This is a genomic window from Mucilaginibacter rubeus, from assembly GCF_003286415.2.
In the GTDB taxonomy this organism is placed as follows: Bacteria; Bacteroidota; Bacteroidia; order Sphingobacteriales; family Sphingobacteriaceae; genus Mucilaginibacter; species Mucilaginibacter rubeus_A.
In genome coordinates this window covers 3,979,330-4,094,672 of the sequence record NZ_CP043450.1, presented here as the reverse complement: position 1 = coordinate 4,094,672, position 115,343 = coordinate 3,979,330, and the positions used below count along the sequence as shown (strand labels likewise).

Sequence of the window (115,343 nt, the reverse complement as noted above, 5' to 3'; positions counted from 1 at the left end):
CAGATCCCGACACTTAAAGAAGTAATGTTGGCACTTAAGGGTACAGGCGTAAAGGTAAACCTTGATAAAAGCTATGACTATTATCACGAGGCCCTTGCCGTTTTAAAAGAAACCGGTACGGTACAGCAGGCTATTTTTAAATCGGAAGTGCCTTACGCCGAGCTTAAAGCCCGCTACCCAAGCCTTTTAGATAGCATCATTTATATGCCGGTGGTGAACCTGGACAAGCCGGAAGCAAAACAGATTATTGTTGATTATCTGAAAAATATGAAGCCTTACGCTTTTGAGTTGAACTTCACCAAAGACACTTCGGCTGTTTTGAAGGATAATAAATTTATAACGCAGACAGGCGCTAAAGTATGGATCAACTCGCTTTGGGCCTCATTAAATGCAGGGCACGATGATGATACAGCTGTAGAAGATGATAATAAAAAAGACAGCTGGGATTGGATCATCACGCACGGAGCCACCATCATCCAAACAGATCGCCCGCAGTTAATGCTGGAGTATCTGCGTAAAAAACATTTGCATAAATAGAAATATGAACCGGCTTTAACTTTAGAGCCGGTTTTTTTACGGATTATTTTGACTATTTACACCTCGATGATTTAGACATAAACGTGGTGGCGTATTTATTGCTAAATTCGTGTATTAACTTCAGGGGCTTAAATGAAAACTGTAACTGTAGAAGATTTTTACAAGAATGCCGCTACAATCACCAATAGCAAAGTGGAGGATTTGCTTCCTGTTGATATTAACAAAGAGGTTGGGCATTTCAATGTCTTCAACCTTGCCGACATAATCACCAAAATAAAAAAGGATCCAACCCATGTGCCCTACAATCGTAGGTTGTACTACAAAATAAACCTGGTTAAGGGACGCAATATTGCCGAATATGCTGATAAAGTTATAGATATTGAGAAAAACGCTTTAGTATTTGGTACCCCTAAAATACCGTACAGTTGGAAGCCGCAGGATGCAGACCAGTCGGGGTATTTCTGCATTTTTACTGATGCGTTTCTTGTACAATCAAAAAGTGGTGTAGTGCTTGATGCGTTACCGATTTTTAGTCCGGGAGGTTGCCCCGTGTTTATGCTTACCGACGCGCAGGCGGAGGAGATTAGCCTCATTTTTAAAAAGATGCAGCAGGAAATAGCATCCGATTACCCGTACAAGTATGACCTTATCAGGAACTACGTAATGGAGCTGATTCATTACGGGCAGAAATTACAGCCCTTTACTAACTACAGCAATAGCCACAATGCCTCCACAAGGGTTTCGTCGTTATTTATTGAGTTGCTGGAAAGGCAATTCCCTATAGCATCGCCCGATCAAAAAGTTGTTCTGCGTACCGCGAAAGATTATGCCGACAGGCTTGCCGTACACAGCAACCACCTTAATAAGGTGTTAAAAGAAAGCACCGGAAAAACTACAACAGAGCATATAGCAAGCAGGATCATCCAGGAAGCCCGCATCCTGCTCAAACAAACCGACTGGAACATCTCGGAAATTGCCTATAGTTTAGGCTTTGAGCAACTGTCTCATTTTTCAAACTTCTTTAAAAAGCAAACGTCATTGTCGCCGGTTGAGGTGCGGAATTTGGTTGGGTGAGGTTGTTATTTGTCTTCCTTACAAATCATCATCCTGCGTTAAAGTAAGCAGCCCGTCATGGTTTACGATACTGATCTTTTTACCATTAGTACTGATCAGCTTTTCTTGTAATAGTTCATTAACCACCCTGAAAACCGTTTCATAGGTTGCACCGGCATAAGAGGCTAAATCCTGCCGGGTAAGTTCTACATTAATATGGCCATCCGGATTTGTTCCAAATTGTTCCTGAAGGCTTATGAGGGCCTGGGCTACACGGCCTTTTACCGGCATATGCGCAAGGTTACGCATTTTGTGTTCAGCCTCCTGTAACTCATCAGCAAAAAATAAAAGTAACTGGTATGCAAACTGAGGGTTCACCTTTAAGGTAGCCTCAAAAAACTCCATGTCAATAAAGCATATTATGCCGGGTTCTAAAGCTGTGGCCGAAATAGGGTAGTGGGTTGCGTGTTTGCCTAAAACACGGTGGCCAAAAATAGCGCCCTTATTGGCAAAGCGGATAATAAGCTCTTTGTCGGCACCCCATTTTTTATGAACTTTTACATTGCCTTCATATACAAAATAAATACCCTTCACAGGATCTCCCTCACTGAAAATAACCTGTCCTTTTTTTACGCTAAAGTTCTTTTTGTTGGCTGCTATGGCAGGCAGCCATTCTTTTATGCAGCCTTTGCATAAAAAACACGTGTTATTATCGCATTGAATATTTCTTTTCATTCAAATCTTAAATCAATCAGTCAACCTTAGTTGTAAAAATATTAAGGAAAATTAAATTTATCGATAATTTATTTAATTATTTGCAATTTATATTGCTAATTGTTTGATTTAAATGGATTTTAAATGCTTTTTGTTGACTATATTTTGATATTTTTAATTTATCGTTGTCTTTTATTTTGGTTTTTTCGATGTGTTTTAATGTGATTTTTGTTTTTGAATAAAATTTGTGTTGGATTTTTGTTGATTTTTATTCAATTATTCCATTTTTTACTGCAAACATGACCAGTCCGGCGGTATTTCTAACGCCTACCTTGTCAATTAGCCGCTGTCTGATACCTTCAACAGAGCGTGGACTAAGAAAAAGTTGTCTGCCCATTTCATTAGCTGTTTTTTCGGCACAGATCAGTTTTAGTACATCTTGTTCCCGTTCTGTAAGTTCAACGCCTTCTTTAAAGGAAGGTTTGATGTTGCCTTTTATCACCAGTTTTTTTAACAGCGCGTTACTTACAATATTGTTAAAGTAGTAGCCCGTTTCATGTACCGAGTAAATCGCTTTCCTGATCTCCTCCGCCTCTGCGTTTTTTAACAGGTATCCGTTTGCGCCAATCTCCATTAAATGAATCACGAACTTTTCATCATCATACATCGTTACCACTAAAATTTTTATATCAGGGTATTTCTTTTTTACCAGTTTGGTAGCCTCCATGCCATCCATTACAGGCATTTTAAGGTCCATGATAACAACATCGGGCATATTGGTTTCTATGCCCGATATCAGGTCTTCTCCATCTGCGGCTTCAAGTATCACCTCCAGGTTTTCATCCTGGGTAAGGCCAACTTTCAGGCCTTCCCTGTAAATGGTGTAATCATCGGCTATGGCAATTTTAATAGGTTTCATCGCCTTGTATTTGAAGTGTTGTAATAATTAGATTGTAATTGCCCGCGGGATATTGATGTTAATGTAATACCCCTCAGGTTTGTAATTAAAAGATACTTCGCCCTTTAGCAAAATTATACGGGTTTGGATTGCCTTTAATCCAAGTCCCCGCTTATCAAACTTCAGTTCCTCATATTGGGCGTGACTTAATCCTTGCCCGTTATGGAAAATGCTCAAGTTCAAAGCATCCGGATTATAAACTGATGTAATATGTATTTTTTGAGGTTTGGCGTGTTTAAGTATATTGTTCATTAACTCCTGTACCATACGATATATGCTGATATCGTTTTCATTGGCCTGGGCGGTGTATGAGTCATCAAGATCTGTTGTAATATATATGAGGTCATTATTGGCTATTTTCTCGGCAAAATGCCTGATGGCCTCGTTTAAGCCAAACTCCTTCAGTATACTCGAATGCAGGTTGTGCGAAATGCCGCGCACCTGTTTAATGGCCATATCAAGTAATTCTTGTCCTTTCTCATACCGTGGCTCGTTGTTTTTATCAATAACATTGATCTTTACTCCCTGCAAATGCAGCTTTGATGCTGATAAAATAGCGCCAACCTCGTCATGCAATTCTTCGGCAATGCGGTGCCGTTCGGTTTCTTCGCTGCGTACGGCGGCTTCTATTAGCTGATTTTGCTGTGTTTGGTGCAGCTTTTGTATTTTTTGCTGATACTGGTATTTCTTCCGCTGAAAAAAAATGAAAATGAGCAATATGCTCGCGAATAATGAAAGCATCACCGCTATGCCCATAAAGAGCAGGAGCCTGATATCATCATTCGTTTGTTTCATACAACCCTTTCGCTATAAATACACATAAAATGGTATACGTGAAATTGTGAATGTTCCACAGGTTTATGGCAAAGTTGTGCAAGCGTACCGTTAGTTCATTGTATAATAAAAAAATGAAGAAGTTTACGGTATAGTAAATGCCCAGACCGGTCACTATCCAAAAGTCGGGTTGTTTTTTGCCGGGTTCTTCATCTTCGGTTATTTTAAACAGATAATACTGCATACAATAAAACATCATAATTACCGCCTCAAACGACAGTAGTCTGCTGCTCAGTTGCCCGTAATCAAAAAAGTTTTGATAAAAGCCGAAGTTAATGAGTACAAACCCTAAAAAAACATACGGCGCTAACTTTTTTGTTTTAGATAGAAACTGTTGATTTAGCTTTATAAAAAAGGAGCTGAACAGCAGCAGTCTGACTATGGAATGTACATTATATAGATAATTATTGGTGTTATAGGGGCGTGGCAGTATCGTTTTTAACTTCCATATTGCATCAATAGTTATATTGATTGCCAGCGCCGCCCATAAATAACTAACAACAGGTTTATTAAAGGCCGGCTGTTTTTTCTTCAAACAAAGAATGGCCAAAGGAATGAGCAACGCCCAAACCTCCGACCAGTCAGATATACCTTTAATTAGCTGTTCCACTTTGCAACAGTTTTAGCCAATATTACATTTTTGCCGGAGGTGATGGATTTGAGTCAATGTCCTGTGTGTCCCCATCTGCATAGTTAATAAGCTGGCCATTTTTTACCAGTCCTATAGCATACACCAGGTGCTGGTTCGAAGCTAAGATTTTAGGCGTAAAAACCAGGTAGTCATAATCACGTTTCTTTCCGCTGTCGGTAGATATTACAGCTTTTATTGCTTTTTTGGTAAGGTAGTTATTGCCTAAAACTACGGGGCCGGTTAAGTTAATCAACGTATCTTTTGCAATGGCTAAAGTATCCGGGTGTACCGGGTTAAGGTAGTTGCCGGCAGTGTCAAGGATGTATGATACAAGCTGATAAGGTTTTTTAACATCATCAACCTGCGGACTGTAAAACTGGAAAATGAAACTGTCGGTTGTTGACGAGTCGAGCCAGTAGTTAACCTGGGCAGCGGTGTACTTTACCTGGGCAAACCTGGTAGCCTGCTTGCACGATGTCATGGCGAAAAACAAGCAAACGGCACTTGCTATCGCAATTGGCTTCAAAAAGTTAAGGGGTCGTTTTTTCATGATATTATAGGTTTATATAAGTAGGTAATATAGTTGTATTATTTGTGTTTTGTGTTGTTAATAATAAATTATATAAGTGAGAAATTAATTATACTACTGTGAAATAATTTCACGCAAATTATTGATTTTTCTTATTGTTTATTAATGATTTTCCTTTGTGGCAAAGTTATGATGTGTGAAAAAGTGTGAAAGGGTGTTTTTATGGTTTGTATACGTATAAATACTTATTTTATTTAAGTGGTATTTATTCTCTAATAAGCCGGTTTAAATAAGCGGAAGTTTGTAGTGTGATAAGCAATTGAGAAAAACCGGTTAAGAAGCGCTTCGGTCTTTTTTGCTTTGACAAAGGAGTTAACCCGAAAATCCTTTAAAGAGTAGGGACATTTATTTATCCTAAAACCCTTTTAGTCATGGCAATTACCAGCGAATTTGTCTCCACCACGCAGGAGATCATCAACATCCAGATTGTGATAGATACCGATGCTATCACTACCGATTTTCCAACTCCAAGCCAGGATCCTAACGCTCCTACAGGCCTGCCTCACAATTATATGTATATGGTGGCTACCCGTGGCAATACTATTACCGGTTCCGGCGGCGCCGACCTTAACATCAAAGCCGATGTAGGTGACGTTATACGTTGGTACGCGGTATCAGAGTTCGGCAACTTTGATTCGGCTGTAGTTATTTACAAGTTAGAAAAGTACGCCCAGGATACTGTATTCAATAATGTAACTTTCAGCGTATATACCCGTACTGGTATTTTACCTGCCGATGGTACCGCTATCCCGATTGGCTTTTCAACTCAAAACTTTTGGTTTAACCAAGCTAATGTAGTGGCCAAAGGCACCGAGCAATATAACGTGTCATTTGCACTCTATACACGCCAAAGGGGTGTTGATCAGCCTGTATTATTCGGCTACTATTACTGGGACCCAACCGTTACTGTACAAAGCTAACCCTGCATAAACCTGAAAAAAAAACAAAAGCCCGGCCTATCAGTCATGATAGCGGGCTTTTGTGTTTTTGCGTGATATGCTAAATTAATAGTGGGAGATAAAAAAATGCCGTTATATTAGTTATGCCAAATACAAACCAAATATGGAAGATACAGTACAGGTAATAGCAATTAGTAATCCCATAAAACTTATCGGAAAAGTATTTACAGGTAGTTACTCCGGGGCATCAGCATACGTTACCGCTGTTCAAAATGAGTTAACTTCGGCTCAAATATCCTTTATTCCATATAAAATTTGCGGCATTTATTATGACAACCCGGAGGTTACCCCGGCTGACGAACAAAGAAGCTTTCAAGGTGTAGTTACAGAAGGCAATACTGATCTGTCAGAAACATCACTTACTGCCATTGATATGCTTGGAACGTTCCTGTACACAAGAGTTACCGGCGATCCGATGCAGGCCATCATGAAAGGCTACGGTGATCTGTTTGCGTATATCCATGCACGCCAAACCAAATTGAAATCAAACGCGGGCTACCAGATCCTGACTTTTAGCGAAGGATTAGTAACAACAGAGATCTACATGGAGATTTCTGAAGATTAATTAACCTTTTATGCCCCCGATTTTTTCCTGATCCTTAATAAACCATTAGCGGTGGTAGCGTAAATAACTCCTTTTGAGTCCTGCACCATCTGGTAAATGGTAAATCCAGGTAGCGGCGAATTGTTGTTGTGGTAATTCTCCCAGCCATTGTTCAGGTCAAACCTGACTATGCCCGATTCATCTGTACCCAGCCACAAAACGTGATCAAATTTATCATACAGCATGGTGTTGACGTGGTTGGCAGGCATGCCCGAGTTTTGATCGTTATAATGCAACCAGGTTCCATTAAACTTTAATACTGCCACACCTTCTTTTTCGCTATCAGTTTCGCCGGGTTGTTTATTGCAATCAACCAGTGAGAAGTAAACATTGCCTTTTTCATCCTCAACTGCACCCGAAATGGTAGTATTTTTTAACGGGGTATTGTTAAGGCTATTAAATGAGGTGATAATGTTTTTATCAATCATGATAGTACCTTTTGAAGTACCAATCCAAAGCCGTTTTTGGCCATCTACATAAGCAAAAAGCACATTGCTCGAAGGCATTTCAGGCATCGATTTTTTGTTGATAACCACTACTTTGTCCTTTCGCTTTACAACAAGTCCGTTTGGTGTGGTGAACAATAATTCGCCATTGCGGCTGTTCAGTACCTGGTTTACGCCGCCTGTTAAAAATTGTTTAAAATCAAACAGCTGCCAGCCGCCGCTGCCATACATAAATATTTTGTTGTCGTAATAAACCCACTTGTTGTTGTCCCGGTCAATAGTTACTTCTTTAATATTAGCATCTGACGGGAATGGAGAGTTGTATTCATTAACGGGGATAAAGGTTGTGCCCTCAAAACGGGTCATGCCTTTTTCGGTGGCATACCATAACAAATCCGATTGATCCATCGCTGCCGATTTACTGATATTATCAACCAGCGGTGAGTTGTATTTTGTCCAAACCGTAAAATCGTAGTTTTTTAACGACGGGTTGGCGTAGGTGACGTTTTTATTGTAAATAATCGGGTCGCCCGGAGGTTTCATCTCGGCGAGATCAAGCCTTTGTACCTGGCCATAAACGCCTCCGCTGATAAAGCGGAAGATAACATTTACAGATGCCGCCACAGGTTTGCCATCAATTTTAGCCGGCTTCCAGATACAGCCATTAAGATAGGTTATCAGCTCGTTGGTAAGGGCGCTTTTGGTAGCATCGTTGTGACTGAGCACACAACTGAAGCCACGTTCATCAACCAGCACCTGAAAGGTTATTGCGCCGGTCGCGTCTTTTAGCAGATAACGGTTATTGATCCTTGCAGAAACAAAATCAATGGCAAGCTGATCACAGCTGGCCTTTTCATCGCCGCAGTCCATGCAATAATTAGTGATATTACACATCTCTACCTTTTGCAAAAAAAGATTTTGCGCCGATAGGGCTGAAGGTAAAATAAAGATAAACAGGCAGATAAAAAATATTCTGCGGATTTTAGTTGGGGATAACAATGCCAGCATTACGCTTATAAATAAAAGAAAGCAAACGCGAAACTCCAAGCGAATGATAGTTAAATAATGTTAAACAAAGATACACATCATAAATGAGGATAATATGAAGCCATTTGTTTTTAGCGTGTTTATTACAAACATTTAAAATAGGAGTATGTTTATTAGTCAAAGCCAGTTATTCCAACCAGTAATTATTAAAAATGAAAGCCGAAAAATCAAAAAGCGCCGAAGCGCAAATGTTGATCCGCAAGCCGGTTGAAGAAGTTTTTAAAGCCTTTATTGATCCGGCTATCACTACACAATTCTGGTTTACCAAATCGACAGGTAAATTGGAAACGGGCAAACAAGTAACCTGGTCATGGGAAATGTATGGTGTATCATCGGTAGTTGTTGCTTCTGCCATTAAAGAGAACGAGTTAATAACCATTGAATGGGGAACACCAGCAACAACTGTCGATTTTAATTTTAAGGCTATGGGCGATGATGCTACTTATGTAGAAATTCAGCATTATGGTTTTAACAAAACAGGAGATGAACTCATTGCTGCTATCAAAGATTCGACAGGTGGATTTACCACAGTTTTAGACGGGTTAAAAGCCTGGCTGGAGCATGGTATTCATTTAAATTTAGTTGGCGATAAATTTCCGAAGGGAAAGTAAAGCTGATTGTTTTTTAGCATGAGTATTTTGAAAACAATTACTTTTGCATCATGAGCTACGAAGAATTGAGTGAATACTTTAGTAATGTTACATTACCCCAGGAATTAAGATTAGACCGCGCTACAACTCAGCTCCATGTTGCCGATTTTGTTAAGCAATTATTGAAAAACATGAAAAACTATCCCGATAACTGGCGTCATCAGTACCAGTTAATGCGGATTAAACACGCCCTCGAAAACCCATACAACGGCCCGGAAATCCCAAGATTTTAGGAAAACAGATCATTTTCGCCTAAATAGCTTCTGATCATTTTCAGAATGGGTTCGCCCAGGTCTGTTGCTTTGGCATCACCAAAGCTTTTTAACTGCGACAGCTGGTTTAATGATCGTGGTAGTTTTGCGGTGATGTCGCGAAGCATATTTTCTGATACCAAGGTATGCTCAGGGATTTTGCGCTCAAGACTGGTTGCCTTACGCCAGTTTAATAACTGCTTGTAAAGTTCGGGGTTTACAATTTCCTTTTCTTTTGGCAGGGCTTTTGGGTTCCAGTTTTTGTATACAGGCTTATAGCTTATCCCGGCTTCCTGTACCGATGATAAAATATCCCTGCCCGACGAGGCAATAGGCAGGCGTACAAAGGCGGCTGTTTTTGCCTTCAGGTTTACCAATAAGTGATTTAAGTTATCGTAAAATTCAGCTGGTGGGTTAGTGTTATTTACTGCAGTATAGAAACTGTTAATGGCTTCAGAAAAAGCATTTAGTTTGGGCAGAAAATAGTTGGCGGCATTTTTTAACCTGCCTATAAATACGGTGTTATCCCAAATTAGTTGATCATCGGGCAAAGCGGCGAGTTCTTTCCGGATAAAGCGGTCGCCAACGCTTTTTATATCGGTATCCCAATTAAGGTCTGTTTTGTTGATACTGTCAGATAAAGGGCTGTTTTTAATCCCTCCGGCCAGCATAATAGTTTTGAGTTGTTTCCAGGCGCCGGTAAGCATGGTAAAATCAAATACATCTTTCATCTCTTCCAATGCAATTTGCCGGATAGTACTTTCCAGTAAGCTTTCATCGGGAATAGAAATAGCCGCGTTTTGCATAAAGCTGATGATCTCCGGATCGGTGCGGATATTTTCGGGCCGTACCGGCGATTTCAGGATCATACCTTCTAACGATCGGCAACGGCTTAATGCCACATAAGCCTGCCCGAACGCAAAGGCCGCATCAACATCAATAACCGCTTTTTCAAACGTAAGGCCCTGGCTTTTATGGATGGTTATAGCCCAGGCCAGGCGCAATGGATACTGACTGAAAGATCCATTGTTTTGTTCATTTACCTTTTGCTCATCCTCGGCCAAAGCATACTTTACATTTTGCCAGCTTTCGGGGATCACCTCAAACTCAGATCCATCATCCAGAAAACTTAAACGGATATTGCCCGGCCCCATGGCAATGATGCGCCCGGTTCGCCCGTTATAATATTGCTTTTTACCCGAGCTGTCATTTTTGATAAACATTACCTGTGCGCCAACCTTTAATACCAGTTCCTCTTCGGCAGGGTAGGCTTCCTTTGGGAAATCGCCGGTTACTGTTGCTTTATAAGTATGTGCTTCGCCATCAAGTTCGGTTAAACGCTGCTGATTAATTTCGTTAACCAGTTGGTTATGGGTTGATAGGGTTACGTAGTCCTTAAGCCAGTTGGCATTCAGGTTTGGGTTGTAATGCGCGTTTAGCCTATTAAGCATTGTATTATTGGCATAACCATTCCTGATGCTGTTCAAGATCTCCACAAATACCGGATCTTTTTGGCGATAAACCTGGGTAAGCTCAAAAGTTAGCACCGGGAATTTTTGAAATGCAAGGCTATCGAAAAAATAGGGGCCTTTATAAAAGTTCCTCAATACCGGCCAGTCCTTTTCATAAACAGGAGGGAGCTGAAACAGGTCGCCAATCATCAGCAATTGGACACCGCCAAAAGGTCGTGCCGATCCTTTAACCTGACGCAGTACGGTGTCGATATAATCCAGGGTATCTGCCCGCACCATACTGATCTCATCGATAATAAGCAGATCAAGGCATTTTAATATGTTCGACTTTTCGAGGCTTACCTGTCTTAACAGGATATTGGGATTGTTATGATCGGTTACCGGTACCTGCGGACCGAAAGGCACCTGGAAAAATGAATGGATGGTTACACCTCCGGCATTAATAGCGGCGACCGCCGTAGGCGCTACAACTGCCAGGTTTTTGGTAATGTTTGCCCTGATCCAGCGTAAAAAAGTGGTTTTACCTGTACCCGCCTTACCGGTTAAAAATATAGGCCGGTTTGTATTTTCAATAAATTTAAGGACGAGTTCATGAAAAGGCTCCAACACCATACGCTTGTTATTATATCACCGCTTCCCAACCAGGAAATCATTTTCAAATTTAATAATTAGGTATGAGAGTGAGGGATTGGGTTATCAACAGTTAAAATTCAAGAACGTATTGATAAAAATGGCGTCATTGCGAGGCACGAAGCAATCGCGAACTATACAGAGGGACTTTGCTAATCGGAGATTGCTTCGTGCCTCGCAATGACGTTTTATTCCTTTATAATTACAGTTTTAGTAAACACAATATCATCGGCGGCCTTACCTACCTGTATTTCAAATTCGCCGGGTTCTACTACATATTGCATCTGGTCGTTATATAAACCCAACTCCGAAACAGGTACTTCAAGGGTTACGGTTGTGCGTTTGCCGGCCTTGATCAATACTTTACTAAAGGCTTTAAGTTGTTTTACAGGTGTAGCAACCGAGCTGAATTTATCGTGGATATAAAGTTGCACCACTTCTTTGCCATCACGGGTGCCGGTATTTTCTACATCAACAGATACTTTGATAGTTCCACCCTTGGCCGAAAAAACAGAATCGGCCAAAGTACAATTGCTGTATTTAAAACTGGTATAGCTTAAGCCGTAGCCAAAATTCCAAACCGGCTCGGGTTTATCAAAAATGTAGTGCATTTTAGGATCTTCGGGTGTGCCGGGCTGGTCAAATGGTTCTTCCCGGTCGGTTACATAATGATTGTAGAAACAAGGGGTGTTACCCGTGCTGCGTGGGAACGATACATTTAGCCTACCCGATGGGTTTATTGCACCGGTAAGGATATCGGCAAGGGTACGGCCTTGTTTTTCGCCGCCATACCATTGTACAAGCACCGCATCGGCATTGTCTTTAACCCATGGCATAGCCAAAGGCTTACCCGCGATAAACACCACAACCATTGGCTTGCCGGTGGCTTTTATAGCTTTCAGTAAATCCATTTGTACCCCCGGTAGCTCAAGCGACGAAAGGTCGAAACCCTCGCCGGATGTTGAGTATTTAGGGCTACGGCCTAAAAATGTACTGCGTGTACCGATAGCAACAATGGCGATATCGCTTGCCTCTACAGCCTTAACAGCCTCGGCAATGTGCGTTTTATCCTGGCTCCACCAGTCGCAGCCCTCGGCGTTGTTTATTGTAATTTTATTGCCGATAACTTCCTTAAGGCCCTGCAGTAAAGTTGTTCCTTCTTTCGGATTACGTTGGGTCCAGGAGTAATCGCCAAAAATGGTTTGGTTACTGTTGGGGCCTACAACAGCTATCGATTTGTATTTGGACAGGTTTAGCGGCAAAATATTGTTGCTGTTTTTAACAAGTACTGCACTTTCGTCGGCTACTCCTTTGGAAATAGCTACGTTGGCGGCACTGTGTACCACTTTATCAACCCTGGCCGGATTGCCATAAGGAGCGTCAAACAAACCCAGGGTAAACTTAACCGTCAAAACCCGGCGAACTGCCAGATCAATGTATTTCAGATCCAGTTTACCGCTTTCAACCAATTTTTGCAGGTGTTGATACGCATCGTCAATATCAAGATCGATGCCGGCGATGAGGGCCATCTTAGCGGCATCTTCCTGGGTTGAAACAGCATGGTGGAAAGTTAACAGCCGGTCAACCGATCCCCAGTCAGAATATACATAACCTTTAAAGCCAAGTTCGCTGCGCAGTATATCGGTCATGTAGTAATGAGAGCCGCTAAGCGCGATGCCATCGTATGAACTATAGCATGACATAACCGCCAGCGGATTGGTTTCGGCGATAACCCTTTTAAAGGGGTACATATACAGGCTGCGCAGCTCGCGTTCACCGCCGCTTACATTAGCACAATTCAACCCTCCTGAAGGGGAGCCGTGAGCCATGAAATGTTTAGGCGTACAGGTGATATTGTATTTTTGATAACCATTTACAAAGGCAATACCCATTTGAGCTATCAGGTAAGGGTCTTCGCCGTAAGTTTCTTCAACACGGCCCCATCTTAGCTCGCGGGCAATATCCAATACCGGCGAAAGGATCTGGTGAATGCCGATCACATCAGCTTCGGCCCCGGCGGCTTCGGTCATTTTACGGATTAGCGCCGGGTTAAAGGTACTGCCCTGAGCAAGTTCCTGCGGAAACAGGGTACAACCATTTTGCAGGATACCTTCAATTCCCTCTGCCGCGGTAAGGATAGGGATGCCCAGCCTGGTTTTGGTGAGCATGTAGATTTGCAATTTCTGGTACATATCGGCACAATCGGCCGCTTTCATGTTCATTTCATGGGTGCAGCCGTAACTCTCGCCTTTAAAAATGTTTTCAATTTCATCAGCCCGGCCCGATGCCCTGTTTTGCAGCTGCTCAATTTTTTCTTTGAGCGTCATTCGCGCCATCAAGTCTTCAACTCGGGCGTTTACAGCTGCTTTTTTGTTTTTGTATAATGGGGTATCGGCCGCCATACGCAAGCCACCAAAGCTTTTTATCGTAATTAAAAGTAGTAAGGGGATTAAAACGGAACTTCTTTTCATAGAATATTAGGTAGTGGGCGTATTTGGTTTTGATTATAGGTTAAATGACATTCGCAATCGATTGCGAATGTAGATGCGAAGATAAAACGTTTCACCAATTTGAACAAATGACTTGAGATTAATTTATGGCTACTGATATAGGGTTTGAACTGGCCATTATTTTGTGGATCTGAATGCGGCAAAGTAGTTCTTTGACCCCGTTATAAAAATGGACAAACCTAAATAAATGATGGACTAAAATATCGGACAAGCAGGGCAAAAGCTTGGAGAAATTAAGAAAGAAGGGAGCAATTTCCGTCAGTTGATTTTACGGGGTAATTACGCAAAATGGATAATGAAAAGGAGAAATAGACCATTTTTGAAGTTTTTTGAGTACCTGTTTTTTGATGAGGTCAACGATATTTGATAGGATTGCGAAATTTTGCTTGTGTAAATATTTGATTAAAAGCATGTTAATTTTAATACTTAAAAAGTGAAAAAATATTTTGACTGCATATACCTGAAGTTATATATTTGCGGCCACCAACGCGAAAGTAGCTCAGTTGGTAGAGCACGACCTTGCCAAGGTCGGGGTCGCGAGTTCGAATCTCGTCTTTCGCTCAAAAGCCTTTCTCTGTTCAGAGAAAGGCTTTTTCTTTTTCAGTCTTTTTAATTCTTCCTTGAGACCTATGGTTTATTCGCAATTTAATAGTTTCTAATTCCCCGTAGGGGATACCTGTTTGTAGCAAAATAAATATAATAATCCTTTGCCTCGTAGAGGCTACCCTTTCAACATGGTTATAAACATCGCCGTATTTGGGTAGCACCTAACGGCGCAAATGGTTGTTTTTGTCTTCTGGCTACAAATAGGTAGCACCGATGGTGCATCATATCATGACGTACATCTGCTATCGCCTTCAAGGTGGAATTGCACAATCCCGCGTTGTTTTGATTAATGGCTGTCAGCCGTTGGCGAATAACTGAAATGCTTCTTAAAAGCATAGGTAAAATGCGACAGGTTTTCAAATCCCACTTCAGCATATACATCTGATGGTTTCCTGTTTTGTTCCCTGATGCGGTAATGCGCCAGTTCCAATCGTTTTTGGGTGAGCCACTTTTGTGGGGTAGTGTCAAAGCTTTTCTTAAAGTCCCTTTTAAAAGTGGTAAGGCTGCGACCGGTGAGGTAACCAAACTTTTCCATCGGCATATTGAACATGAAGTTTCGCTCCATGAAATTGGTGAGGTCAATTTTACCCGGCTCCTGGAAATTGGCCAGTATTCCATCTATATCGCCGTCAATTATCCTTAAAATATTGATAGCTTCTTCAATTTTCAGCGAAGCAAGGTTTTCCGGCAATCCATCCTTCAGGTCAAAGTACGGGATCAGCGAGGCCAGGCAGCTTTCCAATAGCGGGTGCTTACCAAAGTTCCTGATCCCTGGCGAATGCAACAGGCGAGCCTTTGGCGGGTTCTTGGTATAAAACTCTTTGAGCATTGGCATGGTGAGGTGCATGGCCACTGTTTTATGTGGTAAACCATCCTTGGGATAGTTAATTACCGTGGTTAGCTGATTACGGGGGATCAGGAATATATCACCGGCACCAAAAACATGTATCGAATCGGCCTGCACTATCTTTGTTTCGCCCGAAATAAACCAGATCAGCATGTGATGTTCAAACAACACCTCTGTTCGGAATGGTTTATCCTCAAAATTTGAGAGTTTAATATCTGGGCTTAAATAATGTGTTTTAAATTCCATGGTTCATTGATGCTGCCGGTTAATATAAAGCTACAACTGATCTTAGTTTGCCGCAAATTTTACGCCTGTCATTTCTTCGCTCAAGGTCCACAGCTTTTGGGCGCTTTCAGCATCAACCGAATATGGTTTTACGCCACGTAAAGTAAGGGGCTCATCGTATTTATGTTCAATGTCCCCAAGGTCCAGATTGGCAACATCTGCATTTTCACAATATACACCACCTATGTTATCGAGCTGCGGACTGGTAGCACACCATACCGAGGTGGCTGCACCCTGTTCTACAGTTTTTAGCCGGGCCGCTACTTCCGGCAATATATTTCCGTCGGCGTCAAACATGCCCATCTGCTGAAATAACTCTACCGAGGCGGCTCGGCCAAGGTCGGTACCATTTACAGAGCCAGGATGTAGTGCGTAGGAGCGAACCCCGAAATCTTTAGCGCGGTGGTCAAGTTCGACAGTAAAAAGATTGTTGGCTGTTTTTGATTGACCGTAGGCCGTCAGGGTTTCGTAATCGCGATGAAGGAAGTTGGGATCGTCAAAATCAAAAGGCGAAATCTGGTGACCGTAAGAAGATACATTGATCACCCTTGCCCCATGGGCTTTTTTAAGCGCCGGCCAAAGTAAGGCGGTAAGCTGGAAATGCCCGAGGTGATTGGTTGCCAGTTGTGATTCATAACCCCTTGCATCGCGCTGAAGCGGCACCCACATGATGCCTGCGTTATTGATGAGCAGGTTAAGCGGCGCAGCAGTTTTCAGAAAACCTACCGCGAAGGAATCGATAGAGGCCGGATCCATCAGATCCATCACCTTAATGGTTACGTTAGGTACGCCTTCGAGATTTTTAGCGGCTTTGTTGTAATCACGTGCAGGTACAATAACTTTTGCCCCGGCTGATACCAACGTTCTTACGGTTTTTAAACCGATGCCCGCATAGCCGCCGGTTACTATAGCTGTTTTGCCACTAAGATTTATCCCTTTAATAACGTCGGTAGTGGTTGATTGGGTGCCAAATCCTGAATCCAGCGGTTTCTGTAATGCTCCATTATAATTATCTTTTATTTGTTCCATTTTTTTAATGTTTTAATGAAACAAAAGTATAGGCAAGGGGTTACAGCACTTTTGTTTTAAAGGCCGATGTTTTTTGTTTTAAAGATCATTTTTATGCAAAATAGATCTGTAACAGTTTTGATACAATAAGATCAGTGATAGGAGCGGGTATCAGGTAGGTGCTATGGCAGGGTTAAATCTTCCCCGGTTCGGGAAAGTTTGTATACGCCTGATTTACCTGTTAACGGGCATAAAGGTGGGGTTTCGGGGTAAATTCCTATAATGTTTTCAGGAAAACGTTTTGCGGTAACTATACCAGCGAATAACCTTCAGTAGTTCCTCTTCTGAAATGGTAACGCCGCCTGTTTGCTGAAAAGCCAGTTCTTTATCCAAAATAGTGGCCCTGAGCGGTTCTGGTAAACCCGGACTGGGCTGTGCTCCCGGGTCAAACACACACACGCTGCTGCCTGAACCCGGAATTAAAATAACGTCTACCCCATCTACGGAGTTCAGTAAATAATGTTGATCCATGCTATACCAGCGGCAAAAAGTGTACCTGTTAGCAGTTAGACCGTTACAGTGGCCTGCCAAAAAACAGGATATAACCATCGGTATCTGCCAGCTCAAAACCACGCAGGCCGTCGTGTGTATCCTGTAATGGTTGGGTGAAAGTAACATCCCGTGATATGAATTCTGCAGCGAGTATATCCGGGTTAGGAACGCTTACATAAGCATCCCAACGGGCATCCCGGGCACGACTGGAATTAGGAAGCGGATCTGCCTCTACCGCCTTAAGAAAGATCATAGCTCCATCGCGCTGCACAATGGCAAAAAACGGATCATGAGCAGGTTCCTGGAAAACAGTTTCAAAGTTGAGCATTTCACCATAAAACGAAAGTGAAGCCGTGACGTTATGAACGATAAAGAATGGAGCGATGCCTGCGATATATGCCTGATTCATTGAGGGGAATTGCTTACATAAATATATGGAGCGGATAGTAGATAGGCAATAGCTTTCATCTCAGTTTTACGGCGGCTGGTCTATTAAAAATGAGTCGTAATAGGTAACGTTCTGGTTATCGTCGATTTGTATGCCGTTGGCAGGGAAAACAATTTAGGGGATCAGTATATTTGTTTTAAGGAGAGATCAGTTCTTATGGTCATATCCTTCATCGAGTTATAAACCGTTCTCCAATCTGTAAGCCCTATGAATAAAACTACACGTAACCTGGCTTTTAAAACTGCAAAGTCCAGCCTGAGTAAATTGTTTACTTTAAGTTTTCTGTTGATAGTTTTTATTGCCGCCAGATGTAAGGCACAGTCAACACCATCGCGCACGCTGCTTGCGCTTTCTAAAAGTGATCATACCCTGTCTGTTATCGATCCGGTTACGCTGAAGGTTATAGCCAGTGTGCCCGTAGGTTCCGATCCGCATGAGGTTATCGCCTCGGCTGACGGGAAAACGGCTTATGTATCCATTTATGGCGGCGGGAGCCTGCACGAGCTTAGCGTGATTGACCTTGTAGCACAAAAAGCTTTACCCGCGCTTGATACCAGGCCGTTAATGGGGCCGCATGGCTTAACCTTTGCTGCAGGTAAAGTGTGGTTTTCGGCAGAAGGAGCTAAAGCTGTTGGCCGTTATGATCCGGCAACAGGTAAATTTGATTGGGCTATGGGAACAGGGCAGGACAGAACACACATGATCTATGTTACTGCAGATGGGAAACAGGTTTATACTACTAATGTAAACTCGGCAACTGTAAGTATTTTGACAGATAGCCCGAGTAAACCGGCAGGTCCTCCGCCCGGACCAACCCCTCCAGCCGGAGCGACACCACCGCCCGGATTTGCACCTCCGGCACGTCAGGAATGGGTGCAAACTGTTATTCCGGTGGCCAAAGGGTCTGAAGGTTTTGATGTATCACCCGATGGCCGTGAATTGTGGACTGCAGGTGCCGAAGATGGTAACATTTCAGTTATTGATGTTACAGCCAAAAAAGTAACCGCTACAATTGATGCGAAGGTTGTGGGAGCCAACCGTCTTCAGTTTACGCCTGATGGCAAACGGGTATTGGTTACCAGTCTCCGGACAGGTGATCTGTTTATTTTTGACGCGGCATCGCACCGGGAAATAAAACGCATAAATACCGGCCGCGGCGCGGCGGGCATCCTGGTAGATGATGACGGATCACGCGCCTTTATAGGTTGCACTTCTGATAACTATGTGGCCGTGGTTGATCTTGAAAAATTAGAAGTAAGCGGGCATATTGATATTCGCGGGGCAGATGGTTTAGCCTGGGCAGTTAGGCGATGAAAAAAAATGCGCCTCTCGCGCTGAGTGGGAGAAAATAGAGATCTGCAAAGGCTAAATGACATATCCGCCGCGTCATTGCGAGGCACGAAGCAATCGCACAGAGGCAGGTAATGACTATTGTTGTATTGAACTTACATCGTCGCGCTCTTGGCCGCGCGGGGCCAGGTACTTTTGTCGCCACAAAAGTACCCAAAAGGGCTTGCAGCAGAAAGGCTTCTTTGCGCTCATCCTTCCCTCCAACCCGCCGCCCGGCCTTTGCCCTGCAAAACGAACAGAACCACGGGCTGCAATTATTTTGCCCCGATTCGCCCTATCCCCAGCTTCTGCAAAAACTTGCTATGCCCCTGCAGCCGCACATTCCCCGCATTGTTCTGCCCGTTTTCACCCGAAGCTGATCTGCTGCGAAAAACATCCGATTTTAATTATGTCATGGGTAGCATGTCGAAGGGTCGCGCGCAGAGGCATGGCCCGCTATGCTTCGACAGGCTCAGCATTACCCCATTTTTAATTATGTCATTGCGAGTAACGAAGCAATCGCATGCTATACAGAGCGACCATCCTTCCTTGCAACAATGATATGATAAATCGATTTTCTACTTGATAGATGCATTTTTTTTATATTTTGCGCCGATTTTAATTCTTATCCTGCAAATCTAAATTTATTAATGAACAATAATGAGCTGGCCACCAAGCCACACTATCCCATCTTAGATGGCCTTCGCGGCGTCGCGGCCATAATCGTGGTAACCTTTCACTTAACTGAGCCTTTAGCAACCGGTCATTTAGATAATCTTGTCAATCACGGCTATCTCGCTGTCGACTTTTTCTTTTTACTATCAGGCTTCGTGATTGGCTATGCATATGACGACCGTTGGCATAAAATGACTGTCGGCAGTTTTTTCAAACGTCGTATCGAACGTCTGCAACCCATGGTGGTTTTAGGGATGACCCTCGGCGCTATCGGGTTTTATTTTACAGATTCTACACTTTGGCCGCTCATTCATACCGTTCCGGTTTGGAAAATGCTGCTGGTAACGCTGATCGGTTATACTATTCTGCCGGTGCCGCTATCGCTTGATATCCGTGGATGGGAGGAGATGCACCCGATGAATAGCGTGGGCTGGTCGTTATTTTTCGAATACATTGCCAACATTCTTTATGCTGTCTGGATCAGGAAATTTTCTAAAACGGCATTAAGTATCCTGGTTGGCATTGCCGCTATCGCGCTTGCACACCTGGCTATTAGTAATGGCGATGTCAGCGGTGGCTGGACGTTGAATGTAGAGCAGGTCAGGATCGGGATAACCCGTACCATATACCCTTTCTTTGCCGGTTTGTTACTTTCACGCATAGTTAAGCCAACTCAAATTAAAAACGCTTTTTTATGGTGCAGTCTTTTAGTGGCCATTGTACTGTATATGCCGCGCATTGGCGGTGCCGAGCACGTTTGGATGAACGGGATCTATGAATCGGTTTGTATCATCATCGTTTTCCCGGTTATCGTATACCTTGGCGCCAGTGGCGTGTTGCAAACTCAACGCGAGAACAAGATCTGCAAATTCCTGGGTGACATATCCTATCCGCTTTACCTGGTACATTATCCACTGGTTTACTTTTACGTAGCCTGGATCAGCAATAACAAGGGCATCACCATTGCACAAGCCTGGCCCTACGCGTTACTTATTTTGATAGGTGGAATTGGTTTAGCCTACGTCGCACTGAAATGGTATGATGAGCCGGTTAGGAAGTGGTTGCGGAAAAAGCTTGGGTAAGGGGGATTTGAGGGCTAAAATAACACCAAGCCCCCGATAGAATATTGGAGCTTGGTACCGATAACATTATGGGGCCATGGTATGCAAGAAAATTACATATCAGGGGGTAAGTAGGGGACAGTTAAGCGCTATTTAATATGCATATTGCTTTAACCAATTATTTTTACTGTAAACCCAACTATGATAAAAAGTCGCGCCTCGATAGCCCCATCGGCTGCCTTTATTTTATTGCTGTTATTTTCATTCACATGCATTAACCTTTATGCTGCAGCGAAAGGAACCAGAATTGTTAACCTGCAGGTAGAGTACACGGAGCATCCTATTGGCATTGATGTTAAACTGCCCCGGTTTAGCTGGCAGATGCTTGCGCCCGAAGGGGCGAGGGGATACACCCAGACGGCCTATCAAATTACGGTAAAAGATGCACAGGGAAAAGTGGCTTGGAACAGCGCCAAAATGAAAAGTGGAGCAGCTTTAGCTGTGGTTTATGCAGGCTCTGTACTCAAAGCCACAACCCGTTATAGCTGGACGGTGAACGTATGGGATCAAACGGGCGGTGTTTCATCCGCCAGCTCATGGTTTGAAACCGGGCTGATGGATACCGGCATGTCGGCCTGGGATGGCGCGCAATGGATAGGAGGCGGGGATGATGACCTTGTGCTTTATGCGCATTATCTGCCGCTGTATAACCTGAAGTATAAAATAACCATTGCCGAGGGCAGCTCAAAAGCGAGTATTGTTTTTGCAGCCAATGATCCGCGTTTGATGGATAGCAATAAAAATATCTTTCAACTGGCAAATAAAAAAAATCAATCATACTTTAAGGTTGAGCTGGATATTTCAGGTCTGGCGCAGGGTGGTAACGCGAACATTAATGTATACCGTGCTGGATACTCTGATAAGGATACCTCAGATAAAGTTTTTAAAAGCTTCCGGATAAAAACCGACCTGATTGGCAATGGCAATAAGAACAAACCGCACGCCATCCAAATCCATAATGAATTTGGTACGCTCACATTTACTGTTGATGATGATAAAACATTTATTGCCGACGAGAAAAGCGGTGTAGCTGTTGCCAAGCCGGTACCGGCCAATCGTGGAGCTGTAATTACGCTCAACCCACTGGGGGCGGGTCATGATGTGATCTCGTACGGCATGTTGGGTGAAATCGGTTTCTCTGCAGATAAAGGGCAAAAAGCGGCGTTTTCTGAGTTATCGGTTTCCAATATCAGGTCGCCACGTAATACCTTGTTCAGCGAAAAGCCTGAGGCAAATAATTATAGTGGCATTTTTAGGGAAGCGGTTGCTTCGGCTACATCAGGCTTAACTATAAAAGATGGAAAATATGAACTGAACGGCGGGAACGCGGGAGCTTTTGTCCTTGCCGACCCAAGCCGCAATGCTATGCCAATGCTGCGCTCGGTATTTAACACGGATAAAGCAATTGCCAAAGCACGGCTTTATGTAACCGCGAGAGGTATTTATGAGGTTTATCTGAACGGTAAAAGGGTGGGGAATGATTATTATAACCCTGGGCTTACCCAATACAACAAAACCCACCTTTACCAAACTTATGATGTAACCTCCATGATAGGTAAAGGGCAAAACGCTATTGGCGCCATGCTTGGCGAAGGGTGGTGGAGTGGCCTGCTAAGCTACGGTTCGATCTGGAACCATTTTGGCGACAGGCAATCGCTGCTGGCTAAACTGGTAATTACCTATGCCGATGGTTCGGAGGATGTGATCAAAACCAACGAAAAAAATTGGAAATATTTTAATCATGGCCCTGTAGTTTATAGCAGTTTAGATATGGGCGAGGTTGATGACGCTACAAGAGAGGCAGCTGTTAAAAATTGGAATACGGCAACTTATGATGATCACGACTGGCAAAAGGCCACATCAATATCGCTTAAGGGGACAACTTATACAGGCGATGAGACTGATTACTTCGGAAAAAAGATCCCGCTTGAGTTTGGTGATATTTCGCTGATCGGACAGATCGGAACATCAGCAGGCATTTATAAAACGCTGACTGCAAAAGCAGTCAAGGAAGTTAGAAAAGGCGTGTATGTTTATGATATGGGGCAGAACTTTGTGGGAGTGCCTAAAATCAGCATCAAAAATGGTATTGCCGGCAAGAAACTCACTTTTCGCTATGCTGAGATCCTGTACCCAGATCTCAAAGAATCCGGCAAAAATGTAGGCATGATTATGACCGAGAATTACCGTGCAGCCCTAAGCCAGGATCTTTATATCATGAAGGATGGTGAACAGGTGTTTCAGCCGCATTTTACTTCGCACGGGTATCAGTATATTGAGATTACCGGTATTGATAGTCCGTTGCCGCTTAACGATGTGCAGGGACTGGCAATCAGTTCGGTAAAGAAACTAACGGCCGATTATGCTACCTCCAACCCGAAAGTGAATAAACTATGGTCAAACTTGACCTGGTCAAACATCGATAACTTTTTAACCATACCTACAGATTGCCCCCAAAGGAACGAGCGGATGGGTTGGTCGGGCGATATCAGCATCTTTTCGCGTACTGCCACTTATGTATCCAATGCCGATCAGTTTTTGCGCAGACATATGCTGGCCATGCGCGATATGCAGACCGAGCAGGGCAGGTTTACTGACATAGCCCCAGTAGGTGGTGGTTTTGGTGGTGTGATCTGGGGAAGCGCCGGGATCACTGTTGCTTGGGAAACCTATCAGCAATACAATGACGTAGCCCTGCTTGCCGAGCATTATGATGCCATGAGCAAGTATATGGATTATGTGGATTCGACAGTCGATCCTAAAACAGGCTTCAGTACTGATGGTGTACTCGGTGATTGGCTTGGTCCGCAGTATATGCAACTGGGCACCGCTTTCCCGGTTACTGCATATCATGTTTATGATCTGGGAATTATGGCGAAGGTTGCGGCTATTTTAGGGAAGAAAGACGATGCCGAAAAGTTCAGGAAGAAATACGATGAGCGTAAAGCATTCTTTAATAAAACCTTTGTTAATGCCGATAAAAAGGCAGTTGGTTTGATTGGCGGCGGTATGTTTGGCGAACCGGGCAAAAAGGAGTTTAAAGAATCGGATACCCAAACCGCTTATGCTACTGGTTTGGCGCTCGGGGTGTTCAACACAGACAATATCAGCGACATGGCAAAAAATCTGGCAGCCGCTGTTGAGCGTGAAAATAAGGACGACCAGGGAATTGTTCGCCCGGCTTATTCTTTGATGACAGGCTTTGTAGGTACCGCCGGCATCAGCAAGGCGCTTTCTGATCATGGGCATTCAGATCTGGCCTATAAACTACTGCAAAACGAACATTACCCGTCATGGCTGTACGCTATCGATCAGGGTGCTACAACCATTTGGGAAAGACTGAACGGCTATACCGTAGAGAATGGTTTCGGTGGAAATAACAGTATGAACTCATTCAATCATTATTCATTCGGTGCTATCGGCCAATGGATGCTGGCTTATTCCATCGGCATCCAACGCGATGAACCAGGCTTTAAAAAGTTTATCCTGCAACCAGAGCCTGATCCTACCGGGGGGATGACCTGGGCAAAAGGATCCTATGATTCGCCTTATGGCAGGATAAACAGCAGTTGGTCTGTAAGTGGCAAAACATTAACTTATAATGCTACGGTGCCTGCAAATACTTCGGCAACATTATTGTTGCCTGCAAGCACTGCTAAACAGGTAACTGAAGGTGGTAAACCTACTACCGGTGCAAAAGGTATCAGTTTTGTCAGGTTTGAAGGTGGCAAAGCTGTTTATAAATTAATGCCCGGCTCTTATCAGTTTAAATCGAGCTTGTGATTGTTTTCTGTGCCCGATAAAATAAGATAGCGTCATTGCGAGGAACGAAGCAATCCCCGATTAGCAGGTTGGCCCTGTATAGTTTGGGATTGCTTCGTTCCTCGCAATGACGCGTGTTATTCAGCTTTAACCCCTTTTTACTTTATAAGCGTAACAAGCGGCTTGTCTTTTTCAACAATATAAGTAGCAAGTTCAACTGCCTTGGTGTCGCCCACATTTTTTACCGCATGCACCGTTCCGTAAGGGATAAACAAAACATCACCTGCTTTTAGCGTTGCCGGTTGTTTGCCCTCTACCTGGTATTCTAACACGCCTTCAAGTACATAAATAATTTCTTCGCCGGGGTGTTTGTGCTGTGGATAGGATTGACCTTTTTCAATATCTACACGGATTTGTACCATTTCGTGGTTGGGAATGCTGAGGTCATGACGTTGCAATTCGGTACGACCGCTTATTTTCTGCTGTGCCTGAGATGATGCAGGCAGTGTAAAAATGGCCAGGATGGCGATAATGATGACTGTAGCCAGTCTATTTTTATTAGTTTTCATAGCTTTGGGTTTTAATTTTTAGTAAAGCTACAACCGCATTTGCCTGTAACAGAATATTATAGTGATGAGTCAGGCCATATTATACTTTAAACGGACATTTCTGCTCCTGAATTGGTCATATAGTCATACTCAATTACTTTTTTCCGGTTGTGATACTCGTCTTTTGAAGGATACAGAGTTTCCGTCAGCGAGCTAAACCTGATTGAATTAATTTTTCCTTATCTTGTATAATAAATATTGTGATAGGATCCCCAGCATGAAATTGAAAGAAGAACTTTTATACTTTGAGGGCGAGTGGACAAACCTCCGTTCGCACCTAAAAGCTTTTGATAAAAAAGGCAAACAGGAAGATCTGCACCGTTTCAGGGTACAAGTTAAAAAATTAAGGGCCTTTTTGGTATTGGCAGACAGTGGTTTGCCCGTTAAACAATTAGAAAAGGAACTAAAGCCGGTGCGCAAGTTATTTAAAGCGGCAGGAGAGATCAGGAATGCCTATATCAACCTCGAATTAACAAAGCAGTTTTTAATCGCGCAGCCTGAAATGATGGAAGGCCAACGCAAGTTTATGAAGCAATCTGCTCATGATTTCCGTTCTGAGGCGGTTAAACACCTGCAACGCCTGCGTCGGGCCCGTCGCAAACTCAAAAAAGTTATCCCGAAAATCAGCGATATCCATATTGATTTTTATTACAGGCAGCAATTGGAGCAGCTTGCTGTTTGCCTTGCCCCGCCTTATGCGGATACCGCTTTACATGCCTGCCGCAAGCAGTTAAAAATGCTCATTTATAATTATAAGCTGGTTAAGCCGGTGCTTAATCAACCTTTTAATATTGCTTATCTGGATGAGGTGCAGGATATTATTGGTGAGTGGCACGATAAGGAAGTCGCGATCGCTTTATTTGCAACAGGGGAAGCCGAAAATGAGCAACTGGTAGAGGCGTTGAAAAAAGAAAAGACACGCTTAAAACGGCATCTTAACTCATTAGTTAAAGATTTTTACACGCGTGCAACCACAGTAAGTGATTTACCGCTTGAACAAATTGATTAAGCAAAGGAATAACGTAGATTACAGCCACTTGCTAAACCAATCCAGCGTCATTTTAAAATGCTCGGTTGTTGATGTATGCGGCAGTTTCGGTGTTACATCCCGTTTAATTTTATCGTTCGCATTTTTTGCGGTATACACTTTTAAAGCAGAGGCATAGGCGATATCTGCTCCCGGGAGTGGGCAATTCTGGTCATTCTCGGTACCCAGAACCAACATGGGGCGGGGAGCTATTAATCGGATCATCGACGGGCAATCAAACTCACCGGTGATGCCCGGCAGTAACTTATCCCAAACGGTCTTAACATTCCGCTTATTTACGGCAGAGTCGCCCAAATCTTTTGCGGCCTGCAAATGAGTTGCCTGGATAGTGCCCGCACGGCCTTGCCATCGGTCATTTTCTAACGACCATTTGAAGCTTTGTACAGCGATATCCAGTACCACCACTTTTATCCGCTTATCAACCGATGCCGCAAGCCATGTTTCAATACCTCCCATAGAAATGCCTCCCATGCCAATCCGGTTGGCATTAACATCTGGTCGGCTGGTTAAGTAGTCCGTTACCCGCCAAAGGTCAAAAGCTGTGTCAAACAAAAACGGGTGGGTTTGATGGAGCTTGTCCTTATTTTCCCAGGCAGCGATAGCTGCGGTTGCATATTCTTTTGAGCCATGCGCTCCACCGGCAATGCGTTCACCATGAAAGCGCGCATCAATAGCTACACCTATGATCCCTTTTTTGGTAAGCTGGTAAAGCATTTTCCTGTTATCTTCTTTTTTACCCCCTGTGCTATGCAGAAAAATAACAGCAGGGTATGGTTTGGCCACTGTAATCGGTTTGTAGATCAGGATAGGTACGCGTTCATTCTTTTCACTGTAAATAAAACCATGCTCTACAATAACAGAATCTGTTTTAGTTATGGTAAAAGATGGATTTAATGGCACCCGCGGCCTTTCCAGCAGTTTCTTAAAATCCGACGCGACTTTATCTGCAGGGGGATAATTTACCTGCTGCGCAAGTGAAAGCAGTGGTGAGGTTGAAAACAGAATGCCAATACAAAATGCCCTGATCCTGGATAACATAGTGAGATGATTTACAGGTACAATGTATGAAACATTGTTGCTTAAGCAGTGTAACAATTTACCCTCCAAAATACTCCGCCGAGTTATTTTCGGTTTCATACAGCCTTACCGAATGCAGGTAAACGCCTTTATTTGCCTCTACAGGTGCCTTTAGCTGATTGAAAATTTCGACGCAAAGCAGCTCGGTGGTCGCCATTTTTCCTTTCATAAAATCAACATCCAGGTTCAGGTTTTTATGGTCGAGTTTTTCGATCACGTATTCCTGTATAATCACTTTAAGCAATTTCAGATCAATGAGGTAGCCGCTTTCGTAACTGATATCACCCTTAACCGTTACAAAAAGGTTATAGTTGTGGCCATGCCAGTTAGGGTTGGCACATTTACCAAATACCGCTTCGTTTTGCTCGGCGCTCCATTCTTCCCGGTACATCCGGTGCGCAGCGTTAAAATGTTCCCTGCGGGTAACATGTACAATCATTGTTAATTCTTATAAAAAGCGGGGGAAAGTGCGATTCCCCTCTTGAGAGGGGTGGAGGGGTGTGTCTGCATTTTGCCTATCGATTGAAGAAACACACCCCTACCAACGCTCTTTCCTCCGCGCCCCTCTCAAAAGAGGATTTAATATTTCAGTTAAAGCAACATCTGCTAACTAATTACGCTTCTACGCTAATTTGTTCCCTTGCCTGTCTGGCTGCGGCCACCATGTTTTCTAAAGCGGCTTTGGTTTCGGGCCATTTGCGGGTTTTTAAGCCGCAATCGGGATTTACCCATAGATGTTGCGCCGGGAGCAGATCGGCTGCTTTGGCCAGAAGGGAAGCCATTTCCTGGGTTGTGGGTACTCGTGGCGAATGGATGTCATACACACCCGGGCCTATCTCGTTTGGATATTCAAAATGGGCAAATGCCTGTAATAGTTCCATTTGCGACCTCGATGTTTCAATCGTGATTACATCGGCATCCATCGCCGCTATATGTTCAATGATATCGTTAAACTCGCTGTAACACATATGCGTGTGGATCTGTGTTTGGTCCTGAACGCCACTGGCGGTGATCCGGAACGCGTTAACTGCCCAATCCAGGTAATGCGGGCGCTTAGCTTTCCGCAACGGCAAACCCTCACGAATGGCTGCCTCATCAATTTGTACAATGCCAATACCAGCGGCTTCCAACGCCAAAACTTCATCATGAATAGCCAAAGCGATCTGGTTGGTAGTAACATCCCTCGGCTGATCATCACGCACAAACGACCATTGTAAAATAGTTACCGGACCAGTTAGCATACCCTTCATCGGTTTGTCTGTTTGTGCAGCAGCAAACGCGCTCCAGCGTACGGTCATATCTTTCGGGCGACTTACATCGCCATAAATTACCGGCGGTTTTACGCAGCGGCTGCCATAGCTTTGTACCCAGCCATTTTTACTGAACAGGAAGCCATCAAGCTGTTCGCCAAAATATTCAACCATATCGTTGCGCTCAAATTCGCCGTGTACCAGTACATCCAAGCCAATTTCTTCCTGCCAGCGAATAGCTTCGATAGTTGCCTGCTCTATTTCCTTTTCATATTGTTCGAGGGTTAAGTCGCCCTTTTTTAATTTAGCTCGTAGCTGGCGGATATCATCTGTTTGCGGGAAGGAACCAATGGTAGTAGTAGGGAATGATGGTAAGTTAAAACGCTCACGCTGCAGTTGCTGACGTACCGGGAAAGCGCTTTGGCGGGTAGCATCAGCTGCGGTAATAGCCGCCACACGGTCTTTCACTGCTTGCTTATGCACTTTTTGTGACGATCTTCTACTGGCGATCGCTTTTATATTCGTTTCAAGCAAATCGTTATTTCCTTCGGTTATCTGCTTCAGTTCACTTATCTCATTTAGCTTTTGTTTGGCAAATGCCATCCAGTGTTTAATTTCAGGATCGATGGCCGTTTCAAGGTCAAGATCTATCGGGCTATGCAGCAACGAGCACGAAGGAGCGATAATCACCCTTTCGGTACCCAATTTCTCAACAGCTTTATTGATCAGGCTTAGCGATTTTTCGTAGTCGTTTTTCCATACGTTACGCCCGTCAACCAGGCCGAGAGAGAGTTTAAGGTGAGCCGGGATCAGTGCGAGAACTTCGTCCAGTTGTTCGGGAGCGCGTACAAGATCTAAATGCAGCGCAGCTACAGGAAGATTAACAGCCAGTTGGGTATTATCCAGTAAAGCTTCAAAATAGGTTGCTACCAATAACTTAACGCCGCTTACCCTGTTGGCAATTGAGCGGTAGGCAAATTCAAACGCTTCTTTTTCTTTCTTCGACAGATCAAGCGCCAGGCATGGCTCATCAAGCTGGATCCATTCCGCGCCCTGTTGTTTCAGGCGGTTAATGATCTCGATATAAACAGGGACTAACTTTTTGATCAGGTCAACACGCTCAAAGCCTGCTTCTTTCTCTTTGCCCAGCAGCAGGTAGCTTACGGGGCCAACCAATACCGGCTTAGCTTTTTGTCCCAATTGCTGTTTAGCGCTGTTGTATTCGCCAAAAATGTTTTCGTGAAAAATGCTGAACTCCTGGTTAGCGGTAAATTCAGGAACAATGTAATGATAATTGGTATCCAGCCATTTGGTCATTTCCATGGCGGTAATATCAAGGCCATCTTTCTGATAACCACGGGCCATGGCAAAATAAAGGTCAATTTCGCTGTTGGCTTTTACCTGGGATAGTACAGGCGAATAACGCTGAGGAATAACGCCCAGCATCAGGCTGGTGTCTAATACCTGGTCGTAAAAGCTAAAATCGTTGCAGGGGATCAGGTCGATACCTGCATCCAACTGGGTTTGCCAGTTCTCTTCTTTGATTTTACGGGCAACTTCCTTTAATTCTTTCAGGTCGATTTTACCTGCCCAGAATTGTTCGCAGGCTTTTTTGAGTTGTCTTTGGCTACCTATTCGCGGATAACCGAGGTTTTGCGTTAGCATTTCTTTAAAGATTTTAGTTAGAAAACAGTTGAAAGTGTTTTTACAAACTTTACAGCGCTTCACGAAAAAACAGGGCATACTAAGGCGTTCGAGCAGGCTATTGCCGGCTATTGAAAACCATCAGGTCAGACCATTTGCTTTATTTCGCGAAAGCATCGTCTTTCCGAAAAGGGCAGGTATCCTGGCTTATAACATTTCCGCCGTCCTTCCCAACCGCTGTTTGGTGGTCAGTGGACATTGCAGGCCGAAACTTTCTTGTTATTTACAGTTGCGCGACAGCCCGTGATTTGCACACGGTTCCCTTTTAATTTCCCATAGCTTATGGGACAACCTTTTCCGGTAGAGAAAGTAAAGAACTTTTGTTGTGATTTGATCCTTGTTTTAGGATTAAATTCTGAACAAAGCTAATAGTTGAGATTTAATAACTAATTAATCGTACTTAAATAGGTTTAAAAATCTACATTTGGTTTTTATTTAAGATTATTGAACTATTTGAAGGTTGTAATCTTCGCGATAAAAGAAAAATATTCTATGGAAGAACTGGACGATACAGATATACAATTGCTCAAGCTGCTGGGCGACGATTCGGAACTAACTATAAAAGAACTGGCGGCCAAAGTAAACCTTTCGCCAACGCCGGTTTTTGAAAGGGTAAAACGCCTAAAGGCAAACGGTTACATCAAAAAATACATAGCGTTGATTGATGCCGAAAAGCTTAATTATGGTTTAATTGTTTTTTGCAATATCAAACTTAAACAGCACGATAAAAGTATAGGCCATAGCTTTGTGACCGATATCCTAAGGCTTAAAGAGGTAGTGGAATGCTATAATATTTCCGGGGATTTCGACTTTCTGCTTAAAGTTTATGCGAGGGATATGAAACATTACCAGGATTTTGTATTTAATAAACTGGGCTCTGTTACCAGCATCGGGAGTACGCATAGTACTTTTGTGATGTGCGAGAATAAGAACTCTTATAATATCAATTTGTAAGATTAATCCTGTTGCATTAATTGCTGACTCGGGATTGAAGCGGGTGCAGGTTGAACCCTTATATCAATTGCCTCGCCCGATTCAAATAGCTGCATCATCGCTCTTGCATTTCGCTGTATATTGAACGGTAAAACGCTTTGATAGCTGGCATCCGGGTTGGTTAGTAAACTTTCAAGCTTATTAACCATCTCCGTTTTATCAACAGCAATATGCCAGTTTTCAATTGCAGCGTCCATTGGTTTTACAAAACTCAAAACCTGCGCCCCGGCGTACAATGCCTCCAGGCAAACCGCACCGAAACCTTCATAATTTGAGGTGTGTAAAAATACCTTGGCACGCTGCATCATTTGTAATACCTCTTCATGAGGCAACCTGCCTGCAAAGGAAACATTATTTGTCAGGCCAAGTGCTGCAGCCATTTCCTTTAGACGCTTCATTTCAGTACCCTCGCCAATAATTACAGCTTTTACATCGGGTATAGTTGTTTTCAGCGAAGCAATTACTTCTAAAAACACATCGTATTGTTTTAATGGGATCAATGAGCCTGCTCCAATAATATCAATATTCCGTTCGGTATAGGATTCTTTAAAGCGGGTTACATCAATACCAACCGGTATTACATGTGCCGGTGTCATGCCATAGTTTTTGCTGAACTCACGTACCAGGAAATCGGATAAAGCAATCAATCTATCTGCAGTTGGTTTTGTTTTCGCGAAATATTTGTTACCAGCTTTTGCATCCTGTCCCAACAGCCAGATGTAATGCTTCAGCCCATATCTGCGGGCAAACATATTACCGATATAAGCACATTTGCCAAGCCAGAAACTTAACATGCCGATAATCTGGGTTTCCTTATGAAACTTGTGTAAAACCCTGAGCACTTTGAGCCCGGTAAAACGGCGGATAACCCTGCTATTGCGGGGATTGCCGAACGCGATAACCTTTATACCATGCCACAGATATTCGCCGCTAAAAAAGGGATATTGAAAAGTAAGCACTACTATATTTAATTCCGGATGTTCTTCCTGTAAGGCCTTTACAAAAACCTGCTGTGGAGGGATGCAGGTACTATCGCCTTCATGTTCGGGAAAACCGGGAGTTAAAATGACCAGTGTTTTGTGCTTCATTAAAAATAATATTTAATGCTTTGGGGATAGGGATAAGCCTTTCTAAATTATTGTAATTACTATTAGTTACGGGAGAATTTTGCGCCGGGTTGCTTGATGGACTCGTTTTTATAAGGCTGATGTTTTTAAAAGCCGGTTGAGGGAGGATGTTTGTTTGGATTTATTTTCTAACTTGGCAATAGTTCCTTTTCCAATTAAAGGGACTTTAACAAACGTACTTTTCTAAAAAGTTTACGATGCAACCAAATAACCCTAAATCGCCGGGCCAGAAATTCCGTGAGGCCTTGCGAAATGAAAAACCACTACAAATAGTTGGCGCTATAAATGCCAACCACGCGTTGCTGGCACAACAGGCCGGCTTTAACGCTATTTATTTATCAGGCGGCGGCGTAGCCGCCGGATCCTTAGGCATCCCTGACTTGGGAATCACAACTCTGGAAGATGTGCTTATCGACATTCAAAGGATCACCAATGTTTGTGACCTGCCATTACTGGTAGATGTTGACACCGGCTTTGGACCATCTGCGTTTAATGTTGCCCGTACTGTTAAGTCTCTAATTAAAGCAGGTGCAGCTGCTTTGCATATTGAAGACCAGGTAGGGGCCAAACGCTGCGGGCACCGCCCCGGAAAGGAAGTGGTGAGCAAAGATGAAATGGTTGACCGTTTAAAAGCTGCGGCAGACGCCCGCATAGATGAGCATTTTGTAATAGGCGCCCGCACTGATGCCTTTGCCAACGAAGGATTGGAGAAAACCCTGGAACGGGCGGTTGCTTATAAAGAAGCCGGTGCCGATTTCATTTTTGCTGAGGCCGTTCCCGACCTAAGCTATTACCGAAAGTTTGTGGAAGCAACCGGGATCCCTGTACTGGCCAATATTACCGAGTTTGGTATGATCCCGATGTATACGGTTGAAGAACTTGGAGAGGCCGGCGTAGAGCTGGTGCTTTACCCACTTTCGGCATTTAGGGCGGCAAATAAGGCCGCGCAAAATGTTTATCAGCATATTCGTAAAGATGGCACCCAGAAAAATGTACTGGACACGATGCAAACCCGCGAAGAGTTATATAAAAGTATAGGGTATCATGCTTATGAGCAAAAATTAGACGACCTTTTTAAGAAGAACCAGGATGGAAAGTAATACTGAAAATACATTCAAACCTAAAAAGAGCGTGGCTCTTTCGGGAGTTATTGCCGGAAATACTGCCTTGTGCAGCGTAGGAAAAAGCGGTAATGACCTGCATTACCGGGGATACAATATTCTTGACCTTGCCGACCAGGCAGAGTTTGAGGAGGTAGCCTACCTGCTCATTTATGGTTCGCTACCCAGTAAACCGCAATTGGCCAACTATAAAACAAAGCTGAAATCAATGCGGGGATTGCCTAACTCGGTAAAGAATATTCTGCAGCAGATTCCGGCGGCGGCGCATCCTATGGATGTTATGCGCTCAACCGTATCGGCTATCGGGAGCATTCAGCCCGAAAAAGACGACCACAATGTTTCTGGGGCGAGGGATATCGCGGATAAGCTGTTAGCCTGCTTCAGTTCGGCTTTGTTATACTGGTACCATTATGCCCACAATGGTAAAAGCATTGAGGTAGAGACCGATGACGATAGTATTGGCGCGCATTTTCTTCACCTGTTGCACGGCCGTAAGCCGTCAAAGTCATGGGAGCGGGCTATGCAGATCTCTTTAAACCTGTATGCCGAGCATGAATTTAATGCTTCCACTTTTACCAGCAGGGTAATTGCAGGTACCGGTTCGGATATTTATTCGGCGGTTACCGGGGCAATTGGTGCTTTACGTGGCCCTAAACATGGTGGCGCAAATGAGGTGGCTTTTGATATCCAAAGCCGTTATAATTCGCCGGATGAGGCCGAAGAGGATATCCGCAAACGTTTGGCCAATAAGGAGGTGATTATTGGTTTTGGCCACCCGGTATATACCATATCCGACCCACGAAATGTGGTGATCAAAAAAGTAGCAAAAAGCCTCTCGGAAGAATCGGGTGATATGCTGCTGTTTAACATTGCCGAGCGCCTGGAAACCCTGATGTGGAACGAAAAGAAGATGTTTCCTAACCTGGATTGGTTTTCTGCTGTATCCTATCACCTGATGGGGGTACCAACCTTAATGTTCACACCGCTTTTTGTGATATCTCGTATCACAGGATGGAGCGCTCATATCATAGAACAAAGGCAGGATGGCAAGATCATCCGTCCGAGCGCCAACTATATCGGACCGGATAACAAGGAGTTTGTCCCGCTGGATAAAAGATGTTAACCGCCAATAGAAATCTTTAATAACCAAAAATCTAAAATAAATTCATGTCAGCCCATATCTCAAACGAACGACCACAACCGGATAAAGTACTAACCGATATAGTAGATTATGTGTTAAACTATGAAATTGAAAATGACCTGGTCTGGAAAACAGCACACTATTGTCTGCTGGATACTTTGGGCTGCGGATTTGAAGCCTTAACTTACCCGGCCTGCACCAAGTTGTTGGGCCCCGTAGTTAAAGGTACCATAGTGCCCAACGGCGCTAAAGTTCCCGGAACATCATTTCAGCTTGATCCTATTCAGGCTGCATTTAATATAGGCGCTATTGTACGCTGGCTGGATTTTAACGATACCTGGCTGGCGGCAGAGTGGGGGCACCCCTCAGATAACCTGGGTGGTATTTTAGCTGTTGCAGATTGGCTGTCCCGTACATTAGTTGCTGAAGGTAAACCCGCACTGCTGATGAAAGACGTGCTTGACGCTATGGTGCGGGCTCACGAAATACAAGGTGTGCTGGCGCTTGAAAATTCATTTAACAAGGTAGGCCTGGATCATGTGTTTTTAGTGAAAGTGGCCTCCGTTGCGGTAGTTGGCAGGCTGATTGGCTTAACCCGTGATGAGTTGATCAATGCAGTATCATTAGCTTTTGTTGATGGGCAGGCTTTACGTACTTATCGCCATTCGCCCAATACAGGTAGCCGCAAATCATGGGCAGCCGGCGATGCTACATCAAGAGCGGTGCGCCTGGCTTTAATTGCCCAGACAGGCGAAATGGGATATCCATCGGTACTTACTGCCAAAACATGGGGCTTTTATGATGTTTCATTTAAAGGGAATGAGTTTAAGTTTCAGCGCGATTATGGTTCGTATGTAATGGAGCACATCCTGTTTAAGATCTCGTTCCCTGCCGAATTTCACTCGCAAACCGCGGTTGAGGCGGCAATGACCCTGCACAATAAACTTAAGGAAGCCGGTAAAACTGCCAACGACATTAAGAGGATCACCATTCGTACACATGAGGCGGCTATTCGTATCATCGATAAAAAAGGCCCTTTGAACAACCCGGCGGACAGGGATCATTGTATCCAATACATGATTGCGGTGCCGCTGATATTCGGAAGGCTCACCGCCGCCGATTATGAAGACAATGTTGCCGCGGATATCCGTATTGATATACTACGTGATAAAATGGCCTGCGTGGAAGACCCGCAGTTCACTAAAGATTACCTCGACCCCGAAAAACGCTCAATTTCCAATGCCCTGACAGTTGAACTGAATGATGGAACTATACTGGATGAAGTAGTGGTTGAATATCCAATAGGTCATAAACGCCGCCGTGAAGAAGGCATACCTAAACTGCTGGATAAATTTAAAATTAACCTGGCCAGGATCTTTGCCGAAAAACAGCAGCAAAATATTTTGAGTGCTGCATTGGATTATGATAGACTGGTGAACACCCCGGTTAATGAATTTGTGGATTTGATGGTGATGTAGATCTCATTTAGTTGAAACGTCCTAAAAAAAATGTCATTGCGAGGAGGCACGACGAAGCAATCTCGTAGCTATACAGAGCGGCTCTGTTTCCGTGCGGTTGCCATGCTTCGCAATGACATAATTATTAATTTCGTCGCTATTTAATCAAAGATTGAACATCACCTTTAACAGTATAATCCGCCCCGGCAAAGTATACGAACTGGCTGTTAGCGTATTGGCCGTCAGGTAAAGTGCGTCATAGGTTTTTACATTCAGGAAGTTGACAGCACTAAGCTCCAGGTCGGTTTTCCATTTTTCTACCCGTAGTCTTGCGGAAGCATCCGCGAAAAAGTATTTCAGATTGGGGTTGCCACGCTGGCGGGTAAAATAATGCTCGCCCGATAATTTGAATTGTAAATTGGTTGTTGGGCTATAGTTGATAAATGCCTGCTGAAGTAGCTGGTTAATATGATACGCCGATGCCACTGCCGCCGAATGACTATCGGTTTGCGTAAAAATAGCCTTATAGCTAAAGTTTATTTGCTCATTTACTTTGGTATTGGCACTCACATTAACGGTTTCTGAAGTGGTATTGAAAGGCAGCAGTGAATTGTTCTGAATTTGTACCGATCTGTTACTTTGCCATTGAAGGCCGGCACCGAAGGTAGTTTTTAATGCGAAGGAATATTTACTCGCTGTGCCGCTCAACGCCCAGGAATCGGTGCTGTTTGGGTAGGGGAGTACCAAGCGTTGCTGCAAGTTATTGGTGATTACATAAGAGGCGATATTATTGGAAGCGATATGATTGTATTGCGCGTTCAGGCTGGCGAAAAACAGGGTAAGCGCTTTCCGGTAATTGAAACCAATGGCTGCTTGTTGGTTCTGCCGTTCGGTTAGGGCGGCGTTATTAGCATAAAGTGTCCGGTAATCTTTCAGGATATAGCCCTGGTACATATCTTCTATGGCACCTGTTTCATTGCGATAGCTATATAGGAAGGTCAGATAATTTTCAAGCCCTGTTTGATACTTTACCCTTAATTGTGGATTGAAATATAATCGTGTCAAACTTTTTTGCAGCGCATATAATGTATCCGAATAGTTGATCTGCTGTAGACTTATCGGCAGCGTCAGGTTCACTTTAAGGATCTCGCCCGGCAGGTCATAAGCTGCTTCGGCATACAGTTTTTTCCGGCTCCAGTTTAAATGATTGATGGAACTGTCTGATTCCAGGTTTACCGTATTGTTAGTCTGCACAACATTCAGGTTTGACGTTAACGTTTGCGATTGTATATTGAATCCGGTCCGGAAACTTTGTGTGATGAAGTTTGATGGTATTTTGAAGGATGCGTAGTTATTGGTAAACCATGTGGGCACATCAACATTTTGCAACAACCGGTTGTAAGGCACATTGTTATTGAATATAGCTGCGTTGTAATTGGGTTCGATAGTTCTGCTTTCGGGTTCTGATGAATAACTGACGTACGAATAAGCCTCGATGATATTGCCAGATCGTAGCGATTTGATCAGGTTAAATTCATTGGAAAAACTCAGTGTATTGTCCCTGAATACCTGGTTTACCATATTGCCATTGGTATTGAGGCTTGAATAATTGGTAGACCGGTTATTATCCAATAACAGCACATTATTCAGGTAATACTTATCCCGGTTGATATTCAATGTAAATTGGGTATGCAGCAGATTAGGCTGAAAGCGGTTGCGTTGGGCTTCATCATAGCGCACGGTATCGCCGGGTAGGTAAATAGTGGTGTGCTGGCTGTAGTCCTGCCGCCGGGTATCATGTAAATACCAGGCATTGATCTTAAGTTGGACATTCTTCTTAAAATTGACAAGGTTATTAAGATTAAGCAAGCCCGACCGGTCAAACAAATACCTTTCGCGTGATAAGGCCGGATCATTCACCGAACCAAGCGACAGCACGGTTGGCGGCACGTTGTTATCTATCCGGTTTACATAATCGGCAAAGTTGTGCGATATCAGGTCTTCCTGCAAATCGTCACCCGTATTGTTCCCTTTAAGATAATTAATAGCCTTGTACTTATCCTTAAACATCATGGCGTTAAGGTTTATATCGTAATTGCCGGGTAAGCCTGCGCCAACGCTTTCCTGCCCAACCATTTGTAGCTTAGCTCCTTTTTTTATGCTGAGGTTTAGCGCTACATCATCACTTAACACTTTGTTTTGGAGTACTTTAACCGGCTGATGGTTTTGGATCACCTGTACCTGGTCTACCACCCCCTGCGGAATAGTACTGGTAGCGATATTATATTTATCATCCAACAAGTTATCGCCGCCGATGTACAGGTTGGAGATAGGTTTATTGTTATAGCTGATCTTGCCATCGGCCGCAACCGTTATGCCCGGTAGCTTCTTGATCACATCGCCTATAACCCTGTCTTGCACACTGCTGAAATCTGATACCTTATAACTCAGGGTATCACCACTTGTGCGCAATACCGGCCGGCTGCTTTTGATCACTACTGCCTGTAACTGGTTGATAGAAGGCGACAAGGTAAAATCTACAGGTGCTTGTACATCTGTAATACTTTTGCTCTGATTTTTATAGCCAATGCAACGTACCTCTATCACCAGGCTGCTCACCGGTGCATTGACCGGGAGCAGCAAAGTATACGCACCTTTTACATCAGAAATAGCGTACGTTATAATACCGTTATTGGCCACGTTTTTTAGGTTGACGGTAGCATAAGGCACAGCCTTGCCGGTGCTGTCTTTCACTACCCCCTTAATACTTTGACCAAAACCGGGAGCCGAAAACAGCAAGGCAATAACCGGCAACAGTACAGCTTTTATAAACTGGTTCATTTCTTTTCGGGTAATTCGATAGGGTTATTGATTACAGGCTGCGGACCTATCCTGATGTCAATTTTGGGTGCCGGTCTGCCCTGGCTTGCGGCCTGCGCGGCGGCCATTGACTGGGCAAAAGCATTAGGGTCTTTACGCATGGCTTCCTGCAAATTGGCAAACTCCTTTTCGGTAGTTTTGATAGCCTTGGTTGGTAGCTGGATAATATTAGGATCGCTGGCTTCTTCGTCCATACCTATCATGACTGCCATTCGTCCCTGGTTATTTGGTGCCTGGCCGGTCGGCTGGTCATCTTTTTTTGCCGAGATCACCGCTTTCTCAATTCCGTCAAACTTAAAATCAACCTCTTTTTTGGTATCGTAAGCCTCTACAATTACTCCCGGCAAACCGTTGAGTTTCCAGGGGCCTATGTGCAGTGGCAAGTCGGGACTGAACCAGGCTGTATAATCTCTCCCTTTGAAATGAGCTGTAGCTTTTTGGCAATGCAAGCCGCCAAAAGTTGCGGTATCGCCGCTTATTTTCCATTCTATCGGAGGCAGTACATCTGTTATCAGATAGTTATTGAACAGCAGAGGCTCTTTCCGTGCCAATTTTTTACCGTTTGGGAATTGATAATATTCAGTGCCTGAACCTGACGCCTTCCGCTGGATGTTTATGTGGCCGTCTGCCGAGTTAGCCATTTGTTCCTGCACCTGTTTCCTGAATAGCGCGTCCTGCAGTTGCTTGTCATAGCTCTTGTAAGCTCCCGCGCTTTTACCAACAATTAAAACCATGTTTTCTGTGTAAGGTTGCTCCCTGTTGGTAGTGTCCCTAATGTGGGAGAACTTGTAATGCACCAATAATTGAGCGGTATCAGGCTTTTGCGCCCGGGCCATAACGGCACATGATAAAAGGGTTACACTTAATAGAAATTGCTTTTTCATAATTTCGGATATTTTTAAGCAATACTACTTTGCGCTTCAAACCCGCCAAAAACATTGTGATAAACTCCTTATTCGCCCGGGTGTAAAGTGGATATTTGTTATTTGAAGTGCTGTCTAAAACAAAACGCCGATAGCTCCTGGCCCGGATTTCAAAAAATGCAGGTTTACCCATCAAATCACTATATTAACATCAATAATTTATAAATGAGCAGGGTGGTAATATACCTTTGACCTTATGCGCCGCATTAAAGCCAAATACATTATTGAAATACTGATCCACCTGGCGTTCTGGATTGGGGTTTACTATACACTGAGCTCATTAACCAGTTCAACTATCAGTGTGCGCGTAAACCACAATGGGAATATCATGGAAAAAAGAGCGGTGGATACCATTTTTCCCTATTCGCGTTTTACACTCGTTTTTTTGGCCCTGCTTTTTTATGGCAACATATTTTGGGTGTTTAAATGGGCACTTCGTTATAAAAGTATAGCTATAGGTATTGCCATAGCTTTGGGATGGTTTATATTGATCTTTGTTGCCAATTATATTTTTGTCGGATCTAAGCTAAGTAGTAACCTTCCGATTGGGCCACCAATACCTGATTTTCCAGGGGCTAAGGATAGTCACGATCATCTTATTTCAAACCGTACCTCCATTTTTGCCATGGGCAACTGGGTGCACATGCAGCTTACGATGCTGCTTATCTTCTTTACTACAGCCGGGCTGTCGATAGCTTATTTCTTTTTAAAGGAATGGGCACGCAATGAACTGGCGCGAAACCAGCTGCAGGCTTATCAGCTGAGTACCGAGATCAAGTTCCTCAAATCACAGATCAATCCGCATTTCCTGTTCAATACACTTAATAACCTGTTTTCGATGGCGCAGGAAAAGGGGAATGACGAACTTGCTGATGGGATCTCCAAACTTTCGGGCATGATGCGTTATATGATCTATGACAGTAATACGGGAGGGGTACCCCTTAACAAGGAGATAGCCTACCTGGAAGATTGTATCACACTTAATAAACTACGTTATGCCGATGATGAGGTATGTGTGTTATTTGATTATCCATCCCAAACCGGAAAGATCACCATAGCACCAATGCTTTTTATCCCCTTTGTTGAAAATGCCTTTAAACATGGTGTTGCCATAGGCCATACGTCGGATATTCGTATAGTTATTTTGATTTCAGGCAACAAGTTGATTTTTACCTGTACCAATCCGAAATATAGAGCTGTAAAAAAGATGGAAGATGAAAAGAGCGGGATAGGGCTTGAAAATGTAAAACGGCGGCTTGATCTGCTATATCCGGATAAGCATAACCTGCAGATAAGTGACGATGAGGGGAAATATATTGTTAAACTTGAAATTGACCTGGAATGATATCCTGTATTGCCATTGATGATGAACCTAAGGCGCTGGAAGTGATTGAACGTTATTGCCACAAAACCAGCCTGGTTGATTTGAAAGCCACCTTTCGTGAACCGGTAAAGGCAATTGAGTTTCTGAACCGGGAGAAAATAGATCTCATTTTCCTGGACATTAATATGCCCGATATCAGCGGAATGCAGCTGGTGCAAACCTTATCGCCCAGGCCAATGATTATTTTTACGACTGCCTACAGCCATTATGCGGTAGAAAGTTATGACCTTAACGCGCTCGACTACTTGCTTAAACCCATCACTTTTGAGCGTTATCTTGCGGCAATAAATAAAGCTGTGGGTAAACTGCCGTCAAAAAATAATACCGGCAATGAGGATGAACAAACGGTTTTTATTAAAAGTGGCCCGCAAACGTACCAGGTTAAGGTAGGGGAGATCTTATACCTGGAAAAAGACGGCAACTATATTACCATTCATTTGAAAGACAGGAATATCCTGATCCGCGAAAACATGGGTGATATTTTTGATCTTGTACCGGCGACAGATTTTCTGCGGGTGCACAAATCATACGTAGTGGCCATTAAGCATATCGCCATGATCGAAGTACATCAACTTATTATCAATGGCGAAAAAATCCCCATCGGCAGCACTTATCGTGACCCTTTACGCAGCAGATTAGGCCTGAAATAATATCTTTTGGGAACTGTATTTTAAGAGCCCGACTTCCAGATCTTGAAACTGTTTTCGTAAACGCCTTCAGCATCGCGAATAATGAGCGAAAGGTGCTCCTTGCGCACAGGGAAATGCTGATCAACAGATTGATAGATATGCTGAAGCAGGCTGCCCAGTTTATGTTCTACTTCAAAACGGGAAATCGATACCACAATCTGGTTGGCAACTGCAGTAACGGTTCCGCCTGCTGCCAGCTGGCTTTTGATCAGGTGTGCTACAGCCGAACTAAGATCGGCTATTTGGGAAAGCTCTAATGGATTCATCTTCGGAAGCTATAACAATAAATAATCAACCTTGTTTTAACCAGTGAATACTCACAAATAAATGTATGTGTTTGGTTATATATATGCAACAATTAATTAGTTTTTGACCCGGTAATTAAATTAACAGACCGTTGTTTATTTTTTCATATGCCAAAGAAATCATATCTTGTACCCGTTCAGTTGTAAAAATATTATGCTGGTAATACCGGCAGTTTAAATAAAGCCGGAGCCGTACATGGTTCGGGCGACCTAAGCATCTACTAAATTACCGGAGGAACAACATGAATTATACTAAACCTGAAAGGGTTCTGGTTATTGATGACGAATCTATTAACAATTTTATAGCTCAGTCTATACTCAAAAAATACTATCCCGATATTAATGTTAAGTGTTGCCTGAGTGCCCAGGAGGGCCTTGATTTTTTACACAAACTTAAAGCGGATGGTTATTCATTACCCGAATACATCTTTCTTGATCTCAACATGCGGGTAATGGATGGCTGGGATTTTCTTGACGAATATATAGCATCGGGCTATTCTCCTGAAGGTACCCGGATTGTTATTTTAAGCTCATCGGTATTTAAACATGACGCTGATCGCGCTATGGCATATAATGTGGTTTTTGATTTTATAAGCAAGCCACTATCGCCAGAACATCTGCATAAATTATTTAATGCGGAGTAATTAATGGCGTACGTGTTTGCTAAGAACACGATAGGAATACTGTCTGTATCATATCCCGATAGTAAGCGAATCTCTGTTTTTAATCTTTATTTCGGGAAGTGATAGATAAGAAGTCTTTCATCTCTTAGTGTACAATGGAAGGGATTGGGGCAGAATTGCACGCTGATTATCCGACCGCTCTAAATTGCAGTAAGCGTTTCGCTCGTCCCTGTTTTAATGGTTTCCCGTTGGTGTAAAGGAAACTCTACAAAAAATGTGGTACCACTTTTAGGATGGCATTCAAACCATATTTTTCCTTCAAGCGCTTCGGTAAACTGTTTACATAGCACAAGACCAAGGCCTGCGCCTTTCTCATTGCCTGTTCCCGGTACAGATCCTGAATTTAAATTGAAGATATCATCCGATAATTGAACCGGCTGTCCGTTTCCGCTATCGCTTACAGCTATCCTGCATATGCCATTTTCGGAGGCGGTAGTAACAGTTATGGTTCCGCCCGGAGCGGTGAATTTAATGGCATTGTTAACCAGGTTCCTGATAATCAGTTGAACCATATCGCCATTGGCAACGATTTCAGAAAGCGGATCAAGCGCCATTTGAAAGGTGATCTTTTTCCGTTGTGCTATTGGTTGAAAAATAAGCAGATGCGAAGAAAGCAATGCGGAAACATTAACAACCGTTCTGGTGAATTTGATCCCGTCCATCTGGTTCTTTGACCAGGAAAGCACATTATTAAGCAAATCTAATGTCCCCCTGGTTGAAAGGAGCAACTGTTCTTCTATCTCCGACCTTTCCTCAATATTCAAGTTGATTTGAGAAAGAAGCTCGAGGTAGTTTTGAATATTTGAAAGGGGAGCCCGCAAATCATGTGAAATGATGGACAGCAATTTATTTTTTTCGTCATTAAGCACTTTCATTTCGGCTGTTTTTTCTTCTGCCGATTGCTTCTCAATTTCATAATTCCTTCTTATTACGTAAAACGTAAATAAAATAACTGCTACTACAGTGACATAGGCCGAGCTAAGATCAACATATCGGTCGAGTTTCCTGGTATAGGTAAACGGTACCCAGCCACCGTGTTGGTATTGGAGGTAATGCAACACCAAAAGGATCAGGATATTACTTGTCACCGCAATCCAGTACCGTTTAACGGGTACTACGGCAACCATGATAACTATTACCAATACAAAGAAAAGATCAGTCGGCCCATCAACTCCGGAGTTTAGAAAGTAGTTGACGGTAAACAGAACAAGACTTGTAGAGCAAAATATAAAGATGCCTATACCGGTATACGCTTTGATCCTGGACGCGAGATAGAGAACAATAACAATCAGTAGAGTCCCCGCGCTTATAAAAGCGATGTCAGGAAGGCCTACAAAAAAATTCAAGGGAATGTTATAGACAAGGGCAAGAATGCATATCAGGCAGATGGAGTGAAAAATCCGGGTTGTTAGCGGCAAATCCTTTCCATTTCCAACCAGGCGGGACCAAATCCCTGAAATCTTATCAAAAACTACCAACCTGCAAATGAATAATTGTAACTATCGTAAAAAACACGCTTCGGAATGCTAAGACGGGTTAATTATACGAATTTAAAACTATTATGTTTAAAATTTTAGTTGCTGGAGCTTGGTATTGAACTTAGATTTAGCGGTGTCGCTAACTTTTACAAAGGATGTTGACGAAATATTTTTAGTGTTAATAAAAAAGCAGCGGTGAATTTGCCGCTGCTTTTTTCAATTGATTATTTATAATCCGGATTTTGTATCAGGACACCTCCGCTCTTATCAATTTCTGTTTGAGGGAGTGGCCAGTGGTAAAACTTATCCTCAAAATGATAATTAATGAGGGTTGATTTTACCGCGTTAAGCACAGGGCCGGCAATGTGCCATCTTAACAGATCATAATGGCGCAAGCCTTCAAAAGCAAGCTCAACACGGCGTTCATGCCTGATGCGTTCGCGCATCTGATCTTTGGTATAACCGGTCGGATAGGCAGGCATATTTGCACGTGCACGTAAATCTGCCATGGCTTTATAAACCGTAGCATCAGGACCCGCAATCTCATTTTGCGCTTCAGCATACATCAGCATTACTTCGCCTAAACGTAATATAACTGCGTCCTGCTGGCTAAGGGTGGAGAAACCATAAGGGATGTTGTTAGGTTCCAGGAACTTGATAATACCGTAGCCTGTAGGCCTAAGGTTGGAAGGATGGTGAACTTTGCCGGGGCCAAAATAAACCGAATCAGCATATACGGTTTTAGCAAGCCTCGGGTCGCGGTTATTAAACTGGTTTTTAGTATCAGTTAACGGCGAAGTACCGTACGGTTGACCATCAGTACACTCGTAGGCATCTACCATGTTTTGCATTGGCGCGCAGGCATCCCAGTCGCCATAATACATATCCCACGGAGCTGTATTATTTGGTGCCAGGAAGTTAACCGAAAACATGATCTCGGTGTTGTTTTTCTGGGTAGCATCCCTGAAGATGTCTTCAAAATTGGTGCTTAATTTGTATTGGCCCATCAAATCAAGACAAAGGTCGCGCACCTGGGTTAGCATGGTAGCGTCAGCAGTACCGGTGTTACCGAAAGCTGCAAATAGTAATACCCTTGCCTTTAAAGCTTTGGCAGATGATGCCGCGGCATGGCCACCGTTAGCGTAATAAGCGTTGCTGCTCAAATTAGCAATGCCATAATCAAGATCGGCAGTAATTTGAGCGAGTACCTGTGCCGCAGGCACCTTAGGTTGTTTTTGATTGCTCAGGCCAAGCGGCTGTACTACCAAAGGTACATCACCATAAATGCTGTATAACTGGAAGTAAAGAAAGGCGCGGATAAACCTTACTTCGCCTTCGTAAATTTTACGCTGGCTATCAGAAATATCCGCGCCTTTGTAACCGCCTAAGTTTTGCAGAAATAAGTTTACTCTTGCAATGCCAACATAGCTGTCGTTATAAATAGCAGTTTCGTAACCGCCGGTTGTAGGGTTAAAATTACCCTGTACAAAATCTTTAGCAGCTCCCGAATTAAACTGGTTATAGCCGTTATCGGTAAACCCATCCCTAAAGCCCATGCCATAGGAAAATTCTTCGGTTTGAAGTGAAGCGTAAACAGCTGCTAAAGCTGCATCAAAATCCGCCTTCGTTTTATAGAAAGTTGAGGTGGCGATCTGGTCGTTAGGATTAAGGTCCAGCGCCTTTTTACATGCGCCTAAAAACAGCGATGTAATTAATATGATGGTTATTATAATTCGATTTTTCATGGGGCTAATTAAAAGGAAACGTTCAAACCAAAAGAGTAGATTTTATTTTGCGGGTACTGCACCTGGTCGCCGCTGCCATAACGCTCAGGGTCAAGGCCTTTAAACTTGGTAATGGTTAACAAGTTATCGCCTGCAAAATAAACCCTAAACCTGTTGATACCTATCTTTTTGGTAAGCTGCGACGGAAGGGTATAACCAAACACCAGGTTTTTAAGTCTTAAGTATGATGCATCCTGCAGGAAATATGAAGACCGGCGACCGATTTTATCAGGTGCACTTTGGCCGAAATAAAGGCGTGGCATAGTGGTTGAAGGATGCTCTGGTGTCCAGGCGTTCAGCCAATCTGTAGTTGGCGATGATCCCTGTACAAAAGGTATAGTGCCCCAACCAGATACATATGATTTAACGCCGTAAACGCCCTGCATCATGGCCGACAAATCAAAACCTTTAAAGCTGGCCGATAAATTAAATGAGTAATTTAATTTTGGATAAACACCGCCAATAATTGTTCTGTCATTCTGGTCAATTTTGCCGTCACCGTTTACATCTTTATATTTTAAGTCGCCTGGTAGTGTAGAGTCAGAAAACTGTTTAGGTGAATTAGCTACCTCTTGTGCCGACTGGAATATGCCGATAACCTGCAACATATAGAATGAATTCCATGGCTGTCCGTTTTGGTTAATGGTATAGTCGCCAATTTCGGTCTGACCAAATTTTACCAGTTTGTTCCTGTTATGATCAACGTTTGCGCCTACATTAAAGGCTAAACCTCTTAAAGCACCGTCAGTTATTACGTTATTGTATGATATGCCAAGCTCAATACCACGGTTATTCACCGAACCGTCATTAATAGTAGGTGCGCTTAAGCCAACAGCCGCTGTAACCTGGGCCTGTCTTAAAATATCAGATGTTGTTTTGTTATACCAATCGGCAGTTAAGTTAAAGTTTTTGAAAACGGTAACATCCAGGCCAATATCAGTCATGGTGGTAGTTTCCCATTTAATGGCCGGGTTGTTCAGGTTTTGCTGAGCTACACCGGTTACCAATGTTGAATTGTCAAAAGAATAGTTACCGGTGAAATTCAGTAAGGCCTGATATGGATAATTGGCGCCGTAGCCATTAATAACTATATTCTGATTACCCAATTGTCCCCATGAGCCTCTTAGTTTGAAGTTATCCAGCCAGGTTAAATTCATAGCTTTTACAAAAGGCTCTTCTGTAACACGCCAGCCCGCCGAAAACGATGGAAACACGCCCCATTTGTTTTTGCCGGCAAATTTTGAACTTCCGTCATCGCGCACGTTAGCCTCTAACAGGTAACGGCCCAGATAATCATAATTTAAACGGCCGAAGTACGACATTAAAGCCCATTGATTGCTGCTGCCATAAGCATTTTGTATGTCCGAACCGCCTGCATTCAACTCCTGCAGATCAAGGTCTGGAAAGTTTTTGCGGTAGCCCTGCAGGTATTGATATTTACTTTGCTCAATACTGTAGCCAACTTGTGCCTTAAGGTTATGCCCATGAAAGTTATGCGCGTAGTTTAAATAACTGAATAAGTTGGTGTATACGGTTTGCTCATCCTGATCGGTTAAGCCTTTACCAAGGTCAAGTGAGGTAGCCAGTTGATTTGTTTTAAAGTTGTACTCATCAAGGGTAGCTTTAAAATCCTTGTACTTATTCATGTTAAAGTTCACCGCACCTTTAGTATACCATGAAAAGTCTTTGTTAAACTGAACTTCAAACCAACCCTGAGCATTTACCGCATAATCATTAGTGATCCTCCGGAAGTTTTGATCCAATACAGCTATAGGGTTTTTGTTGTTGTACTCAAAGTCGTAAGCTTTGTAGGTGTAATGCCCGCTGCCGTCAGTTAGGTAAGGGCCGTAAGTAGGCGCCTGTGACATGGCCGAAAGAAAAAGGTCCATCGATGAACCATCCCATTGGCTTGGCGATGAAGGGTTACCGGCTACAGCGCCCCTGGTACCCGATTTTAGCAATACGTTAGTACCAAATTTGATATGATCATTGATTTTTGAAGTTAGGTTGATACGCGCGCTATATCTTTTGTAATCAAATCCCCGCTCAATACCATCCTGATCAACATAGCCTAATGATACATTGTAAGTGGTTTTTTCGCTGCCGCCGCTAAAAGTCAGGTTGTGGTTTTGTGTTACCGCTGTCCTGAAGATGAGGCTTAGCCAATCGGTATTCGGATAATGCAGCCTGTCTGTACTGGTGCGGTACAGGTCGATCTGATCTTGCGGATAAAGTGAACCCGGATCTGTTGTACCGCTGTTGATACGGGCCTGGTTAAACATCTCCATATATTGGGCAGAGTTGGTTACCAGTTTAAACATTTTAGTAGGACTGTTGTAGCCTAAATTACCATCATAAGTAACAGACATCTGGCCGGCTTTACCTTGTTTGGTTGTTACCAATACCACGCCGTTTGCGGCCCTTGAACCATATATGGAAGCCGAAGCTGCGTCTTTCAAAACAGATATGTTATCAATATCAGTTGGGTTAAGATCAGCAAAGTTACCCGGAACACCATCAATCAACACCAATGGATCTGAACCTGCACCGCTAAACGTGCTGTTACCGCGGATACGGATAGATACAGCCTCGTTTCCCGGCTCGCCAGAACCTGTGTTTACCTGTACACCCGGAGCTAAACCTTCAAGCATTGACGCTGTATTCACTACCGGGCGTTTATTCAATGTTTCGCCGGTTACCGTTGCTACGGCACCTGTAAGGTTTACCTTCTTTTGTGTACCGTAACCAACCACCACAATTTCGTTAAGTGCCGATGTTTGTTCTTTAAGTACTACATCAATTTTGGTTTGGTTACCAACCGTTATCTCCTGGTTAACAAAGCCTACAAATGAGTAAACCAGTACGGCGTTATTATCTACAGTAATGCTATAATTACCGTCGATATTGGTTTGCGCACCTGTGTTGCTGCCTTTAACCTTTATGGTTACTCCTGGTAAAGGGGCACCTTTCTGATCTTTTACCGTACCTGTAACTGTTATCACCTGTACCGGTTTCTTTTCAGCCGGTTTGGGTGTAACTACAATGGTGGTATTGTTAATGACATAACTAAAAGGCTGATCACGGAAACACTCGCGCAATACCTCTTCAAGTGCTGCATCCTTAAGGTCTACACTTACGGGCAACGCCTTTTTTAGCATTTTGGTGTTATAAAGCACGCTATAGCCGCTTTGCCTGTGGATGTCCTTAAGCGTTTCCACCAGCGAAGCGTTATTTTTACTTAGGCTTATCCTTTGTGCAAATGTGGTTGAGGCACTTACCTGAAGTATCGAAACCAGACACAAAAAGAACGACAATTTCATGATCAGAAATATTTTTGATACAGCACGGGGTATCTGCCCGCGCTTTAATGCAGTAGAATTTTTGTACATTTGAATGTTAGGTTAAATAATTGGTTGTGAGAAAAATGATCGTTAACTGACCTGATTTGCTACCCGTAGCATTGTGCCAGGGGCGGTGCGAACGCTCCTGGCCATCTTTAAGGATAGCATTATGTAAGTAGCTGATTACTTCATAATGATAACCCTCCTTCCTTCAATTTTGTAATGGATACTGCCGGTTAGCTTAATATTATCAAGCAACTCTTTAATATCCCTGTATTTTGATATAGTACCACCAAATTCATTTTCCTGAACCTGGGCATCCTGATATTCAACATCCACATCGTACCAGCGGCTTACCTGCTTCATGATATTCACAATACTTTGATCATGAAATACAAAAAAGCCGTTTATCCACGCCATGTTTGCTTCAACATCGGCCTTTTGTACCTTTATTGATGAACCGTTTTGATTTACACTACCTTGCTGACCCGGTAACAGCATTACTGCCGCCAGGCCTTTACTCATTTTAACTGAGCCTTCAAGCAACGTGGTGGTGATTTCCTGGTTATCGTTATATGCGTTAATGTTAAAGTGGGTGCCAAATACCTGTACCTGCGTACCATTGGCCTTAACTATAAATGGATGGGCCTTATCTTTTGCAACCTCAAAATAGGCCTCGCCGGTCAATTCAACTTCGCGGTTGGTCCCGTTAAAAAACTCCGGGAACCTGATTGATGAAGCAGCGTTGAGCTGTACTTTGGTGCCATCTGCCAATATTACCTGGTATTGGCCACCACGGGGAGTAGTAATGGTATTGATTTCGGGGATGTCTTTTTGTCCCTGTTCACCAGCTTTTCTGTCGAATTTATAAACTACTACTCCATTACTTGTTTTATTTACTTTCACCCCGGATTGATTTGCCAGTGCTCCATTTTTTGCGTCATCGAGTACAATCTGCGACCCGTTGGCTAAGGTGAGGTAGGCTTTGTTGCTGCCCGGAACAATAGGTTTTGGGTGTTTATTTGCTGTCAGGTTTACATTACCAGTTTCCTGATTTTTTTTAGCAGGGATAAAAAGCAATCCTGCTGATAAAGCCACCAGTAAAACTGCCGCTATTTGCAACCACCAGCTTTTATAAATTTTGTGTTTGCTTATTGATACTACTTTGCGGTTTTGGTTTAGGCGTTGCCATATACGGGCGCGTACATCGGTTTCATTAGCATCTTCATCATCCCAACCTTCTTCGGCCAATAGCATTTCATCGCGGTATGTATCCAATAGCTGTTTTTCAGCATCGGTACATTGGCCGCTCATGTATTTCTCATACAGTGCCAGGAACTCGTCTTTGGTTATCATTAGGTTGTAATTGCAGGTTTATATGGTGTTAGTGTAAATTTCATGCGGGCACACACATACATTTTTTGATTTTTTTTTACAGACTGTCTTAAGTGTTGAATTATTCCTAATTTTATCCGACCAGTTATATGCACAATACCCCTGTTAGTGATCCGGAGCTTTGGCTTGCCGTGCGTAACGACGATGAGCATGCGTTTGCTATGCTTTTTGACCGTTATTGGGTGAGGTTGTATAAAACTGCCCTCAGATACCTGAAAGACCGCGAGCAAAGCGAAGAGGCAGTACATGATGTTTTCCTGAATATTTGGGAACGCCGCGGTCAACTGGAAATAGAATCTGTTCCTAATTTTTTATTATCGGCCATTCGCTACCAGGTTTACAACCGTATGCGTGCCGCGAAGCCACCAATAACGTTAGAACTTGGCGACCTGGAAATGAGCAACCTGCCAGATTATAATCAGGGCGATTTCCGTATCAAAAACCAGGAACTGTTACAGGAGCTAAGTCAGTACCTGGAAAAGCTACCTAAACGCTGCCAGGAAATATTTTATATGAGCCGTATGGACAACCTGAGCAATCAGGAAATAGCCGGCCGCCTCGGAATATCCAAACGAACCGTCGAAAATCAGATAACCATGGCGCTGAAACATCTGCGGAGCTGCTTTAAACAAGTATCGACTATACTTTGCCTATATTATATGTTTTTTAAATAGTAAGCGCATAACATTGCGCGGTACTCCTTGTTTGTTTTCCGGTAATTGTTCAATTCTATATAGATTATATTGCTCATAATGTATTTTGAACAGTGTGTTATACCGTGAATCGTGCTATTAATCTCGTTAATTGTCCATTGATGGTCAACACGCGCTGTATTTACTTTGTATTGATTTAAATACTTGTGAAAATGAGAATAGTAACCATAGAAGAGCATGTTTCATTTCCGGAGATGAGCGGATTTTTGCCTGCCGATATACTTAGTAAAAGACGACATTCGAGTGCCGCCGCACAGATGATGCCCAAGCTGGCCGATATCTCCGGCGAACGTTTAGCCTCAATGGACCAATGTGGTATTTCGATGCAGGTGCTTTCAGTCGAAAACACAGATGTGAATTTATTAGACAGTACTGCGGCACCATATTTTGCCACAAAATACAATAATATGCTGGCCGAAAAGATCAGTGATCACCTCGGGCGTTTTACTGCATTTGCCCACCTGCCGATGACCGCGCCAATGGCTGCCGCAGATGAGTTGGAACGCACGGTAAACGATTTAGGTTTCCGAGGTGCCATGATCAGAGGCCTTACCAACGGCGAGTTTCTGGATGCGCCTAAATTTGCACCAATATTTGAAAAAGCCGAAAAACTTGACGTTCCAATCTACATTCATCCGGGACTGCCGCCGCAAGCAGTACTGGACGCATACTATAGTAATGTTGGCGGTAAAACAGGAGCGTTTGAGGCAATAGCTTGCTGGGGATGGGGCTGGCATTCTGAAACGGCAGTCCACGTACTTAGGCTTTTAGCAGCAGGTACATTTGATAAGTATCCGAAGCTAAAGGTTGTCATTGGCCACATGGGCGAAATGCTGCCTATGATGTGGGTGCGGTCAAACCGGGCATTTCAACCTGGTAGTGGGGGCGCAAATCAACGTACGCTGGATGATACTTTTCGTGAGCAGTTGTATATAACCACAAGCGGCTTTTTTACGCAGCCACCATTGCAACTGGCCCTGGATACCATCGGTATCGACAACATTATCCTGTCGGTAGATTACCCTTTTAGCAGTAACCAGATGGGTATTGATTTCTTGAATGAAATACAACTTCCGCCCGATCAGGTAGCAAAAATTGCACACCAAAATGCCGACAAGCTTCTTGGGCTTTAAGATGAATAGAGGTTTGTTGATTTCGCAGCATTAAAACTCCCGGTCGTTCAATTCGCTGTTAGGTAATTTTAGCTTGCTGGTAAAACGGTTGAGGTTAAAACTCAGGTTGATCAATAACACATTGATTTCATAGATGTAATTAGTGGTGGTATAGAAGTCGGTACCCGAAGTGGTGATCCGTTGCCTGGCCGCGTTAAAAATGCCGATATTTTGCCAGAGCAATGATGCTGCCAAGCGGCCGTTTATAAAAGTTTTCTTTACCGAAGTATTGGGAATAAAATACCGGGAATCTTCGCCCTGGGCTGTAGGGCGTTTAGACAGGTAGTTGAAATTAGCCTGCGCGCTCCAGGTTTTACTGAACTGGAAAGCCGTGTTCATATTTAATGAATAGGCCCAGCGCCGGTTGTTAACAACAAAAGGCTGATCAAGAATACGGATATCGCCGCTGATATGATAATTATAAGCGTTGGCGCCTATGTATAAGCTCCACCATTTCTTGAGTTGCAGGTTAGTACCCATTTCTACGCCTATTTGGGTGGCTGCGCCTGCATTGGTATAAACCCGGTTCAGCATGGTATCTGCGTAAACACTATTAAGGCGCTGTATTGGGTTTTTGATATGCTGGTAATAGCCGGTTAAAAAGAACGTGCCTGATTTAAAGTTATGTGTCAAACCCAGTTCTGCCTGATCAATAAACTCGGGTAGCAGGTCTGGGTCGCCTTCTTCCTGTGTTTCCGAATGTTCGCGCTCGGGGATAGGGTTCAGCTCCAGGTTGGTGGTACGGTTAATGCGTCTGCTGTAATCGGCCTTAAGCTTCCAACCCTCGCTTAAATTATACTGTACTAATACGGATGGAAACAGGTTTGACAAATTGAGCCGGTGTACTGTTGGATCATAGGAAAGGGTAACCGACCGGGTGGCATATTCATACCGCAAGCCTCCGTTATATTCCCATTGCCCCGATTTACCTGTGTACTGACTATAAACAGAGTTGATAACATTTTTGGCATGTAGGGTACCCTGAAACTTGGCCGCGTCTGGTTGCGAAGTTGGAGGTGTAACTAAATAATCAAATTGTCCGTCCTGCGTATCATACCTTAACTGGTAACCGCTTTCCAGCTTGCCATTTCCTATGGGCAGGCTATGATCCAACTTTAAGCGATAGCCCGTGATAGGGCGTTTGTAAGGGTTGTATACATATTGGATGGTATCGTTTGTATTAGGATAGTGCAGGTTGCGGTTTTTGGTGTTGCCGTAAAGATCTGCGTGTTCATAAACCATACCCGCAGCCAGGGTTGATTTATCATGAAAAGTATGCGTATAATCCAGGTTGGCCAGGGCAAAGCTACCCTCTTTTGTTTGGAGGTTGGAATTATAATAGGTTGTATTTTTAATAAGCGCGTTATTGCTCAGGTTTGATGTAGTGTTGTGATAGAGGAGATCGGCAACACGATCCTGGTAAGTTGGTCCAGGAACAGACCTCCCGAGAAAACATTGGCCGCATCTGCCGTGAAGTTGATGGACGCGCGACCGGCATAATTGTACTTTTTGAAACTGCGTTCTCCGGTTGAAGGGAAGCGGGTGATAGTGCCTGCAGCAAAGTTTTTGGTGTAAACATCACCTTCGCGATACCCGGCATTGTCGTTGCGGTTATAGTTACCACCTACCGAAATATCCCATTTGCCTTTGCGGTAATTCAGGGTGGCATCGGCCCCAAATCGTAAAGGTTTACGCGTATTACCGAAATCGCCGGTACTGGGTAAACCACCCTGTACGTTGGTTGCCAGTGTTATGCCATCTGTAGTGCCTTTTTTTGTGATGATATTGAGAATGCCACCCCGCCCGTCGGGATCGTATTTAGCCGATGGCGAGGTAATTACTTCAATATTCGCTATCGAATTAGCGGGTATTTGCGAAAGCACGGTTTGCGCATCGGTAATAACTGGTTTGCCATTTACAAGCACCATAAAGCTTTCTGAACCTCGCATGCTGATGTTCCCTTCGCCATTAACAGATACCGATGGCAGGTTTTTGATCACATCAATAGCCGAGCCACCGCGGGCGGCCTCAAACTGACCGGCTCTGTAAACCTGCCTGTCAATTTTATTAACAGCATTTACCTGCTGTCCCCTCACATTTACTTCGTTCAGCAGTTTACTGGCCGGTTGTAAAAGCACGTCGCCGAGATTGAGTTGCTGGCCTTGAGTTAGGCGGATATCTGTTTTGATTATGTCACGGTAGCCGATAAATGCAATTTTTAAGCGATAAGTTCCGGCTGCTATTTTGCCGAATTCGAATACGCCGTTGGCTTTGGTAACCGTGCCCGCCACCAAGACCGAATCGCCGGAATGGATCATGGCAACGCTCGTATATTCTATTGGATGATGATTTTGACTATCCAATACCCTGCCTTTTAGCTGGGCGGTTTGTGCGAGAAGGAGTACCGGGCTGCAAAGCAGAAAAAAAGCAAAAAGTTGTTTCATGGCTGATTCTTGCCCAAAAATACCCTGACGTTTGCAGGGTGCGCGGTAGTATTGCAGCCTTATACGGTATATTTAGTGCCTGGACTGTGATAATTCGCGGTATGCCCCCGGGGTAAGGTTAGTATTGGTTTTAAAAAACTTAACAAAGTGGGAGGTATCGGTGAAATGCAATACATGCGCAATCTCTTTGATCGGGTGATCGGTGGCTGATAACAAGGTTTTGGCCTCAAGCAGCAGGCGTTCAGTCAGCATCATCGACGGGGTTTTGCCGTTAGCTTCGCGGCAAACCTGGATGAGCTGATGTGTGGAGATATTCAACTCATCTGCATAATCTTTCACATTTTTTGCCCCTGCATCAGTAATATGCAACAGGCTTTTGAACTGGTAATATAAAGCGTTTGCGGGCGGCTTTGGGTCCTTGCCAGAAAGTGCGGCGGTTTTTTCCAGGAGCAGGCGCATATAAGCCATTAGTACCGGGACCTCTGTTTGGGTTTGCGCGTATTCTTCATGAAATAAGGCCAGTAACTGCATATAAGCGCGGCTGTCCTGCACATCTATCAGTATATTCAGCTGGTAAACCAGTGCCAGTAGCTGCGCGTCCAACAACTCCTCCTTAAACAATACCACATAACCTTTGGGGATCCGGGTAAAATTCCAGCAATGCGTTTGCCCTGGTTTCAGGAAAAATATCATGGGCGGGTTTATCTCGTATGTAATATCATCTATTACGTGTTCGCCTGCCCCGTCGCTCAAAACAATCAGCTCAAAATACCCGGCGTGTTTGTGCGGCACGGTAGGTTTAATCACTTCCTTAAAAGGACTGATCTTTAAAATCTGCTCCTGGCCAATCTTTGATTTAAACGGTAATATGCTCATGTCTGCTCAAAAATAAGCAACGTATTAAAATCTTCACTGCTTGCTCAGGGTAACTTTTTCGTGTTTGATAGTACTATTATATAATATCTGCCTGAACCATATCAATTAATATTACGTTTAGACAGATTATATATAATTATAATAGGGAAGGAGCTTACTTATTTGCATGGCATTTCTTTCTATATTTATCAGTTGATATAATTAACGGGGTTATATATTTTGTATAGTTGTATCTTGTTTAAAGAGTACCGATAATGAATCGATACAAATAATAAAAATGCCGCTAAAAAGCTCTTTTTTTAAATTCTTAGTAATAACGTTGTTTTTATTCCCGTGGCGGGTATATGCCGATACGCCCTACCAGGTAGTTTACCTTAAAAACTACAACGCTACGGAGGGCTTGCTCAGTTCGAGGGTTAATTATATCATGCAGGACAGCCGGGGCTTTATCTGGATAGCCACAGATAAAGGCGTAAGCAGGTTTGATGGTCAGCATTTCAAAAATTTCACATCGGCCGATGGCCTGGAAAGCAATGAATGTTTCCGGATAGCGGAAGACAACTACCACCGGATTTTTTTTTACTGCAGTAACTATAAGGTTTGTTACTATGAAAACGGACTTATACGTAAGCTTAACTCATCTCAAAAGGTACTTGTATTACCTTTTGCCAATTTCTTTTTTAACCGTTATAATGAGCTTTGTGTAAATTACAGGCTAACTACTAAAGTATATCACTTTGACGAGCTAAAATCAAAAAGGCATACCCTCCGACACCTAAGCGGGTATATTTATGGCTCGGACGGAGAAGAGATTATCCTATCTGAAAATGACCTCGATATGCTTGAAAAAGAGCTTTCAGAGGGCCAGTTAAATTATGAAACAGCTAATAACAATACCAGGCCTTATAGATTAGCTATTGAACAAAATCACCTGTTATTAATAACTAAAGACTGGGTGCATGTTTATCAGTATGAAAGAAGCGGGATCATTCCTCTTGAGAAATTCTCCTTTACCGGTAACGTGACCTCAGTTTATCTCACCGGGAAACACACCTTTGCCGTTACCACGGTAAAGCAAGGCACATATATTATAGACTATATCACCGGCGAACGAAGAAACTATCTGAATAATCATATCACTACCTCAACCCTTATCGACAGAGAAAATAATTTATGGTTTGGTAGTTATGATAAAGGCTTTTTTTTAAGTACCAACCCCGAAGTAAAAGTTATTGATCAGGAAAGCGGCCTTGCAAATGAAGATGCTTTAAAATTGGGCATCGCGGGAGGCTACCTTTTTGCCGGGCATGTTTTAAGCACGCTGAGTTATATAAAACTTGACGCTAATCCGAGGCCGCCGCTAGGCACTATATCCTTAAATCAAAACCGGTCGGACTTTAACCGGATCACCAATCTGCTTACCATTCCGGGTAACAGGCTCCTTATTGGCACAGATAACGGCATATTCGGATTAGATGTTTCCAAAAATAACCCGTCATCATGGCACCCCGAAAATTATTTTTTCGGCCCAATAAAAGGAATTGAGCAGCGGCCTGATACAGTGTATTTTATTTCACAAAACGCAGTTGTTGCATTGTCAAAGCAGTTCAAACGTATAAAAGGTTACAGATTTAAACCAGTACGCATGACATCCCTTGCCTGGTTTGACAACAAGCTGCTGATAGGTTCACTTTACGGGTTGTATCGGTTAAAGCCAACCACTAATGATATTTATTATGTGCGGTTATTAGCCAATAAAGGGATAAATGCTGTTAAATGCCTGGCCGCAAATGATAAGGCATATGCAGTAGGTACCGAAGCCCAGGGCTTATTTTTATTTGCCGGGGAAAGAACGATTCAATTTAACTCGCCTTTGATCTCTTCGGGCGATATCCGTAGACTGGTATGGACGGATGCTAACACCTTGTGGGCTTGTACGGCAAATGGGGTAAGTGTTATTAGCTTCAGTAACAATTATCACGATTACAAGGTAAGCCTGATCAATACCAGTAACGGGCTTCCGTCAGATAACGTGGCCGATGTAGTAAAATACGGTCTTAATTATTATATAGCGACAGACAGGGGCATAGCAGTTACTCAAAACCTGGGGAACAGGCACCTGCCCAAACCAGTACTGATTAATGACGGGGCGCCCGGAGCTCAAAATAATTTTACTTACGGCCAGCCGGTTGTGTTTAATTGCGTTGCCTTATCCTACAAAAGCATGGGCAAAATACAATACCGGTTCAGGCTAAAGGGTGTTGATAAAAATTGGAGTGTTGCACCTACCGGTGAAAAACGGTTTGACCTGTTGCCTCCGGGAAACTATGAGCTGGAAGCAGTGGCGGCCGACCGTTTCAACCAATTGAGCTCCTCGCTTATTTTTCAGTTTACCGTGATGCCTTTATGGTATCAGCAGGTATGGCTCCAGGCCCTGGCTGTTATCAGCGCGATAGTTATAGTGTTTTTGCTGGTACGTAAATACTATCTGTCTATTATCGGCTTACAAAAAAAGGATTATGAAAACGAGCTTGCCCTGCAACGGGAACGTCAGCGGATTAGTAGTGAAGTACATGACGATTTGGGGGCAAGTATCTCAGGTATTAAGTTACGAACCGAGCTGTTGAGCCGGAAGGTAGCCGATCAGCCCGACTTTCAGGAAATAGATGGCATTCATGAGGCTATTACGGATATATCTACCCAGATGAGGCTGATTATCTGGAGCCTTGACCCGGAAAACGATGAGGTAAGTAACCTGGCCAACTTTATTCATAAGCAAGCTATTAAGATATTTGAATTCAGTAATGTAAGCTTTCATGAAAATACCTCGGTTGGGGAAACTGTAACTATTATCAGTGGCGAGAAGAGGCGGCAGATATACCTGCTTGTGAAAGAAGTTTTAAATAATATTGTTAAGCATTCCAAGGCGCGAAACGCCTATTTGACAATCAACCTTTATAAGGAACGGCTGCATATCAGCATCCGTGATGATGGCCGCGGTTTTGATCCGGATATTCGTAAGCATGAAACCATGGGGCTCCGTAACATTCATGCGCGTGCAAAAAGGTTAAATGCAGAGTTGAAAATTGATACGGCCCCCGGAAAAGGTACATCCGTAAGCATTAAACTAAGCCTTTAACTACCCCATAATAGGTATAACGAAAGCCGGGACAAATTAAGATATTAGCGTTTTATATTTACCGAAGGCATGCTCCAGATCATTTTAATAGAGGATAATTTACATTACCGGCGCGGACTGGAACAGATTATTCATGACATGAGCGGAGTAAGCTTGATGGGATCATATACCAATGCCGAATCCGTATTAAAAAAGATAGATCAGCTTAAACCGGATATTTTCATAGTTGACATCAATCTTGAGGGTATGTCTGGAATTGAATTTATACGACGGGCTAAACCTTTTCTGCCAAATACCGAATTTTTAGTGTGTACTATAAACGACGATAATACCAATATTTTTGAATCGTTAAAAAGCGGCGCGACCGGTTATATGCTCAAGGAATCATCGGCAGATGAGATCAGGAGCGCGATCAACGAGATAGCGGCGGGCGGTTCGCCCATGAGCGCCTATATCTCGCGCAGGGTGATAGCATCATTTAATACAGCATCGGCAAAGCCGGCTGTTGTTTCCTCCGAAAATCTTACAGAGCGTGAAGTTGAAGTCCTTAACCACCTGGCGCGTGGCCTGCAATACAAAGAAATTGCAGATCGCCTTGAAATTTCTACAGGTACGGTAAAAAAACATATCCGCAATACCTACGTTAAGCTGCAGGTACAAAACAAAGTGGAAGCCATTAATAAATTCAGGGCTATCTGATATACCACTTTTTCAGTATTGCGGAGACCGGACGTTAAAGCTAATTTAGCATCATAAAGAAACTGAGGGGTGGAGTTTAAATTTGCTGCCTGTTAGTGATTTAAAACCTAAACCTTATCATAAATCTAAATTCGTGACCGTAAGGTCGCGGGTTTCTTTGTTGAAGCAAAGCAAAGTAGCTAATTTTAGTTTGCATCATAATGCGATCTGAAATTTTTTTATGAACTTTTTGTAGCCGGGAAGTTTACAGTTTAAGCCGCTTATAAAATCAAAAATTTTAATAGATAATTTTCAAAACCAGGGATTTTAGCTTTCCATTTTTGGGTATTGGCACCAGTAAGCTTTCTGCGTTGAATCAAATTTGTAGTAGTCGGGGAAGGAGAGGCCGAAAGGGGAGTTATTTTGAAAGAAGAGAAGATCTAATCACCCTGACTTTTGACCTGGTCGTGTTTGGCAATCCAAACATACAGGCTGATCATGATGATAATGTATATGATGATGTTAAAAATAGTGTGATGATCAACAATCCGGTTGGCTTTTTTGCTCCAAAACAAAGCCAAGAGCACAAAGCGTATAATATTTAAGGACTGAATAACCAAGACCCCGGATACGAGGAAAATGATCTTTTGCTTTAATGATTTAGGATAAGAAATCACAAAGGCGGCAAAAAAACTCATTAACCCTAACCCCAGGCAGGAATAGACCACCTCGATAGAACCTTTACCAGCCACCAATAGCTGAGTACCGTTATGTATAGCTGTAAAGCCCAGCCAGTTTAGGATTTGCGTGCTGCAGCTCAATAAAAACCAACGTAAACTCTGAATGTAATTGAGGTTATCGGCCAGGAAAGGATAATAATGATTGCCCGGGCTGGTAGCACCATAAAACAGGATGTTGAAATAATAAAATATCACAAACAAAAACAGGAAACTAAACGCGAATTTGAAAGGCGAAACCATTGCGTATTTTTTATCTTCTTTCTTCTGCGGACCTTTAATAAGCTCGTCAATTTTTACATCCACAATTAACCTGAACCAAAAGCCCTGTAAAAAATGGAATATTACACCGGTTCGCCCTTCTAAAATACCCAACTGAAAAATCATCCTATAGGTAAAATAAATCAGGGGTCTCACATAGCGAGGTAGTTGCCACCACAAATTTTTTAGCCAGGCGGTACGTTCATCGGGCGAGCCAAATAAAGTTGGATTGAGTGTTTGTGTCCTCAATTTTTGTATGCGTTCCACCTCTTCATTCGCCAGTAAATCGCTGTAGCGGTTGTGTTTGGCTATCCAAAAACTGATTTGATTTTCTTTTAGGTTTTCTTCCAAAATGTGCCCATCCTTCCAAACTTCGGTTTTGCCCGGTACAATGAAGCGGTGGTCCATGTTTTCATTAAGGTCTGAATACCCTTTGCCGTAGCGGATCATTTTTAACAGGTAAAAAGGATAATAGCCTCCATGTTTTATCCATTGCCCCTTAAAGTAATTTTTACGGTTAAAGTAAATGCCATCAATATCCTGGTGGTCTTCATCTTTGAAATCACGAAGTTTTTGTTGAAGCTCGGGCGTTACTTCCTGGTCGGCATCCAGGCAAATGACCCATGGCGTTTTAATATCGAAATTTTTAAGCGCGAAATCCCATTGTTTAGGATGATTTTCGAATGGATGTTGTAAAATAACAGCCCCTGCATTTTGCGCTATATTGATGGTATTATCTTCACTGCCGGAGTCTAAGATAAAAACAGGGGCGTTTAAATCTCTGATGGATGCCAGCAAACGGGGCAGATGCTGCTCCTCGTTATAGGTTAAAATGATGAAGGAATATAAAGGTGTCAATAATTACGCTATCTGTTATACAAACTTACGTTTTCTTTAACGGCTTTAAACCTCTTTTAAAATGTTGGCTGCAGTAAGGATCTTGTGGATGGCCAACATACTGATATAACTCCAGAATATGTTGTTGATGATAAATTCGAAGCTAAGTCCGCGCCACATGATTTGGAATAATCCGCTAAAGATCAAGGCAGTGCCCAGGATATAGCCGCCGAAGAGTTTCTCTGCCTTTACCGAAATTATTTGCGCAATAGCCCCATAAACCAGCATAATGACAAATATGCCCGGAGCGCCGGCGGTGAGATAAGCATCGACAATAAAAGCCGGCTTAGCCGATACCGAGGAAGCCCTGTTAACTACACCAGCGTCAAAAACGCGCTCCATCACCAAGTCTTCCGTAATAGGTTTTGCAGGCCAGAAAATACGTGGTACAAGTGCTATTGCTGATTGCTCGAACAATTTCGTTCCGTAAAAATCAATGGTTTTTGGTGTCGATTGCGTGAATTTGATGAACATATCGACTTCGCTGAGCCTGAAGACCAGGAAGCCCCAGTTAGAGTCATCTTCCTCTCCTGTATTTGCGCTGTTTATGGCCGCGTCAAGGGCCAGTTGTGTAGCCTCATCGGCAGATGCATCCCCCGACCATGCGTTCTGCCGGAAAATACGGTTATAGGTGGGGAGGAACATGAATAAAAGTAACAATGCAGGAACGAAAACACCTATCACAATTTTTTTATAGTTGGGATATAAGAAAATGCCTAAAACCAATACACTGATAATGATCGGTTCTTTAAATCCCGACGTTAAGGCCTGGTAAAAGTTAAATATGTAGAAGATGAAACAAATTAATGTGTTACCGGGCTTTTTTAAGGGTATAGCGAAAGCGAGGGCCAGGGTGCCTGCGATAAAACTAAGTGAACTGAATTGATTGGCAAATTGGGACAGACCAGGAACCTTGGTGAAAAGTATAGACGCCGGAAAGCTAACGACAGCGAACATCATTAAAAGATTAGCCAGCTTTTCCTTCGAGATATAGTACTTTGACTTGGTTTCATAATTCATGAACATTAAAATACCCGAAGCAAAAGAAGCATGCGCAAGGCAATAATAACGCTGGCATTGAGCAGTATGCTCCAGCCGGTCTTTATCAATCAGGGTGGTAGCCACCTTTTCGAAATTCTCATAACCCAACACATCCATAAAATAAAAAATAGATGTACAAGCCATATAGCCCGCAAAAATGATTTGCACCATAAAAATAGGGCGCATGAGTTGTTCGGCTATGCCTCTGTCTGTTGGTAGGGGTTTTACCCATCCGGTCAGGGTAAGGAAAAATATGAGGAAAGAACCCAGCCAGGCCACGCAGTATGATAGCTTAGGATCGCCGCTAAACAACATGGCTAAAGCCCAGGGTATAAATAGTACAATAATACGCTCAAGGGGCGCCTGGTTATTTTGCATAGGTATTCTTCAGCGTTTTCAGGATGGTTTCGGCCTGGATTTCAAAGCTCCAGGAGGCTACCTTAGTTTTGGCGTTGTTGCCTAAGGTGCTCAACCCTGTTTTGTTTTCAAGCAACAAAGATAACTTTTGGATTAAAGAAGACCGGCTTCCGGCTTCAAACATCTCCCCGTTGATACCCGAATCTACAAGATCAATTGCACAGCCACATTTATCAGATACAAGTACAGGGCGGCCTGCGGCCATTGCCTCGTTTACCGCAAGTCCCCATGTTTCGTTAGGCCCTTTTGAAGGGAGGCAAAATATATTGCATGACTGGTATATGGCAGGCATGACCGATTGATTTTGGAATGGTAAGAAATGAACTTTTTCCGAATCAGCTGCACTTGCTTTAAGGGAATTTTCCAAAGGCCCATTTCCAACAAACAACAGATGAGCATTTGGTATGCCCATCGATAGAAAAGCATCAAGTAACATCTGCGGAGATTTTTTTTCCTCCAGTTTACCTGCGAATAAAATAACCCTATCATCTGGTTTAATACCAAGGCCGGATCTTATATTAGTTGCTTCCTGCGACCTGTCTACCTCGAACCTATTATTGTCTATAGCGTGAGGTGCAAAAAAAAGTTGATCGGACTTTAACCCATATTTCTGAAAATATGCTTTGTTGTTAGTACCAACGTAAAAAACATAATTAACATGGCTGTACACCCAACGCAGCACAAGTGAGCGTAACAGGTTTTTGATGCCTTTCTGTCCGTCAAGTAATGTTGAATCACCACGAAAATAAAGCGGTATTTTATTCTTGAAATGGCGTATCACTTTCAAGTGGCTGTTATAAGCCCATCCGTATATCAAAATAGCATCGGGCTGCCAATTTTTTACCTGGTTGATCAGGTCGGGATTAACGATTCCTTTAAAATGATGGGAGCCTGGGTTTGGAGCGGTGTTTTTAACCCACTGGTAAGGGTAGCCATCAAGCAGCGGAATATCCCAGGCTATCGTTTTGCCGAAACCGGGATCAAACTTTTGTTGAGCTTCCTCACCCCAAGTATAAAATACCATCACCTCTATGCTTTGGCTTAGCAGCTTAAACACCGGCGCATAGTATTGAATAGGGTGGGTGGTAATAATGGCGAGGCGCATGTTAAATTTTTTCCCCCAATGCTGTAAATTTCGGGGTCGATTTTAATCGTAACAGGATAAAATCAATGTCACGGCAGTAAATGGTATTGTAATGCCCAAATGAGGGTATCAAATTTAATCCCCTCGTAAACGGATCATACCGGTATGGCGTAAAACCCGAAGATACTAGGGTTTGGTGAATATCTTCTTCGTTAAATCCGTAACGCGAGCCACTGCCGTTCAGCTCAATGATAATGGCTTTTAGCGTTGGTTGTTTTAAAGTTTCGTTCATTCCTTTAAGCACTTCCGTTTCAAAGCCTTCCACATCAATCTTAATGAGTGAGGGACAGTCGTCAGCAGTTAACGAATCTACGGTGATCACATTTATCATTTCCGCATCTGCTTTTTCATCATCGAGCACCACGTGATTGGTGGTATCTTCATTTTTTGAAAAACTTAACTGCCCTGTCCTTGCACCTGCCGCCGCATGGATCAGGGTAGCCTTGTTTTGAAGCCGGTTCAGCTCGATATTTTTAGCGGTTAATATCGCGGTAGTTGACGAAGCCTCAATAGTAATGGTTTTTGCATTACTGACGCCGGAGGCCAGCAAGGTATACGAACCCGCATTTGCACCAATATCAAAGAAAACATCTTGTGCGGTTAAAAAATGGAGCAGGAATGCCATATCCTCAAATTCATGCAATCCGGTATAAATGTTTCCTGTTATCCCGGTAAGGCCTTTACGAGCGTAAAAATTCACGTTGCCTATAAAAGGCTTTACCCACAATTTTGAGGGTTGAATACTGCTTTGAAGCTGCCAGCCTAAAAATCTCAAAAACGCTTTAAACGGATGCTTTTTACCTAAAGGGTGATTTAAAATAAAGCCGAAAGTCCTCTTAATTTTTTCCACTGATAACACGGTCAAAAAGTTTACATTGTTCTACAGTCATTTGCCTTGCGGAATATTTATCAGCGGCTTCCTCGTTATAATTAGGGAGCGGTTCATTACCCTGAACGATAGAAAGTAAAAAGGTATTGATCTCATCATCCGTAACCGTATCGTAATTATACACTTGTTTTACTCCATATTCCTTCATAATACCAATTGCCGAACTTGAGGCGTTAAAGATAGCCAAGATCGGTTTTTGTGTAAGCAAATAGGGGTAAATTTTCGAGGCCGTGTATTTTGGATCATCCGAGCCCGGTATAAACAGGGTATCGGCCTGTTTTAGTGTGAGCAATGTATGATAATAACTTATTCTGTCGGTAATTTCGGTTACGTAGCCGGTTACACCAAAATGATCAGCAACTGGCAGGATGCTGGGCTTGCCTTCGCCGGCGGGAGCATAACTGGTGCCAATAAAGTAGAACCTTGCAGCCTCCAAAGCTTTGTTTCCCGCATCCAGTCCGGCTTTGAAAGCCTTGAAAAGGGTACTTACTGCTTTTTGCATGTCTGCTCCACCACGCCCTACATATACTATATTGACGTGAGAGTCATCAAGCAGCTTGGGGAAATTGCTTTGATTTTTTTCGGCAATTTCCATATCGGGTTCAAAGGCCCCGAAAGTTATAGTAGCGGCCGGGATATGCTGAATACGAGGGTATCGGTTTTTAAGATCGGTAATGTAATGGTCAGATACGCTGATCAAACCGTCCGCGTTGTTCAGGGCAATGGGCTCCAGGTATTTGTTCAATCGGTATGAAAACCAGTATTTACGCGGTCGTTGGGCCTTTGGTTTATTCTGGTAATAATCCGAGTGCCAGGGGTCCTGCATGTCAATTACATAGGGAATGCCAAAGCGCTTTTTTAAATATGCCCCTAAAATACAAACGGGGAACTGCGTAGTCGAAAAATAGATCAGATCATATTGTTTCGACTTTAAAAGAGACCTGATTTTTTTCTTGTAAAACGGCAACGACCGCAAAGCAATACTGCCCAAGCCAAATTTTGAGGTGAGGTTTTTGGGGAGCGCTTTTACTTTATGGATCCTGATATCTTCCGGGATACTTTGTAAAAGCAATTGATCGGTAGGGAGATCTGAATATTGCTCATCCACAACAACTACTTCTGCTTCCCAGCCGTTTGCTACAAAATAAGGAATACTCATCCTTACACGCTGCATATCAGCAGCATTTACAGGTGGGAAATAAGGGGATACGATCAGCAGTTTTTTCATAGGCTATCTCATGATCCTTTTCCACCAGCGGTTGCCGCTGATTTTTTCGCGGGCCTGCGACCAATCGCAAACCTCATCGATAATGTCATAGAAGCCTTGCTGCTTTTCTGGCAAATCATTCAGATTGATCTTTTCAATGAGCTGTGGCAGGTTCTGATAAAAAGCTTCGGTACGATAGGGGGGATGTAATGACCATAAGCCCTTACCGCTGCCTAAAAAGTCGACCCGTTTTAAATTACGCTTTGTCAGATAGTCTGAAAACATATGCTCAGGAAGGTCGGCATTAGGGTTGCCTTCAATAATCGCTTTTATCTGTCCGCGAAACGGCGGCTGAGTTAATACCAGTTTATCAGTATCAAACCGGCTTTTATCGATCATGAAGATCCTGGTACTCATGCCCTTTAGTGCCCATGTATAGGGGGCGACTTTCTGAACAATATCCTGACCAACCAAAATGTCGGCCGGGTGCGGTGGGCCGGGTAATGGTGAAGCGACAAAGCAATCTGGATCAGACTCGAAAAGTTTAACCGCTTCGCCAATCCATTGCTGACTTCCTCCGCCTAAAAATATGTCCGAATCCAGGTGTAAAACGAGATTGTTTTGGGCCGAGTACAACCCGAAAAAGTAGGCGTAAAACGGCCCTCCCCTGAAATCTTTATCCGGTATATTCTTTTTACCGAAGAATTTGTCGGCTACTTTTTTTTTCGTCACGGGCGAGTAGTCAACGTAGTTTATCCTTACTGCGTAATTGTTCTCAATATCTGTTTCCAGAAATTTGTCCAGCAAGGTTTTATTGGCCTCCCATCCATCAGCGAAACGCCCCTTGCTTGGCCGGGTATCAACAGTTAAAACAATGTCGTCAACCTGTCCAGCCAGCATCTCCAACTGATGTTTAAGCATGAAGCGTACATGCGGGTAGTCGCCGGGCGCAAGGTTTATCTGTAAGCTTACTTTATTTTTCAAGGGCTGTGGCAACTAATGAGATGAGCTTTTTAGACTCGTTTTCCCAATTGTAAAATGTTCCGGCTTCAATTGCCCGGTTCCGTGCTAACTGCAATTTCTCCGGGCTATTGAGCCATTTTTCCAGCGCTTCAAGTTCTGTATTATTGGGCTGTTGCGACAATTTAAAGCCGGGTTTGAACAAATCATAACCCTCTTTTTGCCCTTCGGTTTCACTGGTGATAACGGGTAACCCGGATTGAATATATTGGAAAAACTTATTGGTGATGGTATAATTGCGGCTTGCCGGGGTCTTCAGTTCTAAAGCCAGGCCAATATCAAATTCAGCTATTTTTGTAGCGAGCTGATTTTCCGGTACCAGGTCGTGAAAAAATAGATGATGTTGGCTGGGTAGCAGTGCAATTAAACTTTGCCTGTAGGCCTCCGTAACGTTTCCCAACAGCTGCAATTCGACGGGTGTTTTTAGTAGATAAAGGACTTTTATAAACTGTTCCAGCCCACGTCCCGGGCCTATGGTTTGTGAAAACCAGAATAGTTTTAGTGGTTTGCTGAAGAGCTTTGTCTTTTGAAAGGAGATCTCCGGCACCGGAAAAACATTATATATAACCCGTGGCTTTGGCGATGAATATTGTTGGGCCAATTTTTCGGCAAGGATGTTTGATGTTGTTATACAAAAGGTTCCTTTGTTAAGTGCTTCTGATTCGGCACGGCGTAATAAACCAATTGGTCGCTCCGCACGTGCTTCGGGCAGAAGGTCTTCAGAATACCAGTCTTCCAGGTCAAATGCAACTTTAAAACCTCCTTTTAGCAGGCGACCACCTATGCAGGTGGGCAGTTCCTGATGGCAAATGTACAAATCGGCTTTTATTGCGCAGGCTGCATCATAATAGCGCAAGGCCCCGTAACCAAGCGCGAGGCCATTTTCTATCTTAAACCGGCGAATCACCCAACGCCCTAATTTGTTTAAAAACCGATCTGCAATTGATCTTGAGTTTGTTTTAGATAGATCAGATACCAATTGCAGGCGGATATTTGGAAAGTTAGCGATAGCCGACAGGTCCTGAGCATAAAGATCGGCCGAAACACTGCCTGTTAAGATCTGAACGTTATACCCCGCAGCAGCAAGTGCTGTAGCCTCTTTCAAAACCCTGGGGTTCCGGCAAAGGTGCGATTGGGTAATTATACAGATCTTCCTGCTCAAGTTGTTAATTAAATAGCCTGGTTTTTATTTTTTGCAGGGATTCCGGGATCGAATGAGCTCCGAGTGCTTTCTGCTGGCTCTTGATTCTCAATTGTTTTCGCCTACTTTCAGATCGGGCTAATTCCCGGCTTTTCAATACCAGTTCATCTGCATCAGCATATGTTTCAACGTCAGTGCCTAATTCGTAGAGATAGGTGAGCCCTTTGGTATATTCTGTAAGATAGCAGGCACCTAACATAGGAGCTTCCAGGTCCCGAAGCCGGCTATAAGTCAACATATTTTTTCCAAAGCCGTAAAAGGTTGGTACCCGGTTTATGCCCAGGGTGATCATACTTTCCCGGCTAAGACGGATGTATTCATCGAAATCAGGCTTCTCAAATAAGTTTTCGGCATTTATAAGAACCTGATCCTGTTTATTAAACCGTTTAACATGATAGGCAGCAAAAGCTTTCAGCCCTGTTTGGCGTATCAGTTGCAGCTGGTTATTGATTTTTGCGGATAGATTTGACGCCGGTAACACAGTCGCCGATTCGTTTTCATTGTGCCACCCCGTTCCGGTTATTTGTACCGGTAATCCTTTGTCGATCACATTTGCCAGGAGTTGCGCACGCAGGTAGTCTTTAGAACCAATAAAGGTAATGGCACCTGTTTCCCTAACAGGAAGCGTCCGATATTCTGGCGCTACCCACATAGGCATAGGGAGGTTAATATGAGCGACCCCTGCCGTTTGATACATATTCAAGGCTTCAAATTCCGGCACCCAAACCAGATCAAATATTTTAAATTCAGATGGTAGCTTGCTAAAGGACCTGATATTATCGCAGTAAAAATTAACGCAAGGCACGCCCATTGCCCTTATTTGTTTAATGGCGTTTATGTCAATCTGCTTGGGATACAGGTAACAAAGAAAAATGTCAAAAAGCTGCCGGTTGGTTTTAATATAATCAATAGTTTGTGTCCAGGCCTGTTGCTTCCACTGTTCTAAGGCCGGGTCTTTCTCATAAGGTACCATTCCTGCTGCCCAATCCAGTCCGGGGATTTCCATCCATTTCATGCCTGACTCCTCTATGCCATTTTTGATATAGTAAGTCCAGAAACGATAGGCCGGGATTGCGTGCGGTGCTGCCCCGCTATCCTGCATAAAAGAAAGTAAGATCCTCATGAGGGTCGTTTGAACAGCACGTCAATCTGGTTAAGCTCAGTGCCCAAAGGGGTGTTATTGCCGAATGCAAAAAGTTGAAACCGGTATCCCGCCAGGTAATTGGCAATGTCAAGAAACTGTGCCTGGCTATAGTAGTATTCTTTAAAGGATACTTCACAAATAATATACTTCGCGGAGTTTAGCCAATCTCCAAGTCCTTTAAGCACCTCTAATTCAAATCCCTGTACATCAAGTTTGATAATATTTGGTGGAGGTAAGGATTTATCGTCAATCAGGTCGGCAAGGCGTTTGATTTCTACCTGCTCTTCTTTTTCTTTTTGAATGTGAAAATGCTCAAACTCAAGCGGGGTAGCAGATAGTAAACTTGATGAGTCAGAAAAACTGGATATGTTGATGGTTCCGGTTCTGTTTTCATTACCAGCGCAATACGGATGCAGGTAAGCATTTTTCAACGCCTTACAATTTTCATTGAAATGTGAAATGTGAAAAGATAAGGGCTCAAACGCGTGCACTGTAGACTGTGGCAAAACAGATTTGGCAAGTAAGGTCCAGGTGCCGATGTTGCTGCCAATATCATAAACAACAGGATTAGCAGTTAGCGAGCGGTCTTTACCGATTATTTCAAGCAGTTCAAGCGAATCGATATGACCGAGTTTTAATGCCGCCCCCGGTGTGTTTTTTAATCTGCCGATGCGGCGTTTACGCGCTATTTCAAGCGCGAGCCTTTCAATCAGTTTTTTTGGTTTATATAAGATAGAAAAATTCATGAATGAGCTGGATTACAGTGTTTGGGTTGCAGGTTAATCATATACTTCCTGTATGATTTCCAGCATACGCCGGGCACTTTTTTCCAGGGTAATGTTTTTTAATATGTAATCCCTTGGGCTGAACTGTTGTTGTATAACCTTTTCCCAAAAGGTATGAAACCCGGCGTCAAAAGCCGCGTAGTTCTTGAAAGTCATCCCGCAGGTATCATCAAAAAAAGGAACGGATGATGCGGGCACATCCGGGGTGCCCCATTCGTGTCTTTCGGGGTCAAGCCAATGAGTTTGATCCCAGGCGTAAACGGGGATATCCATGGATAAGGCTTCGCAGCAGGCAAATCCCTGACTTTCATGCTCGCTCAGGAATATCATCGATCTGGATTGTTTTAAAAGCCCATGATAATCTGCTTCCTGGTAATGTCCGTAACAGATTTCAACGAATGAAAGACCAAGTGCCGTTAGTTTGTTTTTGATGGCTTCAATCAATTCCACCTCCATCTTCGGATAGTCCCATCTAATCTTATTATAGATCAAAACATCGTAAACCGGTTTTTTATCTTTTTCCGGAAGCCACTTTTGAGTTTCTATCCCTGCAGGCCAGAGTTCGCAGATGTTGGCCCCATAATAAGGAATGTAAATGTCATTAGCCCATTTGGAATGCTGCAGGTATTTAACTATTGGAAAATCCTGGCACATGGTGGGCCATTGCGTGGGATGGGATACCAATGCGATACCGGCTATAATAGGATTAGGTTTATTATAGCCTTCAAGTGCTTGCTCGCCAATCCCTAATACCACTACGGGTTCACCGGGGCCTATTTCTTTAAACGGCCGGTTTACCACATAATTCACACCGATTTCATCAAATCCGAGGCGAAGATTTATAAACACCTTTTCTATCCCGCTTATTTTCTTGGGGCGGAAAAGCTTTCTCGCCGCTAAGAAAACATATCTGTCGCCGGGAAAGTAGCGGTCTTTTTCCGGTGGTTTGCGAAAGTAAAGGTGAATGCGTTTCATGATAGCTTGCCAGAGTTTTCCGGCTTTTTTCTCAATTGATATTTGAAGAGTTGTAATCGTTTGGCAAATTTCCATCCAAATACCATAGATAATAATTTGCCGCTTGTTGTACCAAACGGATACTCCGGGCGAATTGACGCTTTTAAGGTTTTAAGATCGTTTTTAATTTGCCGCATCAGCTCCGGCGCGGCCGGATAGGCTTTAAAAAGTAAGCCATGCAGCCACCGGGCATGCATGTTCGTTAACTCCGGCAACGGGTTTTTAGCTTTTAGCCATAAAATTTTAAGACTCAAGGCGTTGTATTGTGAGCGAAGGTGTTTCTGCGTCGCTAAGCCCGAAAGGTTTTTATTTCCCTGGTATTTCCTGTAATAATTGTAACCGGCTGATTTTGTAACGCCTTTGGATGCCAGTACTACCCTGCAAAAAAACTCACCGTCGTCATCCAATGTTAGGTCTTCATTCCATTTGCCGGCTTTTTCTATAATGTTTTTTGGGCATAGCCAGGCATTCGGCTGCACCATGGATCCTTGACCTTCATTCTTCCCTCCGTAAAGATTAAAGAGGAAATCAAATGGGGGCAGGTTTAGTAAAAAAGCTTCTTCGTATGCAGATGGTTCAAATTCGGTAGGCTGATGGCCATCTGTAAAATGGATGGTGCTGCAAACGGCAACCATGCCGGGATTCGCGGCTAACAGGGTTACCTGTTTTTCTATTTTATCAGCACTTAGTATGTCATCAGCGTCGAGGAACTGAATATAATCTCCCTTGGCTTTCATCAGCCCGCTATTCCTGGCAGCGGCAGCGTTTTTATTTTCCTGGTGATAAACCCTGATCCGCTCGTTTTCAAAGGTTTTAGCGATGGAAAGAGATTCATCTGTCGATCCGTCGTCGATAATAATTACCTCTATATTTTGCCAGGTCTGGTTAACACAGGAATTGATAGCTTCGGCGAGATATAACGCCGAATTATAAACCGGTATAATAATAGAAACCAGGGGACTCATATCAGTTTCTTCCACGCGGTTGTAAAATAATCGTCTTTAGACAGGTCTACATAATGATGCAGCACACCTGCCGCATTATTAACCATTGAACTATCGGGGTTAACGATGTAGGTATTAGATGGCAGTATTTCTGCTTTAACATCTGCCAGTAGCATAGCGGTCAAGGCTTGTTCCAGGTAGTAAGACGCTCCCTCGTTTTCTTCCAGGACGCCTATCCACCGGTCTATTTTATCCCAGTTGACATCGGCACTGTTCATGCCGATAACGCCTACGTTTAATAATTCAGGTATTTTACTGCCGCAAAGTTCTTCCATCAGGTGCCTTGAGTACCCGTACGATTCCTGGCAGTCCAGCATGTAAATAGGAGATGCCGGGTTTTGCAGCCAATTCAACAATTCCGTTGGTTCATTCCAAAATAACATGTCAGAATCTAAAACTACTTTCCAGCCTGAAGGGGCGATGGTATGTATATCCGTTAATTTTTTGATGTGCGGATAAACCTTCCTTTTATGGTTTAAATGCGGGTACCGCTGTTCCGGTAATATGCTGTTGAGATTTTCATCTATCATCTGCCGGGTTACAATACCTGCACCCGGAAGCTGTTTACGGATTTGAGCCAGCAGGTCTTCATCAAAACTGCCATCATCAACCAATATAAACCTGAGCGGCGCATTGGTTACCCGGTTGAGCGATTGGATGCAAAACAAGGTTTGATAAAGATATTTTTTGCCTGTCAGGAAATAGACTGGCAAGCCATCTTCAAAAGATTTCACCGGGGGGAGTTCCGCTGATTTTGATGCCATCAAATGGCTCAGGCGGATCATCTTCTTGTAACTCGTGTATCCCCCGAACCTTTTAAAGGTCTTCAGCCTGGCTTTGGGGTAACGGTACAGGATATTTATAATTTTTTGGAGCAACTTGATAGTTTTTTGCTGTTAGATGCTTAGCCTGCCAAACCTTCAAAGGTTCCACAAGCCCCTTTCCATTTGAGGTAATTATAGCTGTTTTTCCAGGCTTTATAAACAACAAAACTTTTCAGTTTCCTTAAAGGCACTGTCCATCCCGGTATTTTTTTCCAGGGGCTGATGCCATGACTTTCTAATACATAAATCCATGATTTGCTCAGATCTTTACAAAGCCGGCCCAGGTAGTTTATTTCTAACCTTTCTGCCGGGATGATATGACGGAGGGAAAGTTGTGGGAAATACCCGCTATCCCATCCCGACTTTACAATTTCAAGCAATATGTCATTATCTCCACCCGAACTTAAGGAGTTTCCTTTCCGGTCTGTAATGATCGATTTTCCTGAATTGATCTTAGCGCGGTAAGATTGTAATGCAGCCTTACGCACTGCCATACCGGCACCTATGGGGCCATATTCGGGGAATTTGTTTTCCCATTGCTGGATGATTGCCTCGTCGCCGAAATCGCGCAGCGCTAAACTGAAATAGAAAGTAGGTAGCCATTCCGGTTCTTCATATGGCAATTCAGGAAGTGATTTTCCGCCTATAGCACCTATGTTTGGGTGATCAGTAAAAATAGTAATCGTATTTTGAACATAGCTTTCGCCCAAAATATTATCATCATCTACAAAAATTACAATATCACCCTTAGCTTCATCCACACCTCTTAAACGGGCATAAGTTAGCCCCTGGTTTTTTTCGATAACCACCCTGGCTGTAGCTTTCCACTGTAATGAAATCTCATCAATAACTTTATTGTTTGAGTTATTATCTACTAAGATGAGCTCCCAGGCTTCGGGCGCTGCGTTTTGTTTTTTGAGCCCTTCAATTGTTGCCAGAAGCCGTTCGCGGTTCGGGTTATAAGTCGGTATAACGACGGAGAGGTACATGACTTGTAAAATGGGCTGTTATTTTAAATAAGCTTGCTATAATTCTCTTCTAAAAGCGCTCCGATTTTCTCGTTACTATATGCTGTAGCTACTTTTTTCCTTGCGTTTTCTCCCAGCTTTACCCGCAGATCCGGATTGTCAATTAAGCGGATAAGTTCCTTCGCTATCTCGGTGTGGTTTGAAGGATCAATAAGCAGGCCTCCGTCGCAATCTTCAAGCATATCTTTCATGCCACCCTCACGGCTGGCTACAATGCCACGCGCGGCGCTCATAGCCTCAAGGCAGCTGTATGGGAAATTTTCCCAGATACTCGGAAAAACGCAAATGTCGGTATTGGCGTAAACTTCTGCAATTTGGTGGGCCGGTACCAGGGTAAATTCCAGGTTGTCGCGGTAATCTTTCAGTTTCTCAAGCAGATACTCTTTCATATCAAGGCCTTTAACAGGCGATTTTTGTATCCCACCTACGAATTTGACCTTGATAAATGGTTTGGCTTTTAAAACGATTGACAGGGCAGCTGCCAGCTTTACAAGCCCTTTTCTAACTTCCAGGCGGCCTATATAGGTTATCGTGTTCGTGTTGGTGCTTGATGGGATACTAAGAAGTTCTTTTCCGGGAGCAAACAGATTGGGAATGTTCAAGATCCGGTTCCTGTCTATACGCCACTTGCGGGCAACAATATCACCGAGGCTGATGGAAGGCGTATGTATTTGGTCTGCCAGCATCGTGGTGAGGTAATCAGGATCTGTTTTCGTATTGCGCGGTTTCCAGAAACGTCTGTATAGTTTTCCGCGAATAATGCCGCTGAGCATGAACCTGCATTTCTGTAAATACGTTAAATAGTGATTATTAATGATATCAACCAGGAACCAGGGTATGTGCAGCCGTACTACGAGCGGGATATGCATGAAATTTCGTTTAATAGACAGGCCATCTCCGGAAAATTCCGGCGACTCCATCAGGTCGAATTTTCCAGCTTCGTTAGCCGTTTCAAAAAAAGGCAGAATTATGGTATGGAAAATTTCCCTGTCTGTACATAAAACGCGGTTTACTTTGATACCATCCACTACTTCTGAAATAGTACGGTGCGTTGAAGCACAAAAGACCTCAACAGTATGTCCACGTGCAAGCATCATCCGCGAAACCTGATGAACGTATGTAGCTATACCGCCAACGGCGGTGTCAGGAGGATATTCATAAGATATGTACGCGATTTTCATCTGCTGCCTTTTATATCAGACCTAATGATCTGTAAATTTTAATTCTTATACGATTAATGAAATTAACTTTGCCCCAATGAGGAACTGCGCCGTGTCCTTCATTTGACCACATCAGTTTTTCATCTTCATCCCATTTCATTTTCATTTTTGCATCTGATGTTTTCGCGGTATCATGAATATTAGCTACCGATAGGGGCTTTTTGATCAGTTTCCTTTTCTGACCTTTAACCAGGCGAAGCCAAAGCTCAAAGTCAAGCGCGCAATGCAATTTTTCCCAGATAGGCTGATGAATAGTCGCGCTCCAAAACGATGATGGCTGTACAAAATTGGGTATTTTCAAAAAGAAGTCCAGTGATGGCAGTACTTTGCTTACGTCGAACTGTTGTGTGGTTTCGCGATAATTCAAACCATAACCATAAACGAATTTGGTTTTCGACTGTGTAAATAGTTGGATAACTTCATGAAAAACATCTTTCAGATAGTAATCGTCACTATTGATCCATGCATAGTAATCACCTGATGCCAGGCTAAAGCCCAGGTTAATAGCTTGTCCCTGCCCGTTATCTTTTGCACTGCGGTAGTAGCTGATCCATGGTGCGTATTTTTCAAGAATAGAGACGGTCTCATCGTTACTCCCGCCATCTATTACGATATATTCCAGGTTAGGATAGTTTTGCAGCAGGATGGAGCGAATGGTTTGTTCAATGAACCTGCCCTGGTTATAGGATGGTGTAACTATCGTCAGCTTAGGCCAGTTATTGTTGGTGCGGTATACCTTCGGATCTGTTTCCTCTGTCCAGGGCCAGCCGGTATATTGATTATCGGGAGCGGGCAAAACTTTAAGCAGGCCACCCGACGGTATTACCTGTAAGGGTAGGTTCACGCCAGCTGCTATAAAATCTTCCCGGTATTTTTTCAGATCAGGTAAATTCATCCTGCTTGCTTAATAAATGGTTATGCCGTTTCCTGTAGCGCTATGCGCAGAAACCCATTGCCGAAATTTTTAATATTGCGTTGATAATCAGGATTGGCATAAAGCGAAGGGAGCGGATGTGCACTAATGGCAAGCTCCAATTTTGCCGCTAAGTCCTTTACATTCAAAGGAGCGAAGAACCTGGCGCTGCTATCAACAAGTTGCTCCTGGTGAACTTCTATATCGGAAACAATTAATGCCTTATTCATTGATTTAGCGTCTTCAACTACGGTGCTCCAGCCCTCAAAAAGGGATGGCTGAACAATAGCAACAGCATTATTCATTAGCTGTAATTGTTCCTCTCTTTTGATAAAACCAAGAAACCTGATATTGTCAGTAAGATTATTTTGCTGAACATAAATATTAAGTTCTATAAAATATTCAGGGTTCCTAAGGTCGGCGGTGTTGCCGGTAAAAGCAACCGTAATGTTGGTGCCATCATTTTTAAGCCTGTGTACCGCCTGGATAACCGTAAGCTGGTTTTTATGCTTCCAAAACTGGTTAGGGCAAAGAAAATAAACATCAGGTAAATCAAACTTTTTGAGCAGGGGGCCGATAGTTAAATTTCGATAAGCCGGATGTGTGACCGCAAACGGGAGCACGTGCACATTGACGCTATGTTCTGGGTATAACGATTTAAAATGTCCTGCCGCGTTTTGACTGCTCAAGATAAGATGCTCTGACGAACCCTGGATCTCCATTTGGTTTCTTTTTCTGCCTTCAATAGCCTCTGCACTGAAAAATTCAGGAGAAAAATGTTCCTGAAAATCAGCTATCCAGTAAATTTTATTCGTGGCAAGGGACTGCGGTTTGCTTTTGTAGTATGGAAATACTGCTTCCAGTTTTTTTATGGTTTGATTGAAGAATGTTTTTCTGAGCAGGCGATTGGTTATTTTATTAGCGAAACGAGCTGCGAAGTTTGTTTCTCCGGTGCCTAACCTAAAACTCATGTATGGATAGGACAGGTTATTTTTAGCGGCTTTATAATCGCTACGCTTATTGATGATTAAAACCAGGTGCGGTTTAAGCACTTCATCGAGTGTATTTAACGCATTAATAAGGTTCTCAATATAATAAGTTCCGCCAATCCAATTTTCATTGTAAGAATAGCTGAGACCTATCCTTTTTCTTTTAGTCATTTGTGGTAGCTTTTTTGCCATCAAATCCTTTTGAACCAATAGGTAGCATAATCATTCTTCGGTAAGGTGCTTTTTTACCGTAGCCGGATTACCGGTCACCAAAGTGAATGGGGGCACATCTTTGGTCACAACGGCATTAGCCCCAACAATGGCTCCTTTGCCAATAGTTACACCTTTTAAAATGGTGGCATTAAAACTTATCCAGGCGTAATCCTCAATGATTACGGGGGCAGTGAGCACATTGCCTTTTTCTGCCCATGAGCCGTTGTTAACCAGGTCAACATATCTTTCCGCTCTTTCTATGGCGTCAAGTTCGTGGGCATTAGTATCCATAACATTTACGTTATGTGATATCTGTACGTAATCACCAATGATAACGCTGTCGCCCGACCATATCCTGGAATGATCACCTATATAGCAGTTTTCGCCAATAGTGATCTGTCCGCCATATTTAAACACGTGTAGCATCCCCCTGATATGGGTGCCCTGGCCAACTGTTATTTTTGACCGGTCCTGCGCGTTAGAAACCGTGGCTTCCGGATAAAAGATTGCTCCTGAATTAATCACATTCGTCTCAATATGCCTGTTGTTTTGCTCCTGGTACAGGGTATTAAGGATATGATGGATATTGATCTTTTTTAAAAAGCCGGTGATCAGTTTCTTTATCAGTTTTTTCATCGTTTGTTACGCCACAGGTTAATTAGCCGCCTGATCAATGAACGCCCGCGTTTAGTAGGCGGATTTAAAGCTAAATATAAATTTTCCAGATAAGCCTCATCCAACGGAAGTTCTTCAGGGTGTTTTAGGGGGAATGACATGGAAAACGCAGGCAATACAGCTATCGGGTTATCTACCGAATTCATATGCGTACCGCTCTCAAATCCGATGTTTTTTACAAGGTTAACCGAAGGGTTAATAGCTATTCCATCATTGATAAGGATGCTGTAAAACCACTGAATATCCCAGGTATCCAATGTGTTATTGTGTGCGCTCTCAAACATAGTGTAGTAGGTATTAAACCATTCCTGGCTTCCTATCGCCTGCCTGATCTGCGTTTGAGTTGCTTTCTCAGGCCAGGCTTTCATGCCGATGTCGTAGCGTTTCCAGGCCCTTTTCCATGTAGCCCATCCCCAGATCCCACCATGAGCCCTGAAATAAGACGGAGAGTGCTCATCGCCCGATTTACCTAATAAATTAGAACCGGAGATGGACATAACCTGCCCGTTGTTCCGGAACCGTTCCAGCAATTCCGAACAAAATGAAAAAAAGGTATTATCCGGTAAGCAGTCATCTTCAAGGATAATGCCTTCCTCCACATGGTCAAAAAACCAATTTATCGCGTCGCTTACAGCATTCTTACAACCTAAATTTTGCGGCCTGAATAGTGTTTTGAGCTCACATTTCCAATCTATTTTGGTGACTATATTTCTTGTTAAGGCGCATAATGCCTCATCTGTTAGTACGTCTGGCCTCGGACCATCCGCTGCTATAAACAGGTATTCAGGTTGATGCACCCTGATGCTGTCAAATAGGCGCTGGGTATTTTCCGGACGATTGAAAATCAGAAACAATACAGGAACAGCTGTATTACGCATTTGCCCCTTGCTTGACCGAGTTCAGAACCTGCTGAATATGTTGCTGGTGATTGATCACCTGCTTCCGGTTTTTTATAATGGAGGATACCATGCCATAGTGTCTCAATACGGTGCACCTTTGTTCAAGTGTGGGTCGTTTTCCTTTTTTCAGCACTTGCATCATTACTGCTTGCAGGCTCCTTAATAAGGATAAGCTATGACTTTTTAATAGCCTGGTACTTAAATCGTTCAAAGACACAGGTTCTTTGTTAATCAAAGCGATATAACCGTACAGGAAGTAATAGGAGTAACTAAGCCAGAATGCCATATCAATAATGGTTTTAATGCTCTGCCTTTTTACCGGAATTAAATGTTTGAATGTTAACCGGTTATTGGCTGCAATCTGATAACCGCGTAAATAAAACATAAAACAAATTTCGGCGTCTTCACCCGAAAGGAAATTGGTACCTGTTCGCCCGGTGGTAATTAGCGACCAACCATGTTTTGCCAATTCCATAAAAATGCTTTTCCTGATCGTCATCCCGGCGCTGTAAAGCCAATGATCTGTTGCTGCCCAATGTTGCGGGCCATTGGCGTTCAGCCGGCTGAGTAAGGTTTCATCTATAGCTATCGGCTCTTCAGCCACAATTTCGCCGCAGCCCCCTAACGCCCCAATTTCGGGGTTGGCATCCATGATTTCAAATGCGGTAGCCACATAGGAGGGGTTTAGCCAGTTGTCATCATCGCAAAATAACAGGTACTCATAACGCGCGCAATTGATCCCTTTTATCCGGGCGTTTAATACCCCGGGTGTCGGCTCATCCACTATATTAAATTCAATACCTGTAGAGGAATATTTTTGCCACTCATTTATGGCAACCTGTACCGTATTATCAGAAGATGCGTTATTAACGATCCATATTTCCCAGGGTAAATGAGCCGGTACCTCTTGTTGTGCCAGATGCCTGATAGTTTCAGGTAAGCGTAATGCGCAGTTGTAGCAACATATCACCACCGAGATTCCCCTGGGATTATTCAACTGTAAATGGAATTAAGCTGTGTTTTAAATTGCTCAAAGCTGAAGTTTTCTTTAAACCTTGTGAAGGCGTTTTCGCCTAAGGAATGACGTAAGTGTTCGTTGTCCACCAATTTAAGGATCGCTTCAGCATGTTGGGAGATAGCGGCCGGCTCAACAAGGTAGCCGTTATAATCCTCCCGGACAGATTCAGGAAGACCGCCCACATTTGATACCACACATGGTAATGATTGAGACATGGCCTCCACCACAGCAATGCCATGGGTTTCATAAAAACTGGGTTGGTAATAGATATGTGCCGTTTTCAAATAATCATCGGTATTGGTTACGGCTCCTTTAAAAAAGATCTGCTTTTGGTTGGATATTTCCGATTGGTACTGATTTAATAAAGGGCCATTCCCGAGCCAGATAAAAATAACCTTTGGACGTGCGCCGGTAACAACCTTAGCTACTTTTAACCAGGTTTCCGGATTTTTGTACCCTATGACATGGCCCATTGTAATCACACATACGGGATGTGCGTTGTACCGCTCTGTATTGAGTTGTACGCCATCTACGGGTTCTGTAACGCAATTATAAACAACGTTTACGCATGTCTGCTTCTTTTCGGTTATTTCCCAGTTTTTGCTGATCAATGATTTATTGGACTGGGAAACGGTAATGATTTTTTTTCTTTTACCAAGTTTTCGGTTGCAGGTATATGAGGTGAAAGATGTATATCTTTTGTTTGGTGTGGTGTGCAGTATATAATATACCTTGCAGAATGGGGCCCAAAAAAAGTATAAATGTTTCTCCGGTTCCACCGCGCACACGGTAATATCAGCTAAACCGTGTCTAAAGCTCAGTAATTGAATATAAAATACTGATTTCAAAAGTCGAAACGCTTCTTTGAGGTTGGTGGTCCAACGGTATTGTAAATGGGCATAACCGCAAAGATTTGTTTTGATCTTGTAACGCACAAGGCCGCTCTCATCTACTTTTTCCAGAAATTTTACTTGGCCTTCATCCTCTAAAATCAACAGCACGTTCTGCGGGCCAAAAAAACTAATAAGTGCTTTCAGGTGAGTGTTGCTTCCGCTGAATTCAAATAACTTGGTGACGATGATGTGTTTTACTGGCACAGCACGGTATTAGTAACTCCTGATAACTATTTTTCTTAGCTGATCAACCGGCATCAACCGGCTTAGTGTATAAAATAGAAAGGTTAAAGGCAGGTTAAAAACGCCTTTTATCAGTGCCCTGAAATTTTTGGCAGTACGTTGATGGCCGTAATAAAGCCAGTGTTTCAGCTTTTCTCTGATGATCGTTTGCACATCCTGCCAGTAGTCCGGGTTTTCTTTGCCAAAAGTTTTGATGATTTCAATAAGCTCAAGAGTTGCATGCCTGTCCCTCGCTGTTATTGACTCACTATGCACCCTGTAAAGGGATAGTTGAAGCGGAAGTGCTTTAAACACAGCACCATTTTTCAACAGCCGCAGCCACATTTCGTAATCTTCGGCAACCACTTTATCAATAAAGCCGCCGGTGTTCAGAAATAGCTCTTTTTTTGCCAGCACCGTTAGGTTAGGAATTTGGTTGTAATTTAAAAACGTTAGTAAGGCCGGGCGCCCTTCGTATACTGCAGACTGAACGCCCATTGTTTTTAAAGTAGAGAAATCCTCGGGCAACTCCCCTTCAAAAATGTAACAATCTGTGAAAACCAAGGAATAATCCCTTGTATTGATTTCATGTATACTAACCTCCAGCTTTTCTTTAAGCCAAAGATCATCTGCATCCAGAAAAGCAAGAAAAACGCCGGAACTATTTGCAATAGCAAGATTTTTGGCTTTACCCTGCCTGCCGTTTTCCTGGAAAAAATACTTAACGCGCTTATCTGCAGATATGTAGCGTTTTATAATCGCCGCTGTCTGGTCTGTCGAACCGTCGTCAACAATTAGCAGTTCCCAATTGGTATAAGTTTGTTGAATTACACTTTCAATGCTTGCCGCAATATATTTTTCGGCATTGTAAGCAGGCATAATTACGGAAACAAGCTGATCATTCATTGCTTATGATGTGCCAGTTTGACGGAATAAAATTATGAATATTGAACTTCACATTGTTGGCGTTAAACCAATTGGCCGGTGCAAAAACTTCGCCGTTGCTTTTTGATAGCCATGCGCCCCACCAGCTGAAACTGCTGTTTGCGATGATATGATGTTTACAATAACTCATCAAAGCCATATCCTTCCAGCTGTTTTCGGAATGATTACCGGTTATATAATTGGTTTGGCAGTTTAAGTTTAAATTTTCCTTTGCCCAGTCCATATCGTCAGAAAATACAAACAGGGTTAGATCATTGTATTTCGCCTTTAAAAGGCTCAACGACTGTTGGTAATATTGTACTTCAAGTACACCATGAACCTTATATATCTCTGGCGATTTTAAATAATCACCTCTGCGCACATGGATGCTCACCGGGTTGGCTGAAGCTTCAATCTTTTTCCTGATGTTGTCATTGTCGGTATCGAGTGCCGGAAACTCAAAATCTGCTAACAATTGATTGCGCAGGTGTTTGAAATATTTCTCCGACTGAAAATAGCCGTCAAGGTATATATTGACGGGCTTGCCATAAGTTTTTTCAAAGTCAATATATTCGTTTTCTATCTGCCGGCTTATTACAGTTTTAAAAAAAAGCCTGTACAACCGGTAATAAAAGCTATTGTTATTAAAGATTTTTAATTGTTTAGCTGTGGCTTTAACAGCCTTTATATTTCTAAAGAGCTGCAATTCATACTTCCTCGCCGTAAAGAGTGGTGAGTCTGTTTGATTTTCTTCCAGGAACCGATGGTTAATATACACCGGGGAACCCTGTGAAAGGCCTCTGCCCGCGGCGTATTGAAACATCTGATTTCCGAGCCCTCCCTGTAATTTAACAACGATCATAAATTGATGCCAATCATGACCGTTTGAACATTTTATCTCTCAGCTTCACCAATACCCGCTTCGCGGTGTGGACATTAGGTAATGATAATCCATTGATTTCCATCATTTGTCGGATGGACTCGCGATAAGATAATTGCAATTTATCATGATAAAAGCTAAGCAGGGTAGGAGCCTGTTTATAATTGAACCCGTTATAATGATACAGCATCACCATTTTAAGGTTAAACCGTAAGGCCTCAACAATCATTTGGTAAGTAATATCCAGGGCTGTAGTTTTCAGGTATTCGAAATGGATAAGAGCCCAACTGATGAAATCCAGATGGCCGCCAATCATATCGTTTTTGTTCCTGGCGGCGTTAGACGAGATATTTAAACCGCTATAACGCCAGTATACTTTGGCGTTTGGGATCACAAACATTCCTTTTTTCCTGGAAAATAATATAGACAGCGCCCAATCAGCACCTTGAGCATAACGGGTAAACACAAAACCACCGCATTCCTCGTAAATTCTCCTTGAAAAGATATGATCCGGCATGGAGTTTCCGCGTCTGCCATGTAAAAGGTTGTAAGCCATCTGTGCCGAACTCTCCGTTTGCGGGCCAGTTATGCCTTGGTTCGTAATTTCGCCATGCTGATTGATCACCACGGTGTTAAACCTGAAAATATCAAAATCATTTGTTGCAACGTCGACGGTACTATAAAACTCTTCGACGCAATTGCTATCCATCAGGTCATCATCTGAAAATAGACAGATCCATTTTTCAGTTTTACTCAAGGCAAGGCATCTTTCCCATTGTAAAACCAGGTCTTTAGCTCCGATATTGTTTTCAAAACGGGTATATATGATGTTTAGATCTTCCCGATACCGTTCTACTATGGTACTCAAGTCTTCCGGGCTGCAATCATCTCCGATATAGACTGTGAAATTTTTGTTGCTCTGAGCGGCAAGTGATGCCAGCGTTTGATCAAAGTATATCTTTTTATAAGCAGGTATGATGATAGCTAAATCGCTCATTTTACCCGGGCTACAATAATTTGATAACCTAATCTTGATTTACCAAGTTCCTCAGTATTGTATTGACCGGTATATTCTTCAATCTTTGAAAAATCGTTATCAGGCTTGATGACCGGATCCGGTGTATCTGCTTTAGGGGGCGGGGGGAGTAGTTTATTTTTAATTTTATTCATTACCCGCTTCGTTAAACCAATCCGTACCACAGGCTGCGGAAGAGGGATCTCAGGGTAAAGCTGCACATACACCTTTTCTACATCGAAAAATTCATCAATTACTCGGTGAAATTCCCTAAAGCCCCATTCCTGTACATGATATGGATTTGCCGGAGTATTATCTATCGGGATAGATGCAATTGGCGTAGAAACCAAAAACAGTCCTTTTGGTGCCAGTGCAGTTTTTATACTGGTCAAAAATTTCCTATAGTCGGGTAAATGTTCAATCGTTTCAAAACTTACGGCGATGTCAAAGGCGTTCTCAATGCCTAACTGTTGGGCGTCGTTAACCTGAAAGGTAATATTTTCCCGGCCATTGCGCCATTGCGCATACCTGATAGCATCCGGCTGAATGTCGGCCCCGTATACGCTGTTGGCTGCACCTTGAAGAGCTATCAGGTTACTACCCTTACCCACGCCGCATGCAATATCAATTACCCGTTTACCGGCTGTATAATTACAGGCAAGCTTATATCTTTCAATATGTGAATACTCAGTTTTCTCATATAAAAATCCGGGCACCCAGCGTTCTGACGACTGCCTGAGCAGTTGATTGGCCAGCGTGTTCAATTCAAAATTTAAGCAGAAAACTTCTTCGGTTAAACGTTCGGTTTCAGTCATCTTTACATCCAGATTTGTTCGGTGAATATGCTGCCCTGGCTCGAATCCGGTAATAAGTGTGTCTGTTTTACGGAGTGGAATATCTCAAATTGCAAACCATTGTCGTAATAGTCGAGGGTTTCCTGATCATTGCCAATATAGATTGCGATTTTGTAAGTTCCGGGCTTTAAATTGAGGTGATTTATTTTGCAACTTATGTGATTGGTACCCTGCTGTAACGTGTATTTTTTATCAAAAAATTTACTAAAGAGCGTGGTTATCCTTACATCGTTCACATCGTTTATGCCTATCCCGACAGAAACGTTTTCAAGTTGCTTGGTTGAGTCTATTTCCAGCTGTACGGTTTTTTTACCCTCCATTTGAATATGCTCGGTGCCATCTTCATCTGTAACCTTAAAGCCGGATAGCCAGGCTTTTTTACCGTCATTCAGAATCTTGACGGCTTTTGAATATCCTCCGTCCCTGTCGTCCGAATAGATTTTCATGACCTCTTCAATGCTGCCGTTACCGGTAATCTGGCCGTTTTTTAAATAAATTCCCTGATTACAAAGAGATATTATGGCCCCCATATTATGGCTTACAAACAATACAGTCCGGCCTTCGCCTTTGCTGATATCGCCCATTTTTCCAAGACATTTTTTTTGGAATTCGGCGTCGCCAACAGCTAAAACCTCGTCAACGATAAGAATTTCTGACTCCAGATGCGCAGCCACGGCAAAGGCAAGCCGTACGTACATCCCTGATGAGTAACGCTTTACCGGTGTGTCGATGTAGCGTTCCACCCCCGAGAAATCTACGATTTCATCAAACTTTCGTTTTATTTCGGCCTTGCGCATTCCAAGTATGGCGCCGTTCAGGTAAATGTTTTCCTTGCCGCTTAGTTCCGGATGAAATCCGGTTCCAACTTCCAGTAAGCTGGCAATGCGGCCTTTCACCTTAACGGAACCTGTGGTTGGCGCGGTAACACGGCTTAAGATCTTAAGCAATGTGCTTTTGCCCGCACCATTTTTACCGATTATGCCAACCGCATCCCCCTGGTTGATGTCAAAATCAATGTCCTTAAGGCTCCATATAACATCACTTTCTCCTTTTTTAGCGCGATCGTTGATTTCCCCGATCTTTAAAAACGGATCTTCCTTGCCGCGGAGCTTTGCCCAATAGCGTTCGAGATCGCGCGAAATGGTTCCCGTTCCAATCTCTCCTAATTGGTAGGCTTTGGAGAGTTTTTCTGCTTTAATAACAACAGGCATATATCAGACAGTATCAATGAATGTGCGCTCCACGCGATTAAATATTAAGATGCCAACCAGAAGTATAATGAAGGTTACCAATGTAGTAATACCCAATGACAGCATGGTAAACGTTCCCTGGCCAAGAAAGCCATATCTAAAAGCCTCAATAATGGAGGTCATGGGGTTGTACTCGACAATCCACGCATAATGCGGGAATTTTTGCTTCACCGCCGAAAGGGGGTAAATTACTGTTGTGAGGTACATCATGAGTTGGATCCCGAAGGCGACCAGGAAACTCAGGTCGCGATATTTTGTAGTCATGGCAGATATGATCATGCCGAGCCCTAAACCAAGCATGGCCATAAGTATCAGAAGCAACGGGAATATCAGCAGGAAAGCATTAGGATGGATGTTTGAGCCTTTAAAAACATAAATGAACATGATTAAAAGGAACAGAATCATTTGCACGCCAAACCGAAGCAGGTTAGATACCACAATACTTAACGGAACAATCAGCCTTGGAAAGTAAACCTTTCCAAAAAGCCCCGCATTAACTGTAAAAACAGTCGACGTTTTGGTAAGGCAATCGGCAAAATAATTCCAGGCTGTAATGCCGGCAAGGTAAAACAAAGGCTTGGGTAGGTTGTCTGCAGAGATATCAGCAAGGCTCCCAAATACAAAGGTGTAAATAATTGTGGTGAACAGCGGCTGAACAAAAAACCACAAAGGGCCGAGGATGGTTTGTTTGTAAAAGGAAACAAAGTCTCTTCTCACCAGTAAAACCAACAAGTCCCGGTAGTGCCACATATCGTTTAGCTTCAAATCAAAGGGACTGCTTTGTGGGCTTAATTCAATATCCCATTTTTCATCTGTTAATTTACTCATTCGTTCAGCAGCGTTTTTATTTTTAGCCTGTAATCGAGTTCATTGAAATGCATGAGGCACTGTTCCTGCAATTCTTTTCTTTTAGCTATCGTTAAGGGATTTTCTAAGTGTTTTTTTATGCATCTGACCAGTTCGTCCGGATCGTCAACGCTGATAGCGCTACCCAGCTCGCCATTCCTGATTGCATCGAGGCTGCCATCGGCATTGCCGCAAATAACAGGTAAACCGCAGGCCATGGCTTCTATGAAAACTATGCCGAAGCCTTCTTTTCTGCTGGGTAGTACAAAAAGATCGGCCATTAAGAAATGATCGGCCAGTTCATTTTCCTCAATAAAGCCAGTGAGTATTACCTGGTCTGTTACCCCCAGCCTCGCGATCAGTTCATTGATCCTTAACTGTTCCTGTTCGTCATACTTTCCCGAAAGCACATATCTTATATTCGGGAATTGATGCTTTAAGTTGCTTATGGCTTGTATAACAAGCTCGTATCCTTTATATTTTTCTGTAGATGCCAGGCGTGTAAGCGTAAATATAATGGGCGAGCTGTTATTCAGTTGATAACGAGACTCCAGATACAGCGGCTTATCACTAAGAGGCGGCTGTTTCATAAAAGGATCAACCGCATTGTTGAGCACACTGCAAACATCCCGTTTTACCTTGTGTCTTTCCATCATTTGATGCATGGTAAAATTGCTTACGCAAATTACCTTGTCGCATTTACTTAGCAGGTGTTTTTTTACGGGTGAAAGTTTGCGCCATACTTCTATGCCATGTGCAATCAACCATACTTTGCAGTTGGGGCGGGCCCATTTAATCAACAAGCCTATAATGGAGAGGTTGATGTGGCTAAGTATGATGATATCAGGTTTTACATATCGGCTTATCGCTTTTAAAACAAAATTAATACGATTTGTACCAAAACCCTTGAAATTGCTTTGCGGAAGATATTGCTCCATCAGGTCTTCCTGTTTATCATAGGCCGACCAGAGTTCAAAATTCCATTTATTGCTCAGGGCAAGTTTGTGTAAGGAGTAACCAAGCGTGCGGGTCATTTTCTGGATACCGCCGGTGGTACTGAAGGTTTGCAGGGTGAAAAGGATCACTTTTTTAGACATGGGGTTGTATCTGGTAAAGTGCAAAGGCTTTTGACCAGTGGATCTGGCCGTTTTTAAATTTCTGAATATTGTATCGCGCTAACTTCCCCTTATAGTGTTCGGGGTTGTTAATACGCGTGTTCTCGCGCATCCATATTTGTAGCGGGAATGAAAAACCCATCTTGGGCCGGTTCCAAACCGAAGCAGGTAATATGTCGAAGCTATCAATAAGCAGCTTTTTGGGTTGCTGACGATTAAAGCGAATATCGGATGCGATGCTTTGCGCAGCAGCAGTAAAATCTTCATCCAAAAATGGTACCCTTACCTCCAGGCCATGGCTCATGCTCATTACATCGGTATCCCGAAGCAGTTGATTTTGCATGTAAAGATTTGTTTCAAACCATGAAGCCTGTTCAGGGCTGTACCGGCTTGACTCTGACCCCTTATTGCTGTCAAAAAGTACAGCTCTAACTTGCGTAGTATCAGTATCAAGTATCCTGCTGATATCGCCGGGGGAGAACAAGCCACGAAGTAAAAGGTAGTCGGCAGTCGGACTTTGATCAACCAGGAAAGTAAGTTTTTTATAGGCATCGGGTAACAGCCCATGTACAGAAGAGAATAGAAATGGCGGAATATTGCGCAAATAAGCCAGGTATCTGATGCGGTTAAAAGACGGATAACCTCCAAAATACTCATCTGCTCCAATACCTGATAATACGGCCTTTAAACCGTTGTCATGAGCGTATTTGCTAATAAACCAGCTATTAATACCATCTGTGGTTGGCATATCCATAGCTTCCATGATATGCCCGAAGTGGTTTTCAAAATCATCTTGCTTAACCAGGTGCGAAAAATTCTCTCCCGTGGTTGTGTTTAAGATAACCTTTTGATAAGCCTGTTCGTCGTACTGTTTTTCGTCAAAAAAAATGGATATGGTTTTCAGTTGCCGTCCTTTTTCTTGGTCGGCCAGCAATGTCAGTAGGCTTGAGTCGATGCCTCCGCTTAAAAAAACTCCCAGCGGCGCATCTGCAATCATTTGCCGTTTTACAGCTTTTGTCAAAGCCTGCTTAATAATCTCCTGCGCCTCGTTGATATCGTTTATCCTGGTCTTATTTTCCTGTTGCTGATATGGACAAATTTTGTAGGTGCAAAGAGAATGATCCCAGCACAAATAATGTCCTTTGGGTAAGCTGTATATCTGCTGCAGTGTGGTATAAGGTTCAGGGATATGACCGAAGGCTAAAAACCTGATGGGCCAGTTTGGGTCTTGCTGAGTGGCGATACCGGCTGCGGTAAATGCACTGATTTCTGAGGCGAAGCTTAGGCCGTTGTCCTGCGCGGTATAGTAAACCGGTTTAATACCGGCGGTGTCGCGTACAACATAAGTAAGCCGTCGGGCGGTATCAAACAGCGCAAACGCGAACATTCCCCTGAATTTCCCGAAAGCTTTGACGCCCCATTGCAAGTAAGCCTGCAATATCACTTCGGTATCTGTAGCCGAGTTAAATGTGATGCCAAGTCCGGTGAGCTCACCTCGCAACTCCAGGTAATTATAGATCTCGCCGTTGAACGTTATTAAGGCCCTGCCATGCGTATCCGCCATTGGCTGATGGCCGCCACTGCTCAGATCGATGATCGAGAGCCTGCGGTGCCCGAATACCAGGTGACCGTTCTGGTCATAATGTACCCCCTCGTCGTCCGGTCCTCCATGCTCAAGTGTACGGCACATGACTTTTACCTTTTCAAGTAGAACCTCGGGCTGTACCATGTTATTAATTATACCCGCTATCCGGCACATTTTGTTTGCTGTTTGTACATGGCTTCGCCGCGTAAGTCACAATGTTTTATTGTAACTTATTAATAGTCATTTGTTTGCGCATCAATGAATGTAATGCGTATGGTTGATCCCCGGTAACAAAAATAACCGGATTTTTAGTTAAAAATAATTCCTTAAGATTAAATGCGTTGAATGTAGGAAGCCAGGGTATGAACAATGATAGACTGTCCTATGCTTTCTAACCGCAGGATAAACTGTTTTTGCGATTTGTGCGATATAATTTCTCCTGTCATTCCTTTTAGTGCACCTGCTTTCACCTTGATTTTTTCGCCGGGCTGTAAATTATCTTCAGTTACTTCCAATTCATATGGGCCCGCCATTAATAACTTTAATTCGGTTATCTGACTGGTAGGCATCGTCGCGGGTTTGCCGCTGAAATACAGGAAACGGGAAATTCCTTTTGTCATTAGCACATCGCCTTGTTCATGTGGGGCAATGTTAACAAACAGGTATGATTTAATAAGTGGTTCTTCCACCCATTTCTTTCGGTCGCTCCACTGTTTCAACTGCCGGTGTAAGGGCAGGTATACCTCGATCTTTTTACCCGCAAGGGCCTCGCATGCTTTTTTTTCGGCGCGTGGGTGCGTGTAAACAGGATACCATCTTTTATTTGTTCCATCTGCTTTCAAATCCATCATTATTCAGCAAATTTATTTGAACCATCGTCTCACATCCCACCATTTAGTTTTTTTATCATCCAGATAGTATCCGGATCCTTCATAGCCGTCGTAGGTTGAATAGTAATAGTACCTTGAACCCGCGTTTTCACCTGTAAATTTGGTTGTATAATAACGGGCATGAAGCAGGTCTTCTTCAAAAGCGTTGAGCACAATAACCGTGTTGTCAAGGTGGTATTCATTTGCTAAACGTTGCGGAATGGTGGCTGCATAAAATTTGGATCTGCCTGAGCGGATCACAAAAATGTTGATGTCACTTAACCTAATCAAAGGGACGGCATCAGACACAAGGCCTATTGGCGCCGTATCAATCATGATCACGTCATACCTTTGTTTTAACTCGTTAATCAAGGCTTTCATTCGTTCGCTGTGCAACAACTCGGAAGGATTGGGAGGAACAGGGCCTGAAACAATGATATCAAAATTTGCCTGTTCCGAATGAACAATAATATCGTCGATATTATTTTGGTGGGCAAGGTAATTACTTAAGCCAATATCGTTTGATAAATGGAAGGTTTTGTGGAGTCTTGAACGTCTTAAGTCCGCACCCACAAGAACTACTTTTTTATCGATAAGTGAAAGTGTACTTGACAAATTTACAGCCACAAATGACTTGCCTTCGCCGGCAACTTCTGAAGTAACGCAGATGATTTTGCTTGCTTTTTCTGAGGCCAGAAAACTTAAATTGGTTCGTACCGAGCGCACGGATTCGGCAAATATGGAGCGGGGTTTACTCAGCGCCAGAATTTCGCGGCTGTTTTCATCTACAATGTCCGGATATTTTCTGATAATACCGAGAATAGGGATGGAGGTAAGGCTTTCGATAGTTTCCTTATCATAAATATAAGGATTAAGAATCCGGATCAGGACAATAAGACCGAGACCTATCGCCAAGCCAAAAATGATTGCGGTGCGGTGTATATCGTGCTCATTAGGTGAAACCGGGCTAAAATTGGGCTGGGCATTTTCAATCACTGTAGCACCAGGCAAAATTCCCGCACGGCTGATCTGGGCTTCCAGTTTCTTTTCAGATAAAAAAGAATATACCTTGTCATTAATATCAAAATCACGTTGCAGGCTAACCATATCTCGTTGAGCAGCAGGTAATGCCTGGATGGTTTGGTTGATTTGTGCCAGCTGCGAATCTAAGTAAGCAATGTTTTTTTCAATATTGGTACGGATACCTTTAATGTTATTTAACAGATTAAGCTTGGTTTGCAGAATTTGCTGGTTAATGTCAAGGATCGGCTGAGAATTTGGTGTAAACGTCTTCAACACAGTTGCCTTTTCAGCGAGTATTGCGTCCAGCTTACCAATTAGGGCTTCTATTGCCGGGAAAGCAGCCCCGCCCGTACTGAAATTCAGGGTAACGTTTTCTTTGTTATTCGTGATCTGATCTTTTAATTGATCTAACGCGATGATCTGGATTTTTAATAACGAACGGTTGGTCTCGATTTCGGCAGCTTTCGCACCAGCAGAGGTTGACGTTGTACTTACATCGAGTATTTTAGTTTTGTTTTTGTATTTTTCTATAGAGCTTTCTGAGCCTTTTACCTCGTTTAGCAGGAAAGATAGTTGTGTATCAATAAAGTCTATCATCTGAGAGGCAGATTGCGCTTTCTGATTCCTGTCAAAAATGACATACTCCTTCATGATATTGTTAAGAATATCAGCAGCGAAAACAGGATTTGAGTCTGTTTCCTGTAAGGAAATGATATTGGTATTTCTACCTGTTTCACCAGCCCTGAAACCACTCTGAACACGGCCGATATAGTCTTCCGGGATATTAAACTTAAACAGGAGGATGGTATTATTCCCCATCTCGCCCGGAGATTTAATATTGAAACTGGTATTACCTATGGTTACAGGGCTATTGTATGCGTAATTATTGGCGATCTCTTTTTCTCCGGCCTTATAGCTTAACGAAAATTTATGTTTGTCGATGGGTTTGTAGGTGATCAGATCATGGAAGAAATTCAGGCTGTCAAATTTAATGAACTGAATGTTCAACGGCTTGGAAGGATATGTTTCGCTTGTGCGTACCCGGCCCGAGATGAAAAAGCTCACCCTATAGTCAATATCTTTGATGGCGCTCAGCATCACGCTCCGGCTTTGTAATACAGATATTATACTTTGAATTTTTGACGGCCCGCGGTCGGGTACAGCCATTACAGTTATCAGATCAGATACTTCCGATTTTTTTTCTTCAACCCGTAAAGTACCTGATGTGGCAAACGTTTTAGGCGTATACCAAAGGTAGGAGTAAGATATAATTAGGGCAACGCCGACTGAAGCCGCAATCCAATACCATCGGCTCAGCAATATTTTCGCTATTTTAAAATAGTCTAACTCCTGCGTAGGAAGCTTTCTCTGTACTTTTTCTGTTTCTTCCATTAGCGGCGTGAGAGCGATAAAATTACCAGGGCGGTGTTAAGCAAAAGCAATATCGGTTGCGTTAGCGTTGATAGATTTTGCAGTTTGTCACTACGAATAGCCCGTTTGTTTTGAGACGCATAAATAATATCCCCATTTTGCAAAATAGCCCGGGGATCATTGATCGATTGAATGTCTCGCAGGTTAATATAAGTTACCTGCGGATTTAATTGATCGCCGCGGATAATTTTGATGTTAGTTTCATTAGCCCTGTCAGATAGTCCACCCGCCTCGCCAATCATCTCAACAAGCGTGGTCCTGTCTTTGAGCAATGGGAAATTCCCTTGTCCTTTGAATTCACCTAATAGCGTCACTTTCAGATTTGTAATTTTTAACTCAATAATGGGGTCTTTCAGGAGCTTTTTACGATAAAGATCCTCAATAAGTTTGGCGGCCTGGCTGCGGGTTAGCCCTGTAACGGCAACATGGCCGATAACAGGTAACGCTACGGTACCATCTTCTTCAACCTGGTAAGTTTGGCCGGCGCCGGCGCCTCCGCTACCATTGGTTTGTGAATTGCCTGAAGGCGATTCGTCAACAACGTATTTGATGTTTTGCAGGTTCCGGATCTGAAGAATATCCTGCGACTTGATACGATAACTGCTGAGGTCCCCTGTACTTTTAGACGATGCTGTATCAGTAACTGGCGTTTTTTGCTCAAAAAGTACCTGGTATTGTTTTCCGGCACATGAGGTTAGAACAAATAAGATCAAAGAGCAGGAATAAATATATATCGATCTACGCATATAGGCGGTATCTATGCTGAATATTTTTATTATTGTGTAATATTTCAAAAATACACATTTTGTGTGTTACCGATGTGTGTTTTTCCAATTTTTAGAATTTGAAGGTTTCATTAATCACTGTTGTTTATAATGCCGGGGGCACATTAGCCCGGTGCATCGACTCGGTTATCAGCCAAAACCACCCCGATATTGAGTACATCATTATCGATGGCGGCTCGACAGACGGCTCTCTTCAGATTATCGATCAATACCGCGATTTTTTAAGTGTTATTATCTCCGAACCAGATAAAGGCATATATGATGCCATGAATAAGGGTATCATGCGCGCAACCGGCGATATTGTTGGTACACTTAATGCCGATGACGCACTGGCTGACAGTGATGTACTTGCTGCCGTGGTCCGTTCATTTGAACTGCAAAATGCAGATGTTGTTTACGGAAACCTAAATGTTATAGGTCCGCAGGGCAATATAAACCGCAGGTGGATATCAAAACAGTGTGTAAGAAATTCCTTCAACTGGGGGTTTATGCCCCCGCATCCCACATTTTACTGCAAGAGGGAATTGTTTGGGAAATACGGTTTTTATAGCCTTGAATTTGGTTCGGCGGCAGATTATGAACTGATGCTTAGATTTATGTATAAGCACGATGTTAAAGGTTATTTTTTAAATAAGGTACTGGTTAGTATGCTTGCGGGCGGCGTTAGCAACAGCAGCCTTAAAAACAGAATTAAAGCCTGGAATTTTGATTTGAAAGCTATGCGCCATAATCATATAAAAATACCTGTGTTGACAGTTGTTTTAAAACCGCTACGCAAGTTGCATCAATTTTTAAAACTTAAGGCATAGTTACTTTAGTTTGGCCTTAATGATCATGCTCATCCAGAAATAAGGTATCCTTCCACATCCCCTGAATGCAGTTACTTCAAAACCGTGCTCATTTAAAATTTGAGTAAGTGTTTTAACCGACCAGAATTTGATATGCCCGCCCTGCCATAGTGGACTGATGTGGTTGTCCCATTTATTAAAAATGCTCAGGGACAGGTTTTTTAAATAGCCATGATAGGGGGTTGAAATGATCAGTTCGCCTTTAGTTGGAGTTAATATATCGCGGCAAAGCGCTACGAAAGCATGAGGATCGTAAAGATGTTCAATTACCTCTGTTGATATGATGGTGTCGAATTTTATGTCTTCGAGTTGTTTAGGTAAGCCGGGAACCGAAAGATCCTGTACGAAAAACCTGCCCGGATTTATCTTGTCTGCTATCTCAATACCCTGTTCAGATGCGTCGGTCCCGTAAGCATTAAATCCGTGTTTGAGCAGGTAGTTTACTAAAAAGCCATTGCCGCAGCCAAGGTCAAGGATAGTGGTATTTTTATCTTGGTTTAATAATGAGGTTAACGGCTTTTCAAGATAGTTGAAAGCGTGGCAGGGATCGTCATTAGGATAACCGTAATCCTGGTATGAGCTCATGTGCTTGTGATCTGTGGGTATAAGTTAGTAGATAGTTTGTATAATATATTATTATTGATATGATCGGCAGTTCACGTATAGGTTCTCGCAATCTCAACCAGTTAATTGTCTGCAATGCAAGTATACCAATACACAGGCTCTTAATTGTCAAATCGTCAAAGTTTTCATCACGCGGCGGCGAAATAAACAATAAGCAGACCAGATTATCTAATATGCCAATTTCTTTCAACACTAATGAAACCTCTAATAGCCTTACAAGAATTTGTTTAGTTTCCTCTTTGACTAAATATTTGCGGGCTTTTCAATATTTAATTCACAGCAGAATATCAGTATTTTAAATATTGGAAAATATATTAGAAGTAGGCATTAGTCAACGTTCCCTGTTTACCCCGTTGTACGCTACATACATCGTGTGCCCCGTAAATAAAATGGAAATTAGGGGCGATGTTTTCAGGAGCTGGAGTAGCATGGGTGTGGAAATAATTCCTTTATCTGAGGATTATGTGCCCATTCGGGATTTTATGAAAAATGCGATAGATTAAAAAAGAGCCGATATTGCTTTGAATATGCCTAAACCTATGTTTATAAAATCGTGGTAAGGTTTGTGCAGACGTTTCACTTAAGCGGTTTTACCAAGATAAAGAGATAATGATTGTGTGAGGGAAATAGTAGTTGTATGTATCTGGTTAAAATTGACTTGTCACCCTGATTTTTACAAACTATGCTTGAAATTTTACGATCTCAACATTTAGTATTTTATACCCTCATTTTTCTGGTTTCGGCCACAATTACGTGGTTATGTATTCCTTCAATTTTGCATGTGGCGCGTGCCCGGCATTTGTATGATGATATTGGCCATTTTAGAAAGGAGCATGACCATGGGATACCCCGTTTAGGAGGTGTGGCTATCTTTGTAAGTTTCAACATAACAGCCCTTTTATTCGGCATACTTGATAAGTCGCTGCCGGTAAGCTACATGCTCACTGCATGTATTATTTTGTTTGCTATGGGGCTCAAGGACGACTTGTCTGGCGTAAATTCAAGTACAAAATTTGTCATACAGGCAATTGTGGCGCTGATCCTTGTTGTTCCGGCTGATATCCGTATCTCCAGTATGTATGGCATTTTTGGTATATACAGTTTACCTTATTTGCCAAGTGTTTTAATGTCTGTTTTGCTGATTATGCTCATTGTCAATTCCTTTAATCTGATTGATGGAATTAACGGACTGGCTGCTTCAACCGGAATCATTGTGAACTGTACTTTCGCTTTTCTGTTTTTTTACATCAGACAGTATGAGCTTGCAGCTATAGGTTTGGCTATGGCCGGCGCAATCCTGGGTTTTCTTCGTTTTAACTTATTGCCGGCAAGGATTTTTATGGGCGATACCGGAGCCTTGTTGATTGGATTGGTATCGTCTGTTATGGCATTGAAGTTTATCGCGCTCAGCATGAGTGGCGGAGGGGCACCCGATCTGATGTTCTATAGTCCTGCGCTTACAGTAGCAATATTAGCAGGCCCTGTTTTTGATACACTGCGTGTTTTTACCATCCGGTTATCTAAAGGGAAATCGCCGTTTGATGCCGATCGGAATCATATCCATCACCGTATATTACGACTCGGGTTTAACCATGTTCAGGCAACATTATGTCTTTCGGTAATGAGTTTGCTTTCTATAGGTAGCGTGTTTTTGTTCAGCAAGCTGGGGAATTCCTGGCTTATCGGACTTGTTTTTTTTATCTCCTTAGTAGCCAATTGCATGATCACCATTATGCTTCGCGCCAAAAAACGCAAAGACGCAGCATTGGCAATATCCAATTAAAGCAGAATTCAACTTGTTTTTTTAGCGGTTTTTCGTGTTATATATACCTTTCAGAATTTAACATCGGATAAATTTTTGCGTGATATTACCGGTTAGTTTTGCCGAAAAAATATCATGAACTGGATCTGTTTAATTTTTGCCGGCCTCTTAGAAATTGGATTTACCACCTGTTTGAAATTATCCGATAACTTCTCCAACCTGAAGTGGACATTAGGTTTTGTTATTTGCATTATTTTCAGTTTTGTGCTGATAAATAAAGCCACGCAAACCATTCCGCTGGGAACTGCTTACGCTGTGTGGACTGGGATAGGTGCCGCCGGAACCGTTATTGTTGGTGCTTTCTTCTTTAGTGAGCCTTTGTCGTTTATCCGGATGTTTTTCATCACTACACTTATCGCGTCTGTAATAGGGTTAAAGGCATTTGCCTGATCCTGCACTTTTTAGTTGAGCTTGTTTTAAACGTCTCTTATCCTTTGCCCTGATACGGCTCAGGGAAACCTGGGTCATGCCAAGGTATGATGCAATATGTTTGAGCTTCACACGCTGCAAAATATCCGGATGTGATTTTGTAAATTCCTCGTACCGGTCAAGCGTGCTTTTAAATTGCCTTGAGATCATTTGTTTTTCAGTTTCCACAAACGAGATATCTGCAAGCTTTCGTCCCCAATTGGCCAGGTGGATATCTGTACTGTATAGCGCTTCCAGGTCGTTTTTATGGAGCTGGAACAACTCGCAATCTTCCAATAATTCGATGCTTTCGTAACCTGCAATAGCCATCACATAACTTTGAATAGACAGGAGGATTTTTCCTTCGTCAAAAAAAGCAAAGGTTACTTCGTTTTGATCACCCTCAATAAAAGCCCTTGAAATGCCTTTTGCAATAAAATAAATACGGTTGTTGATCTTATTTGCTTTAAATAGCAGATGACCTTTAGGTAATGCAACTTGCTTTACGATGTCTTCTAACTTCAAAAATGACTCTTCAGGTATCCCTTTTATAGTAAATACAATTTCGCGGAAGTTCATAGTGGTGTTGTTTGTTGTTAACTACCCCGGCTAAAATAGCAACTGGAATTTTCAAATCAATTTATCAAAGGTTTAAAATTAGTTATATATCTGATCAGATTAGTTTTGAAGATCATAGCGGGACGTTTATCATTTCTGGCAATGAACTATTGCAATTGTATTGGTTATTGTAAATTGCTTAACAATAAAGTAATAATACAAAGCTTACTTTGCTGAAGCATATAAGTAGTTTTCCAAATGCAGCCAGTACAATCATTATCCGACTTTGAATTGCAGCAATTACTTGCCTGCGGAGATGAGGCTGCTTATAATGAATTGTATGGCCGTTATGCCGTGCAGATAAACAGGTTTATGCAAAAATATCTGCATAGCGCGGTTTTAAGCGAGGATGCAACTCATGACGTTTTTATCAAAATATGGAATAAGCGCGAGCAGCTCAAAAATGTACAATCGTTTAAAGCTTACCTGTTTACTGTGGCGCGAAACCAGGCTCTGGATAATTTAAAAACCGCCTTCCGCACAGAAAGTGCTATCAGTCAGATTTCGGCAACTATTACCGAATACCGTAATACGGTAGAAGAGGAGCGTCTTACCAAAGAGTACCTGTTATTTATAGAAAATGTACTCGCCGCCTTGCCGCAGCGTTCGAGGGAGATTTTTGCACTTTGCCGGGAGCAAGGGAAAACTTATGATCAGGCTGCCAAAGAATTAGGCATTTCCCGTAATGCAATTAAAAATCACATGGTGCTTACCATGAAGGTTTTAAGTTCAAAAGTTGAAACAGAGCTCGGTATTTCTCTCAGCATTTTGCTTGCCGTTGTTTTCAAACATTAAATTTTTCAAAAAAAATCATTTTTCTGCTACCCTGTTTTAGCCTTTTAAAGTCTTGGTATTAAAAGCCACGATTAAATGGAAGAAGCGTACTACAGGCAACTGGTAAAAAGGTATCTCGAAAAGCAGATAAGCGATGACGAATTAGAAGTATTTGCGCATTTGCTTAATGAAGGAAAACTCGACGAACACCTGGCCGAAGCCATGAGTAAGGATGCTCTTGCATTTGAAACTTCATCTGCGGGCAGCGAAGATATTCCATCCATAACCAGGAAAAAAAGATACTGGCCAACCTTCGCCGCGGCAGCAAGTATTTTATTATGCCTTTCTGTTGGTTTTTATTTCTATCGGCAGTCTCCAAAACAAAATCTGGTAAATAATAACGTCGTTAAGAACGATTTCCTGCCGGGCAGCAACAAGGCGGTGCTCACGCTGGCCAATGGTTCAAAACTAAGTTTAACAGGTGGTAACAAAGGATTATTGGCCCATCAGGGTATAACCGCTATCAACAAAAAAGAAGAAGGGCGGGTTGAGTATCGTCCCGGTACAGATGATCTGGCGGCCGGTCAGGCTGCAGCTACTTTATACAATACAGTTAGTACCCCTAAAGGTGGTCAGTACCAGGTAGTATTGCCCGATGGCACCAGGGTATGGCTTAATACGGCGTCATCAATCCGTTTCCCCACAGCGTTTACCGGTAATGACAGGCAGGTAGAGATTAGCGGGGAGGTTTATTTTGAAGTAGCCAAAAACAAGAGTAAACCATTTATCGTCAGCAGCGGAAACCAAAAGGTAACTGTGTTGGGTACCCATTTTGATATCAACGCCTACCAGGATGAAGGTACTGTGAAAACTACGTTGCTTGAAGGAAGTGTGAAAGTAACCAACGGAGATAACATGGTGTTACTTAAACCCGGGCAACAATCACAGCTCAGCACCGAAAATAAACTGACCGTAAGCAATGACATCGATATGGACGAAGTGGTTGCCTGGAAAAACGGTTTTTTTCAGTTTAATAAGGCTGATATTCAAACTATCATGAACCAGATTTCGCGCTGGTATGATGTGGAGGTCAGGTACGAAGGACAAGTACAGCCGGGACATTATTATGGTAAAATTTCCAGGAATGTTAATGCCTCAAAGGTGTTGAAAGTGCTGGAACTAAGTGGAATGCATTTTATAATTGAAGGGGGAAAGATTATAGTTAAATAGGAATATACCAAACATAAAAATGTCCCGGCAAGGCCGGCGCTTTTAAAATTTGCCCATAAAAAAGCCGGAACGTGTTCGAGCACAATCCGGCAACGATTGGGGCGGACTTATTCAAATAATTTGCCAACTAAATCAACAAGTAACCCTAACCATTACAAAGGTATGCAATTTTATACGCTTTGCCGCCGGTCTGTGCATTATCAGCCGGTACAAACAATGCCCGCAGGTGCAACACCTGTAAAGTACAATTCGGGGATGTCCCGGATACAATCAATGCTCATTCGCATGAAACTGATTACCCTGTTAATGCTTGCCGCCTGTTTGCAGATCAGCGCTGCCGGCTATAGTCAAAATATCAGCCTCTCTCAAAAGCAGGTTAGCCTGGAGAGCGTTTTTAAAAACATTGAAAAACAAACCAATTACAATTTCTTTTACAAGCTTGAGCTACTCAGTAGCCTCAACAAAGTCAGTATCGATGTAAAAAATGTTCCGGTAACCGATGTGCTTGATATGGTTTTGAAGAACCAGCCGGTAACCTATAAAATAGTCGATAATATTATTGTTATTAACGCTACAAATGCAGCGGCAGTCCAAAGCCTTAAACCGATAACCGTAACCGGTACGGTGAAAGACGGCAAAGGTGCTGCCTTGCCCGGCGTTACTATAACGGTTAAAGATGGCAAATCATCGGCAGTTACTGATGGAAATGGCTACTTTAAAATTGTAGTTGAAGAACAAGCTGTATTACAAATTACTTCCGTGGGCTATAAAAAACAGGAAATACCTGTTAATGGCCGTACAGTGCTGGCTATCACGCTTGATGACGATGTTAGTCAATTAAACCAGGTAGTTGTTATTGGCTACGGCAAGCAATCGCGTGAAAAAATTACCGACGCGATAACCACGGTAAAAGGAGCCGAGTTAAACAGGTACTCGGGCGCCAGCTTTGCACAGCAACTTGCCGGTAAAGCGGCCGGCGTAGTGATCAATGATGCTTCGGCGCAACCCGGAACCGATCCGCAGATCGTGATCAGGGGTATTGGTACTTTAACAGCAGGTCGGTCACCACTTATTGTTGTAGATGGGTTTCCATTATCAGAAGGCAGTAGCTTTAACTCTATCAATCCGCAGGATATAGAAACACTGGATATATTGAAAGATCCGGCTTCTGCAGCAATTTATGGCTCAAGGGCCGCGAACGGCGTTATCCTCCTCACTACAAAAAAGGGCAGCGGCGATAAGGTGAAGGTTTCGCTGGATATATATTCAGGTTTCCAGGAAAGGCATGATAACATGAAATACGTTGATGCCTACCAGGCGGCCACCTATTTTACAGAAGCCCGCGACTGGGGATATGTATCAAAAGATCCGAATAACAGAAGCATCAATGATGACCGCGCCACAAGGGTTGCAAAGGGTGCATCGTTAAGGGAGCTGCGCTTAAATTACCTGCAACCATATCTTGACGGTAAGCAAGGGCTTACCAATACCAACTGGCTCAATGAAGTATTTCGCAAGGCGCCAATGAGCAGTTATAATTTGTCGGTTTCCGGTTCATCGGGCAAAACCAATTATTATATCTCATCCAATTATTTTAAGCAGGATGGTATTGTGATTAATAACGGCTTGGAGCGATACAGCGGTACCATCAAGGTTGAATCCAAAATCTCCAAAATGTTTACGTACGGCGTTTCGGTTAACCCATCGTTTAACAAGGAAAAATACTTTAATAATAACGCTAACAACTCTAATGACGTAGTGAGTGATGTTACCATTAGTTATCCTTTTTTCCCTGCTTATAATGCTGATGGTTCTGTTGCCATAAGCCAGCAGATAAAAGGTAATACACCTGAAGATGGCGCATTGGGCGAAAATCCAGTTGCATTGGCCACCAAGATTAAAAATAACCTGAACGATACCCGCCTGTTTGGAAACACTTACCTGGTTTTTGAACCGTTAGCCGGGCTTAAATTTAAAACAGTACTGGGTACGGATATCAGGAGCAATTTTTATGATTATTACAGGCCATCAGATGTAGGCGGATACCGCGCAGCAGCACCGCAACCGGCTTCGGCTATTGAAACTAACGGGCATATCTATAATTACATTACTGAAAATACAGTTGATTATTCTAAAAGCATTGGTCACCATGATTTTGATATTTTGGCGGGTTATACTTTCCAATCCGAAAACGGTGCAAACACTGCTGTAACCGGCTCCGGAATCCCCGATGATAACATCACTAATATTGCGGGTGCCAGCGCATTCAGCTTAGTGTCATCACGCTACCAGTGGACCCAGATCTCATACCTGGCCCGTTTACAATACGCGTATGCTGATAAGTATTTGTTATCCGCAACCATCAGGAGGGACGGCTCATCACGCTTTGGTGATAACAATAAATGGGGTAACTTCCCATCGGTAACGGCAGGTTATATCCTGAGTAAGGAACCTTTTTTTCCTGAAAATAAAGTCCTCACCTTCGCCAAAATCCGTGCAAGCTGGGGATCGGCGGGTAATAACCAAATAGGATCATACAGTTCAAAAGCACTTATCGGGTCGGCATCTGCAAATGGCGGAGTTAATGAATATAACTACAATTATGTTTTCGGCAGTACGCTGAGCCCCGGTTTTGCTGCTACAACTACGGCTAACAACAACCTTACCTGGGAAACTAAAAACTCAACCGACATTGGTATCGACCTGGCTTTTTTCCAAAAGTTCAATCTCGTGGCCGATTATTATAAAAGCACTACCAAAAACCTGTTGCTGAATGTGCCTATTCCTGAGCAATCGGGTTTTACCAACTCTATTCAGAATATTGGTAAGGTGGCCAACCATGGTTTCGAGTTTGAACTTTCGGGTAATAACCTTAACGCAGGGCCTTTCAAAATAGGTTTTAACGCCAACCTGGCTACCAACGTGAACAAGGTATTGGCCTTAGCTCCCGGACAAACCCAAATCATACAAGGGCCGGCAAGTAATTTTATCACCAAAGTAGGCGGCCCGGTTGCGGCTATGTATGGCTACAACGTTATAGGTATTTATAAAACGCAGGATGAGATTAACAACACGCCGCATTTGGCCGGTACATTAACAGGTGATTATAAAGTAGCGGATACCAACCATGATGGCGTAATTGACAGCCGCGACCAGGTATCCTACGGAACCTACAGCCCTAAATTTACCTATGGCTTCGGAGCAAATATTGCTTACAAACGCTTTGAGCTTAATGTTGCGTTTAACGGGGTTTATGGCCGCAAAATATATGATAACGGTTTAGCCACCCTTGATGATTCGGGCGAAGGCTTTTCTATGCCGAGCGTTTATTATTTTGAAAACAGGTATCACCCTGTCGATAATCCAAACGGAACCTACGCACAGCCCAATCTTGGTAACTTATCATCGGCCAGAAGACTTACACGTGCCGCCAGCATTTTTTACTACAAAGGCGATTATCTGCGATTGAGAAACGCGCAACTGGCTTATAATCTGCCGGAGGCTTTAACCTCAAAAGTTAAGATCAGCCATATCCGTTTATACTGCTCGGCCAATAACCTGTTTACCTGGACAAAATTCAGGGGGTACAATCCTGATGCTACCAGCGGCAATGTGCTTACGGATGGCTTGTCGAATGCAAACTACCCTATTGCAAGGTCATTCATTTTTGGTGCTAATGTTACATTTTAATTGTTACAGACATGAAAATTAAATACATCATCATAGCAGCAGTGCTGTCGGTAACTGCTTCATCATGTAAAAAAGAACTTTATCAAAATCCTGTTACCTCTAAAGACCTCGGCAAATTCATAACCAACCAGGCCGAAACCGAAGAGTATATAACCGCCGTTTACGGAACTTTGCAATCAACCGGCCTTTACGGATTGTATCTACCTGCATTTGCCGAGATCCCTTCCGATAATACTTATGACCAGGTGCCATCTAATGATAGTGGTAACTACGGCCAGCTTGATCAGTTTACAACGATACCATCAAACGATATTATAGAAACCACCTGGCGCGATGCATATCAGGGGATCCAAAAAGCTAACGTGGTATTAAACCGGATAGATAAGATCACTTATACCGATCCGGCAGTGAAACAGGCCCGTAAAGGCGAAATGTTATTCATCAGGGCATTGCTTTATTTTAATATTGTGCGGTTGTACGGCGATGTGCCTTTAGTAACTACCGAAACTACCGATCCTAACCAGTACTTTGGTTTAGGCCGTCAGCCGGCAGCCAAAGTTTATGATCAGATCAAGGCCGATTTAACAGCCGCTATTCCTTTACTGCCGGAGGTGCCGGGGCAACCTGGAAGGGTGGTTAAAACCGCTGCAGAAAGCCTGCTGGGTAAGGTTTACCTGACACTGAAGGATTATGCTAATGCCGAAACGCAATTGCTGGCAGTTGTTAATTCGGGTAAGCATGCATTGCTCACCCGTCCGCAGGATGTGTTTGCAGTAAGTAATGAAAACAATAAAGAGATCATTTTCTCCGTGCAATTCACATCCGGTCTAAATGGCAATTCGGAAGGAAGCATCATGTTTCAGCAATTTAGCCCATCTGCCACGGTTACCGGTGCTAAAGGTCATAACCTGCCTACATTAAGTTTGTATAATTTGTACGCTGCCGGCGATCTTCGGAAAGGCGTGTATGTTACCCTGGCCCCAACCGGCGCCCCATTTGATAATAAGCTTACCGCACCAACCACGATCATCACCGATGGGCCAAGCGATTTTGTGGTTTTGCGCTACGCGGATGTTGTACTGATGATGGCCGAAGTAGAAAATGAGTTAGGGAACACCGCCCAGGCGGCAACTTACCTGAACATCATTCGCACTCGTGCCGGTTTGTCAAATACCTCTGCGGCTAACCAGGCCGATCTGCGCGATGCCATTGCACTGGAGCGCAGGTTGGAACTGATAGGAGAGGGACATCGCTGGTTCGATCTGCTTCGTACCGGTACAGCTGTTACCGTCATGAACAAATGGTTTAAGGATAATAATATCCTGATCACTATCGATCAGCACAACCTGCTGATGCCGGTTCCTCAATCACAGGTGAATACCGATCCGGCTATTAAACAAAATCCCGGATATTAAATTAACAGCGGGTTATCTTAACGGGTAACCCGCTTTATAAAAAGCTATATGAAGAAATTGGTTTTAGTACTTCTTGCTGTGCTTTTTATGATGAGAGGCTATGCACAGGAAAAAAACGTAAATGAGCATTTACCCGCCTGGCAGGAAGGACAAATGGATATCCACTTTATTAATACCGGCCGTGGGAATTCAAGTTTCCTGATTTTTCCGGATGGCACAACTATGCTCATTGATGCGGGGGACATGAATGCCCAGGAATTTGAGAGCACAAATGATCCTTTGAAAGTGCCACCCGCATTACCGGATAGCTCATTAAGGCCGGGGCAATGGATTGCCGCCTATATCAAACAGGTGATGCCAGAAGGGAGAAAGGCTGCTATCGATTATGCACTGATCACGCATTTTCACGGAGATCATTATGGTAATATCGAAAAAAACAGTCCAATGGCGGCTAATGAAGCTTACCAGTTGTCCGGATTGACAGATGTGGGCAATATTATTCCTATCAAAAATATGCTTGACAGGGGCTACACTTACCCCGTTGATCTTTTAACTTATTATCGCAATAATGCCACTTTCAACAATTATCTGGCCTTTGTGAAATATCAATCAACCAATAACGGGATGAGATATGCGGCATTAAAGGCAGGCAGCGCAAGCCAGGTTGTATTGTTGACCCATCCGGAGTTGTATCCACGCTTTGAAATACGCAATATCAAATCAAACGCCATGATCTGGTCTGGAAAGGGAGAGGGGACAAGCACTTGCTTTACAACGGGACAGTTATTGGAAAATGGTAAGTTTAATGAAAACCCGCTCAGCAACGCTGTTAAAATAAGTTACGGCCCTTTTACTTACTATGCAGGTGGCGACAATACCGGGTATGAAGGCAGTAATTATCCCGGCCGGCGAGATGTTGAAACGCCTATTGCAAAAGTAATTGGCAAGGTAGATGTGCTCACGCTAAATCATCATGGTAACCGCGATGCCACAAACGATGTATTTTTAAAAGCGCTCGCCCCAAAAGTTGCTGTTGAACAAAGCTGGTGCTCGGATCAGCCGGGACAGGAGGTTGCATTTAGGTTGATGGAAAAAACAAGCTCGGGAGATAATATAAATGTGTTTGATACCTATATGCAGCCTGAAGCTAAAACTTACCTGGGTTTTTGGATTGCCAAAGGATTTAAAAGCTTTGAAGGGCATGTGCTCATCCGTGTTTTAAAAGGAGGCGAATCATATTCCGTTTTCATCCTTGATGATAAAAGCCCTGTAATTAAAGTGAAACAAGTATTTGGTCCTTATTTAACACATCAAAAAATATAACATGTATTTAAAAAATATAAGAGCTGTTGCAATTATTGTTTCGGCGATATTATTGTATTGCACAAACGGCTATGCCCAAACTACGAAGGCCGATAGTTTGATAAAACAATTACATCAGCCGCTTGATAAGCATATCATGGTAGCCGCTCATCGTGGCGATTGGCGGGATGCCCCGGAAAATTCCCTGTTGGCATTTAAGTATGCTATGGCCATAGGTGTAGATATTATTGAACTGGATTTGAACAAAACAAAAGATGGGGTAGTGGTTATCATGCATGATCCAACTATCGATCGTACAACCGATGGTAAGGGAAGCCCTGGCGATTACACTTTAGCCGAGCTGAAGAAATTTCACCTGAAAAATGGTCTCGGGAGAGTTACCGTAAATACCATCCCCACCCTACAGGAAGTGATGGAGTTGATTAAAGGCAAAGTTTTAGTAAACCTTGATAAAAGCTATCCATATTATAATGAGGCTTACGAGGTTTTAAAAGCTACTGGTACCTTAAATCAGGCAATTTTTAAAACAACAGAGCCCTACGAAACGGTTAGGAAGCAATATCCTGCAATTATTGATAGCATTACGTTTATGGCCGTGATTGATCTGGATAAGCCTGGCGCAAAACAATCCATCGAAAATTACCAGCGGCATATTAAGCCGGTAGCGTTTGAATTGAATTTTGGCAAGGATACTTCGGTTATCCTTAAAAGCAACCAGTTCATTAATCGAAATGGTGCACGCATCTGGATCAATTCGTTGTGGGCGAGTCTTAATGCGGGACATGATGACGATACCGCAGTTGATCTCGGGAATACCAAAGGCAGTTGGGATTGGATTATTGCACATGGAGCTACCATCATACAAACTGACAGGCCAAGGGAATTACTGCAATACCTGCGGAAAAGAAATTTGCATGATTAAATCGGTATCTGTGATCTGAAAAATTTGCGCGTTTAAAGTGGAATAAATTGAGTGGTCCTGAAATAGTCAACCTATTTCAGGACTACTCAATTTGATTCTTATCGATTTTATTAAGGGCTTTATAGCTTGAGTCAAAGTCTATACTACTAATAGAAATCATCTGTCTGACTATATTTCTTCAAAATAGTTTGTTAACCCTTTTGCAAAGTATTATGACTTTGAATATATATAATAATGCGCAAACGTTTGTGTTGTGTTTTTTAATTTATTTATTTGATAATTAGTTGTTTGTGTTTTTTTTATGATGGGTTTTATCGTTTGTGTTTAGTATTAACTGAAAAAAAAGACTATAATACTGGTTTGTTTGTTATTTTGTAATGTGTTTTTTTATTTAACTTATTGATAGTTAATATTATTTTAATTTATATTGGTTGTATTTATACGAGCAAACGTTTGTGTAATAAAAACTATAGGTTATGTATTTTAAAGTAAATAGATTCGATTATTAATTATTAAAGCAGTAGGATATACTTTTAGTTAAAGTTGTCACCCGGTAGTTTTGCTGGGGCGCAGGATATAGTTAATAATAATACTAAACCTTAGAATTCATAAATCATGCTGCCTTTATTCCAGTCGGTATCCAACCCTCTTCGCGTCACATGTTTGTTATTAGATATCTTGAATGTTAAAATATCCCGAACAACACTGGAAAAGGAGATAGAAGAACATCCTGATTACCCAAGTTTGTTAAGCATTAGTGATGTACTTAATTCATATAATGTACAAAATTTAGCCCTCACGCTGGGGCAGGACAAATTTACAAAGATTCCACTGCCATTTATAGCCCAGATAAGAGGCGAAAAATCGCGTGAATATTATTCGACCGTTGTGAAAAAAATAGACGGCGATTCAGTTTATTTTTTTGACCATGGAAATGATGAATGGACTTGCAAACCATTATCTGTTTTTTTGAAGAAATGGACCGGGATAGTATTACTTACTGAGGCTGGGGACGACGCTGGGGAGAAAGACTATAATGAAAAATTGAGAGAAGAAAAACGGAAACGTTGGGGACAATACTTTTCTATTTTTTCCATTCCTCTATTGATACTGGCTGTCTCCATTTTTGCTTACCTGGATAGTGGCGTTAATGCCGTATTGCCATTGGCTTTTTACGGGTTTACACTTATCGGAAGCATCGTGGGGGTTTTGCTGCTTGGTTATGAAGTTGATAGGCACAACCCTTTGCTGAAACAAATATGTAAAGGTGGGAAAAAGGTGAACTGTGATGCGATATTACAATCGAAAGCGGCTAAGATTGCCGGTATAAAATGGAGTGTGCTGGGATTCAGCTATTTCACAGGGTTGTTACTTTTATTGGCATTCGAGGGCGTTGCCAACAGTAAATCCTTGTTTATATGTTCCTGGCTAAATGTCCTGGCCGTTCCCTATGTATTTTATTCTGTTTATTATCAATGGCGTATAGCCCGGCAATGGTGCATATTATGTTTAGCTGTACAATTTGCATTATTGTGCCAATTATTAATTTCTTTGAACGGGAGATGGTATACACTGTTGAATGTAGCCGATATCACCCCACAGTTATTCGTACAATCCTCATTAGCATTTCTCATTCCTTTTATCGTGTCCAATGCATTATTGACAGCCTTGAGTAAAGTGAAGGATAATAAGATTGTAAATACAGAATTGCAGCGTTTAAAACATAATGCACAAGTATTTGAAGCATTGCTTGTAAAGCAAAAAAAAATAGATCATGATGCTGTTGGTTTAGGGCTAACCCTTGGGAACCCAAACGCCACACATAGGATTATTAAAGTATGTAATCCATACTGTGGGCCATGTGCTAAAGCGCATGTACCGATAGAAGAATTGCTGAACAATAATCCGGATATACAGGTGCAAATTGTTTTTACGGCCACGAACGATGAAGATGATACTTTGGCTCCTCCGGTTAAACATTTATTGGCTATTGCCCAATCAGGCGATGAAATGCTAACAAAACAAGCCTTAGACGATTGGTATCTGTCAGAAAAAAGGGACTACAATTTATTTGCTGCCAAATATCCGATGAATGGAGAATTGAAAAAGCAAAGTGCTAAAATAGGCGCCATGCAAGAATGGTGTGATAAGGTAGATATAGAATTTACACCAACTTTCTTTGTCGCCATGAATAATGATGATGACCAACCTCCGGTTTATTACCAGTTACCGGAAACCTACAGAGTAAATGATTTAAAGTATTTTTTTTCTGTTTAAACTCGAGTAATAGCAGGGGAATGATAGCCTCGAATGTTCCCAGGCTAACAAAGGGGACAAAATTTATTTCTCTAAAATCTTCTTTACAATGAAAAAACTAAAATTAAAGGCGATCGAACTTGGCGCTAATGAAATGATGACGAGAGCACAATTAAAAAATGTTTTAGTAGGTGTTATCGGCGGTGCTACCGGTCCGGATTGCCTTCCGAGAGGATCGGGCTGCAGCCAGGTAACTGAACAGACAAATTGTTGCGGTAGTGGCAGGTGTCTACCTGATCCAAACAATGCGTTTGGTTATTCTTGTATGTAGTCTCTTTAAATAGAGTTGACCGTAGAGATACTTTTATAGTATCTCTACCTCTAACTGACGACACGTTGCCTGATGAGGAGCAGATAGAACCGGCTACCACATAAGCATCGTCACAGATGCTTTCCCGGTTTAATTGTAGCTTGTTGATCGGCTTGCTGGAAAAGGCTTTTCAATCATTAATTAAATAATAATTCTTTAAATGCCATTTCCCTTTTATAAACAACTTGAGCAAATGGATTGTGGGCCCACATGCCTTCGTATGATAACAAGGTATTATGGGCGTAACTTTAAGTTAGAAACGCTGAGAAAGCTTTGCGAAATCAATAAGGAAGGGGTATCGCTTTTAGGAATAAGTGATGGAGCTGAAAAAATAGGCTTCCGAACCTTAGGTGTTAAATTAAATACCGAATTGCTACAGGATGCTTCCATGCCCTGTATTTTACACTGGCGGCAAAATCACTTTGTTGTGCTTTATAAATTTAAAAAGCATAGGTATTATATAGCAGATCCGGGAAGTGGCCTGGTAACCCTCAATGAAAAGGAATTTGTCCTTAATTGGCTGGGGGATAAAGAGGCTGGCGAGGGCATCGCGTTGTTGCTGACGCCAACACCGCAGTTTTACGAGCAAGACGAAGAAAATAACACTACAATACGATGGTCATTTCTATTTAAATATATTATTATCTACCGTAAATTGCTTGTCCAGTTATTATTAGGGCTTACCATAGGTAGCTTGTTACAGTTGATCACTCCATTTTTGACGCAGTCGGTAGTTGACATCGGTATCAATACCCGAAATCTCAATTTTATTAATATTATTCTTATCGCTCAGATAACCTTAATCGTAGGGCGTGTGAGCGTGGAGTTTATCCGGTCATGGATACTATTACACATTAGTACCCGGATAAACATATCGATTCTAACCGATTTTTTGATAAAGCTGATGAAATTGCCCATGAGCTTTTTTGATACCAAGATGACGGGTGATATTATGCAGCGTATGAGTGATCAGAAGCGGATTGAAAGTTTTTTGACCGGCTCAACACTTACCACGATGTTTTCCTTGGTCAATTTGACGGTGTTTTCTATAGTATTGGCTTATTACAATGCTGGGGTGTTTTTTGTATTCGCTGCAAGCAGTACATTGTATATTGTATGGATAATTCTTTTCCTGAAAAGACGGCGATTGCTTAATTATAAAAGTTTTGATGTTTCGGCACAGAATCAGAATAGCATTGTGCAGCTTATTGGTGGTATGCAGGAAATAAAGCTTAATAATTGTGAGCAGCAAAAGCGCTGGGAGTGGGAGCATACGCAAGCGCGTTTGTTTAAATTCAACGTAAAAACGTTGGCACTTAATCAATATCAGCAGGGAGGTGCCACTTTCATCAATGAAGGTAAAAATATATTTATAACCTTTTTAAGTGCACAGGCGGTAATTCAGGGTAGTTTAACATTAGGCGCAATGGTGGCCGTACAATTTATTGTTGGCCAGTTAAGCAGTCCTATTGATCAGCTGCTTGGTTTTATTCAAGGATTTCAGGATGCTAAGATTAGCCTGGAACGGTTGAATGAAATACATCAAATGCCTGATGAAGAAGCTGTTCACAAAGAGTGGAGCCATGTTCTGCCTCAAAACAGGAGCCTGTTGCTCAATAAACTGACGTTTAAATATCCGGGTACAGGTAACGAAGCTGTATTGGAAAATATCAATCTTTATATACCACAGGGTAAGACAACTGCCATTGTAGGAACGAGTGGAAGCGGTAAAACCACAATTTTAAAGTTATTGCTCCGGTTTTACGAGCCACAAAAAGGAGAAATACGGGTTGGTGAACAATTGATTGACAGTATAAGCTTTAAAAGTTGGCGAAGGCAATGTGGTGTTGTTATGCAGGATGGCTTTATATTTTCAGACAATATCGAGAGAAATATTGCGGTTGGGGATGACTATCCCGATAAAGCCAAGCTAAGGCATGCTATTAAAGTTGCCAATATCCAGGATTTTATTGACAAGTTGCCAATGGGCCTCAAAACTAAAATAGGCGCGGAAGGTAATGGGATTAGCCAGGGGCAGCGACAACGCATATTAATTGCGCGGGCTGTTTATAAGAACCCGGAGTATATTTTTTTCGATGAAGCGACTAATTCTTTAGATGCCAATAATGAAAAGATCATCATGGATAATCTACTTGAGTTTTTTGCAGGCAGAACGGTAGTAATTGTAGCACATCGCCTAAGTACAGTAAGCAATGCGGATAATATCATTGTGCTTGACCGGGGGCGCATCATAGAGCAGGGGAGTCATCAGGAATTGACACGCCTCAAAGGAGACTATTATAAGCTCGTTAAAAATCAGTTGGAATTGGGAACATAAAAAAGAACGAAGTCTGTATCAAGAATAATTTTTTTATACGGAAAATCCCTGGTTTTGGAAATAGCTTCCATGAAATATATCACGTTGAATTAAATCGCCTGAAAAGTAAAATGACATTTTTAAAAGTCTCACAAAATGGTCAGCACCACCATCATAGCGATGATATACAGGATATTATTACCGCGCAGCCGGCGTGGATACTTCGTTGGGGTTTAACACTGTTTTTCGCCATTTTGATCATGATCCTCTGCCTCTCCGCCCTAATTCGTTATCCGGATATTATCAGAACTTCTTTAAAGGTGGATTCCCCAAATTCGCCGGAACCGGTTGTGTCAAAAGTTTCCGGAAAATTAGTAAAGCTGCTGGTGAAAGACAATGAAATGGTATCTGTTGGTCAGCCTCTCGCATATATGGAAAGCACGGCTGATCATAAGGAGGTAATGACATTGCTACAAAATCTTAAAGACATTCAAAAAAAACTACAGTTAGGTTTATTACTGGGAAATAGCTTTTTTTTTGATGCCGACAGGGCTCATTTTGGTGAACTTCAACAATCTTATCAGGTTTTTTTTCGGGATTATTTATCGTACAAATCATCAATAGAAGAAGGTTTCTATGTCAAAAAAAAGATGTATTTGGGGAAAGATCTTTTAGATATTGAAAAGCAACAAAAACAATTGAATTCTGAAAAGGTCATCCGGCAAAGGGATTTCAAACTCGCTGAGGATGAGTATTCCATACATCAAAAGCTGGCCAGTGAAAAGGTTGAAACTTCTGCTGAATTACGACAGCAGGAAAGTAAGTATTTGGCAAAGAAATCGCCTCTTGTTCAAATGGAGTCAGCATTGGTTGCAGCCAATACAGATTACTTAGCTAAGCAAAAGGAAATATTGGAGCTGGAAAATCAAATAGCTGAAGAAAAGGCGAAGTTTTTTCAATCGCTCAATAGCCTGATCAGCCAGACGGAGGACTGGAAAAGTAAATATGTTTTGATGGCCTTACAAAAGGGAAAGCTAACCTATGCTGGTATTATCCAGGAAAATCAAGTGCTGACACCCGGTCAGGAAGTTTTTTACATCAATCCGGGTAATGAGAACTTTTTTGGCGTAATGCCCATTCCTCAGTATAATCTTGGTAAAGTAAAGGTTGGACAGCAGGTTTTAATTAAGTTAAAAAGTTATCCTTTTGAAGAATATGGAGTAGTAAAAGGAAAAATAGAATATATCGCAGATGTTCCTTTTAAAGACAGCATTTTTATTTCAAAGGTAGATTTTAATATCAGAATGTCTTCGGTAAAAAGACCTGTTCATCTAAAACAAGGTATGAAAGCTGACGCGGAAATCATCACTCAAGATGCCACCATTTTACAGAGACTGGTGAGGAATATCTCAAAAATCATCAACGGCAACTAATTTCTATGATTTTTCTTTCAGCACAACCTGACGATCATTATTTCTTATGGCAACTGCAACTGCAGCTTTATAATTTCAAATTGCACGACATCGATTTGAAAAAGGTGCATATTCTTGTAGGGTATGATCCAATGAAAGGACTGCAACAGGATTTTCTTAATTTTATAGAAGATAACACTGACGTAAACGTACATGCCTACCCTGACACAAGGATAAAAAAAACCTACTTATCTTCCATCAGGCCACATATTATTGCCAAACATCTTGCCGCATTCCCGGAACTCCAGTATGACTCAATATTTTATCATGATTCTGATATCTGTTTTAAAAAACTCCCTGACTTTACATTGTTAAACAAAGGGGGAATCTGGTATGCCTCGGATACCCGCTCTTATCTGGATTGTAGTTATATAACTAAAAAGGCCGGGGCGCTTGTTTTAACGGAAATGTGCCGTATTGTCGGAGTTGCTGTTCAGGATGTTGAAAAAAATGATAAACACGCCGGGGGAGCACAATACCTGCTCAAAAGAACCGATGCTGAATTTTGGTTGAAAGTTCAAAGTGACTGTGACCGCATGTATGATTATTTAATCCAGTATAATAATGGGTTGGGTTTTTGCAATCAAGGCAGATTGAATCAAATACAAGCCTGGTGCACCGATATGTGGGTGATTTGGTGGAATGCGATATTTTATAACCGCGAATTTCAAATCCATCCCGAGCTTGATTTCGCTTGGGCTGATAGTCCTATTGAACAGTTGGAGAGATGCAAAATCCTGCATTACACCGGAACCATTGGAAAGGATGATCCAAAATTATTCAGGAAGACTGACTATATTAATTATTCTCCTTTTCATGCCGACTTATCGGGTTTAGACCCTGAAATATGCGGAAGATATGTAAGAGATATGATCGATGGATATATGGCATCGCAAGAGACCAAAAAAATTGATTTACATGATGTTTCATTTTTAATTCCGGTGCGGATTGACTCAGATGATAGGCTTGAAAATGTTTATGCTGTAACGAGGTACCTTGCCATTAATTTAAAATCCAATATTATTTTAACAGAAATTGACCAAACTTCTAAAATTGACGTTACAAAACTTCCGCCACAGGTAAAATACTTCTTT

The 115,343-nt window shown here is 42.7% G+C and carries 94 protein-coding genes, 1 tRNA gene, 2 pseudogenes and 1 riboswitch (2 of these 98 only partly in view); of the genes and pseudogenes, 36 read left to right on the top strand and 61 right to left on the bottom strand.

From position 1 onward, the window contains the following. Positions 1-537: the 3' portion of a glycerophosphodiester phosphodiesterase family protein gene (locus DEO27_RS16055; protein ID WP_112575140.1), read on the top strand. The gene continues 318 nt to the left of window position 1, outside the view; the window shows 537 of its 855 coding nt (coding positions 319-855); its start codon lies beyond the left edge, outside the window; its stop codon occupies positions 535-537. A gap of 132 nt (positions 538-669) precedes the next feature. Continuing rightward, positions 670-1,611, top strand: a complete 942-nt coding sequence (locus DEO27_RS16050) for an AraC family transcriptional regulator (protein WP_112575138.1) — start codon at positions 670-672, stop codon at positions 1,609-1,611. Between the two features lie 18 nt (positions 1,612-1,629). Here the strand turns inward: DEO27_RS16050 and DEO27_RS16045 are convergent, their stop codons facing one another. The 5 genes from DEO27_RS16045 to DEO27_RS16025 all read right to left on the bottom strand — a co-directional run bounded on the left by DEO27_RS16045 (position 1,630) and on the right by DEO27_RS16025 (position 5,277). Continuing rightward, positions 1,630-2,325 (bottom strand): Crp/Fnr family transcriptional regulator, encoded by a 696-nt coding sequence (locus DEO27_RS16045; RefSeq protein ID WP_112575137.1) that lies wholly within the window; start codon positions 2,323-2,325, stop codon positions 1,630-1,632. Between the two features lie 247 nt (positions 2,326-2,572). After that, the gene (locus tag DEO27_RS16040; protein WP_112575136.1) at positions 2,573-3,223 is read right to left on the bottom strand and encodes a response regulator transcription factor; all 651 of its coding nucleotides are present in this window, start codon (positions 3,221-3,223) and stop codon (positions 2,573-2,575) included. Positions 3,224-3,250: 27 nt separating this feature from the next. Next, the gene (locus DEO27_RS16035) at positions 3,251-4,057 is read right to left on the bottom strand and encodes a sensor histidine kinase (protein ID WP_112575134.1); all 807 of its coding nucleotides are present in this window, start codon (positions 4,055-4,057) and stop codon (positions 3,251-3,253) included. Continuing rightward, complete coding sequence (locus tag DEO27_RS16030) at positions 4,041-4,706, bottom strand: hypothetical protein (protein WP_112575133.1); 666 nt, start codon at positions 4,704-4,706, stop codon at positions 4,041-4,043. Before DEO27_RS16030 ends, DEO27_RS16035 begins: the two co-directional genes overlap by 17 nt. A gap of 22 nt (positions 4,707-4,728) precedes the next feature. Then, positions 4,729-5,277 (bottom strand): hypothetical protein, encoded by a 549-nt coding sequence (locus DEO27_RS16025; RefSeq protein WP_146750124.1) that lies wholly within the window; start codon positions 5,275-5,277, stop codon positions 4,729-4,731. Positions 5,278-5,687: 410 nt separating this feature from the next. On the opposite strand from DEO27_RS16025, the gene DEO27_RS16020 reads away from it, so the two are divergent. Next, positions 5,688-6,236: an inclusion body family protein gene (locus DEO27_RS16020; protein WP_112575129.1), complete on the top strand. Its 549-nt coding sequence runs from the start codon at positions 5,688-5,690 to the stop codon at positions 6,234-6,236. A gap of 142 nt (positions 6,237-6,378) precedes the next feature. Next, a complete protein-coding gene (locus DEO27_RS16015; protein WP_112575127.1) occupies positions 6,379-6,840 on the top strand; it encodes a GyrI-like domain-containing protein in 462 nt (153 codons plus the stop codon). 8 nt (positions 6,841-6,848) lie between these two features. Here the strand turns inward: DEO27_RS16015 and DEO27_RS16010 are convergent, their stop codons facing one another. Beyond that, on the bottom strand, positions 6,849-8,195 hold the full coding sequence (locus DEO27_RS16010) for a hypothetical protein (RefSeq protein WP_146750123.1): 1,347 nt from the start codon (positions 8,193-8,195) through the stop codon (positions 6,849-6,851). A gap of 329 nt (positions 8,196-8,524) precedes the next feature. On the opposite strand from DEO27_RS16010, the gene DEO27_RS16005 reads away from it, so the two are divergent. Both DEO27_RS16005 and DEO27_RS16000 read left to right on the top strand, forming a co-directional pair. Further along, positions 8,525-8,983 (top strand): SRPBCC family protein, encoded by a 459-nt coding sequence (locus DEO27_RS16005; protein WP_223817962.1) that lies wholly within the window; start codon positions 8,525-8,527, stop codon positions 8,981-8,983. Positions 8,984-9,033: 50 nt separating this feature from the next. Then, a complete protein-coding gene (locus tag DEO27_RS16000) occupies positions 9,034-9,255 on the top strand; it encodes a DUF6965 family protein (RefSeq protein WP_112575124.1) in 222 nt (73 codons plus the stop codon). On the opposite strand, the gene DEO27_RS15995 is transcribed toward DEO27_RS16000, so the two are convergent. Together DEO27_RS15995 and DEO27_RS15990 are read right to left on the bottom strand one after the other, a co-directional pair. Next, positions 9,252-11,357 carry an AAA family ATPase gene (locus tag DEO27_RS15995; protein WP_112575122.1) on the bottom strand — a complete coding sequence of 702 codons (2,106 nt, stop codon included), beginning with the start codon at positions 11,355-11,357 and terminating at the stop codon, positions 9,252-9,254. The two genes, DEO27_RS16000 and DEO27_RS15995, sit on opposite strands and share 4 nt — an antisense overlap. 206 nt (positions 11,358-11,563) lie before the next feature. Then, the gene (locus DEO27_RS15990; RefSeq protein ID WP_112575121.1) at positions 11,564-13,846 is read right to left on the bottom strand and encodes a glycoside hydrolase family 3 N-terminal domain-containing protein; all 2,283 of its coding nucleotides are present in this window, start codon (positions 13,844-13,846) and stop codon (positions 11,564-11,566) included. A 527-nt stretch (positions 13,847-14,373) separates the two neighbouring features. Between DEO27_RS15990 and DEO27_RS15985 the strand changes: the two genes are divergently transcribed. Further along, a tRNA-Gly gene (locus DEO27_RS15985) sits at positions 14,374-14,446 on the top strand. A gap of 331 nt (positions 14,447-14,777) precedes the next feature. Here DEO27_RS15985 and DEO27_RS15980 read toward each other — a convergent pair. The 4 genes from DEO27_RS15980 to DEO27_RS15965 all read right to left on the bottom strand — a co-directional run bounded on the left by DEO27_RS15980 (position 14,778) and on the right by DEO27_RS15965 (position 17,592). Then, a complete protein-coding gene (locus tag DEO27_RS15980; protein ID WP_112575117.1) occupies positions 14,778-15,584 on the bottom strand; it encodes a helix-turn-helix domain-containing protein in 807 nt (268 codons plus the stop codon). 42 nt (positions 15,585-15,626) lie between these two features. Continuing rightward, a complete protein-coding gene (locus DEO27_RS15975; protein ID WP_112575115.1) occupies positions 15,627-16,652 on the bottom strand; it encodes an SDR family NAD(P)-dependent oxidoreductase in 1,026 nt (341 codons plus the stop codon). Positions 16,653-16,919: 267 nt separating this feature from the next. Then, positions 16,920-17,162: a hypothetical protein gene (locus tag DEO27_RS15970; RefSeq protein WP_112575113.1), complete on the bottom strand. Its 243-nt coding sequence runs from the start codon at positions 17,160-17,162 to the stop codon at positions 16,920-16,922. A 43-nt stretch (positions 17,163-17,205) separates the two neighbouring features. After that, the gene (locus DEO27_RS15965; RefSeq protein WP_112575111.1) at positions 17,206-17,592 is read right to left on the bottom strand and encodes a VOC family protein; all 387 of its coding nucleotides are present in this window, start codon (positions 17,590-17,592) and stop codon (positions 17,206-17,208) included. A gap of 246 nt (positions 17,593-17,838) precedes the next feature. On the opposite strand from DEO27_RS15965, the gene DEO27_RS15960 reads away from it, so the two are divergent. The 3 genes from DEO27_RS15960 (at position 17,839) to DEO27_RS15950 (ending at position 24,539) form a co-directional block, all read left to right on the top strand. Beyond that, positions 17,839-18,945 carry a YncE family protein gene (locus tag DEO27_RS15960; protein ID WP_112575110.1) on the top strand — a complete coding sequence of 369 codons (1,107 nt, stop codon included), beginning with the start codon at positions 17,839-17,841 and terminating at the stop codon, positions 18,943-18,945. Between the two features lie 665 nt (positions 18,946-19,610). Beyond that, positions 19,611-20,717, top strand: a complete 1,107-nt coding sequence (locus tag DEO27_RS15955) for an acyltransferase family protein (protein ID WP_112573993.1) — start codon at positions 19,611-19,613, stop codon at positions 20,715-20,717. Between the two features lie 180 nt (positions 20,718-20,897). Continuing rightward, entirely contained in the window at positions 20,898-24,539 is a 3,642-nt protein-coding gene (locus DEO27_RS15950; RefSeq protein WP_112573992.1) for a family 78 glycoside hydrolase catalytic domain, read from the top strand. A 137-nt stretch (positions 24,540-24,676) separates the two neighbouring features. Here the strand turns inward: DEO27_RS15950 and DEO27_RS15945 are convergent, their stop codons facing one another. After that, complete coding sequence (locus tag DEO27_RS15945) at positions 24,677-25,087, bottom strand: cupin domain-containing protein (RefSeq protein ID WP_112573991.1); 411 nt, start codon at positions 25,085-25,087, stop codon at positions 24,677-24,679. Between the two features lie 256 nt (positions 25,088-25,343). On the opposite strand from DEO27_RS15945, the gene DEO27_RS15940 reads away from it, so the two are divergent. Next, positions 25,344-26,135: a CHAD domain-containing protein gene (locus tag DEO27_RS15940; protein WP_112573990.1), complete on the top strand. Its 792-nt coding sequence runs from the start codon at positions 25,344-25,346 to the stop codon at positions 26,133-26,135. A gap of 18 nt (positions 26,136-26,153) precedes the next feature. On the opposite strand, the gene DEO27_RS15935 is transcribed toward DEO27_RS15940, so the two are convergent. The 3 genes from DEO27_RS15935 to metE form a co-directional block, all read right to left on the bottom strand. Continuing rightward, on the bottom strand, positions 26,154-27,212 hold the full coding sequence (locus DEO27_RS15935) for an acetylxylan esterase (protein ID WP_112573989.1): 1,059 nt from the start codon (positions 27,210-27,212) through the stop codon (positions 26,154-26,156). Between the two features lie 58 nt (positions 27,213-27,270). Continuing rightward, entirely contained in the window at positions 27,271-27,687 is a 417-nt protein-coding gene (locus DEO27_RS15930) for a 6-pyruvoyl trahydropterin synthase family protein (RefSeq protein WP_112574016.1), read from the bottom strand. Positions 27,688-27,865: 178 nt separating this feature from the next. Next, positions 27,866-30,166, bottom strand: coding sequence for a 5-methyltetrahydropteroyltriglutamate--homocysteine S-methyltransferase (gene metE / locus DEO27_RS15925; protein WP_112573988.1), 2,301 nt, complete (start codon positions 30,164-30,166; stop codon positions 27,866-27,868). A 153-nt stretch (positions 30,167-30,319) separates the two neighbouring features. Beyond that, positions 30,320-30,516, bottom strand: a riboswitch (cobalamin riboswitch). A 133-nt stretch (positions 30,517-30,649) separates the two neighbouring features. On the opposite strand from metE, the gene DEO27_RS15920 reads away from it, so the two are divergent. Further along, the gene (locus DEO27_RS15920; protein ID WP_223817961.1) at positions 30,650-31,159 is read left to right on the top strand and encodes an Lrp/AsnC family transcriptional regulator; all 510 of its coding nucleotides are present in this window, start codon (positions 30,650-30,652) and stop codon (positions 31,157-31,159) included. Positions 31,160-31,161: 2 nt separating this feature from the next. On the opposite strand, the gene DEO27_RS15915 is transcribed toward DEO27_RS15920, so the two are convergent. Then, on the bottom strand, positions 31,162-32,286 hold the full coding sequence (locus DEO27_RS15915; RefSeq protein ID WP_112573987.1) for a glycosyltransferase family 4 protein: 1,125 nt from the start codon (positions 32,284-32,286) through the stop codon (positions 31,162-31,164). Between the two features lie 236 nt (positions 32,287-32,522). Here DEO27_RS15915 and prpB point away from each other — a divergent pair, with 236 nt between their 5' ends. From prpB to DEO27_RS15900, 3 genes are read left to right on the top strand one after another with little or no spacing between them, the layout of a single operon-like run. Beyond that, complete coding sequence (prpB, locus tag DEO27_RS15910; protein ID WP_112573986.1) at positions 32,523-33,425, top strand: methylisocitrate lyase; 903 nt, start codon at positions 32,523-32,525, stop codon at positions 33,423-33,425. Further along, positions 33,415-34,569: a 2-methylcitrate synthase gene (gene prpC / locus DEO27_RS15905; RefSeq protein ID WP_112573985.1), complete on the top strand. Its 1,155-nt coding sequence runs from the start codon at positions 33,415-33,417 to the stop codon at positions 34,567-34,569. Before prpB ends, prpC begins: the two co-directional genes overlap by 11 nt. 44 nt (positions 34,570-34,613) lie before the next feature. After that, on the top strand, positions 34,614-36,065 hold the full coding sequence (locus tag DEO27_RS15900; RefSeq protein ID WP_112573984.1) for a bifunctional 2-methylcitrate dehydratase/aconitate hydratase: 1,452 nt from the start codon (positions 34,614-34,616) through the stop codon (positions 36,063-36,065). Positions 36,066-36,209: 144 nt separating this feature from the next. On the opposite strand, the gene DEO27_RS15895 is transcribed toward DEO27_RS15900, so the two are convergent. Beyond that, positions 36,210-38,885, bottom strand: a complete 2,676-nt coding sequence (locus tag DEO27_RS15895; RefSeq protein ID WP_112573983.1) for a TonB-dependent receptor — start codon at positions 38,883-38,885, stop codon at positions 36,210-36,212. Next, positions 38,882-39,808, bottom strand: coding sequence for a GLPGLI family protein (locus DEO27_RS15890; protein ID WP_112573982.1), 927 nt, complete (start codon positions 39,806-39,808; stop codon positions 38,882-38,884). The genes DEO27_RS15895 and DEO27_RS15890 overlap by 4 nt, the downstream gene beginning before the upstream one ends. Positions 39,809-40,043: 235 nt before the next feature. Between DEO27_RS15890 and DEO27_RS15885 the strand changes: the two genes are divergently transcribed. Both DEO27_RS15885 and DEO27_RS15880 read left to right on the top strand, forming a co-directional pair. Next, positions 40,044-41,192, top strand: a complete 1,149-nt coding sequence (locus DEO27_RS15885) for a sensor histidine kinase (RefSeq protein ID WP_112573981.1) — start codon at positions 40,044-40,046, stop codon at positions 41,190-41,192. Further along, positions 41,189-41,881, top strand: coding sequence for a LytR/AlgR family response regulator transcription factor (locus tag DEO27_RS15880; RefSeq protein ID WP_112573980.1), 693 nt, complete (start codon positions 41,189-41,191; stop codon positions 41,879-41,881). The genes DEO27_RS15885 and DEO27_RS15880 overlap by 4 nt, the downstream gene beginning before the upstream one ends. A gap of 20 nt (positions 41,882-41,901) precedes the next feature. On the opposite strand, the gene DEO27_RS15875 is transcribed toward DEO27_RS15880, so the two are convergent. Continuing rightward, positions 41,902-42,186, bottom strand: a complete 285-nt coding sequence (locus DEO27_RS15875; protein ID WP_112573979.1) for a hypothetical protein — start codon at positions 42,184-42,186, stop codon at positions 41,902-41,904. Positions 42,187-42,467: 281 nt separating this feature from the next. Here DEO27_RS15875 and DEO27_RS15870 point away from each other — a divergent pair, with 281 nt between their 5' ends. Then, a complete protein-coding gene (locus DEO27_RS15870; RefSeq protein ID WP_112573978.1) occupies positions 42,468-42,869 on the top strand; it encodes a response regulator in 402 nt (133 codons plus the stop codon). A gap of 179 nt (positions 42,870-43,048) precedes the next feature. Here the strand turns inward: DEO27_RS15870 and DEO27_RS15865 are convergent, their stop codons facing one another. The 4 genes from DEO27_RS15865 to DEO27_RS15850 form a co-directional block, all read right to left on the bottom strand. Further along, complete coding sequence (locus tag DEO27_RS15865) at positions 43,049-44,254, bottom strand: sensor histidine kinase (protein WP_146750080.1); 1,206 nt, start codon at positions 44,252-44,254, stop codon at positions 43,049-43,051. A gap of 356 nt (positions 44,255-44,610) precedes the next feature. Further along, positions 44,611-46,131, bottom strand: coding sequence for a RagB/SusD family nutrient uptake outer membrane protein (locus tag DEO27_RS15860; protein ID WP_112573976.1), 1,521 nt, complete (start codon positions 46,129-46,131; stop codon positions 44,611-44,613). A gap of 8 nt (positions 46,132-46,139) precedes the next feature. After that, positions 46,140-49,559 carry a TonB-dependent receptor gene (locus tag DEO27_RS15855; RefSeq protein ID WP_112573975.1) on the bottom strand — a complete coding sequence of 1,140 codons (3,420 nt, stop codon included), beginning with the start codon at positions 49,557-49,559 and terminating at the stop codon, positions 46,140-46,142. Between the two features lie 135 nt (positions 49,560-49,694). Next, positions 49,695-50,867 carry a FecR family protein gene (locus tag DEO27_RS15850; protein ID WP_112573974.1) on the bottom strand — a complete coding sequence of 391 codons (1,173 nt, stop codon included), beginning with the start codon at positions 50,865-50,867 and terminating at the stop codon, positions 49,695-49,697. A gap of 128 nt (positions 50,868-50,995) precedes the next feature. On the opposite strand from DEO27_RS15850, the gene DEO27_RS15845 reads away from it, so the two are divergent. Then, complete coding sequence (locus DEO27_RS15845) at positions 50,996-51,580, top strand: RNA polymerase sigma factor (protein WP_112573973.1); 585 nt, start codon at positions 50,996-50,998, stop codon at positions 51,578-51,580. A gap of 191 nt (positions 51,581-51,771) precedes the next feature. Beyond that, positions 51,772-52,752: an amidohydrolase family protein gene (locus DEO27_RS15840; protein WP_112573972.1), complete on the top strand. Its 981-nt coding sequence runs from the start codon at positions 51,772-51,774 to the stop codon at positions 52,750-52,752. A 30-nt stretch (positions 52,753-52,782) separates the two neighbouring features. On the opposite strand, the gene DEO27_RS31740 is transcribed toward DEO27_RS15840, so the two are convergent. The 3 genes from DEO27_RS31740 to DEO27_RS15830 all read right to left on the bottom strand — a co-directional run bounded on the left by DEO27_RS31740 (position 52,783) and on the right by DEO27_RS15830 (position 56,111). Continuing rightward, complete coding sequence (locus DEO27_RS31740) at positions 52,783-54,147, bottom strand: outer membrane beta-barrel family protein (RefSeq protein WP_262714183.1); 1,365 nt, start codon at positions 54,145-54,147, stop codon at positions 52,783-52,785. A 14-nt stretch (positions 54,148-54,161) separates the two neighbouring features. Further along, positions 54,162-55,235: a TonB-dependent receptor gene (locus DEO27_RS31735; protein WP_223817960.1), complete on the bottom strand. Its 1,074-nt coding sequence runs from the start codon at positions 55,233-55,235 to the stop codon at positions 54,162-54,164. A gap of 72 nt (positions 55,236-55,307) precedes the next feature. After that, entirely contained in the window at positions 55,308-56,111 is an 804-nt protein-coding gene (locus DEO27_RS15830) for an AraC family transcriptional regulator (protein ID WP_112573971.1), read from the bottom strand. 277 nt (positions 56,112-56,388) lie between these two features. Here DEO27_RS15830 and DEO27_RS15825 point away from each other — a divergent pair, with 277 nt between their 5' ends. Beyond that, a complete protein-coding gene (locus DEO27_RS15825) occupies positions 56,389-59,250 on the top strand; it encodes an ATP-binding protein (RefSeq protein WP_112573970.1) in 2,862 nt (953 codons plus the stop codon). 69 nt (positions 59,251-59,319) lie between these two features. Then, complete coding sequence (locus DEO27_RS15820) at positions 59,320-59,949, top strand: response regulator (protein ID WP_112573969.1); 630 nt, start codon at positions 59,320-59,322, stop codon at positions 59,947-59,949. Positions 59,950-60,368: 419 nt separating this feature from the next. Here DEO27_RS15820 and xrtY read toward each other — a convergent pair whose 3' ends face one another. The 32 genes and pseudogenes from xrtY to DEO27_RS15665 form a co-directional block, all read right to left on the bottom strand. After that, a complete protein-coding gene (xrtY, locus tag DEO27_RS31475) occupies positions 60,369-61,784 on the bottom strand; it encodes an exosortase Y (RefSeq protein ID WP_112573968.1) in 1,416 nt (471 codons plus the stop codon). Between the two features lie 45 nt (positions 61,785-61,829). Further along, the gene (locus DEO27_RS15810; protein ID WP_112573967.1) at positions 61,830-63,242 is read right to left on the bottom strand and encodes an exosortase Y-associated Wzy-like protein; all 1,413 of its coding nucleotides are present in this window, start codon (positions 63,240-63,242) and stop codon (positions 61,830-61,832) included. Further along, entirely contained in the window at positions 63,232-64,386 is a 1,155-nt protein-coding gene (locus DEO27_RS15805; protein ID WP_112573966.1) for a glycosyltransferase family 4 protein, read from the bottom strand. The genes DEO27_RS15810 and DEO27_RS15805 overlap by 11 nt, the downstream gene beginning before the upstream one ends. Before the next feature lies 1 nt (position 64,387). Then, the gene (locus tag DEO27_RS15800) at positions 64,388-65,275 is read right to left on the bottom strand and encodes an FkbM family methyltransferase (RefSeq protein WP_112573965.1); all 888 of its coding nucleotides are present in this window, start codon (positions 65,273-65,275) and stop codon (positions 64,388-64,390) included. Further along, positions 65,262-66,542 (bottom strand): glycosyltransferase, encoded by a 1,281-nt coding sequence (locus tag DEO27_RS15795; RefSeq protein WP_223817959.1) that lies wholly within the window; start codon positions 66,540-66,542, stop codon positions 65,262-65,264. Before DEO27_RS15795 ends, DEO27_RS15800 begins: the two co-directional genes overlap by 14 nt. Positions 66,543-66,545: 3 nt before the next feature. Next, positions 66,546-67,505: a hypothetical protein gene (locus tag DEO27_RS15790; protein ID WP_112573964.1), complete on the bottom strand. Its 960-nt coding sequence runs from the start codon at positions 67,503-67,505 to the stop codon at positions 66,546-66,548. Next, complete coding sequence (locus tag DEO27_RS15785) at positions 67,495-68,703, bottom strand: glycosyltransferase family 4 protein (RefSeq protein ID WP_146750079.1); 1,209 nt, start codon at positions 68,701-68,703, stop codon at positions 67,495-67,497. The genes DEO27_RS15790 and DEO27_RS15785 overlap by 11 nt, the downstream gene beginning before the upstream one ends. Positions 68,704-68,707: 4 nt before the next feature. After that, entirely contained in the window at positions 68,708-69,865 is a 1,158-nt protein-coding gene (locus DEO27_RS15780) for a glycosyltransferase (RefSeq protein WP_112573962.1), read from the bottom strand. Then, complete coding sequence (locus DEO27_RS15775) at positions 69,862-70,632, bottom strand: FkbM family methyltransferase (RefSeq protein ID WP_112573961.1); 771 nt, start codon at positions 70,630-70,632, stop codon at positions 69,862-69,864. Before DEO27_RS15775 ends, DEO27_RS15780 begins: the two co-directional genes overlap by 4 nt. 33 nt (positions 70,633-70,665) lie before the next feature. After that, complete coding sequence (locus DEO27_RS15770; protein ID WP_223817958.1) at positions 70,666-71,646, bottom strand: glycosyltransferase family 1 protein; 981 nt, start codon at positions 71,644-71,646, stop codon at positions 70,666-70,668. Then, complete coding sequence (locus tag DEO27_RS15765) at positions 71,643-72,650, bottom strand: glycosyltransferase family 2 protein (protein ID WP_112573960.1); 1,008 nt, start codon at positions 72,648-72,650, stop codon at positions 71,643-71,645. Before DEO27_RS15765 ends, DEO27_RS15770 begins: the two co-directional genes overlap by 4 nt. Continuing rightward, on the bottom strand, positions 72,647-73,567 hold the full coding sequence (locus tag DEO27_RS15760; protein ID WP_146750077.1) for a glycosyl transferase: 921 nt from the start codon (positions 73,565-73,567) through the stop codon (positions 72,647-72,649). Before DEO27_RS15760 ends, DEO27_RS15765 begins: the two co-directional genes overlap by 4 nt. A gap of 26 nt (positions 73,568-73,593) precedes the next feature. After that, positions 73,594-74,502, bottom strand: a complete 909-nt coding sequence (locus tag DEO27_RS15755; protein WP_112573958.1) for a glycosyltransferase — start codon at positions 74,500-74,502, stop codon at positions 73,594-73,596. 23 nt (positions 74,503-74,525) lie between these two features. Further along, positions 74,526-75,722 (bottom strand): glycosyltransferase family 4 protein, encoded by a 1,197-nt coding sequence (locus DEO27_RS15750; protein ID WP_112573957.1) that lies wholly within the window; start codon positions 75,720-75,722, stop codon positions 74,526-74,528. A gap of 10 nt (positions 75,723-75,732) precedes the next feature. Continuing rightward, complete coding sequence (locus DEO27_RS15745) at positions 75,733-76,656, bottom strand: glycosyltransferase family 2 protein (RefSeq protein ID WP_112573956.1); 924 nt, start codon at positions 76,654-76,656, stop codon at positions 75,733-75,735. A gap of 20 nt (positions 76,657-76,676) precedes the next feature. Further along, the gene (locus DEO27_RS15740; RefSeq protein ID WP_190295107.1) at positions 76,677-77,834 is read right to left on the bottom strand and encodes a glycosyltransferase; all 1,158 of its coding nucleotides are present in this window, start codon (positions 77,832-77,834) and stop codon (positions 76,677-76,679) included. Between the two features lie 84 nt (positions 77,835-77,918). Next, positions 77,919-78,026 (bottom strand): annotated as a pseudogene (locus DEO27_RS32005) (acyltransferase); the annotation flags it as partial. A gap of 186 nt (positions 78,027-78,212) precedes the next feature. Beyond that, a pseudogene (locus DEO27_RS32000) lies at positions 78,213-78,302 on the bottom strand (hypothetical protein); the annotation flags it as partial. 206 nt (positions 78,303-78,508) lie between these two features. Then, a complete protein-coding gene (locus DEO27_RS15730; RefSeq protein ID WP_112573953.1) occupies positions 78,509-79,429 on the bottom strand; it encodes a hypothetical protein in 921 nt (306 codons plus the stop codon). Beyond that, entirely contained in the window at positions 79,422-80,447 is a 1,026-nt protein-coding gene (locus DEO27_RS15725; RefSeq protein ID WP_112573952.1) for a glycosyltransferase, read from the bottom strand. The genes DEO27_RS15730 and DEO27_RS15725 overlap by 8 nt, the downstream gene beginning before the upstream one ends. Beyond that, positions 80,444-81,565, bottom strand: a complete 1,122-nt coding sequence (locus DEO27_RS15720) for a glycosyltransferase family 4 protein (protein WP_112573951.1) — start codon at positions 81,563-81,565, stop codon at positions 80,444-80,446. Before DEO27_RS15720 ends, DEO27_RS15725 begins: the two co-directional genes overlap by 4 nt. Before the next feature lie 9 nt (positions 81,566-81,574). Then, the gene (locus tag DEO27_RS15715) at positions 81,575-82,489 is read right to left on the bottom strand and encodes a glycosyltransferase family 2 protein (RefSeq protein WP_112573950.1); all 915 of its coding nucleotides are present in this window, start codon (positions 82,487-82,489) and stop codon (positions 81,575-81,577) included. Then, complete coding sequence (locus DEO27_RS15710; RefSeq protein WP_112573949.1) at positions 82,482-83,369, bottom strand: alpha-1,2-fucosyltransferase; 888 nt, start codon at positions 83,367-83,369, stop codon at positions 82,482-82,484. The genes DEO27_RS15715 and DEO27_RS15710 overlap by 8 nt, the downstream gene beginning before the upstream one ends. 13 nt (positions 83,370-83,382) lie before the next feature. Continuing rightward, positions 83,383-84,384, bottom strand: coding sequence for a glycosyltransferase family 2 protein (locus DEO27_RS15705; protein ID WP_112573948.1), 1,002 nt, complete (start codon positions 84,382-84,384; stop codon positions 83,383-83,385). Next, a complete protein-coding gene (locus tag DEO27_RS15700) occupies positions 84,381-85,217 on the bottom strand; it encodes a class I SAM-dependent methyltransferase (RefSeq protein WP_112573947.1) in 837 nt (278 codons plus the stop codon). The genes DEO27_RS15705 and DEO27_RS15700 overlap by 4 nt, the downstream gene beginning before the upstream one ends. Before the next feature lie 2 nt (positions 85,218-85,219). After that, entirely contained in the window at positions 85,220-86,467 is a 1,248-nt protein-coding gene (locus tag DEO27_RS15695; protein ID WP_112573946.1) for an ABC transporter ATP-binding protein, read from the bottom strand. A 3-nt stretch (positions 86,468-86,470) separates the two neighbouring features. Further along, on the bottom strand, positions 86,471-87,334 hold the full coding sequence (locus tag DEO27_RS15690; protein WP_112573945.1) for an ABC transporter permease: 864 nt from the start codon (positions 87,332-87,334) through the stop codon (positions 86,471-86,473). After that, positions 87,331-88,449, bottom strand: a complete 1,119-nt coding sequence (locus DEO27_RS15685) for a glycosyltransferase family 4 protein (RefSeq protein WP_112573944.1) — start codon at positions 88,447-88,449, stop codon at positions 87,331-87,333. The genes DEO27_RS15690 and DEO27_RS15685 overlap by 4 nt, the downstream gene beginning before the upstream one ends. Continuing rightward, a complete protein-coding gene (gene asnB / locus DEO27_RS15680; RefSeq protein WP_262714182.1) occupies positions 88,442-90,196 on the bottom strand; it encodes an asparagine synthase (glutamine-hydrolyzing) in 1,755 nt (584 codons plus the stop codon). The genes DEO27_RS15685 and asnB overlap by 8 nt, the downstream gene beginning before the upstream one ends. A 188-nt stretch (positions 90,197-90,384) precedes the next feature. Further along, a complete protein-coding gene (locus tag DEO27_RS15675; protein WP_112573942.1) occupies positions 90,385-90,903 on the bottom strand; it encodes a UpxY family transcription antiterminator in 519 nt (172 codons plus the stop codon). A 12-nt stretch (positions 90,904-90,915) separates the two neighbouring features. Then, complete coding sequence (locus DEO27_RS15670) at positions 90,916-93,336, bottom strand: GumC family protein (RefSeq protein WP_112573941.1); 2,421 nt, start codon at positions 93,334-93,336, stop codon at positions 90,916-90,918. Continuing rightward, positions 93,336-94,088 (bottom strand): polysaccharide biosynthesis/export family protein, encoded by a 753-nt coding sequence (locus tag DEO27_RS15665; protein WP_190295106.1) that lies wholly within the window; start codon positions 94,086-94,088, stop codon positions 93,336-93,338. Before DEO27_RS15665 ends, DEO27_RS15670 begins: the two co-directional genes overlap by 1 nt. Before the next feature lie 131 nt (positions 94,089-94,219). Between DEO27_RS15665 and DEO27_RS15660 the strand changes: the two genes are divergently transcribed. Next, entirely contained in the window at positions 94,220-94,969 is a 750-nt protein-coding gene (locus DEO27_RS15660) for a glycosyltransferase family 2 protein (protein WP_112573939.1), read from the top strand. Here the strand turns inward: DEO27_RS15660 and DEO27_RS15655 are convergent, their stop codons facing one another. After that, the gene (locus DEO27_RS15655; RefSeq protein WP_112573938.1) at positions 94,970-95,593 is read right to left on the bottom strand and encodes a class I SAM-dependent methyltransferase; all 624 of its coding nucleotides are present in this window, start codon (positions 95,591-95,593) and stop codon (positions 94,970-94,972) included. A 721-nt stretch (positions 95,594-96,314) separates the two neighbouring features. On the opposite strand from DEO27_RS15655, the gene DEO27_RS15650 reads away from it, so the two are divergent. Then, positions 96,315-97,415 carry an MraY family glycosyltransferase gene (locus tag DEO27_RS15650; RefSeq protein WP_112573937.1) on the top strand — a complete coding sequence of 367 codons (1,101 nt, stop codon included), beginning with the start codon at positions 96,315-96,317 and terminating at the stop codon, positions 97,413-97,415. Between the two features lie 114 nt (positions 97,416-97,529). Continuing rightward, a complete protein-coding gene (locus tag DEO27_RS15645; RefSeq protein WP_112573936.1) occupies positions 97,530-97,844 on the top strand; it encodes a DMT family transporter in 315 nt (104 codons plus the stop codon). Here DEO27_RS15645 and DEO27_RS15640 read toward each other — a convergent pair. Then, the gene (locus DEO27_RS15640; protein WP_112573935.1) at positions 97,827-98,441 is read right to left on the bottom strand and encodes a Crp/Fnr family transcriptional regulator; all 615 of its coding nucleotides are present in this window, start codon (positions 98,439-98,441) and stop codon (positions 97,827-97,829) included. The genes DEO27_RS15645 and DEO27_RS15640 overlap by 18 nt on opposite strands. A 237-nt stretch (positions 98,442-98,678) precedes the next feature. Between DEO27_RS15640 and DEO27_RS15635 the strand changes: the two genes are divergently transcribed. The 11 genes from DEO27_RS15635 to DEO27_RS15585 all read left to right on the top strand — a co-directional run. Further along, positions 98,679-99,275 carry an RNA polymerase sigma factor gene (locus DEO27_RS15635; protein WP_112573934.1) on the top strand — a complete coding sequence of 199 codons (597 nt, stop codon included), beginning with the start codon at positions 98,679-98,681 and terminating at the stop codon, positions 99,273-99,275. Between the two features lie 75 nt (positions 99,276-99,350). Further along, positions 99,351-100,484, top strand: a complete 1,134-nt coding sequence (locus tag DEO27_RS15630) for a FecR family protein (protein ID WP_112573933.1) — start codon at positions 99,351-99,353, stop codon at positions 100,482-100,484. Positions 100,485-100,604: 120 nt separating this feature from the next. Then, complete coding sequence (locus DEO27_RS15625) at positions 100,605-104,174, top strand: TonB-dependent receptor (RefSeq protein WP_223817957.1); 3,570 nt, start codon at positions 100,605-100,607, stop codon at positions 104,172-104,174. Positions 104,175-104,185: 11 nt separating this feature from the next. Beyond that, a complete protein-coding gene (locus DEO27_RS15620; protein ID WP_112573931.1) occupies positions 104,186-105,589 on the top strand; it encodes a RagB/SusD family nutrient uptake outer membrane protein in 1,404 nt (467 codons plus the stop codon). A 48-nt stretch (positions 105,590-105,637) separates the two neighbouring features. Next, the gene (locus DEO27_RS15615) at positions 105,638-106,912 is read left to right on the top strand and encodes a ComEC/Rec2 family competence protein (RefSeq protein ID WP_112573930.1); all 1,275 of its coding nucleotides are present in this window, start codon (positions 105,638-105,640) and stop codon (positions 106,910-106,912) included. Between the two features lies 1 nt (position 106,913). Further along, the gene (locus DEO27_RS15610) at positions 106,914-107,834 is read left to right on the top strand and encodes a glycerophosphodiester phosphodiesterase family protein (protein ID WP_112573929.1); all 921 of its coding nucleotides are present in this window, start codon (positions 106,914-106,916) and stop codon (positions 107,832-107,834) included. 615 nt (positions 107,835-108,449) lie between these two features. After that, positions 108,450-110,111, top strand: coding sequence for a vitamin K epoxide reductase family protein (locus tag DEO27_RS15605; protein ID WP_112573928.1), 1,662 nt, complete (start codon positions 108,450-108,452; stop codon positions 110,109-110,111). 88 nt (positions 110,112-110,199) lie between these two features. After that, on the top strand, positions 110,200-110,421 hold the full coding sequence (locus tag DEO27_RS15600) for a hypothetical protein (protein WP_112573927.1): 222 nt from the start codon (positions 110,200-110,202) through the stop codon (positions 110,419-110,421). A 259-nt stretch (positions 110,422-110,680) separates the two neighbouring features. Further along, a complete protein-coding gene (locus DEO27_RS15595) occupies positions 110,681-112,798 on the top strand; it encodes a peptidase domain-containing ABC transporter (protein ID WP_262714143.1) in 2,118 nt (705 codons plus the stop codon). A gap of 110 nt (positions 112,799-112,908) precedes the next feature. Next, positions 112,909-114,210, top strand: coding sequence for an HlyD family secretion protein (locus tag DEO27_RS15590; protein WP_112573925.1), 1,302 nt, complete (start codon positions 112,909-112,911; stop codon positions 114,208-114,210). A 5-nt stretch (positions 114,211-114,215) separates the two neighbouring features. Next, positions 114,216-115,343, top strand: the 5' portion of a protein-coding gene (locus DEO27_RS15585) for a galactosyltransferase-related protein (RefSeq protein WP_112573924.1). The gene runs 606 nt beyond the window's last position; 1,128 of the gene's 1,734 nt are visible here — the first part of the coding sequence; it begins with the start codon at positions 114,216-114,218; its stop codon lies off the right edge, out of view.

What these genes read in the sequence shown, in the direction of transcription:
- DEO27_RS16050 (WP_112575138.1), top strand. Translation starts at nt 670, where the DNA reads ATGAAAACTGTAACTGTAGAAGATTTTTACAAGAATGCCGCTACAATC.
- DEO27_RS16045 (WP_112575137.1), bottom strand. Translation starts at nt 2,325, where the DNA reads ATGAAAAGAAATATTCAATGCGATAATAACACGTGTTTTTTATGCAAA.
- DEO27_RS16040 (WP_112575136.1), bottom strand. Translation starts at nt 3,223, where the DNA reads ATGAAACCTATTAAAATTGCCATAGCCGATGATTACACCATTTACAGG.
- DEO27_RS16035 (WP_112575134.1), bottom strand. Translation starts at nt 4,057, where the DNA reads ATGAAACAAACGAATGATGATATCAGGCTCCTGCTCTTTATGGGCATA.
- DEO27_RS16025 (WP_146750124.1), bottom strand. Translation starts at nt 5,277, where the DNA reads ATGAAAAAACGACCCCTTAACTTTTTGAAGCCAATTGCGATAGCAAGT.
- DEO27_RS16020 (WP_112575129.1), top strand. Translation starts at nt 5,688, where the DNA reads ATGGCAATTACCAGCGAATTTGTCTCCACCACGCAGGAGATCATCAAC.
- DEO27_RS16015 (WP_112575127.1), top strand. Translation starts at nt 6,379, where the DNA reads ATGGAAGATACAGTACAGGTAATAGCAATTAGTAATCCCATAAAACTT.
- DEO27_RS16010 (WP_146750123.1), bottom strand. Translation starts at nt 8,195, where the DNA reads ATGGACTGCGGCGATGAAAAGGCCAGCTGTGATCAGCTTGCCATTGAT.
- DEO27_RS16005 (WP_223817962.1), top strand. Translation starts at nt 8,525, where the DNA reads ATGAAAGCCGAAAAATCAAAAAGCGCCGAAGCGCAAATGTTGATCCGC.
- DEO27_RS16000 (WP_112575124.1), top strand. Translation starts at nt 9,034, where the DNA reads ATGAGCTACGAAGAATTGAGTGAATACTTTAGTAATGTTACATTACCC.
- DEO27_RS15995 (WP_112575122.1), bottom strand. Translation starts at nt 11,357, where the DNA reads ATGGTGTTGGAGCCTTTTCATGAACTCGTCCTTAAATTTATTGAAAAT.
- DEO27_RS15990 (WP_112575121.1), bottom strand. Translation starts at nt 13,846, where the DNA reads ATGAAAAGAAGTTCCGTTTTAATCCCCTTACTACTTTTAATTACGATA.
- DEO27_RS15980 (WP_112575117.1), bottom strand. Translation starts at nt 15,584, where the DNA reads ATGGAATTTAAAACACATTATTTAAGCCCAGATATTAAACTCTCAAAT.
- DEO27_RS15975 (WP_112575115.1), bottom strand. Translation starts at nt 16,652, where the DNA reads ATGGAACAAATAAAAGATAATTATAATGGAGCATTACAGAAACCGCTG.
- DEO27_RS15970 (WP_112575113.1), bottom strand. Translation starts at nt 17,162, where the DNA reads ATGGATCAACATTATTTACTGAACTCCGTAGATGGGGTAGACGTTATT.
- DEO27_RS15965 (WP_112575111.1), bottom strand. Translation starts at nt 17,592, where the DNA reads ATGAATCAGGCATATATCGCAGGCATCGCTCCATTCTTTATCGTTCAT.
- DEO27_RS15960 (WP_112575110.1), top strand. Translation starts at nt 17,839, where the DNA reads ATGAATAAAACTACACGTAACCTGGCTTTTAAAACTGCAAAGTCCAGC.
- DEO27_RS15955 (WP_112573993.1), top strand. Translation starts at nt 19,611, where the DNA reads ATGAACAATAATGAGCTGGCCACCAAGCCACACTATCCCATCTTAGAT.
- DEO27_RS15950 (WP_112573992.1), top strand. Translation starts at nt 20,898, where the DNA reads ATGATAAAAAGTCGCGCCTCGATAGCCCCATCGGCTGCCTTTATTTTA.
- DEO27_RS15945 (WP_112573991.1), bottom strand. Translation starts at nt 25,087, where the DNA reads ATGAAAACTAATAAAAATAGACTGGCTACAGTCATCATTATCGCCATC.
- DEO27_RS15940 (WP_112573990.1), top strand. Translation starts at nt 25,344, where the DNA reads ATGAAATTGAAAGAAGAACTTTTATACTTTGAGGGCGAGTGGACAAAC.
- DEO27_RS15935 (WP_112573989.1), bottom strand. Translation starts at nt 27,212, where the DNA reads ATGTTATCCAGGATCAGGGCATTTTGTATTGGCATTCTGTTTTCAACC.
- metE (WP_112573988.1), bottom strand. Translation starts at nt 30,166, where the DNA reads ATGCTAACGCAAAACCTCGGTTATCCGCGAATAGGTAGCCAAAGACAA.
- DEO27_RS15915 (WP_112573987.1), bottom strand. Translation starts at nt 32,286, where the DNA reads ATGAAGCACAAAACACTGGTCATTTTAACTCCCGGTTTTCCCGAACAT.
- prpB (WP_112573986.1), top strand. Translation starts at nt 32,523, where the DNA reads ATGCAACCAAATAACCCTAAATCGCCGGGCCAGAAATTCCGTGAGGCC.
- prpC (WP_112573985.1), top strand. Translation starts at nt 33,415, where the DNA reads ATGGAAAGTAATACTGAAAATACATTCAAACCTAAAAAGAGCGTGGCT.
- DEO27_RS15900 (WP_112573984.1), top strand. Translation starts at nt 34,614, where the DNA reads ATGTCAGCCCATATCTCAAACGAACGACCACAACCGGATAAAGTACTA.
- DEO27_RS15895 (WP_112573983.1), bottom strand. Translation starts at nt 38,885, where the DNA reads ATGAACCAGTTTATAAAAGCTGTACTGTTGCCGGTTATTGCCTTGCTG.
- DEO27_RS15890 (WP_112573982.1), bottom strand. Translation starts at nt 39,808, where the DNA reads ATGAAAAAGCAATTTCTATTAAGTGTAACCCTTTTATCATGTGCCGTT.
- DEO27_RS15885 (WP_112573981.1), top strand. Translation starts at nt 40,044, where the DNA reads ATGCGCCGCATTAAAGCCAAATACATTATTGAAATACTGATCCACCTG.
- DEO27_RS15880 (WP_112573980.1), top strand. Translation starts at nt 41,189, where the DNA reads ATGATATCCTGTATTGCCATTGATGATGAACCTAAGGCGCTGGAAGTG.
- DEO27_RS15875 (WP_112573979.1), bottom strand. Translation starts at nt 42,186, where the DNA reads ATGAATCCATTAGAGCTTTCCCAAATAGCCGATCTTAGTTCGGCTGTA.
- DEO27_RS15870 (WP_112573978.1), top strand. Translation starts at nt 42,468, where the DNA reads ATGAATTATACTAAACCTGAAAGGGTTCTGGTTATTGATGACGAATCT.
- DEO27_RS15860 (WP_112573976.1), bottom strand. Translation starts at nt 46,131, where the DNA reads ATGAAAAATCGAATTATAATAACCATCATATTAATTACATCGCTGTTT.
- DEO27_RS15855 (WP_112573975.1), bottom strand. Translation starts at nt 49,559, where the DNA reads ATGTACAAAAATTCTACTGCATTAAAGCGCGGGCAGATACCCCGTGCT.
- DEO27_RS15850 (WP_112573974.1), bottom strand. Translation starts at nt 50,867, where the DNA reads ATGATAACCAAAGACGAGTTCCTGGCACTGTATGAGAAATACATGAGC.
- DEO27_RS15845 (WP_112573973.1), top strand. Translation starts at nt 50,996, where the DNA reads ATGCACAATACCCCTGTTAGTGATCCGGAGCTTTGGCTTGCCGTGCGT.
- DEO27_RS15840 (WP_112573972.1), top strand. Translation starts at nt 51,772, where the DNA reads ATGAGAATAGTAACCATAGAAGAGCATGTTTCATTTCCGGAGATGAGC.
- DEO27_RS31735 (WP_223817960.1), bottom strand. Translation starts at nt 55,235, where the DNA reads ATGAAACAACTTTTTGCTTTTTTTCTGCTTTGCAGCCCGGTACTCCTT.
- DEO27_RS15830 (WP_112573971.1), bottom strand. Translation starts at nt 56,111, where the DNA reads ATGAGCATATTACCGTTTAAATCAAAGATTGGCCAGGAGCAGATTTTA.
- DEO27_RS15825 (WP_112573970.1), top strand. Translation starts at nt 56,389, where the DNA reads ATGCCGCTAAAAAGCTCTTTTTTTAAATTCTTAGTAATAACGTTGTTT.
- DEO27_RS15820 (WP_112573969.1), top strand. Translation starts at nt 59,320, where the DNA reads ATGCTCCAGATCATTTTAATAGAGGATAATTTACATTACCGGCGCGGA.
- DEO27_RS15810 (WP_112573967.1), bottom strand. Translation starts at nt 63,242, where the DNA reads ATGCAAAATAACCAGGCGCCCCTTGAGCGTATTATTGTACTATTTATA.
- DEO27_RS15805 (WP_112573966.1), bottom strand. Translation starts at nt 64,386, where the DNA reads ATGCGCCTCGCCATTATTACCACCCACCCTATTCAATACTATGCGCCG.
- DEO27_RS15795 (WP_223817959.1), bottom strand. Translation starts at nt 66,542, where the DNA reads ATGAAAAAACTGCTGATCGTATCCCCTTATTTCCCACCTGTAAATGCT.
- DEO27_RS15780 (WP_112573962.1), bottom strand. Translation starts at nt 69,865, where the DNA reads ATGAGGATCTTACTTTCTTTTATGCAGGATAGCGGGGCAGCACCGCAC.
- DEO27_RS15775 (WP_112573961.1), bottom strand. Translation starts at nt 70,632, where the DNA reads ATGAATTTTTCTATCTTATATAAACCAAAAAAACTGATTGAAAGGCTC.
- DEO27_RS15770 (WP_223817958.1), bottom strand. Translation starts at nt 71,646, where the DNA reads ATGAAACGCATTCACCTTTACTTTCGCAAACCACCGGAAAAAGACCGC.
- DEO27_RS15765 (WP_112573960.1), bottom strand. Translation starts at nt 72,650, where the DNA reads ATGAGTCCCCTGGTTTCTATTATTATACCGGTTTATAATTCGGCGTTA.
- DEO27_RS15755 (WP_112573958.1), bottom strand. Translation starts at nt 74,502, where the DNA reads ATGTACCTCTCCGTCGTTATACCGACTTATAACCCGAACCGCGAACGG.
- DEO27_RS15750 (WP_112573957.1), bottom strand. Translation starts at nt 75,722, where the DNA reads ATGAAAATCGCGTACATATCTTATGAATATCCTCCTGACACCGCCGTT.
- DEO27_RS15745 (WP_112573956.1), bottom strand. Translation starts at nt 76,656, where the DNA reads ATGAATTTACCTGATCTGAAAAAATACCGGGAAGATTTTATAGCAGCT.
- DEO27_RS15740 (WP_190295107.1), bottom strand. Translation starts at nt 77,834, where the DNA reads ATGACTAAAAGAAAAAGGATAGGTCTCAGCTATTCTTACAATGAAAAT.
- DEO27_RS15730 (WP_112573953.1), bottom strand. Translation starts at nt 79,429, where the DNA reads ATGCGTAATACAGCTGTTCCTGTATTGTTTCTGATTTTCAATCGTCCG.
- DEO27_RS15715 (WP_112573950.1), bottom strand. Translation starts at nt 82,489, where the DNA reads ATGAATGATCAGCTTGTTTCCGTAATTATGCCTGCTTACAATGCCGAA.
- DEO27_RS15710 (WP_112573949.1), bottom strand. Translation starts at nt 83,369, where the DNA reads ATGATCGTTGTTAAATTACAGGGAGGGCTCGGAAATCAGATGTTTCAA.
- DEO27_RS15705 (WP_112573948.1), bottom strand. Translation starts at nt 84,384, where the DNA reads ATGAGCGATTTAGCTATCATCATACCTGCTTATAAAAAGATATACTTT.
- DEO27_RS15700 (WP_112573947.1), bottom strand. Translation starts at nt 85,217, where the DNA reads ATGACTGAAACCGAACGTTTAACCGAAGAAGTTTTCTGCTTAAATTTT.
- DEO27_RS15695 (WP_112573946.1), bottom strand. Translation starts at nt 86,467, where the DNA reads ATGCCTGTTGTTATTAAAGCAGAAAAACTCTCCAAAGCCTACCAATTA.
- DEO27_RS15690 (WP_112573945.1), bottom strand. Translation starts at nt 87,334, where the DNA reads ATGAGTAAATTAACAGATGAAAAATGGGATATTGAATTAAGCCCACAA.
- DEO27_RS15685 (WP_112573944.1), bottom strand. Translation starts at nt 88,449, where the DNA reads ATGTCTAAAAAAGTGATCCTTTTCACCCTGCAAACCTTCAGTACCACC.
- asnB (WP_262714182.1), bottom strand. Translation starts at nt 90,196, where the DNA reads ATGGTACAGCCCGAGGTTCTACTTGAAAAGGTAAAAGTCATGTGCCGT.
- DEO27_RS15675 (WP_112573942.1), bottom strand. Translation starts at nt 90,903, where the DNA reads ATGATGGATTTGAAAGCAGATGGAACAAATAAAAGATGGTATCCTGTT.
- DEO27_RS15670 (WP_112573941.1), bottom strand. Translation starts at nt 93,336, where the DNA reads ATGGAAGAAACAGAAAAAGTACAGAGAAAGCTTCCTACGCAGGAGTTA.
- DEO27_RS15655 (WP_112573938.1), bottom strand. Translation starts at nt 95,593, where the DNA reads ATGAGCTCATACCAGGATTACGGTTATCCTAATGACGATCCCTGCCAC.
- DEO27_RS15650 (WP_112573937.1), top strand. Translation starts at nt 96,315, where the DNA reads ATGCTTGAAATTTTACGATCTCAACATTTAGTATTTTATACCCTCATT.
- DEO27_RS15645 (WP_112573936.1), top strand. Translation starts at nt 97,530, where the DNA reads ATGAACTGGATCTGTTTAATTTTTGCCGGCCTCTTAGAAATTGGATTT.
- DEO27_RS15640 (WP_112573935.1), bottom strand. Translation starts at nt 98,441, where the DNA reads ATGAACTTCCGCGAAATTGTATTTACTATAAAAGGGATACCTGAAGAG.
- DEO27_RS15635 (WP_112573934.1), top strand. Translation starts at nt 98,679, where the DNA reads ATGCAGCCAGTACAATCATTATCCGACTTTGAATTGCAGCAATTACTT.
- DEO27_RS15630 (WP_112573933.1), top strand. Translation starts at nt 99,351, where the DNA reads ATGGAAGAAGCGTACTACAGGCAACTGGTAAAAAGGTATCTCGAAAAG.
- DEO27_RS15620 (WP_112573931.1), top strand. Translation starts at nt 104,186, where the DNA reads ATGAAAATTAAATACATCATCATAGCAGCAGTGCTGTCGGTAACTGCT.
- DEO27_RS15615 (WP_112573930.1), top strand. Translation starts at nt 105,638, where the DNA reads ATGAAGAAATTGGTTTTAGTACTTCTTGCTGTGCTTTTTATGATGAGA.
- DEO27_RS15610 (WP_112573929.1), top strand. Translation starts at nt 106,914, where the DNA reads ATGTATTTAAAAAATATAAGAGCTGTTGCAATTATTGTTTCGGCGATA.
- DEO27_RS15605 (WP_112573928.1), top strand. Translation starts at nt 108,450, where the DNA reads ATGCTGCCTTTATTCCAGTCGGTATCCAACCCTCTTCGCGTCACATGT.
- DEO27_RS15600 (WP_112573927.1), top strand. Translation starts at nt 110,200, where the DNA reads ATGAAAAAACTAAAATTAAAGGCGATCGAACTTGGCGCTAATGAAATG.
- DEO27_RS15595 (WP_262714143.1), top strand. Translation starts at nt 110,681, where the DNA reads ATGATAACAAGGTATTATGGGCGTAACTTTAAGTTAGAAACGCTGAGA.
- DEO27_RS15590 (WP_112573925.1), top strand. Translation starts at nt 112,909, where the DNA reads ATGACATTTTTAAAAGTCTCACAAAATGGTCAGCACCACCATCATAGC.